At 50.3% G+C, this 115,343-nt stretch carries 100 protein-coding genes and 5 tRNA genes (1 of these 105 running past the window's edge); 36 read left to right on the top strand and 69 right to left on the bottom strand.

What is annotated here, in order from left to right:
- The 12 genes from ACIDE9_RS06825 to flhD all read right to left on the bottom strand — a co-directional run.
- Nucleotides 1-2,222: nitrate- and nitrite sensing domain-containing protein (locus tag ACIDE9_RS06825; RefSeq protein ID WP_411993730.1), on the bottom strand; the 2,222-nt coding region annotated here is incomplete at its 3' end.
- Nucleotides 2,223-2,855: 633 nt separating this feature from the next.
- A complete protein-coding gene (locus ACIDE9_RS06830; protein ID WP_411993732.1) occupies nt 2,856-5,468 on the bottom strand; it encodes a methyl-accepting chemotaxis protein in 2,613 nt (870 codons plus the stop codon).
- Nucleotides 5,469-5,554: 86 nt separating this feature from the next.
- On the bottom strand, nt 5,555-6,070 hold the full coding sequence (locus ACIDE9_RS06835) for a chemotaxis protein CheW (protein ID WP_019882302.1): 516 nt from the start codon (nt 6,068-6,070) through the stop codon (nt 5,555-5,557).
- A gap of 12 nt (nt 6,071-6,082) precedes the next feature.
- Nucleotides 6,083-8,470 carry a chemotaxis protein CheW gene (locus ACIDE9_RS06840; protein ID WP_411993734.1) on the bottom strand — a complete coding sequence of 796 codons (2,388 nt, stop codon included), beginning with the start codon at nt 8,468-8,470 and terminating at the stop codon, nt 6,083-6,085.
- 30 nt (nt 8,471-8,500) lie between these two features.
- Nucleotides 8,501-8,869: a response regulator gene (locus ACIDE9_RS06845; RefSeq protein ID WP_018985223.1), complete on the bottom strand. Its 369-nt coding sequence runs from the start codon at nt 8,867-8,869 to the stop codon at nt 8,501-8,503.
- A 43-nt stretch (nt 8,870-8,912) separates the two neighbouring features.
- Nucleotides 8,913-9,455, bottom strand: coding sequence for a chemotaxis protein (locus tag ACIDE9_RS06850; protein WP_194753773.1), 543 nt, complete (start codon nt 9,453-9,455; stop codon nt 8,913-8,915).
- Between the two features lie 108 nt (nt 9,456-9,563).
- Nucleotides 9,564-10,508, bottom strand: a complete 945-nt coding sequence (gene motB / locus ACIDE9_RS06855; RefSeq protein ID WP_194753772.1) for a flagellar motor protein MotB — start codon at nt 10,506-10,508, stop codon at nt 9,564-9,566.
- A gap of 25 nt (nt 10,509-10,533) precedes the next feature.
- Nucleotides 10,534-11,394 carry a flagellar motor stator protein MotA gene (gene motA, locus ACIDE9_RS06860; protein WP_194753771.1) on the bottom strand — a complete coding sequence of 287 codons (861 nt, stop codon included), beginning with the start codon at nt 11,392-11,394 and terminating at the stop codon, nt 10,534-10,536.
- Between the two features lie 158 nt (nt 11,395-11,552).
- A complete protein-coding gene (locus ACIDE9_RS06865; RefSeq protein ID WP_411993738.1) occupies nt 11,553-13,652 on the bottom strand; it encodes a putative bifunctional diguanylate cyclase/phosphodiesterase in 2,100 nt (699 codons plus the stop codon).
- 131 nt (nt 13,653-13,783) lie between these two features.
- On the bottom strand, nt 13,784-14,659 hold the full coding sequence (locus ACIDE9_RS06870; protein WP_411993740.1) for a class I SAM-dependent methyltransferase: 876 nt from the start codon (nt 14,657-14,659) through the stop codon (nt 13,784-13,786).
- A 48-nt stretch (nt 14,660-14,707) separates the two neighbouring features.
- Nucleotides 14,708-15,274: a flagellar transcriptional regulator FlhC gene (gene flhC, locus ACIDE9_RS06875; RefSeq protein ID WP_194741946.1), complete on the bottom strand. Its 567-nt coding sequence runs from the start codon at nt 15,272-15,274 to the stop codon at nt 14,708-14,710.
- Between the two features lie 49 nt (nt 15,275-15,323).
- Nucleotides 15,324-15,644: a flagellar transcriptional regulator FlhD gene (flhD, locus tag ACIDE9_RS06880; RefSeq protein WP_019882294.1), complete on the bottom strand. Its 321-nt coding sequence runs from the start codon at nt 15,642-15,644 to the stop codon at nt 15,324-15,326.
- Between the two features lie 612 nt (nt 15,645-16,256).
- Here flhD and flhB point away from each other — a divergent pair.
- The 7 genes from flhB to ACIDE9_RS06915 are packed head-to-tail and all read left to right on the top strand — an operon-like array spanning nt 16,257 to nt 24,077.
- Complete coding sequence (gene flhB, locus ACIDE9_RS06885; RefSeq protein WP_411993742.1) at nt 16,257-17,429, top strand: flagellar biosynthesis protein FlhB; 1,173 nt, start codon at nt 16,257-16,259, stop codon at nt 17,427-17,429.
- 21 nt (nt 17,430-17,450) lie between these two features.
- The gene (flhA, locus tag ACIDE9_RS06890; RefSeq protein ID WP_194753767.1) at nt 17,451-19,538 is read left to right on the top strand and encodes a flagellar biosynthesis protein FlhA; all 2,088 of its coding nucleotides are present in this window, start codon (nt 17,451-17,453) and stop codon (nt 19,536-19,538) included.
- Nucleotide 19,539: 1 nt separating this feature from the next.
- Nucleotides 19,540-20,895, top strand: a complete 1,356-nt coding sequence (gene flhF / locus ACIDE9_RS06895; protein ID WP_411993743.1) for a flagellar biosynthesis protein FlhF — start codon at nt 19,540-19,542, stop codon at nt 20,893-20,895.
- Nucleotides 20,888-21,676, top strand: a complete 789-nt coding sequence (locus ACIDE9_RS06900; RefSeq protein WP_411993745.1) for a MinD/ParA family protein — start codon at nt 20,888-20,890, stop codon at nt 21,674-21,676. Before flhF ends, ACIDE9_RS06900 begins: the two co-directional genes overlap by 8 nt.
- 18 nt (nt 21,677-21,694) lie before the next feature.
- The gene (locus ACIDE9_RS06905; RefSeq protein WP_194741940.1) at nt 21,695-22,429 is read left to right on the top strand and encodes an RNA polymerase sigma factor FliA; all 735 of its coding nucleotides are present in this window, start codon (nt 21,695-21,697) and stop codon (nt 22,427-22,429) included.
- Entirely contained in the window at nt 22,429-23,181 is a 753-nt protein-coding gene (locus ACIDE9_RS06910) for a flagellar motor protein (protein WP_194753764.1), read from the top strand. Before ACIDE9_RS06905 ends, ACIDE9_RS06910 begins: the two co-directional genes overlap by 1 nt.
- On the top strand, nt 23,181-24,077 hold the full coding sequence (locus ACIDE9_RS06915; RefSeq protein WP_411993747.1) for a flagellar motor protein MotB: 897 nt from the start codon (nt 23,181-23,183) through the stop codon (nt 24,075-24,077). The genes ACIDE9_RS06910 and ACIDE9_RS06915 overlap by 1 nt, the downstream gene beginning before the upstream one ends.
- A gap of 4 nt (nt 24,078-24,081) precedes the next feature.
- Here the strand turns inward: ACIDE9_RS06915 and ACIDE9_RS06920 are convergent, their stop codons facing one another.
- The 9 genes from ACIDE9_RS06920 to smc all read right to left on the bottom strand — a co-directional run bounded on the left by ACIDE9_RS06920 (nt 24,082) and on the right by smc (nt 37,687).
- Entirely contained in the window at nt 24,082-26,391 is a 2,310-nt protein-coding gene (locus ACIDE9_RS06920; protein WP_411993748.1) for a putative bifunctional diguanylate cyclase/phosphodiesterase, read from the bottom strand.
- A gap of 207 nt (nt 26,392-26,598) precedes the next feature.
- Nucleotides 26,599-27,126 carry a DoxX family protein gene (locus ACIDE9_RS06925; RefSeq protein ID WP_194753762.1) on the bottom strand — a complete coding sequence of 176 codons (528 nt, stop codon included), beginning with the start codon at nt 27,124-27,126 and terminating at the stop codon, nt 26,599-26,601.
- 72 nt (nt 27,127-27,198) lie between these two features.
- On the bottom strand, nt 27,199-27,825 hold the full coding sequence (locus tag ACIDE9_RS06930) for a sulfite oxidase heme-binding subunit YedZ (RefSeq protein WP_411994044.1): 627 nt from the start codon (nt 27,823-27,825) through the stop codon (nt 27,199-27,201).
- A 10-nt stretch (nt 27,826-27,835) separates the two neighbouring features.
- A complete protein-coding gene (msrP, locus tag ACIDE9_RS06935) occupies nt 27,836-28,783 on the bottom strand; it encodes a protein-methionine-sulfoxide reductase catalytic subunit MsrP (RefSeq protein ID WP_411993750.1) in 948 nt (315 codons plus the stop codon).
- 178 nt (nt 28,784-28,961) lie between these two features.
- On the bottom strand, nt 28,962-29,540 hold the full coding sequence (locus ACIDE9_RS06940) for a PEP-CTERM sorting domain-containing protein (protein WP_411993752.1): 579 nt from the start codon (nt 29,538-29,540) through the stop codon (nt 28,962-28,964).
- A gap of 158 nt (nt 29,541-29,698) precedes the next feature.
- Nucleotides 29,699-30,502, bottom strand: a complete 804-nt coding sequence (locus ACIDE9_RS06945) for a hypothetical protein (protein ID WP_411993754.1) — start codon at nt 30,500-30,502, stop codon at nt 29,699-29,701.
- Nucleotides 30,503-30,578: 76 nt separating this feature from the next.
- Nucleotides 30,579-32,657: an NAD-dependent DNA ligase LigA gene (gene ligA, locus ACIDE9_RS06950; protein WP_411993755.1), complete on the bottom strand. Its 2,079-nt coding sequence runs from the start codon at nt 32,655-32,657 to the stop codon at nt 30,579-30,581.
- 1 nt (nt 32,658) lies between these two features.
- Nucleotides 32,659-34,125: a cell division protein ZipA C-terminal FtsZ-binding domain-containing protein gene (locus ACIDE9_RS06955; protein WP_411993757.1), complete on the bottom strand. Its 1,467-nt coding sequence runs from the start codon at nt 34,123-34,125 to the stop codon at nt 32,659-32,661.
- Nucleotides 34,126-34,177: 52 nt separating this feature from the next.
- Complete coding sequence (smc, locus tag ACIDE9_RS06960) at nt 34,178-37,687, bottom strand: chromosome segregation protein SMC (protein WP_411993759.1); 3,510 nt, start codon at nt 37,685-37,687, stop codon at nt 34,178-34,180.
- Nucleotides 37,688-37,777: 90 nt separating this feature from the next.
- Between smc and queF the strand changes: the two genes are divergently transcribed.
- A complete protein-coding gene (queF, locus tag ACIDE9_RS06965; RefSeq protein WP_019882272.1) occupies nt 37,778-38,224 on the top strand; it encodes a preQ(1) synthase in 447 nt (148 codons plus the stop codon).
- A gap of 172 nt (nt 38,225-38,396) precedes the next feature.
- Here the strand turns inward: queF and ACIDE9_RS06970 are convergent.
- The 3 genes from ACIDE9_RS06970 to ACIDE9_RS06980 form a co-directional block, all read right to left on the bottom strand.
- Nucleotides 38,397-38,472: transfer RNA gene (locus tag ACIDE9_RS06970), tRNA-Glu, on the bottom strand.
- Between the two features lie 88 nt (nt 38,473-38,560).
- Nucleotides 38,561-38,636: transfer RNA gene (locus ACIDE9_RS06975), tRNA-Ala, on the bottom strand.
- A 179-nt stretch (nt 38,637-38,815) separates the two neighbouring features.
- Nucleotides 38,816-39,346 carry a glutathione peroxidase gene (locus ACIDE9_RS06980; RefSeq protein ID WP_370583236.1) on the bottom strand — a complete coding sequence of 177 codons (531 nt, stop codon included), beginning with the start codon at nt 39,344-39,346 and terminating at the stop codon, nt 38,816-38,818.
- A 221-nt stretch (nt 39,347-39,567) separates the two neighbouring features.
- Between ACIDE9_RS06980 and ACIDE9_RS06985 the strand changes: the two genes are divergently transcribed.
- Both ACIDE9_RS06985 and queD read left to right on the top strand, forming a co-directional pair.
- On the top strand, nt 39,568-39,741 hold the full coding sequence (locus tag ACIDE9_RS06985) for a hypothetical protein (RefSeq protein WP_228519760.1): 174 nt from the start codon (nt 39,568-39,570) through the stop codon (nt 39,739-39,741).
- A gap of 116 nt (nt 39,742-39,857) precedes the next feature.
- Nucleotides 39,858-40,304, top strand: coding sequence for a 6-carboxytetrahydropterin synthase QueD (gene queD, locus ACIDE9_RS06990; protein WP_411993763.1), 447 nt, complete (start codon nt 39,858-39,860; stop codon nt 40,302-40,304).
- A gap of 36 nt (nt 40,305-40,340) precedes the next feature.
- On the opposite strand, the gene rfbD is transcribed toward queD, so the two are convergent.
- From rfbD to ACIDE9_RS07025, 7 genes are all read right to left on the bottom strand, one after another.
- Complete coding sequence (gene rfbD / locus ACIDE9_RS06995) at nt 40,341-41,249, bottom strand: dTDP-4-dehydrorhamnose reductase (RefSeq protein WP_411993765.1); 909 nt, start codon at nt 41,247-41,249, stop codon at nt 40,341-40,343.
- A gap of 17 nt (nt 41,250-41,266) precedes the next feature.
- Complete coding sequence (gene rfbC / locus ACIDE9_RS07000) at nt 41,267-41,818, bottom strand: dTDP-4-dehydrorhamnose 3,5-epimerase (protein WP_411993767.1); 552 nt, start codon at nt 41,816-41,818, stop codon at nt 41,267-41,269.
- Nucleotides 41,818-42,699 carry a glucose-1-phosphate thymidylyltransferase RfbA gene (rfbA, locus tag ACIDE9_RS07005; RefSeq protein ID WP_411993769.1) on the bottom strand — a complete coding sequence of 294 codons (882 nt, stop codon included), beginning with the start codon at nt 42,697-42,699 and terminating at the stop codon, nt 41,818-41,820. Before rfbA ends, rfbC begins: the two co-directional genes overlap by 1 nt.
- Nucleotides 42,699-43,784, bottom strand: a complete 1,086-nt coding sequence (rfbB, locus tag ACIDE9_RS07010; protein ID WP_411993771.1) for a dTDP-glucose 4,6-dehydratase — start codon at nt 43,782-43,784, stop codon at nt 42,699-42,701. The genes rfbA and rfbB overlap by 1 nt, the downstream gene beginning before the upstream one ends.
- A 99-nt stretch (nt 43,785-43,883) precedes the next feature.
- Nucleotides 43,884-44,564, bottom strand: coding sequence for a DNA polymerase III subunit epsilon (gene dnaQ, locus ACIDE9_RS07015; RefSeq protein WP_411993773.1), 681 nt, complete (start codon nt 44,562-44,564; stop codon nt 43,884-43,886).
- Between the two features lie 12 nt (nt 44,565-44,576).
- Complete coding sequence (gene rnhA / locus ACIDE9_RS07020) at nt 44,577-45,002, bottom strand: ribonuclease HI (RefSeq protein WP_411994045.1); 426 nt, start codon at nt 45,000-45,002, stop codon at nt 44,577-44,579.
- A complete protein-coding gene (locus ACIDE9_RS07025; RefSeq protein ID WP_411993775.1) occupies nt 44,992-45,786 on the bottom strand; it encodes a class I SAM-dependent methyltransferase in 795 nt (264 codons plus the stop codon). Before ACIDE9_RS07025 ends, rnhA begins: the two co-directional genes overlap by 11 nt.
- A gap of 101 nt (nt 45,787-45,887) precedes the next feature.
- On the opposite strand from ACIDE9_RS07025, the gene gloB reads away from it, so the two are divergent.
- From gloB to ACIDE9_RS07075, 10 genes are all read left to right on the top strand, one after another.
- Nucleotides 45,888-46,667 carry a hydroxyacylglutathione hydrolase gene (gene gloB, locus ACIDE9_RS07030; protein WP_411993777.1) on the top strand — a complete coding sequence of 260 codons (780 nt, stop codon included), beginning with the start codon at nt 45,888-45,890 and terminating at the stop codon, nt 46,665-46,667.
- Nucleotides 46,668-46,758: 91 nt separating this feature from the next.
- Nucleotides 46,759-48,426 carry a transglycosylase SLT domain-containing protein gene (locus ACIDE9_RS07035; RefSeq protein ID WP_411993778.1) on the top strand — a complete coding sequence of 556 codons (1,668 nt, stop codon included), beginning with the start codon at nt 46,759-46,761 and terminating at the stop codon, nt 48,424-48,426.
- Nucleotides 48,427-48,536: 110 nt separating this feature from the next.
- Nucleotides 48,537-50,156 carry a peptide-binding protein gene (locus ACIDE9_RS07040; RefSeq protein ID WP_411994046.1) on the top strand — a complete coding sequence of 540 codons (1,620 nt, stop codon included), beginning with the start codon at nt 48,537-48,539 and terminating at the stop codon, nt 50,154-50,156.
- Between the two features lie 2 nt (nt 50,157-50,158).
- A complete protein-coding gene (locus tag ACIDE9_RS07045; RefSeq protein WP_411993780.1) occupies nt 50,159-51,184 on the top strand; it encodes an ABC transporter permease in 1,026 nt (341 codons plus the stop codon).
- Nucleotides 51,185-51,213: 29 nt separating this feature from the next.
- Entirely contained in the window at nt 51,214-52,035 is an 822-nt protein-coding gene (locus ACIDE9_RS07050) for an ABC transporter permease (protein ID WP_411993782.1), read from the top strand.
- 38 nt (nt 52,036-52,073) lie between these two features.
- The gene (locus tag ACIDE9_RS07055; RefSeq protein ID WP_194753547.1) at nt 52,074-52,859 is read left to right on the top strand and encodes an enoyl-ACP reductase; all 786 of its coding nucleotides are present in this window, start codon (nt 52,074-52,076) and stop codon (nt 52,857-52,859) included.
- A gap of 287 nt (nt 52,860-53,146) precedes the next feature.
- Nucleotides 53,147-53,710, top strand: a complete 564-nt coding sequence (locus tag ACIDE9_RS07060; RefSeq protein ID WP_411993784.1) for a hypothetical protein — start codon at nt 53,147-53,149, stop codon at nt 53,708-53,710.
- Between the two features lie 15 nt (nt 53,711-53,725).
- Nucleotides 53,726-54,547 carry a hypothetical protein gene (locus tag ACIDE9_RS07065; RefSeq protein WP_411993786.1) on the top strand — a complete coding sequence of 274 codons (822 nt, stop codon included), beginning with the start codon at nt 53,726-53,728 and terminating at the stop codon, nt 54,545-54,547.
- A 66-nt stretch (nt 54,548-54,613) separates the two neighbouring features.
- Nucleotides 54,614-55,078: a hypothetical protein gene (locus ACIDE9_RS07070; protein WP_411993788.1), complete on the top strand. Its 465-nt coding sequence runs from the start codon at nt 54,614-54,616 to the stop codon at nt 55,076-55,078.
- Nucleotides 55,079-55,156: 78 nt separating this feature from the next.
- The gene (locus tag ACIDE9_RS07075; protein ID WP_411993789.1) at nt 55,157-55,768 is read left to right on the top strand and encodes a DUF1294 domain-containing protein; all 612 of its coding nucleotides are present in this window, start codon (nt 55,157-55,159) and stop codon (nt 55,766-55,768) included.
- A 63-nt stretch (nt 55,769-55,831) separates the two neighbouring features.
- Here ACIDE9_RS07075 and ACIDE9_RS07080 read toward each other — a convergent pair whose 3' ends face one another.
- The 8 genes from ACIDE9_RS07080 to tig all read right to left on the bottom strand — a co-directional run bounded on the left by ACIDE9_RS07080 (nt 55,832) and on the right by tig (nt 64,667).
- The gene (locus ACIDE9_RS07080) at nt 55,832-57,730 is read right to left on the bottom strand and encodes a SurA N-terminal domain-containing protein (protein WP_411993791.1); all 1,899 of its coding nucleotides are present in this window, start codon (nt 57,728-57,730) and stop codon (nt 55,832-55,834) included.
- A gap of 316 nt (nt 57,731-58,046) precedes the next feature.
- A tRNA-Asp gene (locus tag ACIDE9_RS07085) sits at nt 58,047-58,123 on the bottom strand.
- A gap of 163 nt (nt 58,124-58,286) precedes the next feature.
- Nucleotides 58,287-58,362 (bottom strand) — tRNA-Val (locus ACIDE9_RS07090).
- A gap of 62 nt (nt 58,363-58,424) precedes the next feature.
- Nucleotides 58,425-58,697, bottom strand: coding sequence for an HU family DNA-binding protein (locus ACIDE9_RS07095; RefSeq protein WP_019882242.1), 273 nt, complete (start codon nt 58,695-58,697; stop codon nt 58,425-58,427).
- A gap of 120 nt (nt 58,698-58,817) precedes the next feature.
- A complete protein-coding gene (lon, locus tag ACIDE9_RS07100) occupies nt 58,818-61,253 on the bottom strand; it encodes an endopeptidase La (protein ID WP_194753542.1) in 2,436 nt (811 codons plus the stop codon).
- A gap of 135 nt (nt 61,254-61,388) precedes the next feature.
- On the bottom strand, nt 61,389-62,678 hold the full coding sequence (clpX, locus tag ACIDE9_RS07105) for an ATP-dependent Clp protease ATP-binding subunit ClpX (RefSeq protein WP_194753541.1): 1,290 nt from the start codon (nt 62,676-62,678) through the stop codon (nt 61,389-61,391).
- A gap of 27 nt (nt 62,679-62,705) precedes the next feature.
- Nucleotides 62,706-63,353: an ATP-dependent Clp endopeptidase proteolytic subunit ClpP gene (gene clpP, locus ACIDE9_RS07110; protein WP_305076196.1), complete on the bottom strand. Its 648-nt coding sequence runs from the start codon at nt 63,351-63,353 to the stop codon at nt 62,706-62,708.
- Nucleotides 63,354-63,356: 3 nt separating this feature from the next.
- Nucleotides 63,357-64,667 carry a trigger factor gene (gene tig / locus ACIDE9_RS07115; RefSeq protein WP_411993794.1) on the bottom strand — a complete coding sequence of 437 codons (1,311 nt, stop codon included), beginning with the start codon at nt 64,665-64,667 and terminating at the stop codon, nt 63,357-63,359.
- 127 nt (nt 64,668-64,794) lie between these two features.
- Here tig and ACIDE9_RS07120 point away from each other — a divergent pair, with 127 nt between their 5' ends.
- Entirely contained in the window at nt 64,795-64,965 is a 171-nt protein-coding gene (locus ACIDE9_RS07120) for a hypothetical protein (RefSeq protein WP_411993796.1), read from the top strand.
- Between the two features lie 6 nt (nt 64,966-64,971).
- On the opposite strand, the gene ACIDE9_RS07125 is transcribed toward ACIDE9_RS07120, so the two are convergent.
- Both ACIDE9_RS07125 and ACIDE9_RS07130 read right to left on the bottom strand, forming a co-directional pair.
- Nucleotides 64,972-65,346 carry a RidA family protein gene (locus ACIDE9_RS07125; protein ID WP_194753538.1) on the bottom strand — a complete coding sequence of 125 codons (375 nt, stop codon included), beginning with the start codon at nt 65,344-65,346 and terminating at the stop codon, nt 64,972-64,974.
- Nucleotides 65,347-65,446: 100 nt separating this feature from the next.
- Nucleotides 65,447-65,531 (bottom strand) — tRNA-Leu (locus tag ACIDE9_RS07130).
- A 147-nt stretch (nt 65,532-65,678) separates the two neighbouring features.
- Between ACIDE9_RS07130 and ACIDE9_RS07135 the strand changes: the two genes are divergently transcribed.
- The 4 genes from ACIDE9_RS07135 to ACIDE9_RS07150 all read left to right on the top strand — a co-directional run bounded on the left by ACIDE9_RS07135 (nt 65,679) and on the right by ACIDE9_RS07150 (nt 71,631).
- On the top strand, nt 65,679-65,915 hold the full coding sequence (locus tag ACIDE9_RS07135) for a hypothetical protein (protein WP_194741911.1): 237 nt from the start codon (nt 65,679-65,681) through the stop codon (nt 65,913-65,915).
- A 62-nt stretch (nt 65,916-65,977) separates the two neighbouring features.
- On the top strand, nt 65,978-67,396 hold the full coding sequence (locus ACIDE9_RS07140; RefSeq protein ID WP_411993798.1) for a TolC family protein: 1,419 nt from the start codon (nt 65,978-65,980) through the stop codon (nt 67,394-67,396).
- On the top strand, nt 67,393-68,457 hold the full coding sequence (locus ACIDE9_RS07145) for a hypothetical protein (RefSeq protein WP_411993800.1): 1,065 nt from the start codon (nt 67,393-67,395) through the stop codon (nt 68,455-68,457). Before ACIDE9_RS07140 ends, ACIDE9_RS07145 begins: the two co-directional genes overlap by 4 nt.
- A gap of 36 nt (nt 68,458-68,493) precedes the next feature.
- Complete coding sequence (locus ACIDE9_RS07150; protein WP_411993802.1) at nt 68,494-71,631, top strand: efflux RND transporter permease subunit; 3,138 nt, start codon at nt 68,494-68,496, stop codon at nt 71,629-71,631.
- A gap of 31 nt (nt 71,632-71,662) precedes the next feature.
- Here ACIDE9_RS07150 and ACIDE9_RS07155 read toward each other — a convergent pair whose 3' ends face one another.
- From ACIDE9_RS07155 to ACIDE9_RS07170, 4 genes are read right to left on the bottom strand one after another with little or no spacing between them, the layout of a single operon-like run.
- The gene (locus ACIDE9_RS07155) at nt 71,663-72,337 is read right to left on the bottom strand and encodes a hypothetical protein (RefSeq protein WP_194753534.1); all 675 of its coding nucleotides are present in this window, start codon (nt 72,335-72,337) and stop codon (nt 71,663-71,665) included.
- Between the two features lie 17 nt (nt 72,338-72,354).
- Nucleotides 72,355-73,806, bottom strand: a complete 1,452-nt coding sequence (pabB, locus tag ACIDE9_RS07160; RefSeq protein WP_411993804.1) for an aminodeoxychorismate synthase component I — start codon at nt 73,804-73,806, stop codon at nt 72,355-72,357.
- Nucleotides 73,797-74,867, bottom strand: a complete 1,071-nt coding sequence (locus ACIDE9_RS07165) for a hydantoinase/oxoprolinase family protein (protein WP_411993806.1) — start codon at nt 74,865-74,867, stop codon at nt 73,797-73,799. The genes pabB and ACIDE9_RS07165 overlap by 10 nt, the downstream gene beginning before the upstream one ends.
- The gene (locus tag ACIDE9_RS07170; protein ID WP_411993808.1) at nt 74,864-75,940 is read right to left on the bottom strand and encodes an ATP-grasp domain-containing protein; all 1,077 of its coding nucleotides are present in this window, start codon (nt 75,938-75,940) and stop codon (nt 74,864-74,866) included. Before ACIDE9_RS07170 ends, ACIDE9_RS07165 begins: the two co-directional genes overlap by 4 nt.
- Here ACIDE9_RS07170 and ACIDE9_RS07175 point away from each other — a divergent pair.
- Entirely contained in the window at nt 75,935-76,642 is a 708-nt protein-coding gene (locus ACIDE9_RS07175; protein WP_411993810.1) for a HisA/HisF-related TIM barrel protein, read from the top strand. The two genes, ACIDE9_RS07170 and ACIDE9_RS07175, sit on opposite strands and share 6 nt — an antisense overlap.
- Nucleotides 76,643-76,706: 64 nt before the next feature.
- On the opposite strand, the gene hxlB is transcribed toward ACIDE9_RS07175, so the two are convergent.
- From hxlB to tal, 3 genes are all read right to left on the bottom strand, one after another.
- Entirely contained in the window at nt 76,707-77,243 is a 537-nt protein-coding gene (gene hxlB, locus ACIDE9_RS07180) for a 6-phospho-3-hexuloisomerase (RefSeq protein WP_019882223.1), read from the bottom strand.
- 102 nt (nt 77,244-77,345) lie between these two features.
- Nucleotides 77,346-77,978 (bottom strand): 3-hexulose-6-phosphate synthase, encoded by a 633-nt coding sequence (gene hxlA / locus ACIDE9_RS07185; RefSeq protein ID WP_019882222.1) that lies wholly within the window; start codon nt 77,976-77,978, stop codon nt 77,346-77,348.
- Between the two features lie 175 nt (nt 77,979-78,153).
- On the bottom strand, nt 78,154-79,107 hold the full coding sequence (gene tal / locus ACIDE9_RS07190; protein ID WP_194753529.1) for a transaldolase: 954 nt from the start codon (nt 79,105-79,107) through the stop codon (nt 78,154-78,156).
- 274 nt (nt 79,108-79,381) lie between these two features.
- Between tal and ACIDE9_RS07195 the strand changes: the two genes are divergently transcribed.
- On the top strand, nt 79,382-80,533 hold the full coding sequence (locus ACIDE9_RS07195) for an aromatic ring-hydroxylating oxygenase subunit alpha (protein WP_411993814.1): 1,152 nt from the start codon (nt 79,382-79,384) through the stop codon (nt 80,531-80,533).
- 11 nt (nt 80,534-80,544) lie between these two features.
- Nucleotides 80,545-81,444, top strand: coding sequence for a DMT family transporter (locus ACIDE9_RS07200; protein WP_411993816.1), 900 nt, complete (start codon nt 80,545-80,547; stop codon nt 81,442-81,444).
- A 64-nt stretch (nt 81,445-81,508) separates the two neighbouring features.
- Here ACIDE9_RS07200 and ACIDE9_RS07205 read toward each other — a convergent pair whose 3' ends face one another.
- From ACIDE9_RS07205 to typA, 5 genes are all read right to left on the bottom strand, one after another.
- Nucleotides 81,509-82,129, bottom strand: a complete 621-nt coding sequence (locus tag ACIDE9_RS07205; RefSeq protein WP_024930047.1) for a response regulator transcription factor — start codon at nt 82,127-82,129, stop codon at nt 81,509-81,511.
- Between the two features lie 30 nt (nt 82,130-82,159).
- Entirely contained in the window at nt 82,160-83,461 is a 1,302-nt protein-coding gene (locus ACIDE9_RS07210) for an ATP-binding protein (RefSeq protein WP_411994047.1), read from the bottom strand.
- Nucleotides 83,462-83,578: 117 nt separating this feature from the next.
- The gene (locus tag ACIDE9_RS07215) at nt 83,579-84,394 is read right to left on the bottom strand and encodes a polyphosphate kinase 2 family protein (protein WP_411993818.1); all 816 of its coding nucleotides are present in this window, start codon (nt 84,392-84,394) and stop codon (nt 83,579-83,581) included.
- A 153-nt stretch (nt 84,395-84,547) separates the two neighbouring features.
- On the bottom strand, nt 84,548-84,805 hold the full coding sequence (locus ACIDE9_RS07220; protein WP_194753526.1) for a hypothetical protein: 258 nt from the start codon (nt 84,803-84,805) through the stop codon (nt 84,548-84,550).
- Between the two features lie 236 nt (nt 84,806-85,041).
- A complete protein-coding gene (gene typA / locus ACIDE9_RS07225; protein WP_411993820.1) occupies nt 85,042-86,847 on the bottom strand; it encodes a translational GTPase TypA in 1,806 nt (601 codons plus the stop codon).
- A gap of 388 nt (nt 86,848-87,235) precedes the next feature.
- Here typA and ACIDE9_RS07230 point away from each other — a divergent pair, with 388 nt between their 5' ends.
- On the top strand, nt 87,236-88,804 hold the full coding sequence (locus ACIDE9_RS07230) for a DEAD/DEAH box helicase (protein ID WP_411993822.1): 1,569 nt from the start codon (nt 87,236-87,238) through the stop codon (nt 88,802-88,804).
- A gap of 9 nt (nt 88,805-88,813) precedes the next feature.
- Nucleotides 88,814-90,250, top strand: coding sequence for a DEAD/DEAH box helicase (locus ACIDE9_RS07235; protein WP_411993823.1), 1,437 nt, complete (start codon nt 88,814-88,816; stop codon nt 90,248-90,250).
- Nucleotides 90,251-90,312: 62 nt separating this feature from the next.
- Here ACIDE9_RS07235 and ACIDE9_RS07240 read toward each other — a convergent pair whose 3' ends face one another.
- The 8 genes from ACIDE9_RS07240 to dnaE all read right to left on the bottom strand — a co-directional run bounded on the left by ACIDE9_RS07240 (nt 90,313) and on the right by dnaE (nt 102,887).
- On the bottom strand, nt 90,313-90,738 hold the full coding sequence (locus tag ACIDE9_RS07240) for a group II truncated hemoglobin (protein ID WP_194753522.1): 426 nt from the start codon (nt 90,736-90,738) through the stop codon (nt 90,313-90,315).
- Between the two features lie 5 nt (nt 90,739-90,743).
- On the bottom strand, nt 90,744-91,940 hold the full coding sequence (gene purT, locus ACIDE9_RS07245; protein ID WP_411993826.1) for a formate-dependent phosphoribosylglycinamide formyltransferase: 1,197 nt from the start codon (nt 91,938-91,940) through the stop codon (nt 90,744-90,746).
- 152 nt (nt 91,941-92,092) lie between these two features.
- Complete coding sequence (locus tag ACIDE9_RS07250; RefSeq protein WP_411993827.1) at nt 92,093-92,524, bottom strand: PEP-CTERM sorting domain-containing protein; 432 nt, start codon at nt 92,522-92,524, stop codon at nt 92,093-92,095.
- A gap of 282 nt (nt 92,525-92,806) precedes the next feature.
- Nucleotides 92,807-94,225 carry a sigma-54-dependent transcriptional regulator gene (locus tag ACIDE9_RS07255; protein ID WP_411993829.1) on the bottom strand — a complete coding sequence of 473 codons (1,419 nt, stop codon included), beginning with the start codon at nt 94,223-94,225 and terminating at the stop codon, nt 92,807-92,809.
- Between the two features lie 23 nt (nt 94,226-94,248).
- A complete protein-coding gene (locus tag ACIDE9_RS07260) occupies nt 94,249-96,717 on the bottom strand; it encodes a TonB-dependent receptor (protein ID WP_411993831.1) in 2,469 nt (822 codons plus the stop codon).
- Nucleotides 96,718-96,927: 210 nt separating this feature from the next.
- On the bottom strand, nt 96,928-98,376 hold the full coding sequence (gene tilS, locus ACIDE9_RS07265) for a tRNA lysidine(34) synthetase TilS (protein WP_411993833.1): 1,449 nt from the start codon (nt 98,374-98,376) through the stop codon (nt 96,928-96,930).
- A 1-nt stretch (nt 98,377) separates the two neighbouring features.
- Nucleotides 98,378-99,373 carry an acetyl-CoA carboxylase carboxyltransferase subunit alpha gene (locus ACIDE9_RS07270; RefSeq protein WP_411993835.1) on the bottom strand — a complete coding sequence of 332 codons (996 nt, stop codon included), beginning with the start codon at nt 99,371-99,373 and terminating at the stop codon, nt 98,378-98,380.
- A 34-nt stretch (nt 99,374-99,407) separates the two neighbouring features.
- The gene (gene dnaE, locus ACIDE9_RS07275; protein ID WP_411993837.1) at nt 99,408-102,887 is read right to left on the bottom strand and encodes a DNA polymerase III subunit alpha; all 3,480 of its coding nucleotides are present in this window, start codon (nt 102,885-102,887) and stop codon (nt 99,408-99,410) included.
- A 181-nt stretch (nt 102,888-103,068) separates the two neighbouring features.
- Here dnaE and tpx (ACIDE9_RS07280) point away from each other — a divergent pair, with 181 nt between their 5' ends.
- Both tpx (ACIDE9_RS07280) and tpx (ACIDE9_RS07285) read left to right on the top strand, forming a co-directional pair.
- A complete protein-coding gene (gene tpx / locus ACIDE9_RS07280; protein ID WP_411993839.1) occupies nt 103,069-103,575 on the top strand; it encodes a thiol peroxidase in 507 nt (168 codons plus the stop codon).
- 89 nt (nt 103,576-103,664) lie between these two features.
- Nucleotides 103,665-104,168, top strand: coding sequence for a thiol peroxidase (tpx, locus tag ACIDE9_RS07285; protein ID WP_411993841.1), 504 nt, complete (start codon nt 103,665-103,667; stop codon nt 104,166-104,168).
- A 62-nt stretch (nt 104,169-104,230) separates the two neighbouring features.
- Here tpx (ACIDE9_RS07285) and fabF read toward each other — a convergent pair whose 3' ends face one another.
- The 8 genes from fabF to ACIDE9_RS07325 all read right to left on the bottom strand — a co-directional run bounded on the left by fabF (nt 104,231) and on the right by ACIDE9_RS07325 (nt 110,650).
- A complete protein-coding gene (gene fabF, locus ACIDE9_RS07290) occupies nt 104,231-105,463 on the bottom strand; it encodes a beta-ketoacyl-ACP synthase II (protein ID WP_194741886.1) in 1,233 nt (410 codons plus the stop codon).
- A 52-nt stretch (nt 105,464-105,515) separates the two neighbouring features.
- On the bottom strand, nt 105,516-105,752 hold the full coding sequence (gene acpP / locus ACIDE9_RS07295; protein WP_019882196.1) for an acyl carrier protein: 237 nt from the start codon (nt 105,750-105,752) through the stop codon (nt 105,516-105,518).
- Nucleotides 105,753-105,838: 86 nt separating this feature from the next.
- Nucleotides 105,839-106,579, bottom strand: a complete 741-nt coding sequence (gene fabG, locus ACIDE9_RS07300) for a 3-oxoacyl-ACP reductase FabG (RefSeq protein ID WP_194753513.1) — start codon at nt 106,577-106,579, stop codon at nt 105,839-105,841.
- Nucleotides 106,580-106,588: 9 nt separating this feature from the next.
- Nucleotides 106,589-107,512 (bottom strand): ACP S-malonyltransferase, encoded by a 924-nt coding sequence (gene fabD, locus ACIDE9_RS07305; RefSeq protein ID WP_411993844.1) that lies wholly within the window; start codon nt 107,510-107,512, stop codon nt 106,589-106,591.
- A gap of 73 nt (nt 107,513-107,585) precedes the next feature.
- Entirely contained in the window at nt 107,586-108,527 is a 942-nt protein-coding gene (locus ACIDE9_RS07310) for a beta-ketoacyl-ACP synthase III (protein ID WP_411993846.1), read from the bottom strand.
- A 48-nt stretch (nt 108,528-108,575) separates the two neighbouring features.
- Nucleotides 108,576-109,628, bottom strand: a complete 1,053-nt coding sequence (gene plsX / locus ACIDE9_RS07315) for a phosphate acyltransferase PlsX (protein ID WP_194741883.1) — start codon at nt 109,626-109,628, stop codon at nt 108,576-108,578.
- 146 nt (nt 109,629-109,774) lie between these two features.
- Nucleotides 109,775-109,954 (bottom strand): 50S ribosomal protein L32, encoded by a 180-nt coding sequence (gene rpmF / locus ACIDE9_RS07320; protein WP_018985326.1) that lies wholly within the window; start codon nt 109,952-109,954, stop codon nt 109,775-109,777.
- Between the two features lie 189 nt (nt 109,955-110,143).
- Nucleotides 110,144-110,650: a YceD family protein gene (locus ACIDE9_RS07325; RefSeq protein ID WP_194753511.1), complete on the bottom strand. Its 507-nt coding sequence runs from the start codon at nt 110,648-110,650 to the stop codon at nt 110,144-110,146.
- A 334-nt stretch (nt 110,651-110,984) separates the two neighbouring features.
- Here ACIDE9_RS07325 and ACIDE9_RS07330 point away from each other — a divergent pair, with 334 nt between their 5' ends.
- The 4 genes from ACIDE9_RS07330 to ACIDE9_RS07345 all read left to right on the top strand — a co-directional run.
- The gene (locus ACIDE9_RS07330; protein ID WP_194753510.1) at nt 110,985-112,403 is read left to right on the top strand and encodes an acetyl-CoA carboxylase biotin carboxylase subunit; all 1,419 of its coding nucleotides are present in this window, start codon (nt 110,985-110,987) and stop codon (nt 112,401-112,403) included.
- A 43-nt stretch (nt 112,404-112,446) separates the two neighbouring features.
- The gene (gene oadA / locus ACIDE9_RS07335; RefSeq protein WP_411993849.1) at nt 112,447-114,294 is read left to right on the top strand and encodes a sodium-extruding oxaloacetate decarboxylase subunit alpha; all 1,848 of its coding nucleotides are present in this window, start codon (nt 112,447-112,449) and stop codon (nt 114,292-114,294) included.
- Nucleotides 114,295-114,355: 61 nt separating this feature from the next.
- Nucleotides 114,356-114,952, top strand: coding sequence for a Maf family nucleotide pyrophosphatase (locus ACIDE9_RS07340; RefSeq protein ID WP_411993850.1), 597 nt, complete (start codon nt 114,356-114,358; stop codon nt 114,950-114,952).
- A 91-nt stretch (nt 114,953-115,043) separates the two neighbouring features.
- Nucleotides 115,044-115,343: the start of a DUF4139 domain-containing protein gene (locus tag ACIDE9_RS07345; protein WP_411993852.1), read on the top strand. Its footprint extends 1,140 nt past the window's final position; 300 of the gene's 1,440 nt are visible here — the first part of the coding sequence; it begins with the start codon at nt 115,044-115,046; its stop codon lies off the right edge, out of view.

A 115,343-nucleotide genomic window follows, 5' to 3' on the forward strand; every position in this document is an offset into this window, starting at 1 on the left:
GCCTGTTGCTCAGTACGCGCTGACAAGTCGGAGTTACCGCTGGAGATCTCGTTCGCCGCCGTCGTGATCGTTTCTACAGCTTCGGTGACAGCAATAATCGGCTCTACAATCAAATCCAGCGTGTTGTTCACACCTTCGATAATCTTGCGGAAGTCACCGTTGTGTTTATCCACATCAGCTCGCACGGTGATGCGGCCTTCTTTGGCCGCATTTGCCAGCAGGTCAGCATCAGCCACCAGCTGATTCACGGCATCCACGCAAGTATTGAGGTTATTCTTGAGCGCATTGAAGTCACCATGGTAATGCTCATTGATACGCGCGGGGATATCGCCTTTAGAGATACGGTCCACGTAGTTTGCGGCGACATTCAGCGGGCTAATCACGGAGTCCAGGGTGTTATTTACGCCTTCAACAATCTTGCGGAAATCCCCATGATGCTTGGCGGCATCGGCACGTGTAGAGAGCTGACCATCCACGGCTGCTTTTGACAGCATGTTGGCATCGCTCACCAGTGCGTTGACGGCATCGATACACTGGTTGAGATTGTTTTTAATGGTATTGAAGTCGCCATTGTAATGATCACTGATTTTGGCCGGAATATGACCATGTGAAATATCTTCCACATATTTGGCAGCCACATTCAACGGGCCAATCACGGCATCCAGTGTCTCATTGACCCCTTGCACGATCTTGCGGAAGTCGCCCTGATGCCTGCTGGCATCGGCTCGCGTCGACAAACGGCCTGCCACAGCAGCCTGCGACAGCATATTGGCGTCGGCAACCAGGGCCTGCACCGCATCAATACACTGGTTCAGGTTATTTTTAATGGTATTGAAATCCCCTTTGTAGGCATCGGTAATCTTGGCCGGAATCCTGCCTTTGGAAATATCATCCACATACTGCGCCGCCACATTCAACGGCAGAATCACGCCATCCAGTGTCTGGTTAATACTATCCACCAGCACCCGGTATTCGCCATCAAACTTGTGGCTATCACCACGCGCACTCAAATTGCCAGCACTGGCAAAAGTGGCCAGTTGTTTGGACTCGTTGACCAGGGTATGTATCGTATGATTCAGCTTGCCTGCTGAAATGATGACCTCGTCCAGCTCATCATGTGGCACAATTTCCAGCTGCTGCGCCTGGATATGCCCTTGCACCAGGTCTTCCATCATTTGTTTGGCCAGTCTGGACTTGGCAATAATATCCCGTGACACTACATACACAATCCAAAGCACCAGGCACAGCCCCAATGCGGTCATCGCCAGTGTGGTATAGAGTTGGTATTCTTGCTGTGTGACTCTTTTTTGCAGGGTGTGCTGCAGTTGATTCATCAGGGCATAATAGCTTTTATAAGCGGTATCAATGTGCGCACTCGCCTGATTGAAATATTGCTGTGAATCATAAGATAGTGATTCATTCTTTAAAATCGCGGTCATCAACAACTGTTTGATATGCTGCGTAGCGTCAATCAAGGGTTGTATTTCTTGTGTGTTTTTCTGGTCGTAACGTGCGAGTACATGCATATTGTGCATAAAACGGCCATCGGTCTGCTCAATCGCATTCACCAGCCCTTCCAGTTTCAAACGCTCATTTTCCGACATCGTTTGCTTGGCCAGCACCCCGGCCCCCAAGCCACGCACTTGCGCCATGACTTCAATCAACGGCGGGACTTTCAGCACCGCAGTGTCCATCATGTAATAGGACTCCTCCAGCGGATCCAGCGTCAAGCCACTGATATCTGCCTTGATCACGGTCGCTTCAATCAGGAAATTAATAATCGCGGTGTGTTTGACAAAGCTTTCCTCGCGGCTGGCTGCCAGGCTGGATAATGTCAGGGTTTTATAGTTGGTAATGGCGGTTTGCCATTTCTCTGAAAACTCAATCCAGTAAGGATCGTCGTGGCTCACGACCTGGGAAGTCTCGTGCATGAGGCGTATCGCTTCAATGTCTTTGTCCAGCTTGGACTCCAACTCGGCAATTTTCGGTTGCAGCTCGCGCTTGCCACCAAGGTAGTTGGCCATCAAGCCGCGATGTTTCTGCACATCCTCAATCATGACCATGAGCGGACTGATTAAAGCGATGCCCTGGACTTCAGCATCGGTTGTCCGGATATCGGCCTTGTTTTTAAGGATATTGACTGAAGCCAGGTAAGTTAACGGCAGCAAGATAATGCATGCCATCAAAGTCAGTTTTTTGGTAATTGAGAGTCGGTTAAGCATGACGCATCCTCTGTGTGAAAAATTTAATCGAATAGCCATCAATCGATTAAACATCGAGAAAACGTAAAATATAAGCGCTCAAGCGTGAGGGGATGATGGCCGTGTGGCACGGGCGTCATGCATACGTCGTTGTATACATCTCAATCATGAAACGTCTGCATATTGTTCTCGCCGTTTTGCGCCATGTAGTCACAGGTCAGCCTAGACTGCTGCCTACACATTGCTTATCAATGGAGACTGCCTCGTTGCAATCAACCACATGAGATAGATGGTTTTATCATGATAAAAGCACAGGGGTATTTTCAATTGCAGAAAAAAGCGGCCGTTTGTATTTCAATCTATGAACTACTACTTTATGGCCTATAAGCACCCGTTTAACTACCCGTATCGCCACATGCAACAGGCATAAAAAAACCGACTTTCGTCGGTTTGTAAAAGGGACTGCATGGGCATCATGATTTATCGTGAAACATGCCCTTTTATTAAGACACGCCCTTTATAAGGGATAACCAATTACTGCAGATGCCCACAACAAAAAACCTTCAACCAGGGCACTCACCACTTTCAGAAAGACATTTGTCATGGGCTTTTCCTCTCACAGAAACAAGCAATCACATGGGTTAAATCACTCCATTAAAACTCTTCCCACTCTGTATCATCCGTGCCGGTTTTTGCGGCTTTGGTTGGCTGATAACTAGGCGTGTGCGCTGCCGGTTTAGGCTTGCTGACGGGTGCAGCCGGACGGCTGGCGGCCACAGCCCGTGGTGTAGAAGCGTGTGTGGCTTGTGTGGTACCACCGCGCACCTTGAATCTGTTCACCGTATCCATCAGGTTAGACGCTTGCTCAACCAGTGACTCAGCTGCAGCTGCAGCTTCTTCGACCAGGGCAGCGTTTTGCTGGGTGACTTCATCCATATGGTTCACTGCATCGTTAACCTGGTTAATGCCTGAGCTTTGTTCAGCAGAAGCCGCTGTAATTTCACTCATGATATCGGTCACACGTTGTACAGAAGTCACCACTTCGTGCATGGTCTCACCGGCCGTTTCCACCAGTTTGGTGCCGTCAGCGGTTTTATTCACTGAGTCAGTAATCAACTCTTTAATTTCTTTTGCAGCACTGGCTGAACGTTGTGCCAAATTGCGCACTTCACCTGCCACCACCGCAAAACCTCTACCCTGCTCACCTGCACGCGCCGCTTCTACCGCCGCGTTCAGTGCCAGGATATTGGTTTGGAAAGCAATGCCGTCAATCACAGAAATAATATCTTCGATTTTGCGGGCGCTCTCGTTAATTGCACTCATGGTCGTGACGACGTTACCCACCACGTCACCGCCACGAATCGCCACTTGTGACGCGGCTTCGGCCATTTGGTTGGCCTGACGTGCGTTTTCAGCGTTCTGTTTCACGGTAGAAGCCAGTTGCTCCATGCTGGACGCTGTTTCTTCCAGGTTAGAAGCCTGCTGCTCGGTACGGCTGGACAAATCATTGTTACCGCTAGAGATTTCATGCGCGGCTGTATTAATGGTTTCACCGGCATCACGCACGTTGATCAGGATATCGTTCATGATATCCAGCAACTGGTTGATGGAGTTCATGGTTTCAACTGCAGCCCCTTTGGCAATCGAGCTGTCCAGTCTATAGGTCACATCACCGTCAACGGCTAATTTCAGCGCTTCCTTGATCTGGTTCTCCACACGCTTGTCTTGCGTTTGGTCTACCCATTCAATCACAGTGCCCAGACGTTCGCCATCATTGTCAAAAATCGGGTTTGCCGTCAGGCGGAAGAACATATCGCCCACACCAATTTCGGTTTGATGCTTGCCAGTCAGGCCACCCAGCAAATTACGTTGATGTGACGGATTTTTATGAAATACATCATAGCTTTGACCAATCAGCTTCTCTGCATCGAAGTGCGGAAATAACTGTTTGAATGTTTTGCTGGATTCGCGCATGAGCTCCAGCGCAGCCGGGTTCATATAGGTAATAACGCCGTCTTTGTCAGCCATCATCAAACTATTCGATGAAGCCTCCAAAGCATTTTTAATCATGGTCGCTTCGCGGGCTTTCACCTTCTGCGCCTGATCCGCCAATACCGCCTTGGTGATATCAGTGGCGAATTTAACCACTTTCACCGGTTTGCCATCCAGCCCGATAATCGGGTTGTAAGACGCCTGCATGTAAATGTCCTGGCCTTGTTTGCCATAGCGGTGATAAACACCAACATCGGCCTCGCCACGGTTCAGTTTCGCCCAGAAGTCTTTGTATTCTTGGCTGTTTTTAAAACGCTCACTGACAAACATGCTGTGATGTTTGCCGATAATCTCATCCAGTTTGTAGCCGGTCAGATTCAACACATTATCATTGGCGGTCAGAATATTGCCCGCCATGTCAAACTGAATCACCCCTTGTGAGTGATTCACAGCAAAAATCTGGCCTTCAAAGTCCAGCTGGCGCTGTTTTTCCTGGGTGATGCAATAGGAATAGACTTTGACTTTAAGCACCTTGCCTGCGGCATCAACGATAGGCACATAGCTGGTACTAAACCAGTACTCGCTACCGTTCTTAGCAACGCGGCAGATTTCCAGCTTGGCGTTTTCGCCTTTATTCAACTTCTCCCAAAGTTGCTTATATTCAGCACTTTGGGCCGTATTTGCTTTTAAAAGGATAGAAATATGCTTACCAACCACCTCATCATGTTGGTAGCCTAAAGGCTTCAGGAACACCTCGTTACAGTCCAGGATATGTCCTTGCAGGTCACATTCCATCACGCCGAAGGATTGATTCAAGGCCTTTTCTTCTTCTTGTAAAGCCAGGTTGCGTTTTTTATCCGCGGTCACATCTGTCAGGTAGGCCACCACTTTACGTAGCTGCGACCCCTGCATGACAGGCGCATAATACCCCTGGAACCAGACGTCCTGGCCTGCCTTGTTCGTCAGCTTAAATGCCCCGCCCTGGGACTTGCCAGACTGTAATGCCTGCCAGAACTGATCATAGTCCGGCTTGCCTGAGTCTTCACGATTCAGTAGCACACGGTGGTGCTGGCCAACCAGCTCTTTTGCGCTGTAACCCAGCGACTGACACAGATTGTCGTTAACATGGCTAATATCTCCCTTGCCATTCAACTCCACAATCGCTCTTGCTTTATTGATCTCAGTTTTAAGGGCGCTAAATTCTGCGACCTCATCTAAAACCCCTTGATAATCCCGAGTGCCTGCTGCCAACTTGTTAACGATGGTAGAAAACATAATTTTTATCCTTAAAAAAGATCTCCGTTAAGAGTAGTCGCGCTTATGTTTTTGCTGTTGTGCACGTTTTTATAGTTTTCTGTTAATTAATGTACTGCGGCTTCCATCAGTTGCATCTCATCGCTGGTCATCAGCTTATCGATGTCCACCAGGATCAGCATTTCCTGCTCGATGGTCGCCAGGCCGACGATGTACTTGGTGTCAATACGGGTCACCAGTGATGGCACTTCACGCAGATGCTCTTCACGCAACTCACGCACATCCGACACGCCATCGACGACGATGCCGACAATACGCCCGTTGAGGTTGAGAATAATCACCACGGTGAATTCGTTATACTCGACCTTGCCCAGGTTGAATTTAATACGCAAATCGACAATCGGCACGATCTTGCCGCGCAGGTTAATCACGCCTTTAATGAAAGACGGCATGTTGGCGATTTGGGTCACCGCGTCGTAGCCGCGAATCTCTTGCACTTTGAGAATCTCGATGCCGTATTGCTCGCTGCCCAGGACAAAGGTCAGGTATTCACCCGCTGCGGTTTTCAAGCCATTACCTGCGTTGCCGCTCAAGGAATTGCTCATTTCTGTGCTTGTACTCATTGCATATGCTCCTTATGCATTGATGGTATTTTGTGAAGTTAAATAGTTCTGGTTGGAAAATGCCATGCCACCCGTCACATAGTTTGTGGTTTGCCCCATCTGGATAATGGCTGGCACATCCAGAATCAGTGCCACTGAGCCATCGCCCATGATGGTGGCGCCCGAGACGCCCGGAATACGCTTGAAGTTGGTTTCCAGACTCTTGATCACCACTTGCTGCTGGCCAACCAAACGGTCGACAAACAAGGCGGATTTCTTACCGTCGGCCTCCAGGATCAATAACACACCGTCAGTCGGGGTCGTGATCTCGGTTGGATGATTAAACAAGGCATGCAAGGCGATAATCGGTAAATATTCGCCACGCACATGCACCATCAAACCTTCGCCAGTCACTGTTTTCAAGTCCTCGGCACGTGGTTGCAGTGTTTCTACAATCAGGTTCAGAGGCACCACATAGATGCTCTTGCCCAGCGACACAGACATACCGTCCAGAATCGCCAGTGTGAGTGGCAATGAAATCGAAATGGTTGTGCCATAGCCAAGCGCCGAGCGAATCTCAATATGACCGCCCATGGAGGTAATATTCCGTTTCACCACGTCCATGCCTACACCACGGCCAGACACGTCGGTGACCACCTCAGCCGTGGAGAAACCTGGTGCAAAAATCAGGCTGAACACTTCGTTGTCAGTCATGCTTTCATTGACAGGCAAACCATTGGAGGCTGCTTTGGCCAGAATCTTGTCGCGGTTCAAACCACCGCCATCATCGGTCACTTCAATCACGATGCTGCCGCCTTTATGCGCTGCAGACAGGGTTAACGTACCGCTTTCCGGCTTGCCCATTTCACGGCGCACTTCCGGTTTTTCAATACCGTGGTCAACGCTGTTACGTACCAGGTGGGTCAATGGATCCACAATACGCTCAATCAAACTCTTATCCAGCTCAGTAGTTGCACCGCTGGTAACAAATTCAACCTTTTTGCCCAATTTACCCGCCAGGTCACGCACCATACGTGGGAAGCGTGAGAACACAAAGTCCATCGGCATCATGCGGATAGACATCACAGACTCTTGCAAGTCACGGGTGTTACGGGTCAACTGGCCAACACTATTAATCAATGCTTCGTTATCGACCGGGTCGAGGGCATTCACACGTTGCTCAATCATCGCTTGTGTAATCACCAGTTCGCCGACCAGGTTAATCAACTGGTCCACTTTCTCGATGCCCACACGAATCGAAGTGCTTTCTGCACTCTGTGCGGCTGCAGCAGGCTTGTCAGTTTCACGACGGCCTTGTTGCTGACGGCGTTCTTCTTGCGGTGCTGCGGCCACCGGTGTTGCGGCTGCTTCTGCCTTGGCTTTTGCCATCGCAGCGGCTGCATTATCATCACCAATCATTTGTGCCTTAGGCGCATCAGGATGTGGTTTGAACGGTGCAAAGAAACCGTAGCCCTCTTCCTGCTGGTCCTGGCCATTGCTGGCAAACAGACCGTAGCCCATTTCTTCAGCCACTTGTACTTTGCCATCATCCGCTTTGGCGTCGGTTTTGATAATCGGGTCATTATCAAAGAAACCATAACCGGCATCCGCTTCTGCAGCAGCTGGCGCAGCTTCCACCGGTGCGGCAACTGGTGCCGTTTCCACGGCGGCTGGTGCAGGCGCACTGGCTGTATCGCCCGCAACCTGGATCACCAAGGCATCGGCGTCAACAATAAAGGAACAGATAGAGACAATGTCGTCAGCACTGGAATCAGTTTTCACCAGCACGGCATGTACATTCTCGCTGCGTTGATACACGGCGACTTCACCTAACAAGGCCAACTCGTCTTTGAGGTTAGCCAGGTCTTTTTCAGTCACGGTAGGCAAACCAACGTCGTACAAGGTCATGCCTTTGGCTTTTTCCTCGTCCGTAATCGTCAATGCAGGTTTTGCCACTTCAGCGGCTGGCGCTGCAGCAGGCGCAGCTTCAACACTGGCAGCAGCCTCAACCGGTGCAGCTGCCACCGCGGCCTTGCCTTCAGAAAGTGACTTCAGCATCATCGCGACATCGCTCACTTGCTCAGCATTCACGTCTGAGCCATGACGATGACCATCGACTTGCATCTTGATCACATCTTTGGCAGCCAAAAACGCATCCACGTGTTCGGTGGTCAACGCCATCTCGTTTTTACGGATTTTGTCGAGCAGGTTTTCCAGCACATGCGTAATTTCTGTCATGTCCATAAAACCAAACGTAGCGGCGCCCCCTTTAATAGAGTGTGCCGCTCTGAAAATAGCGTTTAATTGCTCGACATCTGGCGATTCCACATCGATACCAAGCAACAGGTGCTCTGCTTCAGCCAACAACTCCTCGGCTTCGTCAAAGAACACCTCATAAAACTGGCTCATATCCACTGTCATTGTTTACTCCAGTTCCTTTACCAGCGGCGCTTAGGCACCGATTACTTTTTGAACAACTTCAATCAGGCGTTTAGGATCAAAAGGCTTCACCAACCAGCCATTGGCACCTGCCGCTTTCCCTTTTGCCTTCATCTCGTCAGAAGACTCTGTGGTCAACATCAGGATAGGCACTTTCTGGTAGGAAGCGAGTGTGCGCAAATTGGTAATCAGGGTCAGGCCATCCATCACCGGCATGTTTTGATCTGTCAGTACCAGATCCACAGTTTTTTCCTTGGCTTTATTGAGGCCATCCTGACCATCGACGGCCTGCACGACATCATAGCCAGCAGCTTTCAGACTAAAAGCCACCATCTGACGCAGGGATCCGGAGTCGTCTACTGTTAAAATTGTTTTCGCCATGTTTGATTCGCCTTTTTCACTAATTTCGTTAAACGCTGCTGTATTAAAATAAGTCTATGTCACCGGTAGCCAAGTCTTGCTGATTGACCGACTTGCGTAAATTGCCGGTCAGGTGCTGGCTACCCTGATCAAAATTCTGGTTAAGCTGCATGATGAAGCGCCTGATTTCTTCATGCTCGTCATCCGCAGCCATCGGGAACTGATGACTGGACAGCTCATGTAACAAATCTTTTAAGCCATGCACACGGTTGATGGTGCGCTGCAACAACTGGTTGGTCATGTCCTGGAACTGCATGCCGGTCACCACTTTATTCACTTCCAGACCGATGCTGTCCTGAAACACCTGCAGTTGCTGCATTTCTTCCGGTTGCAATTTGCCAGCGTCTGCCAACAACTGCAGTGCAGCCTGTTGGTCTGTGAGCTGGGCATACACCGTCATAAAACTGGCGCTCAGCTTTTCAATCGCTTCATTCAGTAAAAAGGCAGTTTGCTGCAAATCAGTTTCGATTTCGAGCAGGTGCCAGTCACCGTGACGCGAGACTGCGGCCAGTAATTCTCTTAACTCTTCTATGGGCAATGTTTTCATAGTGGTCCTATTTTGCCTGATTCCCCGGTTTTTCAATCAAGAAATAAACAATGTAAAAATGACTTATTTCTTGTACGCTTTAACGGCCAGCCTTTTCTCTATTCCTTGCTATGGTGAAGGCTTTTCCGTTTTATTCTGCAATGCCTCTACTTGCGTTTTGTCATGCTCACTGACAGAAATCTGTTCGTTATCCTTGAGTAACTCCTCTTCCGTTTCCTTGTTCATGACAATTAAACTGATGCGGCGGTTAATCGGATTAAACGGATTTTCCTTATCCATCATGATGGCCGAGCCCAGGCCAACCACCCGCATGAGCTTGGTTTCATCCATGCCGCCCGCAATCAACTCACGCCGTGAAGCGTTGGCGCGGTCAGCAGACAACTCCCAGTTACTGTAGCCATGGTCGCCATTGGCATAACCCGCCGCATCGGTATGGCCGGACAAACTGATTTTGTTATCTACCCCATTCAGCGTTTTGCCGATTTCACGCAAAATCGTCTTGGCATACGGTTGCAACTCGGCTTTGGCGTTCTCAAACATGGGCCGGTTTTGCTCGTCAATAATCTGCACGCGCAAGCCTTCACTGGTGATATCCAGCTTGAGCTGTGACTTAAACTGCTGCAAGGTCGGGTTGTCTTCGATGGCTTGCTCAATCTTGGCTTTCAAGGCTTCCAGTTTGACTTTTTCGGCCTGTTTCAAGACTTCTTTAACGTCTTCCAGTTTGACGGTTTTGAGCTTGCCCGGATCGCCTTCTACCGGCTTGACCTGCCCCTGCTTTTTGGTGACATCTTTACCACCGGTATTCTTCAGGGCTGAGTCACTCTGGCCGAGTGAAGGACCCATCAACACCATATGCAAAGGCGTCTGGAAATATTCGGCAATGCCCTCTTTTTGCGCCTTGGAGGTAGACCCCAGCAACCACATCAACAGGAAAAACGCCATCATCGCTGTCACAAAGTCAGCATAGGCAATCTTCCAGGCACCACCGTGATGGCCACCGCCACCCTTTTTGATCTTTTTGACAATAATCGGGGCAATATGCTCTTCTGCCATGACGCTCTCCCGGCGGCCTTAATAGTTACTTGGATTTTGCCTGTTTAACGTGCTCTTCGAGCTCGGTAAAGCCAGGACGCTCAGTGGAGTACAGGACTTTGCGGCCAAACTCGACGGCAATCGGTGGTGCATAACCATTCAGGCTGGCCAGCAACACGACTTTAACGGTCTGGAAGCTCTTGCTGGACTCTTCCAGCTTTTGCTCCAGCAGGCCTGACAACGGGCCAATAAAACCATAGGCCAGCAAAATACCGAGGAAAGTACCCACCAGCGCGTGGGCAATCAGGATACCCAGCTCAGCCGGTGGCAATGCCACGTTTTCCATGGTGTGCACCACGCCCATCACCGCCGCCACAATACCAAACGCCGGTAAGCCGTCGCCCAGTTTGGCAATACAATGGGCAGGCACATGGCCTTCCATATGGTGGGTTTCCAGTTCGTTATCCATCAGGTTTTCTACCTGAAATGCATCCATATTGCCGGAGACCATGAGGCGCAGGTAATCGCAGATAAACTCGACCAGATGATGGTCGTGCACAATGGAAGGATATTTAGTAAACAAGGCACTGGATTCAGGGTCTTCGATGTCTTTCTCAATCGACATCAGGCCATCCTTGCGGATTTTGGTCAGGATTTCGAACAACAAGGCCAGCAAATCCATATACAACTGCTTGTTATATTTAGAGCCTTTAAACAAGGTGGGAATGGCTTTCAAGGTGGCTTTAATGGCCTTGGTGTCGTTACCGACAATAAAAGCCCCAAACGCACCACCGAAAATCATCATGACCTCCAGCGGCTGCCATAGCGCACCTAAATGGCCGCCAGCCAGCGCGTACCCCCCAAACACCATGCCACAAACTACGACATACCCAATGATGACAAACATGCTTTTGCTCCACTTTTAGCAGTTAACTACACGTAGCATAGCAACCAGGAGCCATATTCATTTTTTCAAATAAAAGGGATTTAGCCAGCCAAATTCGCTGGCTTGAGTCAATTTAGCGGGAGAACAGCTAGCTTCACATAGCTAACTGCATGAGGATGTTAGACCGTAACCAGCGCGCTGTTTGCCAGCAAAGCTTCCAGTGCTTCATGGGTGAGCGGCCTCGAGTAGTAAAAGCCCTGGCCGTAATCACAGTGTATAGATTGCAGCAAACGGTGCTGCTCTTCTGTTTCTACGCCCTCCGCCACCACTTTCAGGCCCAGCTTATGCGCCATGACAATAATCGCCTCACACAGGTGCAAGTCGTTGCAATCATGTTTGATGTCTTGCACAAAGGCTTTGTCAATCTTGATGTAGTCAATATGAAACTTGTTCAGGTAAGCCAGTGACGAGTAGCCGGTGCCAAAATCATCAATGGCCACCTGTATCCCAGCATCTGCAAAGCCCAGCAGTTTCTTTTGAGTGACTTCGGATTGCGCCATCATGGTTGACTCGGTGATTTCGACAATGAGGTGCTCGCCGGACAGGCCGATTTCCTGCAAAAAAGCTTGCCAGGCAGGCACATCGTTGCCCATGTTAAATTGCACGGGAGACTTGTTGATACTGAGCTGCAATGGCAGTTGATAGCGATCTATCCACTGCTTGAGCTGACGGCTGGCAGTCTTGAATACCCAGTCGCCCAGTGGATGGATAATGTCTGTTTCCTCGGCAATCGGGATAAACTCCATCGGTGCCAGTTGCCCCAGCAGCGGATGATTCCAGCGGATCAACGCCTCAGCCTTCTCAATCCGGTTGGTTGTCAGATTGAAAATCGGCTGATAGTGCAGCACAAACTCATTGTTTTGAATGGCAAAGCGTAAATCCACCCCTAGCTGATGATGCTTGTCCAGCGAGGTTTGCATGGCCGGAATAAAGTACCTGGCCTGGTTGCGGCCTTTGCGCTTGGCTTCATACATGGCCTGGTCTGCGTGCTTGATGAGCTCCTGATCGGTATGCCCATCCATGGGATACACCGTAATGCCGATACTGGCCGCCACATACACCATATTGCCATCTTCAAGGGTAAAAGGCGCGTTGAGTTTTTTGAGTAGTTTGGCACTGACGTGATCGATGTCGGCACGCTGATTCAACGACGGCATCAGTGCCACAAACTCGTCGCCGCCAAAACGCGAAACCATATCCGACTGGCGGAAACAATCGCGTATTCTGGTGCTGACTTTAAGCAGCAATTCGTCGCCAATATCGTGGCCCAGAGAATCATTGACCTCCTTGAAATGATCGAGGTCGATGAACATGACGGTTAAACCATGCATCTCCCGTTTCGCCTTGTTCATTTCCAGGTTCAGCCTATCCATGAATAATCTGCGATTTGGCAAATTGGTCAGCGTATCGTAATTGGCCTGCCGCCAGATCAGTTTTTCCACATACAGCTTTTCCGTGATGTCGCGCGCAATTTTGGAAGCACCGACAATATTGCCTTCAGAGTCGTAAATTGGCGATACCGTGACCGAGAGATGCACCTGTTTGCCAGACTTGTGCAAACGTATGGTCTGGAAATGATCGACCTTCTCACCGGCTTTGAGCTTGTTCAGTATCTGGGTTTCTTCGTCAATGCGGTCTGGCGGAAAGATCGTCAGCATGGGCTTGCCTATCATTTCTTCTGCCGTATAGCCAAAAATATGCTCTGCCGCCCTGTTCCAGCTGGTGACCACCCCTTCCAGCGTTTTACTGATAATGGCATCATCAGAAGACTCAACGATAGAGGCCAAGTTGTTTTTATACTTGGTCAGTTCATTGAGGGCTTTTTCTTTAAAGATCAGGTCAGTCAGGCTCTCAACAATGCTGGCAATGCCTTCAATCCCGCCCTGCACATCCAGAATGGGCGAAATAGTTACCATCACATGCAACGGCCGCTGGTCCTTGTCCAGGCGCACCGTGCGCAGTTGCAACAAGCGCTCGCCGCTGCTGATCTTCTCAATAATGCTTTTTTGCTCGTTTAATTTGTCGTCTGGAAAAATACGCGTGATATGACGCCCGAGCATTTGCTCTGCCGAATACCCAAACATGCGCTCAGCGGCTGCATTCCAGCTACTCACCAGCCCATCCAGCGTTTCACTGATAATGACCTGGTTGAGTGAGGCCAGCAAAGACTGGTAATGACGGCTAGATAGCGCTTCGCGCAGGTGGGGCTCAGACTGCATCACACTGACTCCTGATTGGTTAAGCTGCATCAGTCATATCGACAGGATTGACTGAAAATTAACCGGCAGGCACACAGGATGGTTAAAATACTTTGCCTACCTTTAGACCCGCGAAAGCGCGTTATCAAGGCTTAAGGGTGTGATGGGGATGGTGTTGCGTCGATGCGGTACACATACAAGGCTGGCGCATTGACTGCAGGATAGATAATGCGGCTGGCATCGACCGCCGTGACTGGAAACTCCGAACTCACAAACAAGCTGCCTGGACGCATTTCCTGTTGCACCTTTTGCCAGACATCACTCATCACGGCTGGCGATAGATAGGCAAAAACCACATCCAGCGTTGCAAAATCGAGGTCGCGGTAATCGCCTAGGGTAAATTTAACGCTGGTGCCGGAAAAGATGGCACGCACAGCACTGATAGCCCAGGGCAACGGGGCAATTTCGATGCCTGAAACTTCATCGTGTATGCGTTGTTTGGCCAAAAACATGGCGATGTCACCAATGCCGCTGCCAATGTCGAGTACTTTCAGGGAGTGGTCGTCTGCATGCTGTTCCAGAATATGGTGCATGGCACGCCAGGTAGACGGAAAAGACGGGTAAAACGGGACGCGTGTGTTATGCACAGACCAGTATAAAGCCAGGGTGATGACAAAACCGGCAAAATACACCGTGGCAGGCAACGCCACCTGCTGCATAAAAATCACAGCCACCGGAAAAATCACATGGATCCAGCGCCACCAGACCGGCATACGCGCAGCTTTCGCGAGCACACTGACAACGCAGATATGAGGTAATAACCAGAACCAGATCGAATCCAGCCGGATGCCCAAACTACGTAGTTCAAACGCAAATACGCTGTTGATCACGCCAGGCGCCAGGCCCGTCATCAACAGCATACTCACACATTGGATCAGCAAGGCCTGGGACCATAATCTTTTTGGCAAGAGACGCTGCGCCCATGGCTGGGATGGCAACGCCTCTACCGGAAGTTCTACCGAGTGCATGCTGTATCCTTCATTTCGCAGGATGTATCATCGCCTGCGCATCACCTGTTAAGCAGTCATTGAAACCAGTTTGTAGCTGAGTTCTTTGGCTTTTTTGGTTTTACCGGCACGTGAAGGCACGTGGCACAGGTTGCATACATAGTTCTGGTTCAGGTCGTAGCTGTTGACGATGTAGTTACCGCCGCAGCAATGACAGACTTTGGTTGTCAGCATTTTGCTTTCGATAAAGCGCACAAGGGTCCAGGCACGGGTCAGTGACAGCACAGGCTCTTCTTGTTGCGCTGCATCAGGATTTTGTACTTGCTGCATATACAGGGTGTAGGCTTTGATAATGGCCTGGATACCGTCTACGCCAGCGTAATCCACCATAAAGCGATAGATATTGTAGAAAATGGAAGAATGGATGTTTGGCTGCCAGGTCAAGAACCAGTCGGTTGAGAATGGCAACATGCCTTTTGGAGGAGAAACGCCTTTCATCTCTTTGTACAGCTTGATCAAACGCTCACGGGACAATGTCGTTTGAGATTCCAGCAATTGCAGGCGTGCGCCCAGCGAGATCATTTGCATTGCCAGTTGAATTTGTTCTGCTTCGTTTACTACACTCTTCTTTTGCATGATAACCCTCTTTTCTATTTCTTATCGACAGATGGAAACGTCTACACTGTTATACAGTGGAGTCGGCAGCCTGGGCAGACATCAGTACTGCAGTATGCAGATGTGCTTGCGCTGGGTCTTTGGAGTAGCTGGTCAACATGCCCAGGATTTCGCTGTCATCAAAACGGAAGCGAGTCAGCAACATATTGGTGTTACAGAGTTTGAGTAATTGCAGGTTAGTCAGGTTTTCCAGCAGGTCTGCAATTTCCTTATTAATACCGAGGCGGAAAATCGCAGTGGCTTTGTCAGCGCGGATCAGTTGTTGGGCCAACATCAGATAGTTCAGGTTGGCATCTTTGATTTCAGCGAGTAAATCGTTTTGCATGTTCATGATCTTGTCTCCGTTTTTTTAGCGTTAATTTAAGTCCGCCTGAGCGTTAGGCGTACTTTGCGCGCAATCATGAAGAGCAACAATCAGGGTTTGTCGGTTTCTTTTGTAAGACAGACGAAAACAGCCATGTAGGTGTTTGTCTGACAAACCCCTACATGGCAATCACCACAACTATAAATATCAATAAGTTATGGCGTAATTTTAATGTTACACCGCAACAACTTTACGTCTATGTTCGCAGCATTGTGATCAATCCAATTCAAAAAATAATTAAAGTTTTCCTGTTGTATTCCGTAAACAACTGTTTTTTGTCTGTTTCGTCTGGGTTTAAGGCTTTCATAAAAACTATTTGTGCTATCCCGGTTAACGACAGCACAAACTAAAACTTTAGGGCTGCGGCTCAAAAAAAATCAACAAAACACATAACACATTGTTTTAAAAAGAATAATAACTTTATTATTTGCACTTATTAACATCCAGCAAGCCGTAACTGATAGAAAGCGGCCAATAAGCCCTTTTATTCCAGACATAAAAAAGCGTTTTTCTAGCCAATAATCACTCATAAGAAATACAACTTGTGCGTTGTATCCGTGAAACGAAAGAGTTTAGGACATGGCAGCTGAAGACAGCGATATGGAAAAAACCGAAGACGCGTCCCCCAAGCGATTGGAGAAGGCACGCGAAGACGGCGACGTTCCCCGCTCTCGCGAACTGGCTGCATGTGCGGTGCTGTTCACCAGCGGCATGGCGATCATGATGCTGAGCCGCCCGATGGGTGACGCATTGAAAAACGTGTTGAGACAAGGCCTGAGCATTGACCATGCCATGGCCTTTGAGCCACAACTGCTGATCGTGCACATGATGAAAGTGCTTGAACAGGCGCTGTGGGCATTTCTGCCACTGGCCGTGATTATTGTCTCGGTCGCTGTCGCAGCGCCGATTCTGGTGGGCGGCTGGGTGATGTCACAAAAATCCCTGGTGCCTAACTTCGGCAAGCTCAACCCGATCAAAGGCCTGGCTAATCTGTTTTCCAAAAACTCGCTGGTGGAGTTACTGAAATCGATTGCCAAAACAATTCTGGTGGCGTCTGTGGGCTACACCATCGTTAAAAAAGATTTGCAGCCTATGCTGAGCTTGTCCCAAATGCCACTGGCAACCGGGATCAGCACAGTCAGTGATTATATGGTGACCGGCTTCCTGACCATTGCTTCTGCGCTGGTGTTGATTGCGGTGATTGATGTGCCCTACCAGCTCTATCAATATGCGCAGAAACACAAAATGACCAAGCAAGAGCTGAAGGATGAATCCAAAGAGTCAGAAGGCAGCCCTGAGATTAAAGGCCGTATCCGCCAGCAACAACGCGAGATGGCCCGCAGAAGAATGATGAGCAATGTGCCGCAGGCAGATGTGGTGATTACCAACCCAACCCACTATGCGGTGGCGATTCGCTATAAAGAAGGTGAAAACGGCGCACCGATTGTGGTCGCTAAAGGTGCAGATGTGATTGCACAGAAGATCAAGGAAATTGCCGCTGAACATGAAGTCATGACGCTGGAATCGCCAAAACTGGCACGTGCCTTATATGCACATGCCGAACTGGAGCGCGAGATTCCACAAACGCTTTATGCCGCAGTGGCCGAGATTCTGGCTTACGTGTTCCAACTGCGTGTGTTTAAACAGCATGGTGGCGTGCGTCCTGCGATGCCAGCCAACGTGCCAGTACCAGATGCGCTGGATCCACATGCGCTGAATGCCGCGCCAGCAAGTGCGGCAGTGATTGAATAATTGCAGGCTTAGGAGTTTACGATGAACAATTGGCAACAATGGATGGGAAAAATGGACGGACGAGCAATCGCCGCGCCACTCATTATTGTATTGCTGCTGGCCATGATGATCCTGCCGTTACCGGCCATCATGCTCGATGTGTTCTTCACCTTTAATATTGCACTGTCTATCCTGGTCTTGATGATAGGCCTGCAAACCACCAAACCGCTGGACTTTATCGCCTTCCCTACCGTGCTGTTGATGACCACCATGTTACGCCTGGCGCTCAACGTGGCGTCTACCCGCGTCGTGCTGACAGAAGGCCATGCTGGCCCGGATGCGGCAGGTAAAGTGATTGAAGCCTTTGGCCACTTTTTGATTGGTGGTAACTACGCCGTCGGTATTGTGGTGTTTGTGATCCTGACCATTATTAACTTTACCGTGATCACCAAAGGTGCTGGCCGTATTGCTGAAGTCGGCGCCCGTTTCACCTTGGATGCGATGCCAGGTAAACAAATGGCGATTGATGCCGACTTGAACGCCGGCCTGATTGGCGAAGACGAAGCCCGTCGCCGCCGTAAAGAAGTTGGCCAGGAATCCGAATTCTACGGCGCGATGGACGGTGCCAGTAAATATGTACGTGGTGATGCCATTGCCGGTATTTTGATCATCATTATCAACATTGTTGGCGGCCTGATTGTCGGCATGGTGCAACATGACCTCGCCTTTGATGAAGCGGTTAAAAACTACACCATGCTGGCGATTGGTGATGGCCTGGTGGCACAGATTCCTTCACTGGTGATTTCAATTGCTGCCGGTGTGGTGGTTTCCCGCGTGGCTAACAATGAAGACATTGGCGGCCAGCTGATTAGCCAACTGTTTGAAAACCCACGCGTGCTGACGGTGACTGCCGGTATTATCGGTGGTATCGGCCTGATTCCAGGCATGCCTCACCTGGCCTTCCTCGGCCTGGGCGGCTTGCTGGGCGGCATGGCTTACAGCGTGAAACAAAAGCAGGAAAAAGCCAAACAACAAGCCGTGCTGGAACCACAACCAGAAGATAAACTGGCGCCTGCCAGCGAAGCTGAAGAAGCCACCTGGAATGATGTGTTGCCAGTCGATACCATTGGCCTGGAAGTCGGTTACAGACTGATTCCTCTGGTGGATAAAGGCCAGGGTGGCGAGCTGCTCAAACGTATCAAAGGCATCCGCAAGAAGTTTGCCCAGGAAATCGGCTTCTTGGCGCCTACCGTGCATATCCGCGACAACCTGACCCTGAAACCAAACGCTTATCGCATCACCATGAAAGGTGTTGAAATGGCCAGTGGTGAATCCAACTACCACCAGATGCTGGCGATTGACCCAGGCGCAGTGACCGGCGAGCTGGATGGTGCCAGAACCACTGACCCGGCCTTTGGCCTGCCAGCGGTATGGATAGAGCCAGACCGTAAAGAATATGCCCAAAGCCTGGGCTATACCGTGGTGGATGCGGGCACCGTGATTGCCACCCACCTCAATCATATTATTTCGCTGAATGCTGGCGAATTGCTGGGCCGTCAAGAAGTACAGCAATTACTGGACCATCTGGGCAAAGAGTCCAGCAAGCTGATTGAAGAAATCGTGCCAAAAATGATTACGCTGTCCAGCCTGCAAAAAGTATTGCAAAACCTGCTCAACGAAGGCGTACATATCCGTGATATGCGCTCCATCCTCGAAACGCTGGCTGATCATGCGCAATATACCCAGGACACCAATGACCTGACCTCTATGGTGCGCATCAAGCTTGGCCGCGCCATCGTGCAGGACCTGTTCCCATACAGCAATGAAATTACCGCCATGACGCTGGATGGTCAACTGGAAAGACTGCTGCTGCAGGCTTTGCAAAACAACCAATCCAACCAGAGCGTGATTGAGCCTGGCATTGCCGAAAGACTGTCTCAACAGACTGAAGTCGCTGCCAGACAACAAGAGCAAATGGGCCTGACCCCGGTATTATTGGTGGCTGCCCCGCTACGCCAGGCTTTATCCAGATTCTTAAGAAGAACCGTCCCGCATCTCAGAGTGCTGTCGCATGACGAGCTGCCAGATAACAAATCCATTCGTGTCACCAGTTTAATCGGAGCGCAATAATATGAATATCAGAAGATTCTTTGGCAAAAATGCACGTGAAGCATTGGCGCAAGTCAAACAGGCATTAGGCGACGATGCCATTATTGTTGCGAACCGCAGTGTCAATGGTGGCACCGAAATCATGGCCATGCTGGAAACGGATATTGCATCCAACGCCAGTTCAGCGCCGACCGAGACAGGTATGGAGCAATCGCGCAGCTTGCTGGACTTTGTCAATGCACAAGGCCAGCCAACGCGCCAGGCAGCACCACAAGCGGTGATGCCTGCCCCTAGCGTACAACACAACGCGCCTGTGGCTGAAGAAGCTGCCGCCAACGAAGGCGCGATCATGGATATGCTGAAACAGCATAGCGAACAACAGGAACAGGCTTACCAGGTAGCGACGCAAACACTGGAAGACAAAATGATGGGCATGATGCAGGAAATGCGTCAGATGCGCAGCCATTTTGAAACCCAGATGAGTGCAATGACCTGGCAGCATCATTTGCAACACAGCCCGGCTAAATCCAAAGTGCTGAGCACCCTGCTCTCAGCCAACTTCAGCGCCTCACTGTCACGCCAGATTGCTGAAAAAATGCCAAACCAAATTGATGTCAACAAAGCGCCGATGTGGGCCAAAGAAGTCATCAGCCGCAACCTGCATACGCTGGATGACGAAGATGCATTGCTGGATCGTGGCGGTATCTACGCCCTGGTTGGCCCGACAGGGGTGGGTAAAACCACCACCACAGCCAAACTGGCGGCACGTTATGTGATGAAACATGGTACACAGAACCTGGGCCTGATCACCACAGACAGCTACCGTATCGGCGGTTACGAACAACTGCGTATCTACGGCAAGATCCTGGGCGTGATGGTGCATGCCGTCAAAGATGAAGAAGACCTGAAAATTGCACTGAATGAGCTAAAAAACAAACACATGATCCTGGTGGATACCGTTGGCGTCAGCCAGCGCGACCAGGCGGTCACTGAGCAGCTTTCCATGCTAAGCCGTGCAGATAGCCCGATTCAGAAGTTGCTGTGCCTGAATGCCACCTCTACCGGTGACACGCTGACCGATGTGATGCGCAGCTACAAAAAACATGATATCGCCGGTTGTATCGTCACCAAGCTGGACGAAGCCGCCGCGATTGGCAACGTGCTGGATGTATTGATCCGCGAACGTATGCGCCTGTTCTACACCACCAGTGGCCAACGCGTGCCTGAAGATATTGAAGTGGCCGACAAGCCAGCCCTGATCGAACGCGTGTTGACACCGCATCAGGCCAGCTTGCCTTACCAATATCTGGATGAAGAGTTACCGCTGGTAATTTCCAGCATGATGCAAACCGCTGGCCAGGAGCAGCAACATGTTTAATTACCGCGACCAGGCAGATGGTTTACGCCGTATCATGGCCAAAACCTCGGCACGGATTATCAGCGTGATTGGCGCCAATGGCCAGCCGGCCACTCCCTGGATGCGCAATCTGGCACTGGGCATGCTTGCCCCTGAACAACGCTTGCTGTTGATACACGCCAACCGTCAGCCAGGGCTAGCGCATTCATTACAGTCCATCGTGACCAACAACAGTGCACTCAAGCGCGCCATCCTCAAACATCCGCAAGGCTATGACCTGACCTGTTTGGCCGAAAATGACCTGTTAACCTCGCCTTTATCTCAGGATTTAAAACTGCAGCTGGACGGTATAGTGAAACAACTTTCGTACGATTACGATACCGTCATGATTGAAGCACAGCTGGATACGCAAGACCACAGCCTGATGATGCCACTCATTGCAGAGCATGAACTGGTGATTCAAATGGACAGATCTGATACCGCCATTAAAGCTGCCTATGTGACGATCAAGCACATCAGCCAGCAGCATGGACAGATCCCGTTGGGCGTGGTGGTGACAGGGGCCAATCATGATCAGGGTCAACAATACTTTATGCGCTTGAACCAGGTATGCAAGCAGTTTCTGGGCGTCACGCTGGACTTTATCGGCGCCATGCCGGCAGAAGTCACGGCCGAACAGAAGAAAGCGGGCAATGCCAAGGCTGCGGTTGCCGAAGCTGGCCAGACCGCATTGGCTTTTAAATCAGTGGCACATCGTCTCGAAAAGCAACGGATCACCACGCCATCACTGGCTGTTGCCTAAAGTAAAAAGAGGAAAAACATGTATACCGCTAAAGGCACGACTAACAATACCGACCAGATGCTGAAACAGCATAGCGGTCTGGTTAAAAAAATGGCTTATCAATTAAAAGCCAAGCTGCCCTCCTGCGTCGAGCTCGATGACCTGGTGCAAGCAGGCATGATAGGCCTGATGGATGCGATTCAGCGTTATGAAGATAATCACGGCGCACAATTTGAAACCTACGCCTCCCAGCGGGTGCGTGGTGCCATGCTGGATGAATTGCGCGGTGCCGACTGGTTGCCACGCGGTATCCGCAAAAACATGCGCGATATCGAGGTCGCCGTACAGCAACTGGAACAAAAGTTTGGCCGTCCACCTACCGAGTCAGAGATTGCCAAGCACATGAACTTCACGCTGGATGATTACTATGATGTCTTGAGCGACTGCCAGGGTCACCAGCTGATTTACTACGAAGATTTTCAGGACGACGATGGCGGCGAACACTTTCTGGACCGTTATGTGGATGACGACACCAGTGATCCGGTCAAATCCTTGCTGGAAAGTGATTTCCGCGAAGCATTGATTGACTCTATCGACCATTTGCCCGAGCGTGAAAAATTGCTCATGGGCTTGTATTACGAGCAAGAGCTCAATTTAAAAGAAATCGGCGCCATCATGAGCGTGTCCGAATCACGCGTCTGTCAGTTGCATAGCCAGGCCGTGGCCCGTTTACGTGCCTCCATGCGCGATAAGTCCTGGACCGGAGTGGCCTGATGGATTGGGGCAGTATTGCCGGGCTGGTCATTGCCCTTGCCGGACTGGTGTTTGGCCAGGTCATCGATGGCGGCCACCTCAACTCATTAATGCAGCCAGCGGCCTTTGCGGTCGTCATTCTCGGCACCACCGGGGCGGTGTTGCTGCAAACCGAGTTCAAGCTGTTTATCAAAGGCATACGCATGCTACGCCTGGTGTTTGTACACCCACAGGACGACAGAAAAAAGCTCGCCATTAAAATCAACCAGTGGAGCCTGCAGGCGCGCAAGGAAAGCGTGTTGTCACTGGAAAGCTATATCAAGCGCGAACAGGATCCTTTTGTACGCAAAGGCTTGCAGCTGCTGGTTGACGGCACGCCCGCCGACCGCATTCGCGAAGTCTGCGCGATTGATATGTATTACTATGAATTACAGGAACGCGAAGCCACCAAAATCTGGTCAGCTGCGGGCGGTTATGCGCCCACCGTGGGTATTCTGGGTGCCGTACTGGGCCTGATTCACGTCATGGAAAACCTGTCTGACCCGGCCAAAATTGGTAGCGGCATTGCCGTTGCTTTTGTCGCCACCATTTATGGCGTCGCCCTGGCCAACCTGGTCTTCCTGCCGATTTCAAACAAATTAAAAGGCCATGTTCAGCACGAAATGTCCAGGCGCGAAATGCTGCTCAATGCCTGGGTGTCGATTGCGCGTGGTGACAATCCGAAACTGGTCACCGAGCGCCTGGAATCCTATCTACACTTGCGGGAGTCCTGATGTACAGGCGCCAAAAACTGGACGACGATGATGAGAGCCATGACCGTTGGCTGATTTCTTACGCCGACTTTATCACCCTGTTGTTTGCCTTTTTTGTGGTGATGTATGCCACCTCGACCATCAACCTGAACAAGTACCGTGCACTCTCCAGTGCCGTGGTCACGGCCTTTCAAGGTAAACCCGGCCAAATGGATGCGCCTGAGGCTCAAACACAAGCCACGTTGCAAAACCAGAGCTCAGTGCTCAAACCCCTGCCCTTGAGCTATTTGTATCAAGAGAAAAAGCAGCGCGACCAGGAAAAGGTACGCGCCATTGGTCAACAGCTAGCCCATGCACTTACGCCCTGGATAGACGAGAAACTGGTCACCGTGTACCAGTCCGAACTCGGCATTGAGGTCGATATTCAAAGCAGCCTACTGTTTAACAACAACCAGACAAGCTATACCGCGCAAGCCCCTGCTGTCTTGAACGCGCTGGGCGCGCAGCTGAAAAACGAATACCGCACCATACAGATTGAAGGCCATAGCGATAAACAGCTGTTTAGTGGCCAGCCAGAGGCGGAAACCAAACGCTGGGAGCTGACGGCGGCACAAGCCGCCCATATGGCTGCCAGCCTGGTTGCACAAGGCATTGCCAGCAAACAACTGACGGCTATCGGCATGGCAGAAACCAAACCAGTTTCCAGCAGCGATAATGCCTTGGCACAAGCCATGAATACGCGCATGACCATACGCATCTTAACGGCCGAAAGCAGCGCCCAACAAACCAGCAATGTGGCTAACAGGCACGAGATACAGGCGGGATCTGTAGATGCGGCACCAACGCCTGAAACTTCGGACGTCCCCGCGCCCGCCTCACAACAAGTGCCAGGGGCATCTGGCGCAACAAACCCATAAGCGCTTAAACCAGCGCGCCCTGCAACCAGTCGTTAAACTGTTCAATCGGCATCGGCTGACCAAACAAAAAGCCCTGGTAGCGGCGACAACCGTTATTTAACAGCAACTCCATCTGCTCTTGTGTTTCCACGCCTTCGGCAATTACACTCAGGTACATGCTTTGCGCCATGGCAATAATCGTCCTGACAATGGTGCGATCATGGCTATCGGTGACAATATCATTCACAAACGAGCGGTCAATTTTCAGTTGATACAATGGCAGCTTTTTCAAATACTGCAGTGAGGAGTAGCCTGTGCCAAAATCATCCAGTGAGAACTGGATGCCCAACTGGCTCAGTTCGGCCATGATACGCACGGCATCATCCACGTTCTCAAGTAAGACGCTTTCTGTCAGCTCTAGGCGCAATGCATTAGGATTAATCTGGTGGCGTTGAATACATGCTTTGACCATGGCCACAAAATTGGCCTGGCAAAATTGGCGCGCGCTAATATTGACCGACAAACTGAGTTCGCGCGTGTTTAATGAACGTTGCCACAGTGCAATTTGTGCGCAAGCCTGGTCTAGCACCCACATGCCGATTTCGATAATCAAGCCACTGGTTTCTGCCACAGCGATAAATTGCAGCGGTGAAATCAAGCCGCGCTGTGGATGCAGCCATCTTAACAAAACCTCTGCACCAAATGGGCGGCCGGTGTGGTCAACCTGTACCTGGTAATGCAAGCGCAGCTGTTGCTGCACGATGGCTTCACGCAACTCCGTTTCAAGCATCACTTGCGTCGCAATTTCGGTTTGCATGCCAGGCTGATAGACGCAGGCATGATTACGCCCACCCTGCTTGGCTTTGTGCATGGCAATATCAGCCGCTTTTACATAGTCAGTGTCGCTGGCGCTGATATCGTTAAAGTTGCATAAACCCATGCTGGCTGTAATCGGCAACTTTTGGCTACCGATTTTAAACGGGCGTTCAAAGACCTTTTGCAGTTTACGCTGCGCAGACAATAGCTGCTGCAAGGCTTTATCCTCGGATGCCGCGAGGCCCGATAACAAGACCAGGAACTCATCGCCGCCCATACAGGCAATAAAGTGCTGCTCGGCCACTTTTTGCAAGCGTTCTGCGACTTGCTGCAACAAGCTATTACCTGCTGCATGGCCATGCGCTTCATTAATCCATTTAAAGTGATCGAGGTCGATATATACCACGCCCCAATGTTCACCCGTTGCAGGCTGCATGCGTATTTGCTGCAACACCTCATAAGCTCTTTTGCGGTTGGGCAAGCCGGTCACAGGCTCCAGGTAAGCCAGGCTTTGAATCGACTCTTGTGACAAATGCCTATCAATTACCAGGCTCATTAATTTGGTCGCTTGCTCAATCATGGATTGTTCAAGCGCGCTTGGGGTTTGTGGCTGGCGATAATAGATAGCGAACGCACCCAGCACGTCCCCATCCGCAGTTAAGATCGGCTCAGACCAGCCTGCTTGCACGCCAGAGGCCAATGCAGCCTCACGGTGATTCACCCAATAGGGATGCGTCATCACATTCTCGACCATCACCCGTTGCTTGATGGCGATAGACGTGGCCAAGGAACCATTACCCGCCTCCAGCTGCAACTGGCGCAATGTTTGTAGCAATGCTTGTGGTAACGACGGGGCAATCACTGTTTGTACCAACTTGCCCAGATTTTTGGTCAGCACCAGCGCGCAATACACATCCCTGTGCATAGCCTCAATATCGCGCACCATTTTTTCTAAAATCCTGAACGCATCCTGTTCTTTTAAGATCAGTTCCAGGATAGAAAACTGGAAGCGTTCATAGGCAATCGCACGTAGCTTCTCTTGTTGAAACGCCAGCGCGGCCTGTTGTTCATTAGTCGTTTCGCGTACCAGCAGCAGTCTACGCGGCTCACCTGTCGGCAAGCTAAAGTAATAGACATTGCATTCCAGCCAGCGGTTGTGGCTATCATGGCAGGCAATTTGTATGGTGCGCTGGGTGATTTCAGGCGTAGGCTGGGCTAGAATGGCTTTAATTGGATCATGTGTGATCAATGGCAGGCAAGCCCACAAATCACAGCCTGACTCAAGTGTATGACAGACCAGCACAGAACCGCCATTGCCGAGCTGATCGGTTTCTGCGGCAATGTAAAAACCGGAGTAATCGACCAGAGAACGCCATTGGTCAAAGGCGTGAGTTAAGTCAAAAGAAGCACCCAGGCCAATCGAAGTGCTCAAACTCGCCGAAGCCTCAGCACTGCACGCAGCGTTCAAGGCCTGACCTGCCAATGCAATTGCATTGGGCTCGAGATTTACTATAGACATCGCATACTTTCACAACCGCAGTGCAAAATCTAACTGCCGACAACTGGGCACCCTCTGCCCGTCGGTTGTTAAGATGACACACCCCCGAAGAATTTTAGTTGGGAGTCAATCCAGCATTGGCTGCTCCCTTTTGTATTTACGATGATGTGACAAAAAGCAAATCAGTGTCAAGACAATTTCACGCCTATACAACGACATTAACAACTGTCATCGGCGACCGTCACATAGATGTGACAACAGGCGGTCAAAACTCCATTTTCCGGCCCCCTGCGTGACTAGGGGCAGCAGCATCAGCAGGTAAATCAGTGGCAGTTTATAGTTACCAAAACCATCGCCTTCCACATCCTCAAAACGATACCCCATAAACAAATCAGCCATACTGCGCCAATGCTCTGGCCAATGCACACTGGCAATCGCTACCACGGTCACCACCATCAGGCTGAGACTGAAAAAACGCGTAAACAGCCCTAGCAGCAAAGCCACTGCACCAACCAGCTCAAAGGTCATGGCCATGTTCCAGTTCACTTCTGCTGGCAATAAACTAAACGGGAAAGGGAATTGCAAATCTGCAAACCAGTTTTGGCCATGCAGTTTGGCCCAACCAGCCTCACCAAACTCCCAGGCCAGGATCAGGCGCAAGAGCAAACCGGGTAGCCAGTCATTGACGGTGTGGAGCGTTAAAATCAGCGCTTGATATTTGCGTACTAAAAAAGGGGGGGTGAAGCGTTGAAACATGATTAGCTGCCTTTCTAAAATTGAAGTTGTATCACTTAGTCTTCAATCTAGAAAATACCTTACATATCAGCGCTAACTTTTTCTATTTTTTATAAAAACAGGTAAGCGAAGTGCAATCAATAGCGCAAATACCAGGCTATAAATCACTGGCTCAGTCACATCTTTTTTCACCAGCCACCAGAAATGCAGCAACGCCAGCACGCCAATCACGTACACCAGTTTATGCAGGCTTTTCCAGCGTTGCCTGAGTGCTTTGATCGCGCGCTGGTTAGACGTGGCGGCCAGCGGCAAGGTCAGTAGCAAAGCAGCCGCTCCCACTAAGACATATGGATGCTTGACGATATCCTTGGCAATATCCGCCCAGTCAAACTGGTAATCGAGCCAGAGATAAGTCGTCACATGCAGGCAGGCATAAGCAAACATCCATAACCCCAGCAAACGACGCACGGCAATCAGCCAGGCCTGCTGCGTCAGATAGCGCAGTGGCGTGATGCCAAGTGAGAGTAATAAAAAGACCAGCGCCCAGGTGCCGGTAGAACGTTCAATAAACTCAACCGGGTTTGCGCCAAGCCCATCGGTGAACCCCAGGTAAATCAAACGTAAGACAGGGATAAACGCCCCCAACCAGATCAAGGTTTTTAGCCATAAAATCCGGTTTTTTGCAGATAGCTCAGCTAACCATTGCACCAGATATTGCATCATTGGCATGTTAGAAGTTTTTCTGTAAATCCATGCCTGCATATAACTGCCCTACTTCGTCATAACCATTAAACAGCCTGGTTTTAATGCGCCCGGCAAATAAACCAGCCCCGATACGTTTTTCTGAGGATTGTGTCCAGCGCGGATGATCTACCCCCGGATTCACATTGGCATAAAAGCCATATTCACGCGCGCTGGCTTTCATCCAGCTGGTATGCGGCATTTGTTCTACAAAACGAATCGTACTAATCGCCTTAGCGCCTTTAAAACCATACTTCCATGGCACCACCAGCCGCACAGGCGCGCCGTTCTGGTTAGGCAACACCTTGCCATACAAGCCCACGGCCAGAATGGTTAGTGGCTGCATGGCTTCGTCCATACGCAGGCCTTCAATATAAGGCCAATCCAAAACAGGAATGCGCGCGCCAGGCATATGACGTGGGTCGTTATAAGAAATAAATTCAATATACTTGGCATTACCCGTAGGCTGCGCCCAATCAATCAGCGCCTTCAATGGCAGCCCCACCCACGGAATCACCATAGACCAGCCTTCCACACAGCGCATGCGGTAAATACGCTCCTCCAGCGGAGCCAGCTTCATCAGTTGCTCAATACCAATGGTTTTGCTTTGCTTCACAGCGCCTTCAATCTTGATCGTCCACGGCGTCGGTTTAAACAACACAGCCTCACGCGCGGGGTCTTCCTTGCCGGTGCCAAACTCGTAATAATTGTTATAGCTGGTCACATCCTCAAAACTAGTCAGTTTTTCTTCTTTGCCAAAAGCTGTTTTCTGAAAGTCTAGCGTTTGTGCCGCTTGCAACTGCGTCGGCAACAAAAAACCCGCTGCCGTCACACCCGCGACCTTCAATACCGTGCGGCGTTGCTCAAACAAGGCTTGTGGTGTGATCTCAGATGGCAAAATACCGCTAGGATTGCGGCGATTGTTATCGAGTAGCATAGCGTTTCCAGTCTTAAATGATTACTGATGCGTATTTGTCGCATATGACAGGAAAACCTTACAGGGGATTCCGGAGAAAAGGTAAATCTTTTGAAAGTGAGGCGCTAGGACGATAGAACGGGCTTTCAAAAACAAAAAAGGCGCCTAAAGCGCCTTTTTCACTGCGTTGCTAAGCGAATTAAGCGCGCTTGCGTTGCACTAAAGAAACAACTGCCAGGCCTGCCAGCAAAAAGCCTAAAGTATCTGGTTCAGGCACGACACTGTTGCTCACACTCGCCTCTGTATTCACACCTAATGCAATAGAACCCAGACCGCCCGGCACTTCATTTTTCACAACCAGTGCCAGCGAATTGAATTCGCCAGAGATCGCAGCAAAGGTATAGCTCAAATATGTCAGGCCGGTACCACTGGTGCTCGTCCAGGTCCAATCGCCTACATCCACACCATTGACCAGTACATCCCAATCTACTGACGCGCCTTGTGACAGCACATTCTGAGTGACATTCAACTCCAGTTCCAGGCTAGTGGCGCCAAACAGGCCTGACCCGCTAAACGTTTCACTCACTTGATCACCACGTGAAACAGACCAGAAATAGCCGATATCTGTTGCAGAAAGTGAACCGACAGAACTCACCACATTGGAAGTGTAGCTTGGAAAATTAAAGTTGTATGTGGCGGCATGTACCATGCTTGTGCCTGCCAGCATAAATGCAGACAATGCTGCACCTACGATGCTTTTTATAGCGATCGTTTTCATTGAAAATCTCCCCTATATATATACATTAATTAAATTGATGCCGGCGCAATGCTAGTGCATTTTAATGGCAATGTCGAGTGACACTCAGACTAGGTCATCTTTAGTCATTATTCATGCATCAAGATGGAGACATCACGGCGTTCATTGTTGCGCGTGACCTATTTGGTTTTCGCCAGCAATTCGTCCAGTTCAGCATCTTTCAACTTGGCCGCAATGGTTTCAGCTTGTTTAACCAATGACGCAGCGCCCGCGGCATCGCCTTGAGCACGTTTGCTTTCTGCCCAGTAAATGGCAGTTTTAGCTTCATAGAACTCACCACCATTCTCATGGGCATACTCCATCAGGCGCTGATAGGTTTTGTCGGCACTAGCATAATCTTTTTTTGCTGAAAACAACTTACCCAACGTCAGGCTCGCTTCTGCATACTGGTCAGGGGTGCCGGACTTGCGCAGCATCATGACGCCTTTGAGTTGATGCTCAATGGCTTTGTCGGCTTGTTGCAACTGCTGGTAGGCCATGGCTTCGTGGATATGGCTATCAGCGCGCTCGTCATCGTTCATGGCCAGTTTTTCGCCGGTTTCAAATGCGTTCAGCGATTCAGCATATTGGCCAATCTCGAAATAAGCCTCGCCGATCAGGTTGTGGGCAATACGGGCGTAACGGCGCATATTTTGCTGCTCGCTGAATTTGAGGGCTTGCTGGTAGCTTTCAATGGCGGCCTCATGCACTTTAGCTTCAAGCTGCGCGTTGCCCAACAACATATGGGCAGAAATCAGGTCCAGGCCTGTCGGTTTCAGGCTGATGGCTTGTTTAAAGCTTTGTTGCGCAGCGGCATTTTGCGCCAGGGCTGACTGCGCACGGCCTTTACACAGCCAGAATTCCGCCTGGCTGGCATGCTGCTCTGCGACTTGTATGGCTTGTGCATACTGCCGGTTTTTAACCGCGCTATCGCATGCTTCCAAGGCAGCATCCTTAGCCACAGACTCATTAATAATCAATAAATTAAGAATTAATATTAAAGTTAATTTTGAATTCATATTAAAACAAGTCCGATTGTGTTGGTAAGGTTTCCGACGTTAACTGGGGCACCACCTCTGGCGCTTCTGCAGATGATTGCAGCATAGCGAGTAAGGCCGATTCATCCAGCACAGGGATATTCAACTGTTGCGCTTTTTCGAGCTTGCTACCAGCCTCTGCCCCGGCGACAACATAGCTGGTTTTGGCCGACACGCTACCGCTGACTTTACCACCCACGGCTTCAATCATGGCTTGCGCCTGGTCGCGTTTGAGCGTCGGCAAGGTGCCGGTGAGCACAAAGGTTTTGCCGGCAAACGTGGCTGATGGGGTGGTTTTGGTGATATCGGCCCAATGCACGCCAAGCGCACGCATCGCAGCAATGACTTCGCGGTTATGAGGCTCCTGGAAAAACTGGTAAGCGGCTTCTGCCACAATCGGGCCAACGTCGTTGACTTGCATCAGTGATTCGACATCGGCAGCCATCAAGGCATCCAGGTTGCCAAAATGCTGCGCCAAATCCTTTGCTGTCGCCTCGCCGACATTGCGTATGCCTAACGCATAAATAAAGCGTGGCAAAGTCGCTTGTTTGCTTTTCTCAATAGCGGCCAGCACATTCTGTGCAGACTTCTCGGCCATGCGCTCCAACTCGCTTAATACGGGCAGGCTCAGGCAGTAAACATCGTCCAGGTGATGCACCAGGTCGCGTTCAACCAGTTGATCTACCAGTTTCTCGCCCAAACCCTCAATATCCATGGCGCGGCGTGAGGCAAAGTGGGTAATGGCTTGTTTACGCTGCGCCGGGCAAATCAGGCCGCCGGTACAACGTGCCACGGCTTCATCTTGTGGCCGGACGACGTGTGAGCCACATTCCGGGCATACAGAGGGCATGACAAACACGCGCGCATCTGCTGGTCGCAATTCAGGCTTGGCGGACACGACTTCAGGAATCACATCCCCTGCCCGCCGTACAATCACGGTGTCGCCGATATGAATATCCTTACGGCGCAACTCGTCTTCATTGTGCAAGGTGGCATTCGTGACGGTGACACCGCCAACAAAGACGGGCTTTAGACGCGCCACAGGGGTAATCGCGCCCGTGCGCCCCACTTGCACGGTAATATCCTCCACCACGGTAATTGCCTCTTCTGCGGGGAACTTATGTGCAATTGCCCAGCGTGGCGCACGCGAGACAAATCCCAGTGCATCTTGCAAGCTAAACGCATTCACCTTGTAGACCACGCCATCAATATCAAATGGCAAGCTGCTACGCTTGGCACCAATCTCGGCATAATAATCACGCAAGCCTTGTGCGCCGGTTTTAACACCACGCAACTCAGAGACAGGAAAACGTAAATCGGCCAGGTACTGCATGGCCTCAGCATGAGAATGCAGTTCAGGTACACCTTCGCTAGCACCAAGGCCATAGGCGAAAAAATGCAGAGGCCGCTTGGCGGTGATATTCGAATCTAGTTGACGCAAGCTGCCTGCCGCGGCATTGCGCGGGTTGGCAAATAGCTTGGCGCCAGCGGCGGCTTGTTGCTGGTTGAGCTTTTCAAAGTCTTTTTTCAGCATCAGCACCTCACCACGGACTTCAAGCAAGGCAGGCGGCTGCGCAATATTCAAGCGACCGGGGATAGCACGTATGGTTTTCAGGTTATGCGTTACATTTTCACCGGTATAGCCATCACCACGTGTTGCGCCTTGCACAAACACACCGTGTTCATATGTCAGTGTGATCGCCAGGCCATCAAACTTCGGCTCTACCGCGTAGTCCACTTGCGACTGGTCTGTGCCTTCTCGCACACGACGGTCAAACGCCTCGAGCTCGTCATCACTAAAGGCATTATTGAGCGACAGCATGGCCTGCCGGTGCTGTACGCTGTCAAAAGCAGCCAGCGCCAGGCCGCCTACACGCTGGCTGGGTGAGTCTGCTGTAATCAGTTCGGGATATTGCTGCTCGATAGCCAGCAATTGTCGGTAAATGCCATCGTATTCATTATCACTGACCAGCGGCGCATCCAGCACATAGTAGTGATAATCGTATTCGGCAATGCGCTGCTTAAGCTGTTGTAAAAGCAGCGCAGCTTCTTGAGCTGGCATATTAAGAGAACAGGCGTTTGGCGTGGCTGCTGCCAGGAGTGATTCCTTGTGCAGCCATGGCATTGGAGATATTTTTCAGTTGCTGGCGAATTTTATCCAGTTGCGCATCACCAATGGCCTTGCGGTTCACATCAATCATGCTGGCACTTAAACTGCTCGCCATGCTGGCAGCAATCTCCACCATATGGTCAAACACATGCAAGCTATTAGGTGTGGTAGGAATATCCAGCTGGAAGGTAACGCCCGTCATCACAGCCGATTTCAGCATGTCAGCCGAGAACGGTTTACCTTCGTAGTTACGCACAGAAAACTCAAGCTGGCCCTCAGTGTTGAAGAGCTCAAAGCGACCATCTACGCTGAGTTGCATGCCACATGCCTCGGCCAGGCCACGTAACTTGGTCGCATGAAACATGCCTTGATTAGCCAGCACATGAAATTCGACGGCTTTATCGACCTCAATACAAAACGCATCAATCGACTGCGATTGCACTGATGGCTCGTAACCGCCCTGCCAGTGCACGGTCAACCCCAGCGCACGCGCCAGGGTTTCCATCGACTTCTGGAAACGTTTAAGGGTTTCTTCATCTACGGGGCCACCACGGTCGGCCAGTTGTAAACTACAGGCAACCTGGCTAGCCGGGGTATGGTCTTGCAGTGCTTTGGCATCTAACGCCAAGACATCTTGCCAATCACCACTGATGGAGTTTTGTGCCCACAAGGTGGCATGCTGCGGAAAGGTTCTGACCTCAGCTTGCATATCCTCCAGCTCGACCAGCATCACGCCCAGCGGTGCATCAATCAGCCCTACCCAATCCATCGCCGTATGCACGGCGTCTGGCAGCACAGAATCGTCTATGTGCGCAGGCATGGCGGACTCACCTTCTGCTGCATCGTCAGGAAAATCTAACACAGGTTGTTCAAAGGCTGGTGCCGAAATGTCATCGAAAGATTGCGCGACCGGTGCACTTGCCTCAGGCTTGGCTGAAATCACAGGCTCAACTTTAGCTGCCTGAAAATTGGCAGGCTCAGCCTTGGCGGAAGACGTTTTTGCAGAGACAGGGACTGCCGGTTCAGCAGGCTGCTTGTTTAAATTCAAACCGTTTTTATCGAACTTAGCGGTAGTCGCCGCATTGATTTTTGCTTTGGCAGACTCACCTACCGTGAAGTCTGGCTCGACCTTGGCAGACTGGCGCACGCGTGGCTCAGACATCCAGCCTTCGACGTCCTCTGAAACGACATGTTTATCGGTATTGGCTTTTTTAAGCGGCTCTTTTTTCAGGCTATCCGCTTTAGCAGCATCACTGGTTTTCGCAGCAGCAGCGTCGCTATCCAGCACATCACCACGGGTATGGCTAAAACGATATTCAACGTCTCTGCGATATTTTTTTTCCTGCCACCAGTTAAAAACTACCACTGCCAGAACGATGCTGACCCCAAGCAACACCAATATCATCCACAAATCAGACATGTGACCTTACAATCCTTAATAACGCTTGCATAATAATACAACAAAACTGGCATTAAGCCGCATGCATGCGTATCGCCTCGTCGATATCCACATCGACAATCCGCGATACGCCAGACTCCTGCATGGTGACCCCTATTAACTGTTGTGACATCTCCATCGTGATTTTGTTGTGTGACACAAACAGGAATTGGGTTTTTTCCGACATCACGCGTACCAACTGGCAGAAACGCTCAGTGTTACTGTCATCCAAAGGCGCATCCACTTCATCCATGAGGCAGAATGGTGCCGGATTTAATCTAAACAAGGCAAACACCAGCGCCATAGCCGTCAGTGCCTTTTCACCGCCAGATAACAATTGTATCGTGGTGTTCTTTTTACCTGGCGGCTGCGCAAACACCTGTACGCCGGTATCGAGGATCTCGTCACCAAGTAATTCAAGTTTGGCATTGCCGCCATTGAACAAAGTCTGGAACAATTCGCCAAAATTGCGGTTGGCTTCATCATAGGTCGCACGCAACTTGCCGCGCGTTTCCCTGTCGATTTTCTGGATCGCCTCTTCCAGCGTTTCACTGGCGGTCAGCAAATCCTTTAACTGGCTATCCAGATAACCCTTGCGCTCTTTTTCAACCGCCAACTCTTCAATGGCGGCCATATTAACCGCCCCCAATTGCTGTATCTGCTGCTGTAGTTTTTGGGTATTTTGCGCCAGTGCCTGTGCCTGGCTATCCAAGTCCAGGCCTTGCTGAATCAGCGTTTCGTCCAGACCAGTTTCAGCCAAAGCAGACTGACATTGCTCCACTTGCAGGCGACACTCCTGCTGTTTAAGGCGGCGTTGCTCTACGGCATCCCGTAGTGGATGCAATTGCTGCTCGATTTGCAAGCGATGCCGCTCTTGTGCCTGCAATGCACTTTCCTGCTCGGCAGACTGGTTTCGCGCTTGCGCAAGTGCCTGTTCACACGCGTGCTGTTGCGTCAACGCGTGTGCAAGATTCGCCTTGAGCGCCTCCATATTGCTAATTGCCAGGGCCTGCTCAGTCTCAACCAGGCGATGCTGCAAGTTGTGGCTTTCCTGTTCATTTTGCGTCAATCGCTGCTGTAAATCAGCCACTGCATTTTTCAGTAAGGTTTGCTCAAACACTTGTGATTGATGCGCTTTTTCGGCCTGTTGCACCGTGTCGCGCAAATTAAAATAACTTTGTTCGGCTTGCTGTTTTTGTGCCTGAGTTTTACGCGCACTTTGTTCCAGGTCAGCGATTTGCGATTGATGCTGGGTAATATTGGCTTGCGCCTGCGCGACCTCCTGACTGAGATCAAGCTGGCGCTCCTCGGCCTGCGTCATGTCTTGCTGCAAGGCAGTCTGCCGACGCAAGGCATTATCATGCGCCTGTTGCAGGCGAGAGACTTGCAGTTGCGATTCGTGCATACTGGCCGTGAGTTGTTTAATACGCTGGTGGCTTTGTTGCTGTTGCTGGCGAGTGACCTGCAAACTGGCCTCCAGCGATTGCACTTGCTGCTGCGCAGCTGTGACATCCCTTTGCGACTGGCTCAAACCTGCTTGCAGCGTATCCAGCTGCTGCTGGCGCTCCAGCACACCTTGCATTTGATTTTGGCGGCCATAAAAAACAGCACTATATCGCTGGTAAACATCGCCATTTTTGGTCAGCAAGCTGATGCCTGCTGGCAGTTTTGATTGATATTCCGCCAGCTGTTGCACGTTATCCAGTATATAAACCCCTGCCAGCCAGTGCTGCAAGGCTGCAGAGACTTCAGCCTGCTTAATCGTCAACAAGCTATACAAACTGGGCAAGCCCTGCCATTGCGCTGGCAAGGCCTCAGTCGCTACCGCTGCCTGCGCAACCGCCAACGCCGCTTGTGGATGCGGCAATTGCGACCAATCTGCGTGGGTTTCTGGCAATAGCGCATTTAATTTATGGCCAAGAAACACTTCCAGGGCAGGCTGCCACTGGCTATCGACCTGTATCGCCTGCCACAGGCGTGGCGCTGATTGCATGCCTGTTTTCTGCAGCCACGGGCCCAATTGCTGATCCTGCTTGATACTTTGCTGTAATTTTTGCAGCGACTGTATCTCAGCATCCAACTGATGCAGCGCGCGTTGTGCCTGTTGCCAGTGGCTGCGCGCCTGCTGCAATGCTTGTTGCTGTATATTTTCTTCTGTGCGCCATTGGGTCAATTGCTGCTCTTCGTGTTGCAAGGCAGCTTGCTGTTCCGCCAGCTGTTGCTGATGCGCGCCCAACGCCTGCATGTCTGGCAACGCCCACTGCCCCAGCTCATTCTGTAGTTGCTGTAAACGTTGTGCGACCTCAGCCAGGTTACGCTGGATGAAATTCACATTATTTTGTTCCAGTTGCATATGCTGGCGGCTTTGCTGTACCGCTTGCTGTGCCTGGTTCGCCGCCTGCTGCACCGCCTGCAACTGACTAGCCTGCTCAGGCAAGCCTTGCTGCATGGCCTGCAAATCCAACGCATGCTGCTCTACAGCACCTTGCGTCGTGATCAATGCCGTATTTTTTTCTGCCAACTGCAATTGCAGCTGCTTCTGTTGCTGCGCCCTATGCTCCATCTGCCGCAATAATTGCAGCTGCTCTTGTAACAAGCGATCCCGTGCCTCTTCAGATTGCTTCACCTGCAACCCAAGATTGGACACCTGCGAATTCGCCTCGTAGAAGGCTGCCTGCGCCGCGTGTAACTGGTTAGCCGTTTCCTGATGCTGCTGGCGCAACTGCTCAAGTTGCAGTTCGTGGTTGCGCAAGCTGGCCATTTGCGCCTCCAGCGCATTCACGGCCTGCTCAACCGCCTGTGAAGCGGTTTCATGTGCCAGCACGGCATCGCGTTTGCGCAACCACCACCATTGCGCTTCGGCCAATTGGTGTGCCTGCTGCAAGGCCTGAAACTTTTGCGTCACCAGCGCCTGTGCTTCCAGCTTGATAATTTGCTTATTCATTTCACGCGAAATATCTTCTACGCGTTCAAGATTTTCACGCGTATCCCGCAAGCGCAGCTCGGTTTCACGCCGACGCTCTTTATATTTGCTGATGCCGGCGGCCTCTTCCAGAAACACGCGCAACTCTTCCGGCCTAGCTTCAACGATCCGTGAAATCGTATTCTGGCCAATGATGGCATAGGCACGGCCACCCAGGCCGGTACCTAAAAACAAATCGGCAACATCGCGTCGCCGCACGGCGATATTATTGATGTAATAGGTAGAGCCCTTGTCGCGCTCAATCACCCGCTTGACGGAGATTTCGGCGTATTGGCTCCACTCACCATTGGCACCGCCCAGGCTGTTATCAAAAATCAGCTCGACACTGGCGCGGGAGATCAGTTTACGGTTAGCGGATCCGTTAAAAATAACCGCATCCATGGCGTCGGCACGCATTTCTTTGGCCGAAGACTCCCCTAGCACCCAGCGTACAGACTCCATGACATTTGATTTGCCACAGCCGTTCGGCCCCACCACGCCCACACGTTGCCCATGCAAATGTATGGTGGTCGGATCGACAAAAGACTTGAACCCCGCCAGTTTTAAATGAGTCAGACGCAAAGTAAGAAAACCGCTTATAAGAATTTGAATGGTTGCTTAAGCGGTATAATACCCATTTTTATCAAGAAACAACCAACAAACATGAGTGCAATGAACGAACATTTACTCGGTGGCAAGCCAACGGCCCAAGCAGCAAAGACGCTGGAGACTTTTGACAACCCAAATCCTAACCGCGATTTTCATATTCACATGGAAGTACCGGAATTCACCTGCCTGTGCCCGAAAACTGGCCAACCTGACTTCGCGGTGATTTACCTGGACTACATTCCTAACAAATTGTGCGTGGAATTAAAAAGCCTGAAGCTCTATATGTGGTCGTTCCGTGACGAAGGCTGCTTTCACGAAGCCGTGACCAACCAGATCCTGGATGACCTGGTCAGCGCCATTGATCCGAAGTTTATGCGTGTCACCGCCAAGTTTTATGTGCGGGGCGGCATCTTTACCAATGTCGTGGCAGAACATCGCGCCGCTGGTTGGCAGCCACAGCCCTATGTAGAGTTATCGCAATTTTCCGCACAAAGTAATATTCGCGGATAAGCAAACACAGAAAAAGAAATGACTAGCCCGGCCATGCCGGGTTTTTTATTGCAATGACAAACAGCAACGGTCATTGCATCTTGTAGATGATGGTCGACCTGAATGGTCTTTGATTTTCGTAAACAGAGTGATGTAAACGTGAATTTAATGCTAGAAATCACTGAGTGATTTTTGGCGTCCCCACGGGGATTCGAACCCCGGTCGCCTCCGTGAAAGGGAGGTGTCCTAGGCCTCTAGACGATGGGGACCTAAGAAATTTAACAACCCGTGCATTATACCAGTTTTTCAAATAATTGAAATATTTATTTTTAAAAAAATTCAATATTTTCAATCACTTGGTGGAGATAAGCGGGATCGAACCGCTGACCTCTTGCATGCCATGCAAGCGCTCTCCCAGCTGAGCTATACCCCCGAATCCCTGGTAATGCAGCTCTTTGTTTTGCAGTGCAATTCAAAGAAGGCGCCATATTAATGATGGCTAGAAGTCTTGTCAACGGCTTTCAACATAAATCTTTAAAAAAACTGTATATCGCTTTGTTTGGCGCGCTGATCTGCTGAAAAAATCAGCAAATCAGCCGGTGGTGACGAGCATTATTTAAGATAGGGCTTGATCTTGCTCATGATGTCTTCGCTCTCTGGCCGCGTCATGCTATTAAACGAATACACTTTTTGCCCGCCAGGCAGAATGACATATTTATAGAAATTCCATTGCGGTGCCTGCCCTGTTTGTTTGATTAACTGTTGATACAAAGAGTTTGCGCTACTGCCGGTGACGCTGGACTTTTCCACCATGGGGAATTTGACGGAATATGTCAACTTGCAAAAATCACCAATTTGCTTGTTATTGCCTGGCTCTTGCCTGAAGTCATTAGACGGGAAACCAATCACCACCAGGCCCTTGTCCTTGTATTGGTCATATAAAGACTCCAGCGCTTCAAACTGTGGCGTGAAGCCACACTTGCTGGCGGTATTCACAATCAGGATGGGCTTGTCCTGAAATTGACAAAAATCGACAGTTTGCCCCTGCAGGGTTTTAAATTGGTGTTGATATATTGGCAGGCATTCAGCCTGCGCCAATGAATAGCCTCCCAAGCCCAACAACATGAATATCACACCTCGCATTGCATCTCTCCTGTCATTTTTGTGTATGTTATGCCTTTACAGACAGCCAGTTAGCTTGATTGTTCTGTATGAATGGCGCATATTTTACTTTTTTTAATAGTTGCCGTTAATAAAATTGTAAGGAACAAAACTGATGATTGGCATAGTCTATGCTAATGCATTATTAAGAACAGTAAGGACTGACATGTTTGAGTAAATTAACGATGTACTGGGAGATCACCATGTTACAAAAAGCAACGCCTACCGACAAATTTAAAAAAATTGATCAAATGCTGGAAGATTTTGCCGGCGATGAAGTCGATGATTTCGAATCTAGCTACGGCAGCTATGAGAAGAGCCACAAGCACTACTCTGCTGACGAAGATGCTTTAATGAATATTGACGACCTGTATTAATCTGCCCGACAGTATGCATGCAGGCCATAGCGCCTGACAACGTCATCACGCACAGCATACATCAATTGGCTGCGCTGCAAGGTTACTGATATATCGTTGCCTGATATAATGCCGGGATGGAAATTACTACACGCTTGGAATTTGATGCCGGACATCGTATTCCTGATCATAAAAGTCAATGCCGCAATCTGCACGGCCACCGTTACGCCATAGAGATTACGCTCTCGGGTGACATCATTCACGCTGAGCATGCTTCAGAAAACGGGATGGTGATGGATTTTGCCGACGTGAAGCGCATTGCCCGCGAAACGATTGTTGACCGCTGGGACCATGCTTTCCTGGTCTTTCAGGGAGATGTCGCTGTGCTGGACTTCCTCAACAGCCTGCCCAATCATAAAACCATTATCTTCCCGACCATTCCAACGGCCGAAAACATGGCTGCAGAAGCCTTCAGGTTACTCAAAGCGCAATACAGGGACACTTTTGGCAACCATCTCAAGCTGGTGAAAGTCAGGCTCTACGAAACGCCCAATAGCTGGACGGATGCGTTTGACCAAGTTTAAGTAGGTTCAAACGAATTAATCATTAAAACAGGTTAATCAGACGGCTAACTCAGCCATCACCTGATTTAAGGCGACTGACCACTCAGGCAGAGTCACGCCAAACGTTTGCTCAAGTTTGGCTGTACAAAGCCTTGAGTTTTGCGGACGCTTGGCTGGCGTGGGATATTCAGCTGCCGCAATAGGCTGTACCTCGTTCACCACCAATGGTGGCCAACCACGTACACTTTCTAACGCGCGATACTGCGCCACGATTTCACTGGCAAAACCGAACCATGAGGTTTCACCACTATTCACCAGATGATACACACCACTTTGTGTCACATCTTCCTGATGCCAGCGCGTGACTAGTTCTGTCACAGCTTTGGCGATCGCCGTATCCGCAGTCGGTGCGCCGTACTGATCTGCCACAATACGCAAGTGTTCGCGCTCCTGAGCCAGGCGGATAATCGTTTTGAGGAAGTTTTTACCATAGCTGCCATACACCCAGCTAGTGCGTAGAATCAGGTGCGGCAACCCAACACGCCGAATCGCCTCTTCCCCAGCCAGCTTGCTGGCGCCATAGACGCTGAGCGGATTCACGGCATCGGTTTCGGTATAAAGGGCATCCTTTGCACCGTCATAAACATAATCAGTAGAAAAATGAATCAAGCCGGCATTGAGTGTTGCGGCTTCCTCAGCCAATACGCCAGGCGCTGTCGCATTAATGGCATAAGCCAGTTCACGCTCAGACTCCGCTTTATCTACCGCCGTGTAGGCCGCCGGGTGAATGATTAAATCTGGGGCGATTTCACGCACTGTTCGTCTGATATGCTCAGGCTGCGTTAAATCCAGTTGCTGGCGGTCACAGGCTACTATTTGCCACTCACTGGCTAGTTCTAAAGCCAATTGCTGCTGCAACGCGTGACCCACTTGACCGCTGACGCCGGTTAACAGAATTCTTTTCATGGCTGCATCAATGTTGGTCAAATAGCATCAAATTTAGGTGCATCTGCCCAGGATAAGCCTTGCTGATCCTTGGCTGACAGGCTAGGCGCCTGCGTCAATGGCCAGTCCACGCCGACCGTGGCATCATCCCATTTCAGGCAAGCCTCATGCTGCGGTGCATAATAGTCGGTGGTTTTATACAAAAAATCTGCCGTCTCAGACAACACGACAAAGCCATGCGCAAACCCGGCAGGCACCCAAAATTGACGGTGATTTTCTGCACTCAAATGAACACCTGCCCATTGGCCAAAGGTAGGTGAGTTGCTACGCATATCTACCGCCACGTCAAACACCTCCCCTTGCACCACACGTACCAGCTTACCTTGCGGTTGCTGAAGCTGGTAATGCAGACCGCGCAACACGCCTTTGCCAGAGCGTGAGTGGTTATCTTGCACAAACTGTACATCCATCCCGGTGCGGTCTTTAAAGGTGTTGGCGTTAAAGCTTTCGAGGAAAAAACCACGCGCATCGCCAAAGACTTTAGGCTCCAGAATCAACACCTCTGGAATCTTTGTTGCAATCACTTGCATTAAAACACCTGCTCTTTGAGAATTTGTTTCAGATATTGCCCATAGCCGTTTTTGGCGTATTTATCGGCCAATTTGTCCAGTTGCTCAGCCGTGATAAATCCCTGGCGGTAAGCAATCTCTTCCAGACAGGAGATTTTCAAACCCTGGCGTTTTTCTATGGTCTGGATAAAACCACTGGCTTCCAGCAAAGACTCATGCGTGCCAGTATCCAGCCAGGCCATACCACGCCCCATGACCTCCACATTGAGGTCACCCCAAGCCAGGTACTGTTTATTCACATCGGTAATTTCCAGTTCGCCACGCGGTGAAGGCTTGAGGTTTTTGGCAATATCGACCACACGCTGGTCGTAAAAATAGAGGCCGGTGACGGCATAACGCGATTTAGGCTGTGTCGGTTTTTCTTCCAGGCTAATCGCCGTTCCTTGTGCATCAAACTCCACTACGCCGTAACGCTCGGGATCATTCACCGGGTAAGCAAACACAGTGGCGCCCTGCTCACGCTGACCGGCGGCCATGGCCATTTCACCTAGTTCGTGGCCATAAAAAATGTTATCGCCCAGTACCAGTGCGCTGGTATCGCTGCCAATAAAAGACTCACCGAGGATAAACGCCTGCGCCAGCCCATCTGGCGACGGTTGCACTTGGTATTCAATACGCATGCCCCACTGGCTGCCATCCCCCAATAACTCTTTAAAACGCGGTGTATCCATGGGCGTGGAAATAATCAGCACTTCGCGTATCCCTGCCAGCATTAATGCTGACAAGGGATAGTAAATCATGGGTTTGTCGTAGACCGGCAACAATTGCTTGGAAACCACTTGGGTTACCGGATACAAGCGTGTGCCAGAGCCACCTGCCAATACAATGCCTTTTCTTGCCATTATGCGAGCTCCTCTCCACGTTCGTGGTAATTCTTGTTGAGCCAATGCTGATATTCCCCGCTGGTGACACGTGCCACCCACTCATGATGCTCCAGATACCAGCGCACGGTTTTACGGATGCCGGTTTCAAAGGTTTCTTGCGGCTTCCAGCCAAGTTCCTGCTCAATTTTGCTGGCATCAATCGCGTAGCGCGCATCATGGCCTGGGCGGTCTTTGACAAACGTCATCTGGTCACGGTAACTGCCTTGCGCTTTAGGCCGTTCCTGGTCGAGGATGTCACACAAAGTATGCACCACGTCCAGGTTGGTTTTTTCATTCCAGCCGCCGATATTGTAAGTTTCGCCTGGCGTGCCTTTGGCCAGCACTTCGCGAATGGCACTGCAATGGTCCTCTACATACAGCCAGTCGCGGATATTGCTGCCGTTACCATAAATAGGTAATGGTTTGCCAGACAAGGCATTATGTATCACCAGCGGAATCAGTTTTTCCGGAAAATGATATGGACCGTAATTGTTGGAACAGTTGGTGGTCAATGTTGGCAAGCCATAGGTATGGTGATAGGCGCGGACCAGATGGTCAGACGCTGCCTTGGAGGCCGAATACGGACTATTTGGCTGATAAGTATTGGTCTCTTTAAACGCCGGGTCATTCGGCCCCAGTGAACCGTATACTTCGTCGGTAGAAACATGCAGAAAGCGGAACTGCGCTTGCTCGTCTACCGGTAAGGCTTGCCAATATGCGCGTACTTCTTCCAGCAAATTAAAAGTACCCACGACATTGGTTTGAATAAAGGCATCAGGCCCATGGATAGAACGGTCGACGTGACTCTCAGCCGCGAAATTGAGTACCGCACGCGGCCGATGCGTTTCCAGCAATGCTTTAACCGCCACACGATCACCAATATCCGCATGCACAAAAATATGGTGCGGATTTTGGCTGATGCCGGCCAGGTTTTCCATGTTGCCGGCATAGGTCAACTTATCCAGATTGATCACTGTCCCCAACTTGTGTCTGACCCAAGCATTGACAAAGTTGCTGCCAATAAAACCGGCGCCGCCGGTAACTACGATTGTTTCTGTAAGCATAAAAGACCTAAATCCAGAATAGTTTTACTAATTGATACATGCCTCATACTAGCGCACAGCCTGTGATCTCAAATGCCCGATAAGCACCTTAATCATGCACTACCAGGCAGTCGCACCTGCCTTGGCAAGGCCAGTGATGTATTGTTGATGTGCGTCCAATTCTTCTTCATCTGCAGTGACCAGCTTTAATGCAGAAAAGTCTACGGCCAGATTCGCATGTGTCGCTTGCTCTACCGGGCTCGATAACTCCATCAGCAGGCTCTCTTGGCCGCGCGTCATGGCGATATACACTTCAGCCAGCAACTCCGCATCCAGCAAGGCGCCGTGCAAGGTACGCTGCGAGTTATCAATGCCAAAGTGTCGGCACAAGGCATCCAGGTTGTTACGTTGACCAGGCCGCATTTCCTTGGCCATTTTCAAGGTATCGATAATGCCGCTGACATAGGTTTCCAGCTTGTCCTGGCCCAGCTTGGCGAGTTCCATATTCAAAAAGCCGATATCAAACGGCGCATTATGGATAATTAACTCGGCACCACGGATAAACGCGACAAACTCTTCGGCAATGCTGGCAAACAAAGGTTTATCTTGCAAAAACTCCAGCGAAATACCATGCACCTCTTGCGCGCCAGGGTCGATCTCGCGCTCGGGGTTAATGTAAATGTGGAAATGGCGCTGGGTGGGCCGGCGGTTAAATATTTCTACTGCGGCAATTTCAATAATACGATGCCCTTGGTCCGGGTATAAACCGGTGGTTTCCGTATCGAGAAAAATCTGTCTCATGCAATCCCCCTGTTAACCCGCTGCAACCGTCAGCACGCCCTGATTAGCCAGTGCATCCGCGCGCTCATTGCCTTCATTACCGGCATGGCCTTTTACCCAGATCCATTCGATCTGGTGCGTGACCGCCAGTGCATCCAGTATTTGCCATAAGTCGGCATTTTTAACTGGTTTTTTATCCGCCGTACGCCACTGTTTCTTTTTCCAGCCTGCCAGCCACTCTGTCATGCCTTTTTGCACATAACTGGAGTCGGTATACACCTTCACCTGTGAAGGCTTTTTCAATGCTTGCAGCCCTTGAATCACCGCCGTCATCTCCATGCGGTTATTGGTGGTCAGTGCTTCACCGCCAAACAGTGATTTTTCGTGTTCACCCGCTTTGAGCCAAACGCCCCAGCCCCCGACGCCAGGGTTGCCTTTGCAGGCACCATCAGCGTACATTTCTATCCATTGTTGTGTCGACATCCGCGCATTCTAACTGTTTTTGCACTTGTTTTTGTATGCTGGACTGGCCTTTTCGCACCTGCAAAGCATGGTTGAGCGGTGATTTCTTCCAGTCAGGTTTGAGCAAACGCACATTCAACACCCGTTTTTTGGCAATTAGAAAATACACGCCACCAGTCATGCCACAGGTGTGCCGCCCCCAACGCTCAAGGCAAGATTGCCGCGCCAGCCACAATGGGTCATTCACTGGTAAGGCATGCACCAAGCTACCGCTATGCACCACTTCAAAGCCAAGCACACTTAGCCAATCACGTATACGCCAGGCGGTAAACAGGCGCTCAAAGTGCCCGGCTTGCTTAAATTGGCCCACGCGGGCGCGCAACCCCAGGCAACTGACTGGCGTGATGCCTGTAAGCACCACCGTGCCCTCAGGCACCAACACGCGAAATACCTCGCGCAGCGTTTGCTGCGGGTCAGCACACTGCTCAAGCACATGCGGCATGCATACCAAGTCAACCGACTGTTCGGCAAACGGCAAAAACTCGCTTTCACACAATAGCGCAGCCTTTGGTGTCGCCGAGAGCTGTAAGGAGTGTTTATAAGGGATGCGGCAATGCTCAAGTAAATCGTGCGTCGGCCAGCCTATCTGCAAGGCATGGAAACCAAACACATCTGCCACCGTTTGTGCATACAACGGGATCTCGCGCTGGGCGATATAGCGGCCCAACGCCATGGCATCAAAAGCAGTTTCATTTAAGCTGGCTGGCTGGCTGGATTGCAAGATGAAGCTCCCAAAAATGCCAGAAATAACACAAAGTGTAAAACAGGCGGCTAAACACGATTGTGCCTTGACAATCATGACCATTTTTTCAATGATGCGGGATGCACGACACTTCTGCAAGCATAGAGATCACCGCACTGCCCGCTTTTAGCGATAATTATTTATGGCTGATTCACCGCGGCCAATATGCACTGGTGGTTGACCCTGGTGATGCCGAGGTCGTTGAGCAGGCGTTGCAGGCGCGCCAGTTACAGTTGGATGGCATCCTGCTCACCCATCACCATGCTGACCATGTCGGCGGAGCCGCAGCGCTACAGCAGCACTGGCGATGTACCGTCTACGCCCCCGAGAGTGACCACCCAGCTTATCAGGCTTTACAGGCCACACGTGTCAAACAAGGGGATCGCCTGACATTTAAACACTTTGGTGCACTCAGTTGCGACGTACTGGCCCTGCCCGGACACACACTGGACCATATTGCCTATTACCTCAATCATCAGCACCTGTTTAGCGGCGATGTATTGTTTGGCGCAGGCTGTGGCCGCTTGTTTGAAGGCAAGCCATCGCAAATGTATGCTTCATTGCAACGGATCGCAGCGCTGCCTGCAAACACGCTGATCTACCCTGCACATGAATACACCGCGCACAATATTGCTTTTGCGCAAACAGTAGACGCCGACAATGCAGACTTGCAGCAACGCGCACGCAATACCGCACACTTGCGCGCGCAGAATCTGCCTACCTTGCCCACAACACTGGCGCTAGAGTTAGCCACCAACCCGTTTTTGCGCTGCGAGGCCTTGTCACAACAAGACGCCTTTCAGCACTGGTCAGCGATTGATGTGTTTACCGAGCTGCGCGCACGGCGCAACCACTTCTAATGCCAACGCTGATAGCAATCGCCTGTGTAGACATAAAAACTTGTCTCACTGAAAAATTAACGTAGAATGATGTCCTCCTTAAAGCGCTTGTATGCGTTACGCCAATCACGTGCTGGTTGGCATGGCCCTAACGGCCACCCGGGTTTATCAATGCATGTGCAAGTTTTTCTCAGGATTACCTTGTGCAACAGTCTCAGGATTAAGTATTACCGTCATGCGTTTTAAAAAATTACTGCTATGTGCCGCCCTTTCAGCTTTTCCATTACTGGTATCGGCTGAATATGTAGAGCCAGCCAGCATGTCGGACGACAACGGCAGTTATGATGAAAGTTATGGCGGCCCGGAATCAGAAAATTACAACTCCAGTTACCAGTTTGAAGACTCGTTAACGCTGCAAGACAGCCTGTGGGATCGCGTCCGTGACGGCTTTAACATGCCGGACATTGACTCTACCTACACCAACAAGCACGAACAATGGTACGCCTCACGCCCTGACTACGTGTCACGCATGCTGGAGCGCAGCAAAAAGTACCTTTACCACATTGTGGTTGAAGTTGAAAAAAGAGGCATGCCGACCGAAATTGCGCTGTTGCCCATGATTGAAAGTGGCTTTAACCCGAAGGCGCTTTCAACCAGCAAAGCCTCTGGCATCTGGCAATTTATCCCCTCTACCGGCAAAGACTTTGGCCTCAAACAAAACTACTGGAAAGACTCGCGTAAAGATGTCACCGCGGCGACGCAGGCTGCGCTTAACTACCTGCAAAAACTCTACACCATGTTTGGCGCCTGGGACCTGGCGCTGGCTGCTTACAATGCTGGCGAAGGCACCGTGGCACGTGCGATTGAACGTAACCTCCAGTTAGGCTTGCCAACCGACTACCAGCATTTGTCTTTGCCTGACGAAACACGTAATTACGTACCAAAATTGCAGGCGATTAAAAATATTATTTTCCGCCCGGAAAACTATGGGTTAACGCTCAACGAGATTCCTAACAAACCCTATTTCACCACGGTACAAGCGCCCAACAAAATTGACGCCAAGCTAGCGGCTGAGCTGGCAGGGATTTCCCTGGAAGAGTTTAACGCGCTGAACCCCAGCTTTACGCGCCCGGTGCTGATTACTGAAAATAGCTATCAAAAACTGTTGCTGCCTACCTGGGCCGCCAGTAACTTCACCAATAACCTCAGTGCTTATAACCGCCCATTATCTAACTGGCATAGCTACCAACCCAAACGTGGCGAGCGCCTGGGCGCCATTGCCAGCCAGTTTGGTATCAGCATTTATGAGCTGAGCGCCACCAACAACCTCAAGCCTAACCGCAACCTGATTGTGCGCAGGCCTCTATTAGTGCCTGCCAGTGTGCAATCTGGCCTGACGCGCCCCATTGATGTCGCCGCCATGGCGCAACTGCCGATTGAAATGCCGGTCGAAAAAGAATCCTCCGCCAAATCAGTCTCTATCTCGCATAAGGTGAAACAAGGTGATACATTGGCAAAACTGGCTAAGCGTTATGGCGTTAGCAGCAAACAAATCATGCAGCAAAACCACCTGAAGTCCAAAAACCTGGCCGTTGGCCAGGTATTGCAGTTGGAAAAACAGGAAAGCAGCACAAGCAGTGCCAGCCAGTCACATGGCTCAAAAACCAGCGCGAGAGTGAGCCATAAGAAAACAACGACTACCAGCAAAACGCGTAGTAGCGGGCAATCCCCTACGCACAAAAAAACCACGACAACACATAGTAAAAAAACCAAACACTGACACGGCGAGCCACCATGATGAAACGACGCATGACGAATCGACGATTGACCGGGATGCACCACACTTGCACCAAGCAATATGCGTCCATTGGTCAACAACTCGTTATCGGCATGCTATGCAGCACGTTACTGGCTTGCAGTGTAGATAGCCCAGACCAGAATACGGCAGCGTTAAACCAGCCATATCCCGCACAAACGGGCGGCACGCTGATCAGTGCCATGCTCTCAGACCCCAGCAGTATGATAGGCATGGTGGCGGGTGAGTCGGTCTCATTGGCCATCGGTGCTTATCTGTTTAACTCGTTGCTGACATTCAATCAGGACCTTGATCTTGCTGGTGAACTGGCGGAATCATGGCAGGTTGCAGATGATAAAAAAACCATTACGTTTAAACTCAAGCCAGGCTTGCAATGGGCAGACGGCAAGCCACTCACCAGCGCCGATGTGTTATTTACCTGGCAACTGATCATTGACGAAAAAACGCATAGCCCGTATGCATCAGACTATCAACTGGTGACCAAGGCAGAAGCGCCTGATGCCCGGACATTTATCGTGCACTATGCCCAACCCTTTGCGCCTGCGCTCGAAAGCTGGGCACACTTGCAAGTGCTGCCAAAACACAAGCTGGCCGGGCAAGATATTCATACCACCAGTTTTGCGCAAAAACCGCTAGGCAGCCACTACTACCAGTTAAAAGAATGGCGGCATGGTGAATATTTAAAATTGGAAAGAAATCCAAAATCAGTCTTGGGCCCAGCCAATATCGATAACGTGGTTGAGCGGATTATCCCAGACCCGGCCGCGCAGTTTCTGGAGCTGATGGCCGACAACATTGACAGCATGACGCTGGACCCGATTACCTATGCACGCATTATCCCGTCGCGCCCGGCGCTACAAGCCAAGCTTAACCAGTACAAAGAGCTCGGTAATAGTTACACCTACCTTGGCTTTAACCTCAAGCGCAAACCGTTTGACGATGTGCGTGTACGTAAAGCAATTAATTACGCCATAGACAAACAAGAGATTATCGACGGCGTATACCTCGGCTTGGGCATTGCCATTGCCTCGCCCTACAAACCAGGGACGCGCTGGAGCAATCCCAACTTGACGCCATACCCGTTTGACCCGACCAAAGCCAAACAATTGCTGGCTGAGGCAGGCTATGTGGACAGCAATGGCGATGGCATTGTGGAGCGCGACGGCAAAAAACTATCGTTTGAAGTACTGACTAACCTGGGTAATAAACAACGTGAAAAAACGGCGGTGATTATTCAGCGCCGATTGAAAGAAGTGGGCATTGAAACGCGTATCCGTACCCTGGAATGGGCCAGCCTGCTCACCAATTTTATTAAACCAGGCGACTTTGATGCCGTCGTCATGGGCTGGGGCTTGAGCCTGGACCCTGACCAATACTCCATCTGGCACTCCAGCCAGCAAGGCCCGGGCCAGTTTAACTTTATTGGCTACAATAATCCGGCCGTCGATAAATTGCTGGAACAAGGCCGCATGGAGTTTGACCCGGAAAAGCGCATGCAGATCTACCACGGCTTTGCCAAGGTGTTATATGAGGATAGTCCGCTGGTGTATCTGTCTGCCGGCTACGGCCTGACGGCGATTCATAAGCGTGTTCAAGGCATTATGAACCCGGTGCCTCCTGCCGGTGTGGGGTATGATTCACATAAATGGTATCTTCCTGAGCCCCTCAGACGCACGCAAATACAGGCAGAATAAGCATGCTCAATTACCTGATCAGACGCATAGTGTGGATGATTCCGATGTTGATCGGCATCAGTCTGATTTCTTTCTTCATCATGCACCTGGCGCCGGGGGATATCACCAGCACCGAGGCCGCATTTGACCCCAAGTCATCTGAAGAATCTCGTCAAAAGCTGCGCGAGCTCTATCATTTAGACAAACCCGTGATTGTGCAATATGGCCTCTGGCTGGAGCGCATGGTGCATCTGGACTTTGGCCACTCATTTGCCAGCCACCAAAAACCGGTGTTTTGGGCAGAAACCGATAAAGACGGCAACACCACCCCTGGCATGATCCAGGAGGCGCTACCGATTACGCTGCTGATGAATTTGGTCGGCTTGTTTCTGACCCTGACGCTGGCTGTGCCCTTAGGCGTCATCGCGGCCAAAAAATATGGCCGCTGGCCAGACCGCAGCATTACCCTGTTTAACTTTATCGGCTTTTCTATCCCGGGTTTCTGGCTATCGTTATTGCTGATGTACTGGCTGGGCGTCATTCACCCCTGGTTCCCGATTTCTGGCCTGCATAGCCTTAATTATGCGCAACTGGATGCTTGGCAAAAATGCCAGGATCTCTTCATGCATTTGTTCCTGCCAGTGGTGATTCCAGCAATCACAGGCCTGGCCGGAATCACCATGTTTGTCAAAAATGGCATGCTGGATGTCCTCAGCCAGGACTTTGTGACCACAGCACGTGCCAAAGGCCTCAGTGACCGCACCGTCACTTATCGCCATGCCTTGCGCAACGCCCTACTGCCACTCATTACGCTAGTCGGCTTATCTCTCCCCGGCCTGATTGGCGGTTCAGTGATCGCCGAAACCATTTTTGCCATCCCCGGCATGGGCAAACTGTTTTACGACGCCGTCATGATGCGCGATTTTCCGGTGATCATGGGCATACTCACCATCGGCTCAGCACTCACACTCATGGGCAACCTGCTGGCAGACTTAGCCTACGCCTGGGCAGACCCGCGCCTGCGCAGAGGCGTGATGCCACAACGCTAGGCAAACAATACGCGAGGGCAAAAAAGACTATGCAAAGAATCCTGCAAAATCCTATGGCCATCACCGGGCTCTGCTTCATTGGCATCATTTTACTGCTGGCGCTGCTCGCACCGTGGATTGCACCCTATGACCCAGATGCCGTGCAAGTCAAACAAATCCTGATTGGCCCTTCTGCAGAGCACTGGATGGGCACCGATGGCCTGGGCCGGGATGTCTGGAGCCGCATGCTGTTTGGCGGCCGCGTATCCTTGCTGGTCGGCTTAGTTGCCGTGGGTATTTCAACCGTGATTGGCGTCATTCTCGGCGCCCTGGCTGGCTACTACCGCGGCTGGGTAGATACCGTCATCATGCGTCTGGTCGACATCATGCTGTCTATCCCCAGCTTTTTCCTGATTCTGGCCGTGATTGCCTTTTTAAGCCCATCTATCACCAATGTCATGATCGTCATTGGCCTCACCTCATGGATGAGCGTCACACGCCTGGTCAGAGCCGAATTCTTAAGCCTGACCCAACGTGAGTTTGTCGCAGCCTCTACCGCACTGGGCGCACAAGACTGGCGCGTGATTTTTAAACACTGCCTGCCTAATAGCCTCACCCCCGTATTAGTCAGCGTCGTGCTGGGTATCGCCAGTGCCGTGCTGCTCGAATCCGGCCTGAGCTTTCTGGGTCTCGGTGTGCAACCGCCACAAGCCTCCTGGGGCAACATTCTCACCGACGGCAAAGAGTATATCCAGTTTGCCTGGTGGCTCTCGCTCTACCCCGGACTTGCCATATTAATTACCGTGTTAGGGTATAATCTGCTCGGCGAAGGTTTGCGTGATGTGTTTGACCCGCGTTCTCACACCCGCTAACCCAATTAACTGAACCAAATTACCAAACAGGAACAAGCATGGCATTTCTTGCTGGAAAAAAAATTCTGATTGCCGGTTTGCTGAGCAACCGTTCAATCGCTTATGGCATTGCAGCTGCAATGAAGCGTGAAGGCGCTGAGCTGGCCTTTACCTATCAGGTCGACAAACACGAAAAGCGTGTGCGCGACCTGGCTGCTGACTTCGACTCTAACATCGTCTTACCCTGTGACGTGGCTGAAGATGCGCAAATCGACAACCTATTCGTAGAGCTGGCCAAAGTCTGGGATGGCCTCGATGGCTTGATACACTCTATCGCGTTCGTGCCTAAAGTCGCCCTGGATGGTGACTATCTGGACAATATCAGCCGCGAATACTTTCATATAGCGCACGATATCAGCTCCTACAGCTTCTCTGCCATGGCTAAAGCAGCCTACCCAATGATGCAAGGCCGCAACGGCAGCCTGCTCACACTGAGCTACCTGGGCGCAGAGCGCACCATGCCTAACTACAACGTCATGGGCGTAGCCAAAGCCAGCCTGGAGGCCAACGTGCGCTACCTGGCCCAAAGCCTGGGCCCACGTGGCATCCGCGTCAATGCAGTGTCTGCTGGCCCGATCAAAACGCTGGCCGCCTCAGGCATTGCCGACTTCGATAAAATGATCGGCTTTAACGAGAAACACGCCGCGCTGCGCCGCAACGTCACCATTGAAGAGGTGGGTAACGTTGCCGCTTTCTTGTCTAGTGACCTGGCTTCTGGCGTGACTGGTGAAATCACCTACGTGGATGGTGGTATGAATATCACTGCCGCAGGTCAAATCGATTAAAGCTGGCCATTCCTAAAACAAAACGCCTGCGCTGTGAAAAGCCAGGCGTTTTTTATAGCCTATCTAACAACAATACGATAAATTAAATGGAGATTACTCATAGCAATAAAAAATATATGCAAAATATAGGTGTACTAATTTTTAAAATCCATTTAATAATGGTGCACGAAATATAATTAACACCTTGAATTTAAATATATAGTTAATTTTCAAATAACTATACACACCGAATTGACTAAACTATAAAGTCAATTTTAGAAGTCTCATTTACGTTGGGCAATCATACCATGCATACCATTAAGGCAATTGAAACTCGTTATAACGGTTATCGCTTTAGGTCTCGTCTTGAGGCACGCTGGGCTGTCTTTTTTGGGCATGCTCAAATAAAATATGAATATGAACTGGAGGGGTTTGCCTTACCTTCTGGAGCCGCATACTTACCTGACTTTTACCTACCAGACTTTAATCTATATGTTGAAATCAAGCCGAGCGAGCGAATAAAACTACAAGAATTGAGAAAAATATTTGAATTCTCATTAGTCGGGGATAACCATCTGCTACTAATTGTTGGCACACCCACCCAAGAAAATATGTTTCTGATTAACAGAAGACATACGATAATCTTGGAAGAGTTTGAAGGTGAAGTGGGTGATTCGGGGGCAGAAGAAGATGTGGTTGCACTTGTTTTCAATCAATTGCGCAAAGCAGCCTTGGTAGTTTTTGGCAACACCCCATTAAATAAGAATGATGAATGGGTGCTGATTTACCGCGAAGCGCCAGGGTATCCTTTAATAAATAGTGCGTTAGCGAGCGCAAAAGAAGCGCAGTTTGAGCATGGGGAATCTGCTTAATAATGGTGGTAATGCATGACACAGCAAATGATTAGCTTCGTTCTCGGTCTGGAATGGAAAGACTGGCTTACGATTGGCGGCTTTATCTTCGGGATTGTCACTTTGATTGCTTATATCGAGCAGCGACGATCAGCCAAAGGAACAGCAGCACTGACAAAATGGGCAGAGCTAAATCTCGATAAAACAATTTCTGAACAAGAAATCAAGAGGTTGCTAGCTCAGAAATCGGAGATGGAAGAGCAAATTACGAAGAACATCCCATCGCTAGCGCGTGTAGCGGTAATAAAAGAGCAAGCTGAACTTCATCGTCAAGCTCTTGCTCAGCACTTTTCTACATGGCAGAAACTAACTGCTGAGTTGGAGTCTTCTGTGCCAGTTCCAGGATTAGATCCTAAAATTCAAAATGTGATCCTTGACCAAATTATCCCCCGCTTCCAACAAGAGCAGGAAATAAACAAGTTGCGTTCGCGCATTACAGTTCTCAGCGTGAGTATCGCTGCTGCATCTGCTGTACTCCCATTTGGCCTTGGAAGCATGTTAGCTATAATGTTTGCTCCAGCATTGATTTCCGCAGCTATCCGCCTGCATGCACTAACCGAAGATTCAGCAAATTCATTTAAGTCTCTGCGCCCGTTCGTTCATCTAGCTTACGTGGTCGCTACCCTTGTTATGGGAGGATTTGGAGTGGTACTCCTTAACGTAGATAATCTGACGATGGTTGGAATCTACATAGCATGGGCGCTTTGTGGGCTCGCTATACTACTTGCCATGTCATATCCATTGATTCGAAAGAAACTTGACCGCTGGTTAGCACTACTTGTCGATGCAACTACATAATCCTGTCAGAGCCTAGCGCTGCACACCAAAGCGGCCCCTTACCTCCAACGTTAAGCATTCAAAATCATGAGCAACCCGAGCGAAGCGGATATCCATAGCGCCCTCAACGTGGCATTGGACTCTCTATTCACTCATGACAAGCATCTCCTATCCGCCGATACAAATGAACGTAGCCTAAGTCATATGTTAGCGGTTCACCTTTTATCTCAATTTCCAAACTATCAAGTTGACTGCGAGTACAACCGAGACGGTTTCGATGTAAAGAAACTGATGCTAGCTGAACGACCAGCAAAATATGATGAGGTCGAGGCCGTGACTATTTTTCCAGACATCATCGTTCACAAGCGCGGCGAAAACACCCAGAACATTCTAGTTATTGAAATGAAGAAGGCGTCTTCAATAATCAATCACCACTACAACATTCAGAAGCTGAAGGCATTTAAGAGCGAGTTGAAGTACTTATTTGCAGCGCATGTAGTTATTGGGTACACGAGAACTGGTATTTTAATCCGAGACGTCAAATGGCAATAATGGCTAATCCATCAGTCAAGTGCGACTGTGACAAAGCGCACACTTCCTTACTTTAAGTGTGGCCAACAAGATTGAAATATGAAACGCACTCGTTATCAAGGCAAAATCACCTCCTGGAAAGACGAACAAGGCTTTGGCTTTATCATGCCTAATAGCGGCAGCAACCAGGTGTTTGTTCATATAACGGCTTTTACGAACCGTGATCGCCGACCGATGAATAATGACATTGTGACTTACACAGTCAAAAAGGCTGCAAATGGAAAACTGCAGGCTGAACACGTTAAATACATTGATGATGCAGTACCATCCAAAGATGGTACCTTTCTGTTACTTTTTGCCATTGTTTTTCTTGCCTGCATGGCTACCGCGGTCTTTTTGAGCAAACTACAGCCACTTATCTTTTACCTTTATATCGCAGCAAGCATTTTGTCGCTGATCGTCTATCAGCGAGATAAATCAGCAGCCAAGCGAAATCTGAGACGCACACCAGAAATTACATTACATATACTGGCATTGATTGGTGGCTGGCCGGGCGCAATTCTGGCACAAAGGTGGTTTCGCCACAAATCGAAAAAGCTTTCTTTCCAACTCTTATTCTGGATGACGATTACTCTTAACTGTGCCGCGCTTGCCTGGTTGCTTTCATCTGGTAGTACAACCGCTTTGAGTTTTCTTGCCAGTTCGCAATAAAAACCTCTATACAAAATAAAAAAGGAGGGCAATGCCCTCCTTTCTTTACTTCAGCCAGCTAAATTATTCGTTACCTTTTGATAACAATACCTTTGCGTTGAACTGAATATCCTTTTTCGCTTTGAGTGAGCCGACATAAGCATGTGACATCTCATCGCCCAATGCCGCCTGATAGGCTTTAAACGCTCTATCAGCGACGTCTGGCTGGTCTTTGAGCTTCTGGTTAACCGCAATCACTTTAATCACGGTGTAGCCTTTATTCGCTTCATTAAAGCCATAATAGGCTGGCAAGGTATGCGTATTCACCTTGAATACGTTCCGCATGACGCCATCGCTCAACCCTTGTGCGTTTCTGCGATCGATAGTCACCGGCGTGATCCAGTCCGTATCCGTCGCTTTACCTGCTTTAAGGTCTGCCAGCAGAGCCTCACCTTTTTGTTGTGCCAGTTTGCCTGCGGCTTCGGCTTTCAACAGTGCTTCAATACCGCCTTTGACTTCGTCGAAACTACGTGGCGCCTCTGGCGTGTACTCAACCACACGTCCAGCCACCAGGTTGTTTGGTGAGACTTCAACGGCTTCAGTATTACGCTTTTCTTTTACGACTTCGTCAGAAAATACCAAGGTGGCGAAACGATCACTCTTAAAGAACTTGGACACTTCTTCCTTGCTCATGGCTGGAGACGTTTGTACTTGTACATTGAACTTCTTGGCCACTGGATCCAGGCTACCAGACTGTTCGTACACGGTGTTACCAAAGTCGTCTGCCAGTTCAGCATATTTGGCTTGCGCCTTCTGGAACAGCAACTCTGCTTTCAATTTGAGTTTCACAGAATCAAAATCTGAAGACTCACCGGTAACGCCAGTCAGCTTGATGATGTGGTAACCAAACTCGGATTCAACCAGATCACTGATGTCACCCACCTTCATTGAGAACGAGGCATCTTCAAATGGCTTCACCATCGCGCCACGGCCAAAGCTGCCCAAATCGCCGCCTTTACCAGCAGAGCCCGTGTCCTGTGAGTTTTCAATCGCCAGTTTTTCAAAGCTCTTAGGGTTGGCTTTAACTTGCTTGAGAATCGTCTCTGCCTTTTCTTTCGCGGCTGCTTTCTCAGCAGGCGTTGCCGTGCTGCTGAAACCAATCAGGATATGACTGGCCTGGCGCTGCTCATCGCCTTGCAATTTAGCTGCGTTTTCGTCATAGAACTGCTTCACTTCTTCATCTGACGCACTCACCTGCCCCATCAAACCAGCGGCAGTCAGCAAAGCAAACTGCAACTTCACTTTAGCTGGTGCAATGAACTTGGTTTTATGCTGGTTGTAATAAGCCTGCACCTGTTCCGGTGTCACGTTCACCTGACTCATGAAGTCAGACACTTTCACGTCTGCCACGGTCACTTCACGTTGCTCAAACTCTGACATCAGTGACTGCTCAGCCACTTTTTTTGGCATAAACACCAGGTTAGTCAAGCCATCACGCACCTGCTGTACAGCCAGGTCCTTACGCACGCTTTGTTCAAACTTGGCTGGCGTCAGCTTGTTCTGGGTCAGCAACTGGTTATAAGTCTCTTCAGAAAACTTACCATTGCTTTGAAACTCTGGCATGCCCAGAATGTGCTGGCTCAATTGCTCATCACTGATTCTAAAGCGGTAATCCTGCACCGCGCTGTCTACCAAACGGCGGGTAATAATGCCCTCCAGTACTGACTGCTTGAATGCCGGGCTTTCCAGCATGGCTGGATCGACTTTTTGCCCTTGTGACTGCATGTAATTGCGGGCATTTTCGACTGCGTTGGAAAACTCCTGCAGTGAAATTTTTTGACCATCGACTTTAGCCACTGCAACTTGGCCGCCAGCCTGATTTAAATAGGAGTCGATACCAAACAACGCAAACGGCACCACAATCAGCGCCAGAATGATTTTTGCCATCCATCCTTGTGTGTGTTTTCTTAATGCTTCCAACATTTTATAGTTTCCATTACCTGATTTTTTGCAACAGCAAACTATACCATAAACCCGCCAATATCGCCGGATTCAGGCCCGGCGTTCGCACTTTACCAGTGGCGTTCTAACGGCTCAGAAATGACAGAGCGCCAATCAAGCATCCTTGTACATTTAAACGCAGCATTTAAGACGCAGATGCTCATCTCGCAAGAGCATGCTGCCACTCAAAAAGAATTCATTTAAATCAGGTTTAAACCTGCAAGATGTTATTGGAATCAAAAGACAGGTAAGGAATGCAGAAAAGAAAAAAGCCCTGAATAAATCAGGGCTTTTTATTTGGCGGAGCGGACGGGACTCGAACCCGCGACCCCCGGCGTGACAGGCCGGTATTCTAACCAACTGAACTACCGCTCCCGGTAATCGTTAAGCTGAAATTATAACACTGTTTCTTATAAAATCAACAACTATTTTTTAATTATTTGCTTGTACTTAGCTTCACTTATTAAAGTAACTTCTTAAGTACAGCGTCACTCAAAAAATTAAGAGCGCAGACCTCGCACTCTTAATTTTAATTGTTTGGTGGGTGCTAACGGGGTCGAACCGCTGACATTCGCCTTGTAAGGGCGACGCTCTACCAACTGAGCTAAGCACCCGTAACAACCACTTGTGTTGCTACTGCTGGCAGAGCAACTAAACGCTGCTCAACCAAAGAATGCTAGTTTACAGCATCTTTAAGACCTTTACCAGCCCTAAATTTAGGAGATTTAGCAGCTTTGATATTAATTGTTGCGCCGGTACGAGGATTACGGCCAGAACGGGCAGAACGCTCACCTACATAGAATGTACCAAAACCAATCAAGGTTACCAGATCACCTTTTTTCAATGCGCCGGAAATAGCCTCAGTTGTTGCATCCAGAGCACGAGCCGCAGCGGCTTTAGAAATACCAGCAGCACTTGCAATATGATCTATCAATTCTGATTTATTCACGTGTTTCCCCTAATAACTAGTTAAAAAGACAGGTACATCCTGTACCGTCTTTATATCAAGCCGCAAAACGAGCTGTCAAGCGCTAATCCGGCCTTTTGACAATAATTCGCATCAATTTTACTAATGCGTGACAGCTTGCTCCGGATTCGCGTCGCCAGAAGCCACAATCTCAACCGCTGGCGCATTGACGGCCAACGGTTGCGGTGCGCTTTCAAGCGCCAAATCCAGCACCTGGTCTATCCATTTTACGCAATGAATGTCCAGGTCCTTTTTGATATTGGCCGGAATTTCGACCAAATCTTTTTCATTGGCAGAAGGAATGAGCACTGTTTTAATGCCACCTCTATGCGCTGCCAACAGTTTTTCTTTCAAACCACCAATCGGCAGGACCTCACCACGCAGGGTAATTTCACCCGTCATAGCCACATCTGCACGGGCTGGGATGCCAGTCAGTACAGAAACAATTGCTGTCGTCAGACCGATACCCGCACTTGGACCATCTTTAGGCGTCGCCCCTTCTGGTAAGTGAATATGAATGTCTTTCTTCTCATAGAAATCAGTCGGGATGCCCAAGCCTTCGGAACGGCTACGTACGACGCTCATCGCGGCTGTGACAGACTCTTGCATCACATCACCCAACTTACCAGTGGTAATGGTTTTACCCTTGCCTGGCAACGTCACCGCTTCAATCGTCAATAGCTCACCACCCACAGAGGTCCAAGCCAGGCCAGTCACCTGCCCTACCTGGTTTTCTTTGGCTGCAACACCAAAGTCGTAACGCTTCACGCCCAGATATTGCTCAATGTTCTTGCTGGTGATATTGATCTTTTTAACCGTTTTGCTTTTGCCTTTGGCCAGCAATTGCTCTTTAACTGCTTTACGGCAAATCTTGGCAACTTCTTGCTCCAGGCGACGCACACCCGCTTCACGCGTGTAATAACGCACGATATCGCGTAACACGCTTTCAGCCACGGCAATGTCTGTCGACTTCAACGCATGGGCTTTCAGTTGCTTAGGCAACAGATAGCGCTGAGCGATGTTGATCTTTTCATCTTCGGTATAACCAGACAAGCGAATAATTTCCATACGATCCAGCAATGGCTCAGGAATATTCATGCTGTTGGCCGTGGCCACAAACATCACGTCACTCAAGTCATAGTCCACTTCAACATAGTGGTCGGCAAAAGTATGGTTCTGCTCAGGATCTAACACTTCCAGCAAGGCCGAAGATGGATCTCCACGCATGTCTTGCCCCATCTTGTCGACTTCATCGAGCAGGAATAAAGGGTTTTTCACGCCGACTTTGGTCATGCTTTGCAGCACTTTACCCGGCATAGAGCCAATATAGGTACGGCGATGACCGCGAATTTCGGCTTCATCACGTACACCACCCAAAGCCATACGCACAAACTTGCGGTTCACAGCTTTAGCAATACTTTGACCCAGCGAGGTTTTACCAACCCCTGGCGGGCCTACCAGGCACAAGATTGGCGCCTTGAGTTTACCCACGCGTTGCTGTACAGCCAGATATTCGACAATACGCTCTTTGACTTTATCCAGGCCGTAATGATCTGCATCCAGAATCGCTTCTGCGGCTTGCAGGTCTTTGCTGATTTTGGTTTTCTTTTTCCAAGGCAGATTGAGCAAAGTATCAATGTAATTACGCACCACTGAAGCTTCGGCAGACATTGGCGACATCAATTTGAGTTTTTTGAACTCGGCAGTGACTTTGGCCAGTGCTTCTTTAGGCATTGCCGCATTTTTGATGCGCTGCTCCAGCTCTTCCATCTCGGCGTTTTCATCCTGCTCGCCCAGTTCTTTCTGAATGGCTTTTACTTGCTCGTTCAGGTAGTACTCGCGCTGGCTTTTCTCCATTTGGCGTTTCACGCGGCCACGGATGCGCTTTTCTACCTGCAAGATGTCGATTTCAGACTCCATCAGGAACAGAAGATGCTCCAAACGCTCAATCACACTGAGCATTTCCAACACTTTTTGTTTTTCTTCCAGCTTGAGCGTCAGATGTGCAGAAATCGTGTCCGCTAGGCGGCCTGGCTCGTTAATCGTTGCCAGTGAGGTCAGGATTTCTGGAGGAATTTTCTTGTTCAGTTTGACGTACTGGTCAAACTGGGTCATGACGGTACGCATCAAGGCCTCTGCCTCTTTGTCGTCCTGATCGGTTTGCTCTACTTCTACACCCAGTGCCATGAAGCAATCGTCTGTTTCCACAAAATCGGAAACACGCACACGATGCAGGCCTTCAACCAGCACCTTGACGGTGCCGTCAGGCAACTTGAGCATTTGCAGCACAGTCGCCAGTGTACCGATCTCGTATAGGTCTTCTGCCGCAGGATCGTCTTTATTGGCAGACTTTTGGGCGACCAGCAAAATCTTTTTATCGCCTTCTGAGGCGCGCTCCAGTGCTTTGACCGACTTGGTACGGCCAACAAACAGCGGGATCACTAAATGCGGGTAGACAACGACATCGCGCAATGGCAATAACGGGATCAAGGCGTTTTCTTCGGGTATCTCGGAGTCAAGCAAAGTGTGTTCTGTCATAGCGTCTTTCAAAAAGTGTCAAAGGAGCCAGTCCTTTGCATTTAGATGGGAACATTCTTTGAGAATTCAAGAGAGCAGGCATCTAATGTTGTAGATGCTATCTTGCAATAGCCGGACGGCTATTGCAAGGGGGATTTAGCTTGCGTTTTCAACGCGTTTTTGCGCATCCTGATAAATCAGAATTGGTTCGGAAGTGTGTTCAATCACGCCAGCATCTACAATCACCTTAGCCAGGCCCTTGAGGGATGGCAATTCATACATGAGATCAAGCAATGAATGTTCCATGATAGAACGCAAACCACGTGCACCGGTTTTACGCTCAAGCGCTTTTTTAGCGATCAAAAGCAGTGCGGAATCTTCAAACTCCAGCTCCACGCCTTCCATCTTGAACAGCTTCATATACTGCTTGGTCAATGCGTTTTTCGGCTCAACCAAAATCGTCATCAAGGCAGCTTCATCCAGAGACTCCAGCGTTGCCACCACTGGCAAACGACCAATAAACTCAGGAATCAGGCCAAACTTGATCAGATCTTCCGGCTCAACTTCGCGCAGGACTTCGCCAACCGCACGTACATCTTCCTTACTCTTCACCTCAGCGCCAAAACCAATGCCGCCTTTTTCCGAGCGATGACGAATGACTTTTTCCAGGCCATCAAATGCGCCGCCGCAAATGAAGAGGATGTTAGTCGTGTCCAATTGCACAAATTCCTGATTAGGATGTTTGCGCCCACCTTGTGGTGGTACAGAGGCAATCGTGCCTTCGATCAGTTTCAGCAAGGCTTGCTGCACGCCTTCACCTGAAACATCACGGGTGATAGACGGATTGTCAGATTTACGGGAAATCTTGTCCACTTCATCAATGTAGACAATACCGCGCTGTGCTTTTTCAACGTCGTAGTCACACTTCTGCAGCAATTTCTGCATGATGTTCTCAACGTCTTCACCCACATAACCAGCTTCAGTCAACGTGGTGGCATCAGCCATCACGAATGGCACATCCAGCAACCGTGCCAGTGTTTGTGCCAGCAATGTTTTACCTGAACCGGTTGGCCCAATCAGCAAAATATTGCTTTTTTGCACTTCGATGTCATCTTTACCGGTCTGATTGCTATCAGACAGCGGATTATAACCAAGGCGTTTGTAGTGGTTGTAAACTGCCACAGCCAGGTTCTTTTTCGCCTGTACCTGGCCAATGACGTATTGATCAAGAATCTGGCAGATTTCTTGCGGTGTCGGCAGTTTTTTATCTGCAGACTTGATTTCGTTAAGGCTCTGGATCTCTTCGCGAATAATGTCGTTGCATAAGTCAACACACTCATCGCAAATGAACACAGAAGGACCAGCAATCAGTTTTTTGACTTCGTGCTGGCTTTTGCCACAAAACGAGCAATATAAAAGCTTTTCGCTATCAGATTTGTTTGCCATGCTATTCCCCTGCTGGTTGCTCGCTGATTAAACAGCGCTACGTGCGGCAATCACCTGGTCTACCAGGCCATAAGCCTTGGCAGCGTCAGCGCTCATAAAATTGTCACGATCGGTATCGTTGGCAATGGTGTCAATATTCTGGCCAGTATGATGCGCCATAATGCCATTCAACTTGTCTTTCAAATACAGGATTTCCTTGGCATGAATCTCGATGTCTGAAGCCTGGCCCTGGAAACCGCCCAGTGGCTGGTGAATCATGACACGGGAGTTAGGCAGGCAGAAACGCTTGCCCTTGGCGCCTGCAGTCAGCAGAAATGCGCCCATGCTGGCGGCCTGGCCAATACACAATGTGCTCACGTCCGGCTTGATAAACTGCATAGTGTCGTAAATCGACATCCCGGCAGTCACAGAACCACCTGGAGAGTTGATGTACAAGGAAATATCCTTGTCCGGATTTTCTGCTTCAAGGAACAACAGCTGCGCCACCACCAGGTTGGCTGTCATGTCATTGACAGGGCCGACCAGGAAAATGACACGCTCTTTGAGTAATCGTGAATAGATGTCATACGAACGCTCACCGCGGCCACTTTGCTCGATGACCATTGGGATATAGCCAAGCCCTTGCGGCTCCATTCTTTGTTGCATCATGCCCTCGTTCGCGTTCATATAATTCATGGTTTAAGCACCTGCCATCATCAATTCATCAAATTTAATTTTCTTGTTAGTGACTTTGGCTTTATCCAGCACCCAAGCCACTACGTTTTCTTCCGTTGCCAATGCTGCTGGCTCATCCAGACGTTTTACATCTGCATAATACCAGCTGACCAGCTCGTCAGGTTTCTCAAAGCTTTGCGCAAAACTGTCTACCATGGCACGCACTTGATCAGCCGTTGCTTGCAAGTTATTGCTATTCACCAACTCAGTCAATACCAAACGCAACTTGGCGTTACGTTGTGCCTGTGTCTCAAACACTGAAGGCTCCATTGGTACTTGCGTTGGATCCACACCGCGTTGACGCAGATTTTGTGCAGCTACTTGCATCAGACGATTAGTTTCAGCAGACACAATTGCTTTTGGCAATTCGAAGCTGGTTTCATCCACCAGGGCCTGGAATACAGACTCTTTCACACGCGCTTTGATACGCTTGTCGACTTCTTGTTCCAGGCTTTGTTTAATTTCAGACTTCATGGTGTCGAGGTTACCATCTTCCACGCCCAGGTTTTTAGCAAACTCGGCATCAATTTCAGGGTAAACCGGTTGTGACACAGACACGAACTTCACATCGTAAGTCACTGTTTTACCAGCTAATTGGGCTGGATTGTGATCTGCTGGATAAGTAATGTCGAATGATTTCTCAGTACCGGCTTTACCACCGATCAAGGCATCATCAAATTCTTTTACACGGCCTGGCTCACCAATCACCAAGTCAATACCACGGTCGCCCGTGCTTTCAACCTGTTGACCATCGATAGAAGCCGTCAATGTGATGTTAATACGATCCGCTTTTTTAGAGGCACGCTTCACAGGCTCGTAACTTACGCGCTGCTTCACCAACACATCCAGTGTTTTTTCCACGTCAGCATCGGACAATTCCAGCGCTGGACGTTCGATCTTCACTTTGCTCAGATCACCCACGGCCACTTCCGGGAAAATCTCGAAAGTCGCGATGTATTCAAACTCTTCTGCAGCATCTTTAAATGGCAGGTGTTCAATATTCGGGAAGCCAGCCACGCGCAGCTTGTTTTGCTCAACAGCATCACCGAAGCTGGTCTCAACCGCTTTGGAGTACACCTCGTCACGCACCTGATCACCATAGTGCTGATTCACCAGGCCAATAGGCGCTTTGCCCGGACGGAAACCAGAAAATTTGGCTGTACGAGAAATTTGCTGTAAACGTTGTCTGATTTGCCCTTCCAGCGGAGCCAAAGGGACTTTGATAGTCATGCGACGTTCCAAGTTGCTGACTGTTTCAACAGATACTGCTGCCATGCTGAACTTCCTGTAAAAATCGTTTTAATAACGATGGGTTATGTAAGTAGACGCATGCTTGTGCGCCTTAATAAATGTTTAAACACAACCTGACCACACTCTAAAGGGTTTAAATAGTGATCAAATCATGAAAAAAGAGCCTAAAAATATAACACAACTCTCAATTGAAATAAACTTCAAGCCCATGCCTACGCCACGAGCACATCACTTCGCTGATGCAAATAGCGCCAAGCCTTTTAAAAAGCCTGTGTTTAACCCTAATATGGCGCCAGAAGCACAGACTTCAAGCACCACCTGATGCGCATTAGTTTAAAGCAACAATGGCTTCAATTTCCACTAATACATCACGCGGCAACTTAGCCACTTGTACGGTGGAGCGCGCAGGCGTGTGGGTTGCAAATGCTTCCGCGTAAATCTGGTTCATCGCCGCAAAGTCATCCAGGTTTTTAAGAAACACGGTGGTTTTGACCACTTGCTGCAAATTGCCCCCAGCGGCTTCAATAATTGCCTGCAGATTGGCCAAGACCTGACGGGTTTGCACCACGATGTCGCCATCATTCAAACTGCCGTCCGGGCGCAATGCAATCTGTCCAGAGGTATAAAGGATATTACCGACGACAACCCCTTGTGCATAAGGGCCAATCGCAGCGGGTGCATTTGGTGTTTGTACGATATTCATATGCCATCTCTTTCGCTAATCATCTAACGCTAAAAACAATAAAGGCCTCCTGCAACGGAAGCCTGTTATTTCGTTCATGCACCACCCGATTATAATAAGGTGGTGCGAAAGGAGAGACTCGAACTCTCACGCCTCGCGGCGCTGGAACCTAAATCCAGTGCGTCTACCAATTCCGCCACTTTCGCATCTTGCCAGCCAACACCGACAATTTGCTATTATAGCCCATTTTTAAGCGATTCCACAAACTTGAGGCGTTCACATTGACAAGCCTGACGTTCAACTGCAAGATGCTGGATTAAAGATCATAAAAGAAGTTGTTGATGGGACAGGATATGCATTCAGCCGAAGAAAATATGCTTAGAGCGGAACTTGAGCTTTTAATGCGAGAGCGTGAGATTTTGCTCAAAATTACTGGTGTGGCTGCCGGTTTAATCGCAGAGCTCAATACTGCGGATTTACCAATCCGCACCGTCGAAGCAGCCGACTTGCTGGCAACGACCATCAATCAGTTGCCAGAAGAGTTATTGCAAGACGCGCTGGATGCCGCTCACGCGACCATCGTAGAATAAATGCAGGCGTCGAATAAACTCTCGCCAGGCGCTGGTGTATAGACGCCAGCCCTACAAGCGCCATGCGTCTGCTCGCTTACCTTTCCCCGCTGTTATTAACGGCATGCGGCATCGCCTTTCAGGCCAAGCCTATTCCACAACAACAGAATATCGACGCCATTCAACAGGCAACACCAGCCACCGATGGCTTTAAATCTTTTGTCACCACACAATCGCCGCAAACAGCCTGGCCCATTGAAGCCTGGGACCTGGATAGCCTGACACTATCAGCGCTCTACTTCCACCCTGCCCTTAAGGTCGCTAAATCTGACTATGCGGTAGCCCTGGCGGGCATCACCAGCGCTGGCTTGCGCCCGCAAGTCGGCCTGAATGGCCAGCTATCACACAGCAACCGCGCTAATGGCGATATTAATCCCTGGTCTTACGGTTTGCAGGTCGATATTCCGGTGATTACCGCCAACAAGCGGCAGATCAATATCGACATTGCGCAATACCAGGCCGACATTGCCAAAATAATGATTTCGGAAACTGCCTGGACTTTGCGGCAGCAACTGAGCCTTGACTTGATCCTGCTGGCTGAGCAACAAGCCATGCAAGGCAACCTAAGCAGATTGCAGAAAGCCCAGCAGACGCTGCTTGCTGCCTACCAGAAGCGGCTGGATTATGGTGTAGCGGGTAAATCAGATGTACTGCCCATCCGCCTGCAACATGACCAATCCGCCTGGCAATTACAGCAATTGACCTTGCAAATCAGGCAGACCGAACAAAAGATCCTGCATGATGCAGGCCTGACCGAGCAGCAAAACCTGCCACTGAATATTGCGCCGATTCAGTTATCACAGATATTAAAGGCAAGATTTGCACAATCGCAGGCGTATGCGGACGCATCCACTATCCAGAACACGGCTTTGACCAACCGCATGGATATCCAGCGCGGGCTGGCACAATATGCAAAAGCAGAATCACAACTCCGATTGGAAATGGCCAAGCGTTACCCAGACCTGTCACTCAACCCAGGGATGATTTATGAGTATGGCGACAAAATCTGGTCTTTGGGCATAGGCACCATGCTCAACCTGCTCAACAAGTCTTCTGATCTGTGGGCGCATGCCGAGCAAGTACGGCAAAATGAAGCAGTGCGTTTTTACGCCCTGCAACATCAGGTCATCCAGCTTTCAGAGCAGTCTTTTATCAAGTACCGCGACTCAGCCAACCTACTGGTGACATTGACGCGCGAATATGAACAACAATCGCGCCGCAAAGCACAACTTGAGAACCAGTGGCATCAAGGCCTGATCGACAAAACCGAATACCTGCAGACAGAAATCCAGTTTTATAGCGCACAACAGCGCCTGATTACACAACAGGCGAATGTCATGCGAGCATTGCAGGAGATTGAAAATGTGATGCAAAAACCGATTGCACTATCACAACGTGCAACGACCTTTGCCAACCAGCAGCAAGAGGCGCCAGCAAAATGAATAAAAAAGCACTCTGGATTATCGGGGCCCAGATTATTTTAATTGTGATTCTGATTTGGACTATCGTATTTGTTGGCCGCGATGAATACGAATCGATTCAGGATGACAGCGAGGAAGAAATTGAAGGGCCGGTGCGTGTTACTGAGCAAAATGGCCTGCAAGTGGTGCAACTCAACCTGGCCACCCAACAAAACAGCGGCATCAGCGTGCAACCGTTACAGCCATACGATTACCACGGCAATATCAAGGTACTGGGCTCGGTCATTTCAATTCAAACCCTGGTCGACTATAACAGCCAATATCAATTGCTCAAATCACAACTGGCACTGGCTGAAAGTGTGCTGCCTAATCACCAGTTACAATACCAGCGCTACAAACACCTGAATGAAGACGATAAGAACGTCTCTGATAAGGCTGTGCAGGAAGCACAGGCATTGGTCATTAACGACCAGACCCAGATCAAAACCACACAATCACAACTCAAAGCACTCACGGATACCATTGTTGCGCAATGGGGACAGCCGCTGGCTACCTTGATCACCCAGCACCCCTCCCCTGGCCCATTGCATGACCTGCTCATGCAGAAAAAAGTGCTGGTGCAAGTAAGCTTTCCACTTAACTACAAAGCCCCTGAAGGCAATTCCAGCCTGTATATTTCACCAATTCAGGATGAAATTTCGCCAATCAAGGCCGATTATGTGTCGCAATCCATCCAGACCGATATCAGCAATATCGGCAAAACCTATTTTTATAGTGCGCCAGCAGACTATTTACGCGTCGGTATGCGTGTGAATGTGGTACCGGCACAATCTTCTTCTGCCACCATGAAAGGTGTCATTGTGCCTAACCAGGCGATTGCCTGGCATGGCGGCATGGCCTGGATTTACGTCAAAACCAAGCCGGATACCTTTTTGCGAAAACCGGTTGCCTCTGACATTGAACTGGATAATGGCTGGTTTGATAACAGCATCGCATCAGGCACCGAAGTGGTGACCCGTGGTGCGCAACTATTGCTGTCAGAAGAATTCAAGTTTCAGATTAAGAATGAAAATGAAGATTAATCTGCAAATGCTGAATCATCACAGAGGACTGCCAGCATGATGTCGGCACTGGTCAGGTTTGCCATCCGCTTTTACGGCGTGATGATAGGGCTCGCCCTGCTGGTCATAGTCTATGGTGCTTACAGCCTGACCCAGAGCGACCTCAACGTCTTCCCGGAATTCGCCCCGACCCAGGTAGTGATTCAAACCGAGTCGCCAGGCCTCTCGGCCAGCTTGGTCGAGAAACTGGTCACACAGCCGATTGAGAATGTCATTTCGGGGGCGATCGGCATTAAAAGCCTGCGCTCGCAGTCGATTCCCGGCTTGTCCATTATTACGGTGATTTTCCAGGATAAATCAGACATTTACCGTAACCGGCAAATCGTTGCCGAACATTTGAACATGCTTGGCAGCCAGTTGCCGCCAGGCATTGTGCCCAACATCACCCCGCTCACCTCCTCGGCCAGCACGGTCATGGGGATAGGTGTGACCTCGGACAAACTGTCGCTGATGCAATTACGGACATTGGTCGACTGGCACCTCACGCCGCACCTGATGGCCATCCCTGGCGTCGCTGATATCAACGTCTACGGCGGCGAAGTGCGCCAGTTCCAGATCAAAATTGATCCGCGCAAACTGATGCTGTACCAATTGAATGTGCAAGATGTGGTCAATGCGGCTAGCCGTGCCACCGGCGTACGTGGCGCAGGCTATATTCAAAACGACAACCAGCGCATTATCCTCAATAGCCAGGGCCAGACCACTACGCCGCAACAATTAGCCAATATCACCCTATTGCGCAAACTGGGCCGCACTATCCGCATCAGCGATGTGGCAGAAGTCGCCGAAGGGGCAGCACCTTCTATCAGCGCCGCGGCCATCAATGGCCATCCTGCGGTCTATTTATCAGTACAAGGCCAGCTGGGTGCCAATGTGTATGCGCTGACCCAATTGCTGGAGCGCAAACTGGCGGACATCAAACCCAGCCTGACCGCGCAAAAAGTGACGCTACATGAAGGCTTGTTCCGTCCGGCCAACTTTATTGAAACCGCCATACACAGCTTGCGCACGGATATTTTAATCGGCTCGTTCCTGGTGGTGGTGGTGCTGTTTGCATTCCTGTTTAACGTGCGTACTGCCGTCATTTCAGCCACAGCGATTCCATTGTCGTTACTGACCGCGATTGTGGTGCTCTACCAATATGGCGTCGGGCTGAACATCATGGTGCTGGGTGGCCTGGCCATTGCCCTGGGTGAAGTGGTCGACGATGCCATTATTGATACGGAAAACATTTTCCGCCGCCTGCGCGAAAACCGTTTACTGGCGCAACCGCTGCCTGCGGCGCAAGTGGTGTTCCGCGCCTCGATGGAAGTGCGTAGCTCGGTGGTCTATGCCACCATTATTGTAGCCCTGGTATTCTTGCCGCTTCTGACCCTGTCGGGCGTGGCCGGTAAACTATTTGCCCCCTTGGGATACGCGTATATTTCCGCCATCCTGGCCTCGCTAGTGGTTGCCCTTACCCTGACACCCGCACTTTGCTACGCCCTGCTGGCAAACGCACCGCTGCAAAATGAAGACTCTCCTGTCTTGCGCTGGCTGAAACAGCGTTACGTCAAACTGTTATATCAAATTGAGCATCGTTACCAGATGATTCTCATGACCAGCTTTGTCTGTATTGCGCTGGGCCTGGCGATTCTGCCGCTCTTCAGAAGCCAGTTTATCCCTGCCCTGCGCGAAGGCCATTACATCCTGCATATGACCACGGTGCCTGGCACCTCAGAAATACAATCACTCAAGCTGGGCAACCAGGTCACCAAAGTGCTGCTGGAGATTCCTGGCGTGAAGAGCGTGGCGCAATGGGTAGGCCGCGCGCCCAATGCAGCAGACACCTTTGGCACGCATTACAGTGAATTCGAAGTCGAAATCGGCACCGTGTCCGGTAAAGAACAGGAACGTATTTTCCATGACATTCGCGAAGAGCTTGCCGGTGAAACAGAAGACGACGATGGCGATGGCAAAGTCGAACTGGGCTTTGTCGGCGCCAACTTTGCTATCAACACCTTCTTAACCGAGCGCATTGAAGAGACCATTTCCGGCTACGCCGCCGGATTGGTGATTAATATTTTTGGCCAGGATCTGGATGCGCTGGACCGCGATGCGCAAAAGGTCGCCAACCTGCTGGGTAGCATACGCGGCGTCCGTGATGTCATGGTGCAATCTCCACCAGAAACGCCAGAAATTGTGATCCGCCTCAAGCAGGAAAAACTGGCACTATGGGGCCTGCAACCCCTGGACGTGCTGGATACGGTCAAGGCCTGTTATGAAGGCGTGCCAGTTAACCACGTGTTTATGGGCAACCGCTCCATCGGCGTCAGCGTACTGCTCAATGATGCCTCGCGCGATGATATCGCAGACATGCGCAATATCCCGATCTTCAACCCGGAAGGCCAAATGCTCAAATTGTCCGATGTCGCCTATGTGGCGCAAGAAGGCGGCCGCTCCAAAATTCTGCACTCGGGTGCCAAGCGCATTCAAACCATTACCGCCAATATTGTCGGCCGCGACCAGGCCTTATTGCTCGAAGACATACGCAACACTTTGCATAAAAAACTGCAATTAAACAGCGGTAACTACCTGGAATTTTCTGGCGAAGCAGAGGCCAATGCGCAATCTCGGCAAGACCTGATTATTCACTCGCTGGTGGCTGGCGTGGCAATTTTCCTCATGCTGTATATCGCTTTTGGTCGCCTGCGTAACCTGATGCTCACCTTCGCCAACCTGCCTTTTGCGCTGATTGGCGGCGTTGTCGCGACCTTCTTTACCGGCGGCTGGATTTCGGTCGGCACCCTGGTGGGCTTTGTCACCCTGTTCGGCATCACGCTGCGCAACTCCATCATGATGGTGTCGCATTTCCAGCATCTGGTAGACGTAGAAGGCTATGAATGGAATTTGGACACCTGCATCCGCGGCGCCTCTGAACGCTTGCCGTCCGTGCTAATGACGGCACTGGTGACCGCGCTGGGACTGTTGCCGCTAGCGATTGGCAGCGGTGAACCGGGACGGGAAATTGAAGGGCCAATGGCGACGATTATTGTCGGCGGTCTGATCTCTTCTACCATCCTTAACCTGCTGATCTTGCCGACCATCATGCTGCACTTTGGCCGTTTTGAGAAAAGCGATGCACCTGTGTCCTGAGCGGCTGAATCAATAGCCAGTCAAACCAAGTTTATGGCTGATGTTGCAACAAATAGTCAGCTAACAGGTTCATCGTTAATGCATTGCCCGCAAAGCCCTGCTCAAACAGCGCATATTCGCTTTGGTGCACCACATACGTCTGGAATTTAGCCCCGGCAAGCAAGCCTGATAATCCCTGGTCCACAATATCCATCGCCTGCAACGCTGGCAAACCAAGACTGCCCTGCGTCTCTAACAATCTGTCGTCTGATTTGACCAGTAATAAATGTTGCGCTTCTAGCTGCCAGGCAAGCCAGGCGGACAGGCTATCTGAGGTCACATCCCAACTTTCGGCTAAAACATGTTCATTGGCAAACGTGGTGTTTAAGGCCATTTCGCTGGGCAACCATACCAGGCCTCGATGCTGCCAGCCGCTTTCTGCAATTTCGAGTGGATTTCGCACCAGTGCAAGTTCAGGCACCATGGCCACCAGGCTGCGCGCCATTTGATCCATGGCGTAGATGGCCAGTGCATGGGCCTGCGAGTCATCAATATGGCCGTCTGGGTGTGCTGCCCGCATCTGCTGAAAATCGCGAACGGCATCGGCATACAAACCGCCGCCAGGCACAATAATCACCTTACCATCGCCCCAACGGACAACCAGGCGCAACCATTGCACCAGGCTGTCGTAGTGTGTCACGCTACCCCCTAGCTTGATCACCCACATATGCATGTTCCCGAGTATTATTTTGTCATTTTAAAATGTGCTGCCAACTTGAAAAACTGCGAGGCTTTATCAAATGTTTCCTGATATTCCCTGGCACAATCCGAGTCAGCTACCACGCCGCCGCCGGCAAAAAAAGTCATTTTTTCATTGCATATCACAGCGGTTCTTATCGCGATATTGGTATCCATACTACCATCAAAACCGATGTAGCCAATACTACCGCAGTAAATGCCACGCCGGTGCGGCTCTAGCTCTTCGATAATCTCCATGGCGCGCAACTTAGGTGCGCCGGTGATAGAGCCACCAGGGAAACAACCGCGCAATAGATCCAGCGCATGATACTTTGGTGCTAGTAAACCACGCACGATACTCACCAGATGATGCACATTGGTAAAGCGCTGCAATTTAAACAAGGCATCGACTTTGACTGAACCGACTTCGCAAACCTTGCCAATATCATTGCGCAATAAATCCACAATCATCAGGTTCTCGGCGCGGTCTTTGATGCTATGCGCTAACTCCTCGGCGGCTTTCGCATCTGCAGTAGCGTCCTGGTGCCGTGGACGCGTGCCTTTAATCGGCCGCGTTTCAACTTTGCGATCTATTACCTGCAAGAACCGCTCCGGCGACATCGACAACACTGCCAGCTGCGCCCCTGCACCATCCTCAAGTTGTAGGTAAGCCATAAATGGCGCGCGGCTCAATTGCCGGAAATGGTCATAAGCCTCGCAAGCATCGCCTGCCACATCCACTGCAAAGCGTTGTGCGAGATTGATCTGGTAGCAATCGCCCGCGCGGATATAGTCCTTCACTTGTTGGAAAGCACGGGCATAGGCTGTTTGATCCATATTCGGCTGAATCTCGCCAGTGACCTTAAACGCCGCTTCGTGCTGCCCCGTAGATGGTTCTAACAATTGCTGGTGGAGCGTCTGTAGCGCCTGGTGATCGCTAAAGCGAGCATGTGATACCAGCTTGCTGATGCCCAAATGATGATCGACGATAATCGCCCAATCATAAATGCCAACAAGTAACTCAGGCAGCGGCATATCCTCAGCAGCCAATGTGGGCATGGTTTCGATACTGCGCCCCAGATCATAGGCAAAATAACCCAGCGCCCCTCCTGCAAACGGAATATCGGCCATGCGCTCAACAGTATGGGGTGCCAACCACTGCTGGATGACCTGGAAAGGATCTTGCTGCGACCTCTCTATGAGGGTCTGGTTCGTTTGGGCCTGCTGCGTATGCACTTCAGTATCGGGTTGTCGATGTATGATTTTGGCCACTGGCGCAGCCACCACAATATCAAAACGGGCACCCAGGCTGATTTCTTCATCCACACCCGCTTGCAATTGAGACTGGCTGGCCTCCACCCGACCACTTTCCAGCAGCATCGGCCATGGCAGATGCCTGACTTGCCTCAACCAATGCATGCCTTCTGCATAAGGTAAATCCAATTGAATTAATGCCATGCTTGCCATAACCTCGCCACCGCATAGGCTGGAAAACAGACCTCTGCATCTTGTTTTAATTGTAAATTACCTGCGGACATCCATGCTGTGGCCGGCTGATAAGCCAGGCCCAGACGCTGCGCCAGCGCTGCCACCAGAAAACTGCCCGCCCCCAGCCCCACCATGATCTGCGGTGGCCTTGGCGCCCGTGCCATGATTGATTGTATGGCCTGTTGCAGTTGATTCAGTTGCGCGGCTTTAAACGCAAGGGCCAGCGACTGCCAGGCATCGTCCGTTTTATCTTCAACATCATGCCCCACCATCCGTGCCAGGCGACGCATACTGTCGACCATGGAACGCCCTTGACCGTCCGCAGTCTCGGCCAGGTCATAATCAGGAGATAACTCACCCAGCACACGATAGACATCCGCAGTCGTGGCAAAATATTCTGCTGCAATATGGCGCGGCTCAGGCTGGGCCTGCCCAGGCGCTAACCAAGTGATTAATGGTCCCAGTGCCATCAGGGGCGTGCGCACGACGCCGGTATAAAATAAACCCAGCTTAGCCATACGCTCCGCGTCAGACCAGCCCACAGGCACTACCTGGTGCTGATCACACAGCGTGATATCACAAGTCGTGCTACCAATATCCACCACCAACATAGCGCTATCTGTCATGTTGGTCGCCAGGCATTGGGCCGAGGCATGCCAGTTCATGGAGGCAATGTGCGCCTCCTGTCCTGCTACGCTGGCCGTAAAGCCTGCGCCTTGCGCCGCTGAAGCCAGGTAGAACTCGGCGTGTGGCAAATAGTCCTGCACCGTCTCGGCAATCGCTCGTACGCCCTGCAACCGGTTATCAAACAAATCAACCAGCTCTCCGGTCATGGTCACCGCATGATCACAAGCCCATGCCTCCATTTGCCAGTGATGCAACACATATTTGATGGCATCTTCCAGTAACGGCAGACCTTTCCATAAAGCACAGGCTTGCTGTAATACACGCACGATCTCACCTTGCCCACCCAGCATCACCGCTTTCACATGCGCACCACCAATATCCCAACCGATGACAGCGCGTTTCATGCGGGCGATACCTCGGTACGGCTGTTTATGGGCAAAGACAAAGTACACGATGCCTGCGCTTGAGCAGCACTCAATTTATTTTCTAAAATCGCATCCAGAATCATGGCAGCAGGATTTTCTGTGAGTAATGGCGATAAGGCGATATAAGGCGTGGTGAGGCGCGGATTCACTTCAACCAGTATCAATTGATCGTCTGGGCTCAAAATCATGTCTGCCCCCCAGTAGCCTACCAGGCCGGGGATCGCACGGTGAACCTGCTCGGCTAACGTTTGCATCGCGGGCAGATAGGCGACAGCTTCGTTCACGCCAGCGCCATCAAAATGGAAACATCCCTGCTGGATATCTATTCTTTGCCGATGCCCGGCAATCACCTGTACACACTCTTGCGTCGATAACACCGACATGCTCAGCGCTAAGCCTGGCACATAAGGCTGCAGTAAAGTCTTAGCGAACAACAAAGGATTTTCAATTGATCTTTTCAATTTAAAATCAATAAGTTCATTGATATTTTTAAAGTAATAAGTGAATTCACAACCTGCGCCATCATCGGGCTTTACCACCCAACCAGACGTAGCAGCCGCATGGTACCAGTTCAGGCTTTCCAAGGCGTCTGCCTGCGCTAAAAACACATGCGGCAATACAGCAATCCCAGCCTGCTGGCAAATCTCAGCCATGATCGATTTGGCACTGGTCTGCGCGATCGCGTCAGCACGACAGCCTATCCAGACTTTGCCAGCGGTTTGCACCAATTGCTGCATCTGCTGCAAAATGCCTTCTGTTTCAGGTGCAATCACCCAGCAAGCATCTATGTCATCAGATGCTAATTGCTGGCGCCAAAGCGCATCAGCATCCTCACCAGGATGTAATGGCAGGCTACGGGCATGAATGGGAGCTGCAACGCGGCTATCGTGGCTAGTGATACAATCAACGCCCAGCGCTGACAAGTCTGCCAGCAAGGCATCGCGCATCAACAGGCCTTCTTGCAACAAGCTGGCCGGCAATGCCTCAGAGACCAGGCCACCAGCACTGACATATTCACAGACCCAGATTTTCAAGCGAGATTTATTGTGCATATTATTCCCGTCATCGATTTGATGCATGGCCAGGTAGTACAAGCCATACAAGGGCAACGCCAGCACTACCGTGCGATCCAATCGCAGTTAACCGATAGCCATGCCCTGCTCGATGTCATCACTGCTATTTTACAAGTTTATGCCTTCGACTGCGTGTATATTGCCGATTTAAATGCAATCACGGGCCATCGTGACATGCCCAATCACCTACCGCTGATTAAACAGGTCATGACTGCCTTCCCGAACCTGCAATGGTGGGTGGATGCCGGACTCAATAGCACCGAAGCACTCAAGCCCTGGCTGGACGCTGATATCCGCCCGATCATTGCCAGTGAAACCTTAACGGATATCCGAACCTATCAAGCCATGCGTGAAATAACGGCGCACAGTATTTTATCGCTGGATTTCTTTCAGGATGGCTTTCATGGCCCTGCTGACCTGCTGGCTGAAACAGGTCTCTGGAGCCAGCCAACCATTCTCATGAGCTTACCCAAGGTAGGCGCCAATCAAGGCCCAGAGGTCGAGAAAATCAGCTCCTTGAAGCAACAGCATCCACAGCAGGCGATCTACGCCGCTGGCGGTGTCAGACACATCGCAGATATACAGGCTTTGGCACACGCAGGGGCTGATGGCGTATTGGTTGCCAGCGCACTGCACCAGAAACAGCTCACCGCCAGCGACCTCGCAATATTCGCGCAATAAAAAACCGGCCTGATGGCCGGTTTTTTGACAGCAAAGCTTCGTGAGAAACTTATGCCGCTGACACTTACTCCAGGTTTGCGTGCAATGCGCGCATGCCTTCTTCTGTCAGGCCTTTAGCGTGGATCAATTCAGAAATGGCGCCTTCCAGGAATACCAGGGTAGACAATTCAAATTGACCGCCCATAGGCATGCCCTTAACCAATGGGAAGCTGTCATCTTGACCGACTTGAACAACCAGGTCAGCCACATCAGCCATGGCTGAAGTTTTCTTCATAGAAATAACCACCAGTTTGGCGCCCACTTCTTTGGCTTTCTTCACGAATGGCAACAAGGTTGCTGTACCGCCAGAACCTGAAACCAGGATCAGCAGATCACCTTTTTTGATCGCTGGTGTCACCACTTCGCCGATCATATAAACGCTGTAGCCAGAGTGTACCAAACGCATAGCAAAGAAGCGTGATACCAACAGTGAGCGACCTGCGCCACCGATAAATGTTGAACCAGCCTCTTCAACCAGTTTCAGCAATTCAGCCGCTTTTGACTTGTCAGTCACGTCCAGAATACGCTTTAAGTTGTCCAGAATAAATTGTTGATGATCCATGTTTTGTCCTGTATTCAAAAAGTTTAATAAAAAACCCGACTCATTGCTGGGTCGGGTTTTTTGTCTCGCTGATCAATAATTACTTATTGATACTTAACTGAATTAAGCGTGAGCGATAGCAGTGATTTCTGCAGCAGCAGCAGCTGGGTCAGCAGCGCCGTAGATAGCAGCACCAGCAACGATGATAGTCGCGCCAGCGTCACGTACTTGACCTGCAGTAGCGGCTTTAACACCACCAGCAACAGAGATCTCAACGCCCAGGTTCAAACCAGCAACAGCAGCCAGGTCAGCAAAAGGAGTTTGACCAGCAGCTTGTTGGTCCAAACCAGTGTGGATACCGATGATGTGAGCACCAGCAGCAGCAACTTCTTTAGTTTTAGCAACTTTGTCTTCAACGCTGATCAGGTCAACTTGAGCTTTTTTGCCGTATTTGTTAGCAGCTTTGATTACGCCTTTGATTGTACCGATGTCGGATACGCCCAAAACTACGCAGATGTCAGCACCGGCTTTGTAGAATGGCTCAGACTCGTACTCGCCTGCATCCATAGTTTTCAGGTCAACCAGGATCTTGTTGTTTGGGAACTTAGCGCGCAAAGTTTCCAGCAATTTGATACCGTTGTGCTTGATGCATGGTGTACCGATTTCCAGAATGTCAACGTGTGGAGCAACTTTTTCTGCCAAAGCGATAGTTGCGTCGAAATCCAATGAGTCTAATGCCATTTGAGTTAATGCCATGTTTTTCTCCAAAAATTAAAATTTAAATGCTATTGCTAGCGTACTACCAATTCAAGCTGGTCGCTCATAGTAAGCTGGCAGCCAAAATAAGTCAATGTTGCAGGCCAATTTGTGCCTGACTAAAAGTGAAGAACTGGCAGGTCCTGCCAGTTCTTTCTATCATCTCACAGAGATATTACAGTTTTGCGGCTAAAGCAGCTTCCAGTTTGTTCTGGTCAGCCACGAACCCACGGATACCTTCAGCCAATTTCTCAGTCGCCATTGGATCCTGGTTCAGTTCAAAACGGAACTCTTCTTCTGTCAATTTAGCTGGCACTTCTTTAGTTTTGCCGCCATCTTTCAACACTTGCACCAAAGTACCTTCAGTCGCAGCCAGGTCTTGCAGCAAGTTTGGTGAAACGGTCAAACGGTCGCAACCAGCCAGGGCGATCAGCTCGCCAGTGTTACGGAAAGAAGCACCCATCACAACAGTTTTGTAACCGTGCTCTTTGTAATATTGGTAGATCGCGCGTACGGAAACCACACCTGGGTCTGTTTCTTGTGTGTACTCAGTACCCGGGTTTTTCGCTTTGTACCAATCCAGGATACGGCCAACGAATGGAGAAATCAGGAATACGCCAGCTTCAGCACAAGCACGTGCCTGACCGAAACCGAATAAAAGCGTCAAGTTACACTGGATGCCTTCTTTTTCCAGAATCTCACCGGCTTTAATACCTTCCCAGGTAGAAGCCAGTTTGATCAGAACGCGGTCTTTGCTGATGCCAGACTCTTGGTACAGGCTGATCAGTTTACGGCCTTTAGCGACCATCGCGTCGATATTGAAAGACAGACGTGCATCCACTTCTGTAGAAATACGGCCTGGAACCACTTTAGTGATTTCAGCGCCAATCAACACAGCCAGCTTGTCAGCTGCGTTTTCAATTTGTTGCTCTTTAGAACCGCCCTGTGTTTTTGCGTAAGCAATGGCAGTGTCAATCAATGGTGCGTATTCTGGGATTTGGCTAGCCTTCAATACCAGAGATGGGTTTGTGGTTGCGTCCACAGGTTTAACACTTTTGATTGCTTCAACGTCACCAGTGTCAGCCACGATGGTTGTGATTGCTTTCAACTGATCTAATAAATTTGCCATGCGATTGCTCCTATAAATTGCAATAATCGTTTACGTATAGTTATACATAGAAACCTTCAACATTATAACTGAATTTATTCGAGTTAGTTAAGCGTCCTTTGCACATTGCCGCGTGCCCACTGCGGGCATCCAGCCGTCAGCGGGTGCGGTTTTATTGATTAAAATCAAACAATTGCTGCCAACCAACCAGCTACTTTTGCCTGTTTTGACTTTTCAATACCCCCCTTTTCGGGCACAATTCACCTTTTTTGCAAGTGATTAATCAGTTAGGCATATGGGTTCTGTCACCTCTTTAAATAAAGAACAAAACCAGACTCGCTTCGCACAACTCCCTGTTGACTGGTATCTGCATCCGGATGTGTATGCGCTGGAGCAAACACATTTGTTCTCCCTGCTGCCGCAATATCTTGGGCATGAGCGCATGGTCCCCAACCCGGGCGACTATCGCGCCCTGGACTGGATGCACAATGCCACCGCATTGGTAAACCAACATGGCCAGCCACAACTGATCAGCAACATTTGCCGCCACCGCCAAGCGGTGATGCTCAATGGCCAAGGCAACACGCAACACATCGTCTGCCCGTTGCACCGCTGGACCTATGATTTAAACGGCCAGTTGCTGGGCGCCCCGCATTTTGAACAAAACCCTTGCCTGCACTTGGAGAGACAATCCCTGACTGCATGGCAAGGCCTGCTGTTTAAAGGCAGTGACACGGCATCCAAACAAAAAGGCCTGGATATCGCCCAACTGCTCAAGCAACTGGGCTGCAAGCAGGATTTTGACTTTACCGGCTATCACTTTGAGTCAGCGATTGTTGACCACTACGATTTCAACTGGAAGACCTTTATCGAAGTCTATCTGGAAGACTACCATGTCGGCCCGTTCCATCCCGGCCTCAACCAGTTTGTTGACTGCGGCGAATTGAATTGGGAGTTTGGTGAGCATTACAGCGTGCAAACGGTTGGTTACAAACCGCTGCCGGATTACAGCCTGTCACCCATCTATAAGCAATGGCAGCAGGCCGTCACCGATTACCAGCAAGGCACACCACCCAAGTATGGCGCCATCTGGTTCGTGCTTTACCCGTTCCTCATGATTGAGTGGTATCCCAACGTGTTGGTGGTTTCACACATTATCCCAACCGGTATTGAGTCTTGCCAGAATGTGGTCGAGTTTTACTACCCGGAGGATATCGCCTTGTTTGAGCAGGCATACATTCAAGCGCAACAGGCGGCCTACTTTGAAACTGCCGTTGAAGACAAAGAGATTTGCCAGCGCATGCATGATGGCCGTAAAGGCTTGTTTATGCTGGGTAAAGATGAACGCGGCCCTTACCAGCACCCGATGGAAACCGGCCTCGAGCATTTTCATCGCTGGTATCGCCAACAGATGGAGCCACATCTGCCTGACCATCTGCAGCGCTAGGCCAGCTCCTTTTGCGTAAATACCGCAACGCCGTTTTACGACATCCCAAACACTGGCAGCTGGGTAGCTACTGGATGCTGCTGGCCGGCCTGGGATTTGCCATCATGGGCGCGTTTGTGAAGGCAGGTGCAGCGCGTTTCACGACCAGCGAGCTGGTATTTTACCGCTCAGCCTTTGGCTTCCTGATGATTGCCGCCCTGGTCTGCTGGCAAGGCAAACCGCTAAAAACCCCATTATTGGCCATGCAAATGCGCCGCGCTGGCGTAGGCTTCACCGCCCTGCTGCTATTTTTCTACGCCATTGCCCATTTGCCTTTAGCCACCGCCATTACCCTCAATTACACCTCCCCCATGTTTTTAGCCCTGCTTTCGCCCTGGCTATTACGCGGAGAACATCCGCTTGGCCGCCAGCAACGGCAAACACTCAATCTATGTGTGGTTGGCGGCTTTGTCGGCGTCTGCCTGCTATTGCAACCAGCCTTTCATAGTAACCAGCTGCTGGCTGGCGGCATTGGCTTGTTATCGGGTATAGGCGCGGCCTTTGCCTATGTACACGTCAAACAGCTAGGCATCGCAGGCGAGCCAGACTGGCGCACCGTCTTCTATTTCACCCTGGTATGTACCATCGCCAGTGGTGGCTGGATGTTGATAGACCATGTGACAACATTGCAATGGCAAGACCTACCACTGCTATGCGGACTAGGCGTATCAGCCACCTTAAGCCAACTGGCGTTAACGCGTGCCTACCGCACTGGCAACACCCTGACAGTCGCCAGCCTGGCTTACAGCACTGTCGTCTTTGCCACGCTAATAGGCGTACTTGTGTGGGACGAAACCTTAAGTGCGCATGAAATCATTGGCATGCTACTCATCGTGGCCTTTGGTATCCTCAGCTCCAGAAGTTCAAGATAATTGCCTGATTGCAATAAAAAAGCCATTCCTTGCAAGAATGGCTTTTTTACTTGATCTTGGCAGCTTAAGGTTCAAGCAAACCACAGCGCATGGCAATCAGCGCAATCTCTGCCGAGTTTTGCGCATTGAGCTTTTGCTTGATATTGTACAAATGCGTGCCTACCGTGCGTGGGCTCAGGAACAAGGTTTCAGCAATCTCGTTGGTAGATTTGCCGCGTGCCAATGACATAAACACCTCAAACTCACGCTCACTGAGCACATCCACCGGATTTTGCTCACCGGACAATTGCTGAATCGCCATTTGCTGGGCCACGCTGGCTTCGATGTATTTTTTGCCTTGCGCCACGCTGCGGATGGCTTTAATCAGCTCCTCAGCCGCGCTACGCTTGGTGACATAGCCCATGGCACCCGCGTTGAGCACGCGTTTGGGATGCACGGAATCCTCATGGGCAGACAACACCAGGATACGCGCATGATTGTCTTTGGCCAGAATGCGCTCTATCGCCTCCATGCCACCAATCCCCGGCATGGTAATGTCCATCACCACCACTTGCGGGTGATGCTCAACATAGGCCTTGATGGCCGCCTCACCACTCTCTGCTTCAGCAATCACCTTGATTTCCTGGTCTGACTCGAGCAGCATTTTAAAGCCCATCCTGACCACTGCATGGTCATCTACCAGCATCACACTTATCACGCTTGTTTCTCCCTCTTTTTAAGCTGCCTGTATAGGCAACCGAATATCCAAGGTGGTTCCACGGCCTGCTTCAGGCTGCGACACCACTTTAAATTGTCCATGCAAGGCCTGCACACGCTCGCGCATGCCCAGCAGGCCAAAATGACGGCTCTGGTCTACGGTATCCAGCCGCATGCCGACGCCATCATCACAAATCATCAGGCGCAAACCGTCGGCATCTGTGAGCAGATGGACATTGATGCATTGCGCATGCGCGTGTTTAATTGCGTTATTCACCGCTTCCTGCACAATACGGTAAATATTGATGTTCACATTTTCACCCATCGGCTGGAACTGCCCCGCCAAATGCAGCTGGATTTGTAGTTCAGGATGCTGCGCTTGGTAGCCAGACACCATGTCACGCAGCGTTTCCACCAGGCCCATATTATCCATGGCGGCCGGACGCAACTGGCGAATGATGTTATGCATGCCGTCGTAAATATGATTGGCGGCAGCGACAATGGTTTGTGCATTGGCCGCAATATCCGGCGTACTTTCTTTGGTTTTATTCACAATTGCCACGGCAAAGGTTTTGATCGCTGTCACGTATTGCCCTAGCTCATCATGCAGCTCGCGCGCCAGGCTGCGCCGTTCATCTTCGATATGCTGCTGGATCAATTGTGTCAGCTGGCGATTTTGCTCCAGTTGCCGTTCGGCATCCAGCGACAGGGCCATCTGGTTCAAGCTCTTGCCGATCTTATCAAACTCAGGCAGCGAAAAGCGTTCCAGGCGCGTGGTTAAGTCACCTTGTTCAATGCGGTTGATCGCATGCAAGATATGCCTGACCGGGCGCAAAGCGTGGCTCAGCAAGCCATAGACCAGCAAATTAAGCAGCACAAAAAAGCCGATGCCCATGGTCATTAATTGCAGAAACCCTGACCACGCCTCGCGGATAGAACCTTCTGCGCTGGAGCTGATAATCAGCGTGCCATAACGCACCCGTCGCGTCACTGTTTCCACTTGTGGTGCCACCAGTTTGACAAACCATTGCGGCGGATTGATCTCGGACTTGAAGGTGGAGGTCGGTGACAGGTACAAGGGGTTATTGGAGTAATCGTACAACTCGATGCGGCTACTGCGCACATAGCCCAGCGAGCGCAAAAAATCTTGCAGCACATAATGCGTTGGACCCAGACTGGGGTTCATGGCCGAGCTGACAATCACTGTATCCAGCAATTGCACCGTGACGCGTGTCGCCGCCTCCACGCGTTCACGGATACTGTCTTTGGTATCTCTCACCAGGACAATACCAGCAGCGATCAAAAAGACCAGCGACAGCATGGTGACCAACAAGTTGAGTCGAAAGCGTAAGCTCATTTTTTAACCATGATTGAATTCAGCGTTATTAAACTGTAATCAGTCCGTATTTACACAGCGTAAAATCATTAAATTACAACTTTAATCCTGAATAGTGAGCTTATCCCATTCTTTGGGCTTGGCGGGATACGCTAACGGCAACTGGTTCAATGCCTCCAGCAAAATCTGGGAAACCAATAAATTACGGTTGGTTTTAGAATCAGCCGGAATCACATACCAAGGTGCGTATTTGGTGGACGTCTCTTTCAGCGACAGTTCATAAGCGTCCATATAGCGATCCCATAAGGCGCGCTCATCCAGATCATTGGGATTAAATTTCCAATGCTTGGTGGGATCATCCAGACGCTCTTGCAAACGCTCCTTTTGCTCATCTTTGGAGATATGCAGAAAGCATTTAATAATGGTGGTGCCAGTCTCGCTGAGCATGCGCTCGAAGTCATTGATTTGCTGGTAACGGCGCGTGCACTCTGCATCATCTATCCAGTCATGCACTTTCACAATCAACACATCTTCATAATGGCTGCGGTTAAAAATAACCAATTCGCCTTTAGTCGGCACCTGGTGATGCACGCGCCATAAATAGTCATGCGCCAACTCATCGGCACTGGGGGCCTTAAAACTGGCCAGACGAATACCTAAAGGATCGCAGGCACTAAACACATGCTTGACCGTGCCATCTTTACCGCTGGTATCCATGCCCTGCAAAATCAGCAACACCTTATGCTTGCCTTCGGCATGCAAAATATCCTGCCTGAGATTAATTTGGTGGGTTAACTCAGCCAGCAAACTAGCATCTTTTTCTTTATCGCCAGTGCGGGCGGACTTATCGTCTGCTTTGAATTGCTTTAAGGAAAACTTTTTCGGGTTAACGCGATATTGCTCGATGAAAGCGCTCATAAGTAAGGTCTGCTGGTTGCTTGCTGCAAGTGTATCGCAGTTAATTTGCAAATACCAAGATGCATCACCTACGCGAATAATAACCACCAAGGGCGCGGGCGTAAAAAAACAGCCCCTGACGAGGCTGTTATTAGGGGAGATTTTCGTGGTTAATTATTGATTACGGCCAAACAGCAATCCAAACACGCCACCGGACAATACGCCAGAAAGCGCAGAAACCACTGCTGGGCCTGATGGACCATTTAACACTTGCCCCAGGGTTGTTGCGACACCACCGATGCCACCCACCGCTGCGATCAGCACATTGCCAGCAGCCACGGTTTCTTCAGGCATGCCAAAAAAACCAATGCCCGCACCAAAACCACCAGATACAACATCGACTTCGACGACGTTTAACTCATGCATTGCCATTTCATTTCTCCTTCATTGATATTAAAAATGATTTTTTCACGGCGTTAACTGACACAGGCCAATGGACTATTTAAATGGACCATCAAAAAGTTAACTTTAGTTATTTTATATGTTAATTATATCAATTATTAACATATGTGAGAATAAAATAACAACAAAAATTAACAAATTATTGAAGGATGTTTCAGGCAATAAAAAAGCCAGCAGAAGCTGGCTTTTTTACTTATCAACAAAGACTATTTACCCGCACGTTTACGCTCGTGCTCCAACAGGAAGCGCTTACGCAGGCGAATTGTCTTCGGCGTGATTTCAACCAACTCGTCGTCATCAATAAACTCAACAGCAGATTCCAGGCTTAAGGACACAGGTGGAATCAAACGCACCGCTTCGTCTGTACCGGAAGCGCGCACGTTGGTCAGCTGCTTACCCTTAATCGGGTTAACCACCAGGTCATTGTCACGGCTATGGATACCGATAATCATGCCTTCGTATAAACGGTCACCCGGGCTGGAGAACATCTTGCCACGGTCTTGCAGTTTCCATAAGGCATAAGCCACCGCCTCGCCTTGCTCAGCGGAGATCAGCACACCGTTACGACGGCCAGGCATATCGGCTTTCACAGGCGCATATTCATCAAAAATATGTGCCATCAGGCCTGTACCACGGGTCAACGTCAAGAACTCACCCTGGAAACCAATCAGGCCACGGGCTGGAATACGATATTCCAAGCGAGTACGGCCATTACCGTCAGACTCCATATTACTCATTTCACCACGGCGGCGACCCAGCTCCTCCATCACCGCACCCTGGTTTTCGTCTTCCAGGTCCACAGTCAGGATTTCATATGGCTCACATTTTTCGCCATTGATTTCTCTGAATACTACGCGTGGTTTACCTACGGCAATTTCAAAACCTTCGCGGCGCATGTTTTCCAGTAAGATCGTCAGGTGCAATTCACCACGACCTGAAACGCGGAATACGTCAGTGTCTTCAGTATCTTCAACACGCAACGCCACGTTGACCAATAATTCTTTCGTTAAACGGTCACGGATCTGACGTGAAGTAATGAATTTACCTTCAGTACCCGCCAATGGTGAAGTGTTGACCATAAAGTCCATGGTCAGCGTTGGCTCATCCACGCCCAGATGCGGCAGACCCACTGGTTTGTCACGATCACAGATCGTAAAACCGATACCGATTTCTTCGATACCGGAAATAATCACAATGTCACCTGCTTCAGCTTCTTCTACCGGCACGCGCTCCAGGCCTTTAAAACCCAGTACCTGGTTAATACGGCCTTGTGCTACTTGTTCATCCTCGCGCATCACGGCGACGACCTGGCCAGGTTTGATACGGCCATTGGTCACACGGCCAACGCCCAGGCGACCAGTATATGTAGAATAATCCAGGGCAGAAATTTGTAGTTGCAATGGCGCTTCGCTATCGCCTTTCGGTGGCTCAACATGGCTTAAGATCGTGTCAAACAAGGCACGCATGTTGTCTGAAGGTTTGCTCATGTCCAAGGTGGCAAAGCCATTTAAGGCTGAGGCATACACCACCGGAAAATCCAGTTGCTCATCGGTAGCACCCAGGTTGGCGAACAAATCAAACGTATGGTTAATCACCCAATCAGGACGTGCACTTGGACGGTCCACCTTGTTAATCACCACAATTGGCTTCAAGCCCAGGGCCAGTGCTTTTTTGGTCACAAAACGCGTTTGTGGCATCGGGCCATCCACGGCATCAACCAACAACAACACACCATCCACCATACCTAATACGCGCTCTACCTCGCCACCGAAGTCGGCGTGGCCCGGTGTGTCGACGATATTGATATGCGTGCCTTCATAGGTTAAGGCCGTGTTTTTAGCCAGAATCGTAATGCCGCGTTCTTTTTCCAGATCGTTGCTATCCATCACACGCTCAGTCACCGCTTGGTGTGAGGCAAAAGTACCTGACTGTTGAAGTAGCTTGTCAACCATGGTTGTTTTACCGTGGTCAACGTGGGCGATAATTGCGATATTTCTAAGGTTGCGTGCCATGTGAACTGCCATCTGTTTGGAAAGGGCGCGATTTTATCACAAATCAACTTAAATATTTGACTTTTAAAATAAAGTTGCTATACTGCGAGCAACTTTAAAACACGGCTGGTACTAGACCCGCCACATTTGTTTTAAATTCATTGCCCTGACCTGTCGATAACTCGCGAAATTTTGAGGTTATCATCTTTAGATGAAGTCTTGATGACACCATCTTCTTTTATCGGTTAGTGGCCATGCCCAAGCGCCGGTAAAAGCATCCAATCTTACAATGTTGCTTTGGCTTAGTTGATATTGCACCACTCGCATTCTTGAGTGTCACGCTGCTTCATTAGCTTTGCTTTATTGCTTTACTTGCGCCCTTTTTAATTGTTGATGAAAGGGACATTCCTTGTCTTTTGCAGATTTAAATCTCGACCCCTCCATTTTGCGCGCATTGACCGACGCAGGCTATGAAAACCCAACACCTATTCAGGCGCAATCCATTCCTGAAGCTTTGCAAGGCCGTGACATCATGGCCTCTGCCCAAACCGGCACTGGTAAAACCGCTGCCTTTACCCTACCAGCATTAAACCTGCTGGCAACACAACACCCTGTTCGCAGCCGCGGCCCACGTATCCTGGTGCTGACACCGACACGCGAACTGGCAGCTCAGGTAAATGATGCTGCACGTAAATACGGTAAATTCTTGCGCGCACGTTGCATCAGCATCGTCGGTGGCATGCCTTACCCATTGCAAAACAAACTGCTGTCACAACCACTGGACATCCTGGTGGCAACCCCAGGCCGTTTTATTGACCACCTGGAACGCGGCCGTATTGATTTGAGCCGTTTGCAAATGCTGGTACTGGACGAAGCTGACCGCATGCTGGACATGGGCTTTATGCCAGATGTTGAGCGTATTTGTGAAGCATTGCCTGCCGAGCGCCAAACCTTGCTGTTCTCAGCAACACTGGATGGCATTATGGATATCGGCAAACGTTTCTTGCGCGACCCACTGACAATTCAGGTGGCTGGCCAGAAAGAAAGACACGCCAACATCGAGCAACGCTTGCACTTTGTGGATGACATGAACCACAAAAACAAACTGCTGGAACATTTGCTGATTGCACCAGATGTCAACCAAACCATTATTTTCACCAGCACCAAGCGTCACGCTGACCTGCTGGCTGAAGACTTGTATGCCGCGGGTCACAGCACAGCAGCCCTGCATGGTGACATGACGCAAGGTGCACGTAACCGCACTTTAACCAAACTGCGTCATGGCGACGTGAAAGTATTGGTGGCAACCGATGTTGCCGCACGTGGTATAGACGTACAAGGCATTTCACACGTGATTAACTACGACCTCCCAAAATTTGCAGAAGACTATGTACACCGTATTGGCCGTACCGGCCGTGCCAACAACACTGGCGTAGCGATTTCATTTGCCTCTAACGCTGATCGTCACCTGTTGCGCAAAATTGAGCAATACACCGGCCAAAAGCTGCAAGCTGAAGTGATTGCAGGCTTTGAGCCAAAACGTGCTGCACGCATGGATGATGGCGCTGATGGCAAACGTGGTGGCCGACGCAATGGCAAGCCACAAGGCAAAGGCGGTTTCCGCCGTGACGACAGACCAGGCCAGAACAAATCATTTGGCGAGCGCGCTGCCCGTGAAGGAAGCCGTGATGCCGGTCAACGTGAAGCGTTTGGTAACAAACCACGTGCGCCACGCCAGACTGAGCAAAAACAGGACAAAGAAGTTAACGGTAACAGCAAGCATTACAACAAAGATACCGACTTCCAGTTTGCACGCGCATTGGCTGACGAGTTCGGTCAACGCCGCCCACGTCCGGCAGGCAACAACCAGGAGCGTTTTGGCAATCCTAACGGCAACCGTGGCAACAACAAACCACGTCCGGCAGGCAAGTCATTTGGCGACAACGGTGGTGCCAAACGCCCACGTTCATTTGCCTAAGACTCGCCTATGTCTGAGCAAACCACAGTAGATTTTCGTGCGCTCGGCCTGGCCGAGCCGCTGTTAAAAGCGATTGATGAGTCTGGTTACACGACACCTACCCCGATTCAGGCGCAGGCCATCCCTTTGGCCTTGCAGCGCATGGACCTGATGGCGGGTGCGCAAACCGGGACAGGTAAAACAGCAGCGTTTTCCTTGCCTATTTTGCACACCTTGTTGCCACTCTCAAGCACCAGCACCTCACCAGCCAAGCACCCTATCCGGGCCTTGGTATTGGCGCCTACGCGTGAACTGGCGATACAGGTCTATGACAACATCAAAACCTACGCCAAGCACACCGCGTTGCGTAGCCTGGTGGTGTATGGTGGCGTGGATATCAAAACCCAAACGCCGCACCTGAAAGCGGGTGTAGAAATTTTGGTCGCTACGCCCGGCCGTTTACTGGATCATGTCGAGCAAAAAACCCTGTCTCTGAGCCAGGTGCAGTTTCTGGTGCTGGACGAGGCCGATCGTATGCTGGACATGGGCTTTATGCCAGACCTGAAACGCATTCTGGCACTGTTGCCTAAACAGCGTCAGAACCTGATGTTTTCAGCGACTTTTTCTGATGAAATCAAAAAACTGGCCGATGCCTTTTTGAACAACCCGACCTTGATCGAAGTGGCGCGCAGCAATGCCACCAATGATAATGTCGAGCAAAAAGCCTATCTGGTGAATAGCGACCAGAAGCAGCGCTTTCTGGTGCAGCTACTCAAGCAATACGCTAACCAGCAAGTAATTGTGTTCACCAAAACCAAGCTCTCTGCCAGCAAGCTGGCGCGTGCGCTGGAACGTGACCAGATTCCATGTAGCGCCATTCACGGTGACAAATCACAGAAGGAACGTATTGAAGCACTCGATGCGTTTAAAGCAGGCACCATTCACGCCCTGGTTGCCACAGATGTAGCGGCACGTGGGCTGGATATCAGTGACTTGCCACTGGTGATTAACTATGAAATCTCGACTGCACCGGAAGACTATGTGCACCGGATTGGCCGTACCGGCCGCGCAGGTGCTAAAGGCATTGCGATCTCACTCATCGACGAAGATGAAACCAAATACTTCGACGACATCGAGAAGTTGATTAAAAAGCAGATTCCAAAAGAAAAAGCTGCGATCAACACGAGTAGTAGCAGACCTCGCCCGTCAAAAGCCACAAGCGCAGAAGATGGCTGGTTCCAGCAACCTTACCAGCCTTCGACAGCCGCAGCAGCACCCAAACAAGTGCCAGCCAAGCCATCTAGCGCCAAGCGCAAAGTGGTTGCAGCCTTGTTAGGTGGTTTTGGTTTTAAAGCCACGCCGCAAACGCGCAACCAGGCCAAGCGCAGTGCAGGTAAGCCACGCCAGAAAGCCCAGGGCAATGAACTTGTCCAAGCTGAGGTCGTAGAAACCATCAACACGCTTTAAGACAGGCAACAGCCATAAAAAAGCCCCGTTTGCACGGGGCTTTTTCTTTATTGCATCCAGGGCTAACCTTCACGATTTCGCATAAAATCTGCTACGCCGTAAAGCTGATTGGCAATATGCTTCATCAGCGACTCTTCAAACTGCAAGGTATGCATGGCTTTAATCATGCAATACATCCATTGGTCACGCGCCGACTCGTCAATCGGGAATGGCATATGACGTGCCCGCAAACGCGGATGGCCGTAGCGCTCAATATATAACTGCGGCCCGCCAGTCCAGCCCATTAAAAACATAAACAGTTTTTCCCGGGCTTCAGTTAAATCCGGCTGATGAATAGCACGTAAAGCCGCCGCTTTCGGATCGGTATCCATGGTGTCGTAAAAGGTTTCGACCAGATTGCGTATGGTCTCTGCGCCCTTTTCTGCTCCGCCCAGCCATTCAAATAGCGATTGCTTGGCCGCGTTAGGCTCTTGAATCTCCACTGCCATGCTGCTTAACCCGCCGCTTTTGGCGTCACCAGCGCTGCCGCCTGCTTGGCAAATTCGCGTGCAGTTTCGGTATTCTCTGCCGTCGCCAATGCAACGCCCATGCGACGACGCACAAACGACTCTGGCTTGCCAAACAAGCGGATCTCGCTATTAGGCACAGACATGGCGGCTTCCAGGCCATGATACTCGAGTGCCTGCGCATCTGCACCACCATAAATCACGGCACTGGCGCCTGCTTCACGTTGCGCCACATCCACCGGCAAACCAAGAATGGCACGTGCATGCAATTCAAACTCGTTCAGGCGCTGTGTACACATGGTGACCATGCCGGTGTCGTGTGGACGCGGACTCACTTCGGAGAACCAGACTTGCTCGCCTTTCACAAACAACTCAACTCCAAACAGGCCCTGGCCGCCCAAAGCATCTGTCACCTTTTTGGCAATGTCTTGTGCGTTTTTTAATGCCTGCGGAAGCATGGCCTGTGGTTGCCAACTTTCTACATAGTCACCCTGCTTCTGCACATGGCCAATCGGCGCACAGAAGTGTGTTTCAATCTGGCCGGATGCATTCTTGGCACGCACCGTTAGCAGGGTAATTTCATAATCAAAATCAATCTGGCCTTCGACAATCACCACACCCTGATTAACGCGGCCGCCGCTGGCAGCATATTCCCAGGCCGTTTTGACTTCAGATGCTTGCGTAATACGTGACTGGCCTTTGCCTGACGAAGACATGGTAGGTTTGATAAAGCAAGGATAGCCAATGCCACCATCAATCGCTACTTGCAATTCAGCCTCAGAGCGGGCAAACGCATAAGGGGATGTTGGCAAACTTAATTCTTCGGCCGCCAGTCGACGGATACCTTCACGGTTCATCGTCAGCTGCACTGCACGCACGGTAGGCACGACTGTCACACCAGTGGCTTCAATCTCAGCCAGTGCCTCGGTATTCAAGGCCTCGATTTCCGGCACGATGTAATGTGGCTTGACCTGATTGACCAAGGCTTTCAACGCCGTGGCATCTGTCATATCAATCGCGTAAGCATGATGCGCCACCTGGTGGCCAGGCGCATGTTCGTAGCGATCCACCGCAATGACTTCCACCCCCAAACGCTGCAAGGCAATAATCACCTCTTTACCAAGCTCACCACTGCCTAACAACATGACTTTGGTCGCATTTGCGCTCAACGGGGTACCAATCATTTTCAGCTCCACTGTAAAAGTGCAATGATACCATGCGCCCTTTCGCTGGCGCCTGATTGCGGTTGATTTATGTCAGCAAACACCTCGCTGGCAAAAGCCCGGCCAATAACAAAAAACCTCGCCAGAGCGAGGTTTTAAATGGTCAAGCGCTGTTAACGTGACTTGCGTCTTGCTAACAGGCCGATGGCTGCCAAACCGGCAAACATCATGGCGGCATTTTCAGGCTCGGGTACAGTCGTCACATTGACTGCAATCTGGCCAGCGTTATCGCCAAAATTTGAATCCCAGTAATACAGCTTCAACACGCCACTTTCGGCCGCAACACCACTATAACTGGTGCCTAATGCGATATACGTATTACCGATGCGACCTACCAACTGGCCGAAGTTGGCTGTAAAACCATCCATGGTCACCGGTCCGTAGTTAATCCCGATCAAAGTACCTACCGATTGACCAGAGTCATCCGTCGCCGTGGCATACAAATCGCCATTCAAGCCATCTGCCGTGGAAAATCTGGGTAATGCGCCAGCACTCCACAAATCATCGACACTCACGGAAATATTGAACGCATCCCCTGCATTCAAGGTAATCGTATCCAGGCCATTGCCAACGCCCTGGGCAATGCTGTTATTCTAAGCGTCCACATTGTAGGTCGCCGCAAATGCCTGATGACTTACTGTTAATGCGAGTAACATTGCACTACACAATCGACTGACTGACATACCCCGCTCCTCATCAAAATATTATAGAAATGTCTGATGACGTTATGCTCAATCCTGAGCGTTGTCAATAGCCCATCAAAACCGGGATATGACAACTAAGTCTTTGAGACAAATAGGGATTCTATGATGAAGGTTAATGCACGCTTATACCGAGATACCATGCTTGTCCATGCGGTAGCGCATGGTCATGCGGGTAATCCCCAGCAGACGTGCCGCTTTGGAAACGTTATTGCGGGACTGCTCCAGCGCGTTCAGCAGCATGGCTTTTTCAGCACCATCTAATGTAACCTGCGCTTCACCTTGCATAGAAGATGTATTGGCGTTGACTGCAGCCAGTTGCGGCAAGCCCAGGTCGTGTTCTGAAATCATGGCCTGCGTGCACATCAACACTGCCCGGCTAATTTGGTGACGCATTTCACGTACATTACCAGGCCAGTGGTAGCCTTGTATGGCCATCAGTGCCGCCACGCTAAACTCATGGTGTGGCAACGCATAACGCTTTTCCGTCATCTGCCTGAAGTAATTGGCCAATAACAGCACATCTTGGCCACGGTCACGCAGCGGTGGCATCTGCATGGTGATGACATTTAAACGGTAATACAGGTCCGAGCGGAAGCGCCCTTCGCTGGACATTTGGTATAAGTCACGATTAGTCGCCGCAATAATACGGGCCTGCACCGGGCGCTCTTTGGTCGAGCCTAGGCGCCGTACCATTCTGCGCTCCAGCACATTCAGCAACTTGGCTTGCAATCCTAGTGGCAGTTCTCCAATCTCATCCAGAAACAAAGTGCCATCTTCGGCAGACTCAATCAAGCCCGGACGAGAAGCCACGGCATTGGTAAACGCGCCCTTCTCATGGCCAAACAACTCGCTTTCAATCAGCTCGGCAGGCAATGAAGCACAATCGACATGCACAAACGGTTTGTCATGATTGGCACAACTGGCGTGCAAATAGCGCGCGACTACATCTTTCCCGGTACCTGTTTCACCGGTGATCAGCACCGTAGGTTGCACAGCATCGCTGAGCGAGCTCAACTGAGCGATACGGGTAATTTGCTGCCGCACGCTTTGCATGGCGGCACTTTCACCGATCAACTGCACAGATTCATTGACAATAGTATCTCGCTGCCTGGAGTAGTCGAGGCTGGTTTGCAAATCGGTGGTTTTCTCATTTTTTTGGATAATGAGCAGTAATTCTTCAAGGTCGATAGGCTTTTTCAAGTAGTCTATCGCACCCATTTTGATCGCATTGACCGCATCAGTCACATCGCCAAAAGCGGTCATGACGATGGTATTGATATTCTTGGCGACAAAGTCGGATAACAAATCCAGACCATTGCCATCGGGCAGGCGCATATCCAGTAGCGCCATATCCGGTTCAAATTGTTTCACCAGTAACCTGGCGTCATGCAAAGACTCTGCGTGCTCACACTCAAACCCGGCTTTTTGCAGGCGTTTAACCACCGCCTTGGCAAACAGCACCTCGTCTTCTACCAACAAGATTTTTTTCTTGAAGGGTAAAAAAACCGATTTATCCGTGGATGATGAAATTTGTGAAAGCACGCGTCGTCCTTAATGATTGTTATTTAGTCACGGTCGTAACTGGCTAATGATGGCTTGGCACCGAACTCGTAACGGAAGCCCAACCATGCAGCTCGTGGCGCTCCAGGCAATAAGCTCAGCACTTTACTTTCACTGCCAAATGTACCGGATGCATCAAACAGAGATTCAGCCAAACGGCCAGCAATATAGTAGTCCTTGTCAAAAATATTGGTTGCTTTAGCAAACAATTTCCAGCCATTGCCGAAATTATATTGCGTGTCCAAATTAACAATGAAATAGCCACTCAACTTGCCGCGACCAGTTGCACAATCATCTCCGCCATTACAGTCCGCAGAATTACTCTGATGCCCATTATTCTCATTACCATACACAAACTGATTAGAATAGCCGACAACGTTTGCACCAACATTCCAACTTGGTGTCATCGCATATTGACCACGCAACTTTAATTGATGTTGTGGGATGGCAGGAATACGATCTCCAGAACGGGCTGTATATACCCCGTCTGAATTAACGCCTGTAGCGTTTGAGCCATTCACAAACTCCACGTCGTTGTCATAAGTCGCATGCACAAAGCTGTAAGACGCACTCCACTTGAAGCTTTCAATCACGCCATTTAAACCAAGATCAAGCCCTTGCCGTTTAGTTCTGCCAACGTTTTTAAAGTATCCAGCGCCGGTTTGAGTATTCGCTGCGGTGAACTGAATATCATCATGGTTCATGGCATGATAAACGCCAGCGTTCCAGAATACGTTGTCTGTCAATTGGCCACGACCACCGAACTCATAAGTTTTCGCAACAACCTGATTCAATGGTGGATCATCTGCCAGCGCAGCTGGCAACAAGCATGGAGAAGCTGGGTTGGAACAACCCAGTTCAATTGCTGTTGGAGCGCGGCTCGACTCACTGTATGACGCGTACATAGTGAGTTGTTTAATCGGTGTATAGGTCATACCAATAGTCGGATTTAAACGGGTATAACTATCGCGCGCAGTCAAACTATTGAAACCGTTAGCGGCAGATGGGCTGCCACGCAATGTATCGACGTTATCCACGCGAGTGAAGTTCCAGCTAGCACCTGCGTTCAAATGCCAAAACTCATTTAATGACAAAGTATCGTTAGCAAACAAACGCGCGGTATATTGCTTGCCGGTTAAACCAACTGTCTGGCGTTTACCTAATGCGCCATCCCCTTCCAATACAGGTGCTCTAGTTGGGTCAAAAACCGTATCGCTGCCAGTAGTGCCGTTAATATCACCATCGTCAATCGATTCGCTATCAGAAGATAGATTAATTTGCTCGCTTTGTTTAAAGCGAATCAAGCTGTAATCATAGCCTGCACCAATCACAAACTGATTTTCTTTACCAAGAAAGTCTTGGTTAAAGGTTGCTTGGCCTGTAGCGCCATAGGTATTTTGACTCGTATGAGTTCTGTTAGAAACAGATCCAATCACCTCGCAATCATCTGCTGCTTGCGTACAGGTAATGCCTGGATACCCATCCAAGGTACTCACACCACCGACATCCTCAAAACTACCCTCATAGCCATCGCCATTGACTGTTCTACGATTGGATTTCTTGTAATAAACATTACCTGACAACATGGTGTCGTTACTAAGCCAATGACTACCGTTCAAAGCCAAAAAGTGTGAGTAATTATTGGTTGCATCAGGTCTTGTATGAATCTGATCATTATCACCACTGAGCAAAAACTGCGGAGTTAAGCCATTACCTATTAGTCGGTTATCAGCTCCAATATAAGTCAGCTCCAGCTTGGATGTTTCACTTTGCCAGCCAGTCTTGGCAAATAACTGATTCACATGTGACGGCGAGTATTTTCGCCACCCATCCTCAGAGATATGCTGGTAACCGATCATGTAGTCAACAGAGCCATCCTTTGAAACGCCGCCGAATTCAACCAAGCCACGCTTACGCCCCCAAGAACCCATTTCAGCCTCTACCGCCAAACCTTGGTGATCACGGCCATTTTTGGTTTGAATTGCAATAGCGCCGCCAAGTGTGTTCAAACCATACAGAGGATTTGAACCTGGCACCAACTGCATGTCACCAATAGCGAAATTGGGAATCTTGTCCCAAGAGGTCACATCCCCAAAAGGCTCATTTACACGCACCCCATCTATGTAAGTAGAAAGGCCTTGTGGATTACCTAGCAAGGAAGACGCAGAATACCCTCTGAAATTAATTTCAGGCTGCCAAGGATTGCCACCCAACTCAGTTACCGTTACCCCCTGCATGTTGTTATTCATGTAGTCAGCAATTGATACACCAGTTTGGTTATTAATAGCAGCCGGATTAGCCATCTGAATGTTGGCAGGCACTTTATGCAGTGGTACACCAATCCCTTTTAAAGGCGTTGTACTATAAACCTCTACTTTATCTAGGTTCAATGAGTCAGCCTTGGCAATCATCGCCTGTGCTGCATAGGCAGACACAATCGCTAGTAGCAATGGCTTGATAGTATTTTTATTCATAACGAATGATCCTTTTTCCCGAGAATACTTTTATTGAATCACTTTTAATTAAAAGTACTTCTTAAGAGCAATAACTGTTCCGGTTATGCCATGCAAAAAAAGATCATTGTAATCAATAGAGTACAAACTTAATGGTGGATATAAACCATAAATATGGTTTATTACAGCCAATTTTATGGTTTATATTGGTTTATTACAACCAAATTTAAATTAGAGGGGATGCAGGAAGACTTCAAGACCGTAAGCATTGCGGCCAGGGCGCCAGGCTTCATCGACTGCGAGCGCAGCTAAAGCCACCAGCGTTTGTGAGGCGGTAGGTTGAGTCGTGGCGACTTGAACCACAGGATAAAAAGCACGCTGCCAGGGTGGAATCCCCAGCATTTGAAAAATCACTTTTAATTCACGTCTGGGACGTTTGGCATCGGGCTGCAATACCTCACCGCCCATCCTGGGCGTAATCAACAATGACAAGCCATCAGGCAACGGAATCGGTTGACCATAACGTTTGTTCAGGGTAATGGCCGCAGGCGAAATGCCTAGCCTGGCCAGGGCGATACCACGCCCCTTACTGACTTTGAACTGCACTTGCCAGTCACCCCAGGTCTGCATTTGATGACCTTGCCAGACTAATGGCGTTTGCGGCAATGCGGCTGGTTTGGCAACGCAGTAAAGGCGCTGCTGATAATGATGCAGATAAGCGCGGTGGTCTGCCGCCTGCCCTTGCAATGGCAAATGCAGATAGCGGTGCGGCTTCACCGAGGAGAGCTGTTTCCAGTAATCCTGTAATTGTTCGGTATTTGGCATGCGCAATTGACGCTGCTGGAACCAGAAGCGCAACAGGTTTTTTGCGCGCACGTCGCCCAGCGAGTGCAGGTGCGGGATAGCAATTGACTGCCCTAACCACTCCTCCCGCACATCGCATTGAATCAAGTCCTGCTGCGCTAGTGTGTCCAGTAAAAGCTGGGCATCAGCAAGATGGCTGGCACTACGTAGCAAAGCACTATCCAGTTGCGGATAACGCTCGCGCAACACCGGCATGGCCTTCTGGCGCATGAAGTTGCGGTCATAACTGATGTCAGTATTGCTCTCGTCCTCTACCCACTTTAATTGCTGGGTAGTGGCATATTGCAGCAACTCAGCCTTAGGCACCGCCAATAATGGCCTGAGCAGGTAACGCTCCGCATCCCAATGACCCATGGCACTCAGGCCTTTTACCCCTGCACCACGCACTAGCTGCAGCAATAATGTTTCGGCCTGATCCTGCATGTGATGTGCCGTGACGATGGCATCCGCGACCAATTGCTGGCGCACTCGTTCTAATGCCTGGTAACGCGCATCGCGTGCGGCGGCTTCAACGCCCAGGCCGCTTTGCAAATCAACATGCACTTTTTCACTATAAAAAGGGATGTTGTGCTCACCGCAAAGCTGTTCACACATTTGCAACCAGGCGTCAGCATGCGGGCTGAGGCCATGGTGCACGTGCATGGCAGACAAGGTAAATGAGTGCGAGGAGGACAGCTGAGACAAGGTGTGCAACAGCACAATAGAATCCACGCCACCGCTGAGTGCGACCAGCAGATGTGGTGGCTGAGCATGCGGCACGCCCTCTCCAGCCAGAAAGGTCTTGATGACGTTTTCTAACTGGGAGAGAAAAGACATACTATTTTTCACTGCCAGCTTTGAACTTACCGTAGCTCATCAGGCGCTGATAGCGTGATTCTAATAATTGCGGCACTTTTTTGGCTTGCAAGGTTTTAAGTTGCTGGGCGATGGCCTGGCCAATACGCTCCATCACCTCTTCGTAGTTACGGTGTGCGCCACCCAATGGCTCGCTGATAATGTTATCCACCAGCCCCAGTGACTTGAGGCGGTCTGCCGTAATACCCAAGGTTTCTGCTGCATCAGGCGCCCTGCTCGCACTCTTCCACAAAATAGAAGCACAACCTTCAGGCGAAATAACAGAGTAAGTCGAATATTGCAGCATGTTCAAATGATCCACCACGCCCAATGCCAGCGCGCCGCCTGAACCACCCTCGCCGATCACTACACCGATAATCGGGGTTTTCAGCTCGGCCATCACATACAGGTTACGCGCAATCGCTTCCGATTGGCCACGCTCTTCTGCACCAATCCCAGGATAAGCCCCTGGCGTATCGATAAAGGTAATAATTGGCAGATGGAATTTTTCAGCCAGACGGAATAAGCGCAAGGCTTTACGGTAACCTTCAGGGCGCGGCATGCCAAAGTTGCGGTATTGACGCTCTTTGATATCGCGGCCTTTTTGATGGCCCATGACCATCACTGGGATGCCTTTGAAACGCGCGATACCGCCGACAATTGCCGGGTCATCCGCAAATGCACGGTCACCGTGCAACTCTTGGAAGTCGGTAAACAAGGCATTGATGTAATCAATGGTGTAAGGGCGTTGCGGATGACGCGCCACCTGGGAAATTTGCCAGGCACTCAGGTTTTGATAAGTATCTTGCAGCAGCTTAGTATTTTTCTTTTGCAGCAAGTCCAGCTCTTTGGAAATATCCAGCGAGTCATGTTCATCGTGTGAAACTTGCAAAGCTTCAATACGCTTTTCGAGAGCCGCAATCGGCTGCTCGAAATCGAGATAAGTCAGTTTACTAGGCGTGAGACGTTTTGCACTCATAATGAATTCCAGTGTGAATTCTTAGAAAAAAAGTTCAGGCATTATAAAGGATTTTGACGTTTTCTTTTGACAACCAGCCCTGCAAATTCTGCAACAGGTCGTCATGCAGGACGACTTGCCAGTCATCGCCCAACATCAGGCTCACTTGAGCCGATTGATTATGATAGTCCACCTTGATCGGGCAACGCTTTTGCTCCTCGCCCGCATAACGGTAAGGCGTCAGCACATTCATCAACCGTTGCACATCAGAACTGCCATTGCAACTCAGCGTGAGCATTTGCGCAAAGCGGTTGCGCACCGCCGCCAGGTCATAGAGCTTTCTGGCACTGACACGAATGCCACCTGAGAACTCGTCATTACTGATACGGCCTTCCACGACCAGCAATTGGTCGTCTTTAATCCACTGCGCATGCTGTGTCAGCAATTCAGCGCCGACCACAACATCCACGCGCCCGACGGCGTCATCCAGTGTCACAATCGCCATCTTGCCACGCTGGGTCATGCGCACACGTACGCCCATCACCACACCCGCCAGCAATTTAGGCTGCTCTTGTGGCGCCAGTTCGCTGAGATTACCTTTAATAAACGGTCCCAACTGCGGCTTATAGCTCAAATACGGGTGGCCACTCAGGTAAAAACCAAGTGCCACTTTCTCCTCGACCAATGCTTGTTCCGGGCTCCACGGCGCAATACCAGGCAAGGCATGGGTGGTTTCAACCACGCCGCCAAACAGGCAGTCCTGCCCGGCGTGCGCGGCACTCTGCTCGGCGACACTAATCGCCATATCCAGCCCGGCCAGCAAGGCCGCGCGGTTTTGCTCGAGCTTATCAAACGCCCCGGCACGGATCAGTGATTCAATCACGCGGCGGTTCACCTTGCGCAAGTCCAGACGCTGGCAAAAATCAAAGATATCCTTAAACGGCCCTTGCGCCTGGCGCGACGCCATGATCAGCTCAATCGCGGCCAGCCCCGTGCCTTTAATCGCCCCCAGCCCATATAGCACCTGCTGCGCACTTAGCGGCTTAAACTGGTAGATACTGGCATTCACATCCGGCGGCAATACCTCGACATGATTGGCGCCGCAATCATCGAAAAACGTATGCACGTTATCGGTGTTGTTCATGTCGGCGGACATGGTTGCCGCCAGGAACGCCGCTGGATAATGCGCCTTCAGGTAAGCCGTGTGATAGGCCACTAGGGCATACGCTGCCGCGTGTGACTTGTTAAAGCCATAACCCGCAAACTTCTCCAGCAAGTCAAACAAATCGTTAGACTGCTGCAACGTTAAGCCATTTTTCTGCGCGCCTTCGTTGAAAATTTCGCGCTGCTGCACCATTTCCTCAGGCTTCTTCTTACCCATCGCACGCCGCAACAAGTCAGCGCCGCCCAGGCTATATCCGGCTACCACCTGCGCGATCTGCATCACCTGCTCCTGATACACAGCAATCCCGTAGGTTTCTTTCAGGATAGACTCGGTGGAGGCATGCGGATATTCCACGCGCTGCGTACCGTGTTTACGACGGCAGAAGTCAGGAATCAGGTCCATCGGGCCCGGGCGATACAAAGCCACCAGGGCAATAATATCTTCAAACAAGTCCGGCTTGGCCTGCTTGAGCATGTCCTTCATGCCGCGCGATTCCAGCTGGAACACTGCCGTGGTATTAGCTGTTTTCAGCAGGTGGTAACTACGTTTATCATCCAGCGGAATGGTTTCAAAACTCAGCGGCGGCAATTCTTCCTGCGCGCGCTGGGCATTGGCATTTTCCAGCGCCATATTGAGGATGGTCAGTGTACGTAGGCCCAAGAAGTCGAACTTGACCAAGCCCACGGCTTCCACGTCGTCTTTATCGTACTGGCTGACCAGGCTTTCACCATTAGGCTGGCAATACACTGGCGAAAAGTCAGAAATCTTGCCTGGGGCAATCAATACACCACCAGCGTGCATACCAATGTTACGTACCAAGCCTTCCAGACGTAGCGCTAAAGAAAGTAATTCTGCGACCTCTTCTTCTTTTTCACGGCGCTCCTGGAGTTGCGGCTCTTTTTCCAGCGCGCCTTCCAAGGTGATGCCTAACTCCATGGGGATGAGCTTGGCAATGCCATCCACGAAGTTAAACGGTAAATCCAGCACACGGCCGACGTCACGGATCACCGCCTTCGCGGCCATGGTACCGAAGGTGGCGATCTGTGACACCGATGCCAAGCCATATTTATGCTTGACGTAATCGATGACGCGATCTCGCCCATCCATACAGAAGTCAATATCGAAGTCGGGCATGGAAACCCGCTCAGGGTTGAGGAACCGCTCAAACAGCAAGTTATATTTGAGCGGATCCAGGTCGGTAATCCCAAGGCTGTAAGCCACCAACGAGCCCGCACCAGACCCCCGGCCCGGGCCGACCGGCACGCCGTTATTTTTGGCCCAGTTAATAAAGTCCGCCACGATCAGGAAGTAGCCCGGGAACCCCATTTGCACAATGATGTTGCACTCGAACTGCAAACGATCTTCATATTCCTGACGTTTGGCTTCGCGCTGTTGCTCGTCTGGATATAAATAGGCCAGGCGATGTTCCAAGCCAAGTTTCGACTGGTCAACAAGGTATTGGTCCAGGCTTTCACCGTTTGGCGTTGGGAAGTCGGGCAGGTAGTTTTTGCCTAAGGTCAGCGTCAGGTTGCAGCGTTTAGCGATCTCTACCGAGTTCTGTAAGGCCAGCGGCATATCGGCAAACAGGGCCTGCATCTCCGCCTGCGTTTTCACATATTGTGTGGCGACAAACTTGCGGGGACGGCGGTTATCCGCCAGCACGTAGCCTTCTGCAATGCAGGTGCGGGCCTCATGCGCCATAAAATCGTCTGGCGTCTGGAACTGCACCGGATGCGTAGCGACCACGGGTAAATCAAGCTGCTGCGCGACTAATACGGTTTGCTGTATCAGCTGTTCCTGCGCATAAGCTTCAGGCGTGCCAGCTTCATGCACACGTTGCACTTCGAGATAATAGCGGCCAGCAAATACCTGCGCCCATTGCTGCGCATATTGCAAGGCGAGCGCCTGATTGCCAGCCTGCAAAGCCTGGCCAACATCACCTGCTGCGAAACCTGAAAGCACTAACAATCCGGCATTCTTTTCCAGCAGCCACTCGGCTTTTATCTCTGCCCGTTCACGGTACTGGTTTTCGAGATAAGCACTGGATAACAACTCACACAGATGCCGATAGCCTTGCTGGTTCTGCACCAGTAACAGCAAGCGATGCGGTTGATCACGCTGTACCGTATTTTCGATCCAGACATCGCAACCCAGCAGCGGTTTCAGGCCCTTACCACGGGCAGCCTTATAGAATTTGACCGCCCCAAACAGATTGGCAAGGTCGGTGAGCGCGATGGCAGGCATTGCATCGTTTTTGGCGGCTTTGACATAGTCGTCAATACGCACTGTGCCGTCCACAATGGAATACTCACTGTGACAGCGCAGATGAATAAATGCTGGTTGAATGGTGGGAATTTCAGACGCTTCCATGGCTTTATTTTAACCGCCAACCTGCTTTTTTGTACCTATAACGCGTGCAAATAATCTGGTTGACAGCGTTAAAAACCCGGATCCATCCACGCCAGCCATACTGGTTAACATATGATAAAAAACTTAACCTATCGGCGTTATGCTCTATGATGTCTGACGTTTTAGTGAATAGATAACAGATATGCCGAATGCCACTGCTTTAATGGACGACCCGATACTGGTTGAAGACGATTTACCGAGTCTGGGGCAAACACTCCCCTTCTTTCAACTGGTTAACCATGCCCTGGAAGACGTGTCATTGGAGGCGTTTAGCGGTCAGCGTAAAATCCTGCATTTTTTTCCTGGCATAGACACATCGACCAGCGCCAACAGCGTCCGTAAGCTGGACAGCCTGGCGGCAAACTTACCCAACACGGTCATGCTGCATATCTCCCCTGATCTGCCTTTCACCATGACGCGTTTCTGCGCCGCAGAAAACCTGTCTACCGCCATTCACCTCTCAACCATGCGTGGCCGCGACATGCTTAAAAACTATGGCGTACTGATGATGACCAGCAAACTGGCAGGATTGCCAGCGCGCGCACTCATTGTTGCTGATGAACAAGACCGCGTGCTACATGTGGAACTGGTCAAAGAGTTAACCAGCGAACCTGACTACGCTGCCGCCCTGGCTGTCCTGCAAAAGTGATTCCCTTACTTTTTATGTGGTTGATTGACATCGGCTGACAAGTTAAAGTGCTCGTTTAACACTCATTCATCAATGTTTTGGAGACAATTATGGCAAGCGTAACGCTTAAAGGTAACCCGGTCGCCGTTGGCGGTAAATTTTTGGCTGCAGGCGATGCTGCCCCGGCTTTTCAACTGGCAGATGCCAAGCGCAACCTGGTTGGTCTGGATGCTTATGCTGGCAAGCGTAAAGTCCTCAACATTTTCCCTAGCATTGACACACCGACTTGCGCGACTTCTGTACGCACATTCAACAAAGAAGCCAGCAGCGTAAACAACACTGTTGTATTGTGTGTGTCTGCGGACCTGCCGTTTGCACAAAGCCGTTTCTGCGGCGCAGAAGGCCTGGAAAACGTCGTCACCCTATCTACTTTCCGTGATACTGCCAAGTTTGCTACTGACTACGGTGTATTCATCACTGACAGCAGCCTGGCTGGCTTAACAGCACGTGCAGTGGTTGTACTGGATGAAAACAACAAAGTATTGTATAGCGAACTGGTAGGCGAAATTGCTGATGAGCCGAACTACGCTGCTGCGCTGGCCGTATTGAAATAAGCCATTAGTACACAATAAAAAAGCCAGCAAATGCTGGCTTTTTTATTTGGCATCATTGAGACTTAAACGCGCTTGAACAACAGGCTGCCGTTAGTACCACCAAAGCCGAAGTTGTTTTTCAGGGCATATTCAATCTGCAAATCACGTGCGGTATTGGCACAATAATCCAGATCGCATTCAGGATCCTGATTAAACAAGTTAATCGTCGGCGGTGAAATCTGGTTGTAGATAGATAACACCGTAAATACAGACTCCAAACCACCGGCGCCGCCCAATAAGTGACCCGTCATAGACTTGGTGGAGTTCACCACCAGTTTATAAGCATGATCACCAAACGTCGCTTTAATCGCGTTGGTTTCGTTGGTGTCACCCAACGGTGTTGACGTGCCGTGCGCGTTCATAAACTGCACCTGGTCAGGATTAACGCCTGCATTTTTCAAAGCGTTTACCATCGAGCGACGTGGACCATCCATATTTGGCGCGGTCATGTGATAGGCATCGGCGCTTAAACCGTAGCCAGCCACTTCAGCGTAGATTTTCGCACCACGTGCTTTGGCGTGCTCATATTCTTCGAGCACCATCACGCCTGCACCTTCGCCGATGACAAAGCCATCACGGTCTTTATCCCAGGGACGGCTGGCCGTTGCCGGATCGTCATTGCGGTTAGACAAGGCTCTCGCAGAGGCAAAGCCACCCACACTGAGCTCGGTGATTGCTGCTTCAGCACCACCAGCCACCATGACATCAGCATCGCCGTATTCAATCATACGTGCCGCTTCGCCAATGCTGTGTGTGCCTGTGGTACAGGCCGTGACCACGGCGATATTCGGGCCTTTTAAGCCCAGCATGATCGACAGGTTGCCTGAAATCATATTGATAATGGTGCCAGGAATAAAGAATGGCGAGATCTTGCGCGGGCCACCTTCATCATAACTGTCGTTTGTGGACTCGATCAGGCCCAAACCACCAATGCCGGAACCGATGGTCACGCCGATGCGCTCAGCATTAGCATCAGTCACTTCCAGGCCGGAGTCTCGGAAAGCTTCCAGACCAGCTGCGAGGCCATACTGGATAAACGTATCCATACGGCGGGCATCTTTGGCTGGAATAAAATCTTCAGCGTTAAAGCCTTTGACCTCGCCCGCAATTTGCGAAGCGAATGGTGTGGGATCAAATTTGGTGATGCGGGTAATGCCTGATTGACCAGCAACCAGATTGTCCCAAGCGGTTTGGGTACCAATCCCTACTGGAGACACCACGCCCAAGCCAGTTACTACTACTCTGCGTTTCGTCATAATAGAAAATCAGCCCTCTTGCGAGGGCTGATTGAAGAATGAAGTCAATGAATTACTTGAGGTTTGCGTTGACGTAGTCAATCGCTTGCTGCACGGTTGTGATTTTTTCTGCTTCGTCGTCAGGAATTTCGCAATCGAATTCTTCTTCCAAAGCCATCACCAATTCTACGGTGTCCAGAGAATCTGCACCCAGATCATCTACGAAAGATGATGTGTTTTTAACGTCAGCTTCGTTTGCACCTAATTGTTCACAAACGATTTTCTTTACGCGTTGTTCGATGTCGGACATCTAAAATACCCCTTTGTTGATAAGTGTCGTGTTCAGTAAACCGGTATTCTAGCAAAACTTGCCCAGAATACCAAAGAAACTATGTATTAAGCGCAGTACATGCCGCCATTGACATGAATGGTTTCGCCAGTAATGTAAGCCGCTGCTGGCGATGCCAGGAAAGCCACCGTGGCCGCAATTTCATCCACTTGGCCCAAACGCCCTACCGCAATGCGCTCCAGCATTTTGGCTTTGATTTCTTCTGGCAGTTCGGCAGTCATGTCTGTTTCGATAAAGCCAGGCGCCACACAGTTCACCGTAATGCCCCGGCTACCAACCTCTTGCGCCATGGACTTGGTAAAACCGGTCATGCCCGCTTTAGCCGCCGCATAATTGGTCTGGCCTGCGTTGCCCATATGGCCAACCACGCTGGAAATATTGATAATGCGGCCTTGACGCGCCTTCATCATTGGGCGCAGCACAGCCTGGCTCATGCGGAAAACCGACTTGAGATTGGTGTTCAACACCGCATCCCAATCTTCATCCTTCATGCGCATTAACAAGGTATCTTTAGTAATGCCTGCATTGTTCACCAGAATGGAAACTTCACCGTACTGTTCAGAAATCTGCTTTAAAACCGCTTCGATTTGCTCTGGTTGGGTCACATCCAGCGCCAGGCCCACGCCATTCACACCAGCAGCTTTCAGGTGCGCGGTAATCGCCTCCGCACCACTGGCCGAGGTCGCCGTACCAATGACTGTTGCGCCCTGCTTACCCAAGGTCTGCGCAATCGCTGCGCCAATGCCACGGCTTGCGCCAGTCACCAATGCTACTTGTTGATTCAACATATCCACTCCTTATTGCGCAACAAATGCTTGCACAGATTCATCATTGACCAGCGCGACACACGTCATGTCAGCCACAATACGCTTGGCCAAGCCAGCCAGCACTTTGCCCGGGCCGCATTCAGCAGCACTCAACACCTCTTGCGAGGCCAATTGTTGCACGGTCTCTACCCAGCGGACCGGACTATGTAATTGGCGCACCAGCGCGTCTTTGATTTGGGCAGCATCGCTATACGCAGCCACGTCGGCATTGTGCAGTACCGGCACCACCGGCGCTTGCACAGCCACGTTTTGCAGATACTCACGCAGCTTGTCCGCTGCAGGCTTCATCAAGTCGCAGTGCGACGGCACGCTCACAGACAACGGCAAGGCACGTTTGGCACCTTTCGCTTTGGCCAACTCCATGCCACGCTCTACGGCAGCCTTGTCACCGGCAATCACCACCTGGCCTGGCGAGTTAAAGTTCACTGCCTGCACCACCTGACCTTGCGAGGCTTCGGTACACACAGCACGCACCGTGTCATCATCCAGCCCCAAAATAGCCGCCATGGCGCCCTGACCTTCTGGCACGGCTTGCTGCATGACCTGCGCACGAAACTTGACCAGTGGCAACGCATCCGCGAATGAAATAGCACCAGCCGCGACCAGCGCGGTATATTCGCCCAGGCTGTGGCCCGCCATGGCGGTTGGCAACTTGCCGCCCAACGCCTGGTAGACGCGCCAAGTGGCGACACCAGCTGTCAACATGATAGGCTGTGTATTTTCGGTCAGATTAATTTCGTCATTGGCTTCTGTCGCCATTTTCCAGAAATCGACGCCCAATACGGTAGAAGCCTCATCAAAAGTTTGTTTAACGATGGCATGGGCTTCTAAGCCTTGCATCATGCCAACAGACTGAGAGCCCTGGCCTGGAAAGAAGAAAGCAAATTTAGACATAATTTTTTCGCGTAAAGACTAAAACAAAATACAGGCCATGATATGCATGGCCTGCAGGTAATCAATAAGCTGATTAATATTTAACCAGCGCTGAACCCCAGGTAAACCCGCCACCAAAGGCTTCCATCAGCAAAATCTGCCCGCGCTGGATACGGCCATCGCGCACCGCAGTGTCTAGCGCTAACGGGATGGATGCTGCAGAAGTATTACCGTGTCTATCCACCGTAATCACCACTTTTTCCATCGGCAGATCCAGTTTTTTGGCGGTGGCTTGCAGAATGCGGATATTGGCCTGATGCGGCACCAGCCAGTCAATATCAGACTTCTGCATATGATTCGCTTCCAGCGTCTCATCCACAATCTGGTCCAACGTATTCACCGCCATTTTAAACACGGCATTACCCTCCATCACCACGGTGTCAGGGCCTTCCTCATTGCGAGGCACATGCAGATAGGTTTCGTAATTGCCATCGGCATGAATATGGGTGGAAAGTACGCCAGGCTGCTCGCTGGCTTGCAAGATCACCGCCCCGGCGCCATCTCCCCACAAAATACAGTTGCTGCGGTCTGTGTAGTCGGTGATACGGGTAAAGGTATCTGCGCCAATGACCAGCACGTTGCCATATTGACCAGATTTGATAAATTGATGGGCAGTGGTCAGTGCATAGACAAAACCGCTACAAACCGCTTGCACATCAAAGGCAGGACAGCCGCTGATGCCTAGCTTGCGCTGCACCATGGTAGCAACACTGGGGAAAATCTTGTCCGGCGTGGTGGTTGCCACAATGATCAGGTCAATGTCCTGCGCCTGAATGCCTGCGGCTTCAATGGCATTACGTGCGGCATGCGTGGCCAGGTCACTGGTGCGCTCATCGGTGACCCGGTGACGCTGCTTGATACCCGTTCTGGCAAAGATCCACTCATCAGTGGTATCAACCATCTTTTCCAGGTCGGCGTTGGTTAAAATATTGGCTGGCAGATAGCTGCCAGTGCCTGCGATGCGTGCGTTAATCATCCGTACGATTATGCCTTAATTGGGTCAAATTACCTAGCTGAATGCAGTTCAAGACTGCTCGGAAGTCGTCAGGTGTTCGATTTCAAGCTGCGCCTGAATACGCTTTAAAATACCGCTCTGCGCTTCTTCCATCGCCACGTGAATCGCATGGTAAAAGCCGACACTGTCCGCCCCGCCATGACTTTTTACGACAATACCGCGCAAGCCCAAAAAGCTGGCACCATTGTACCGACGCGGATCCAACCGTCTTTTAAATGCCTTCAATACCGGGAAAGCCCCCAGTGCCATCAACTTGGTCAACCAGTTACGCTTGAATTCCTGCGTCAGGAACTTGCCCATCATGTGCGCCAGGCCCTCAGTGGTTTTTAATGCCACATTACCGACGAAACCATCACAGACCACCACATCCGTCGTGCCTTTGAAAATGTCATCGCCTTCCACGTTGCCGTAAAAATTCAAATGACTGCCACGCAGCAATTCGGCCGCCTGCTTGGCCACTTCATTTCCCTTGATATCTTCGGAACCAATATTGAGCAAGCCAACGGTAGGATTAGGCTTATTGCTGATACAACTCACCACCATCGCCCCCATAATCGCAAACTGGTAGAGATGCTCGGGAGTACAGTCAGCATTGGCACCGAGGTCGAGCATAAACGTGCTGCCCTTCTCAGAAGGCAAGGTAGACGCAATGGCCGGCCTGTCGATGCCAGGTAAGGTTTTGAGCACAAAACGTGCAGTCGCCATCAAGGCACCCGTGTTACCAGCGCTCACGCAAGCTTGCGCCTCGCCGGTTTTCACCATATTGATTGCCACGCGCATGGAAGAATCTTTTTTATTCTTCATCGCGCTTTGCGGTGATTCATCCATGAGCACCACTTCACTGGCGTGATGCACGCGCAAACGCGGGCCAGGTGACACATGCAAAGCTTTTAATTCAGCTTCTACAGCATCTTGCAGGCCCACCAGAATGATATTGAGATTAGGATTTTCGTTCAAAATACGCACTGCCGCAGGCACAGTCACATGTGGACCGTGATCTCCTCCCATGGCATCAATGGCAATCACTACTTCCTGTGAATGCGCGTGTTGACCAGTTGTCATGTTATTTCCCAAATTTACTTTTTGACACCGCATTACTATCAAATAGCTCAGCTTGCACCAGAAAAGTAGAGGCTTACGCCAGATACACAAACGCCGCGCATTTTACTGCGCGGCGTGTTTTAAAGCTTGACGCTTTAATGCAGCGATTATTCGCCTTTAGCTGGCATCACTTTACGGCCACGGTAGAAACCGTTTGGGCTTACGTGATGACGCAAATGTACTTCACCAGTCGTTGGCTCAATCGCCAAAGGTGGGTTTGTCAAAAAGTCGTGGGAACGGTGCATGCCACGCTTGGACGGTGTCTTTTTGTTTTGCTGAACTGCCATTTATATACTCCAAAATCAAACCGCCACACCTCAGAGATTGAAGTTAAAGGGCAGTTATAAATAAACTTAAAATGCTACCTAATCCGCAATTATAAAATATTCCAGAGACAACTGCAAATAAATCCTGCAAATATCGCTTTTCATTTGCTTTTTTACACTTTTAGGCGCGGTCGATAGAACTATCAACAATCATTTATCCAGCTTCAACTGCTTGAGCGCCGCAAACGGATTAGGTTTTTCACCGGCAGATTGCTGCAAACTGACGCACGCTTCTTCATGCATCACCGCAATTGGCAAGGCCATCAACAACTCATCCTCAACCAATGACTCAACAGTCGTTTCGTCACCCTCTTCCAACCAATCCACCTGCTCATCTTCAAGCAGCGCCTCAGGCGGCTCATCACACAACGCAAACTCAAATTGCAAATCCAGCACTTGCGGCAACGGCGCAAAACAACGCTGACACACTAACGGCAACTCGGCTTGCACCTCCAAAAACAACATAGGCAAAGCAGTCTCACCAAAAAAACGTGGCGGTAAACCTTGCAATTGATAACGCACCCGCAACGCACTCAATGCAGCCGCATCATTCACACCCAATGCCTGCAAAGCTTCTTGCAAGCGCGGCAAGGCTGACAACACCAGCTCACCTTCACTGCTTTTTTGCTGCCGGGCCAGCTCCTGAAATCGCGTCATAACCGAACAAAACTCTCAATATCAATAAGCATGACACTATAGCAAACTCGGCTAATTTTGACGACCAGACACATGCCAGACAGCCACCAAAATGACGTTCCACTTTTTAAGACCTCGGTTTGTTGTTATAATGACGTCGCATCACGCGGCGCTCTTTTCATGGGCGCGCTCATGGTGCCGGTTTGCATAATCGGCCATCCGCTCAGGCGGCCTCGTTCATGCAAAACCACAACCAAACCAACTCAAAGCGCTTTAAATACAAGCAGTTGCTAACTAAATAAACGATTGAGTTACTAAAAGACTCTGTCCTTTTTTCTTGCTTTAAGGGTAATGTGTGTTTAAGAAAATTTTAGTCGCGAATCGCGGTGAAATTGCGGTACGTATTGTGCGCGCCTGTTCAGAAATGGGCATTAAATCGGTTGCGATTTACGCGGACGCCGATCGTCATGCCTTGCACGTCAAAAAAGCGGACGAGGCCTATAACATTGGTTCCGATCCAGTGGCAGGCTACTTGAACGCACACAACATCGTCAATATTGCCGTGGCTGCGGGCTGTGATGCCTTGCACCCTGGCTATGGCTTCCTGTCTGAAAATCCAGAGTTGGCTGAAGTCTGCGCACGCCGCGGCATCAAGTTTATCGGCCCAGAAGCCGACGTGATTCGCCAGATGGGTGACAAGATTCAGGCACGTAACGCCATGATCAATGCCGGCATTCCTTGCGTGCCGGGTAGCGATGGCAACCTGGAATCTCTAGATGCCGCTGTGCAACTGGCTAATAAAATTGGCTATCCGGTGATGTTAAAAGCCACCAATGGCGGTGGTGGCCGTGGCATTCGTCGTTGCGACAGCGAAAAAGAATTATTAAGTAACTATGACCGCGTCATTTCAGAGGCCAGCAAAGCCTTTGGTAAACCTGAAGTCTTCCTGGAAAAATGCGTTGTCCATCCCCGCCATATTGAAGTACAGATTTTGGCCGATGCACATGGCAATGTCATCCACTTGTTTGAGCGTGACTGTTCTATCCAGCGCCGTAACCAGAAGCTGATCGAGATTGCACCATCGCCGCAACTGTCACAAGCACAACGTGACTATATTGGTGGCCTGGGTGTGAAAGCAGCCAAAGCAGTCGGTTATGAAAATGCTGGTACGGTCGAGTTCCTGCTCGACTCTGACAATAATTTTTATTTCATGGAAATGAACACCCGCTTGCAGGTGGAACATACCGTGACCGAAACCATTACCGGCGTGGATATCGTACAACAACAGATTCGTGTCGCTGCCGGATTGCCGCTGCAATACAAACAAAGCGAAATCGCCTTCCGTGGTTTTGCCATGGAATACCGTATCAACGCTGAAGACCCGCAAAAAGATTTTCTGCCCAGCTTTGGTAAAATTACGCGCTACTACGCCCCAGGCGGTCCTGGCGTGCGTATGGATGCAGCTATTTACAGCGGCTATGTGATTCCGCCCTACTACGACTCCATGTGTGCCAAGCTGACCGTTTGGGCATTGGACTGGGAAGGTGTGATTGAGCGTGGTCGCCGCGCACTGAATGACATGGTCGTTTATGGTGTCAAAACAACGATTCCTTACTACCAGCAAATCATGCTGCACCCGGATTTCCGGGCTGCCGATTTCAACACCAGTTTTGTGGAGCAACATCCGGAGCTGACAGAATATGATGTTGGATTACCAAAAGAGTTGATGGCCGCAGCGATCGCTGCCGCGATTGCTGCCCACGAAGGCATTTGATTAACCGTATCGCAGATATTAAATTAATTAGATCGACAAGATTATGAGCAAAATACATGTCACCGAACTCGTTTTAAGAGATGGACACCAATCCCTGATCGCAACGCGCATGCGTACCGAAGATATGCTGCCGATTGCCAGCAAACTGGATGAGATTGGTTTCTGGTCCCTCGAAGCCTGGGGCGGTGCCACCTTTGACGCCTGCGTGCGCTTTTTGAAAGAAGACCCATGGGAGCGCCTGCGCAGCCTGCGTAAGGCATTGCCAAACACGCCGATCAACATGCTGTTGCGTGGCCAGAACTTGCTAGGCTATCGTCATTACTCTGACGATGTCGTGCATGCTTTCGTCAAACAGGCTGCTGACACCGGTGTCGATGTATTCCGTATTTTTGATGCGATGAATGACATCCGCAACCTGAAAACAGCGATCGAAGCCGTTAAGAACGTTAAAAAACATGCGATTGGCACCCTGTCCTTCACCACCAGCCCGGTGCATGACATCAATTACTTCGTCAACATGGCTAAAGAGCTCGAAGGCTTGGGTTGCGACAGTATTGGCGTCAAGGACATGGCAGGTTTGCTGACGCCAACCCTGGCGGGCGACTTGGTCAAGGCACTGAAAGCCGCCGTCAGCGTACCAGTTCATATGCATAGCCACGCCACCTCTGGTTTAGCCAGCATGGTGATGCTGAAGAGCGTTGAAAACGGCGTGGATATTATTGATACCTGTAACTCATCCTTCTCTGAAGGTGCAAGCCACCCGACCACTGAGAGCCTGGTGGCTGCTCTGAAAGGCACGGAGTACGACACCGGCCTCGATTTGGGCAAACTGCAGGAAATCACCGCTTACTTTAAAGAAGTACGCAAGAAATACTGGCAGTTCGAAAGCGAATTCACTGGCGTAGATACCCGCGTCCTGGTTAACCAGGTGCCGGGCGGCATGATTTCCAATCTGTCTAACCAGTTAAAAGAACAAGGTGCACTCAACCGTATGGATGAAGTGCTGGCTGAAATTCCTCGTGTACGCCAGGATCTGGGCTACCCTCCATTGGTCACACCGACCTCACAAATCGTCGGTACTCAAGCTGTATTGAACGTATTGACTGGCGGCCGCTATAAGTCCATCACTAACGAAGTGAAAAACTACCTGTTGGGCCAATATGGTAAGGCACCTGCTGCTGTGAATGCTGACGTGCGCAAACAGGCTGTAGGTGATGCAGAAGTTATCACCTGCCGTCCGGCAGACTTATTGCAGCCAGAAATGGTCAGACTGCAATCTGAAGCCGAGCGTTTTGCCAATAACGAACAAGACGTACTGACTTACGCCATGTTCCCGGATATTGGCCAGACCTTCTTGCAGGAACGCAATGCGGGCTCACTGCAACCAGAACCATTGTTAAGTAAAGAAGCCGTGACCCAGCAAACGGCGGCGGCACGCTACGCGCCTAACGAATTTAACATCACGCTGCACGGTGAAACCTACCATATCAAATTGACAGGTAGTGGCCACGCCGGTGAAGAGCGCAAGCCTTACTACGTCAAGGTTGATGGCATCTCCGAAGAAGTGTTTGTAGAAACGCTGAGCGAGATGGAAGTCAGCGGCGGTGGTTCTAACGGCGGCAAGAAAAAAGCCGTATCCGTGGCTGCCAGTGGCCGTCCACGCCCCAGCCACCCAGGCTGCGTCACTACCGCCATGCCAGGCACTATTGTCACAGTGAAAGTCAACGTTGGTGACAAAGTCAATGCTGGTGATGGCGTATTGGTGATCGAAGCCATGAAAATGGAAAATGAAATCCAGGCCAGCAAAACCGGCACGGTGGTAGCGATTCACGTTGCCAAAGGTGACAGCGTCACCCCGGACGAAACACTGATTGAAATTCAACCTGAATAATCCGGACAGACAGAAATCCCTGAAGCAATTCAGGGATTTTTGCTTTTAGCCCAGTGTGATCATGACCAAACCGCTCATTCTTGCCTCTTCCTCTCGTTATCGCCGCGAAGTACTGCAAAAGCTACATTTGCCATTTTCGTGTATTTCACCCGAGATAGATGAAACCCCACTCGATAGCGAGAGCCCTGAGCACACCTCGTTGCGCCTGGCCGAGGGCAAGGCACGTAAAGTGGCCGAGAGCCAGCCTGGTGCGTTGATTATCGGCTGCGACCAAGTGGCCACTGTCGATGGTTTGCAAATAGGCAAACCTGGCAACCACGAAAATGCGGTCAAACAGCTCACCATGCTCAGCGGCAAAGAAGTCATTTTTCATAGCGCCCTGTGCTTGTACGATAGTCACAGCCAGCACATGCAAGCGACTATCGTGCCCTACTTTGTGAAATTCAAAGCATTAACGCCCCTGCAAATTGAAACCTACTTACGCCTGGAGCAACCCTACGATTGCGCAGGCAGCGCCAAATCTGAGGGCATGGGCATCGCGCTGCTAGACTATATGCGCGGCGACGACCCCAATGCCCTGATTGGCCTGCCAGTCATTGCACTGGTCAATATGCTGCAACAAGCCGGAGTAGATGTATTATCTGCATCACGTACTTAACGCAAAATAAAGCCGTGTGTTAACTTTTTGAACGGCTGTTGCGTTATGTGAGTCTCAAGCGTACGCGCTTAATAACAACGAGAGGATCACCATGCGACTCAGCTCCTTACTGCTGTTTTCTTTAGGCAGTGTTTCCCTGTGCAGTACAACTATCGCTCAAGCAGAATCTAACACCGTCAGCCCGCAATCCGACCAGACCAGTGTCGCAGTCACCATCTACAATGAAGACCTGGCTCTTGTCAAAGACAGCCGCAAACTTAACCTAAGCAATGGTTTGTCTGCACTGTCATTCCGCGACGTGAGTGCACAGATCAAACCCGAAACCGCTTTGCTACGTAGCTTGCAACCAAACGCCAGCCTGCAAGTGCTGGAGCAGAACTTCGACTTCGAT

This window comes from Methylophilus sp. 'Pure River' (assembly GCF_046765995.1).
Classification (GTDB): Bacteria; Pseudomonadota; Gammaproteobacteria; order Burkholderiales; family Methylophilaceae; genus Methylophilus.

Excerpts from the sequence above, each read along its gene's own strand:
- ACIDE9_RS07045 (WP_411993780.1), top strand. The coding sequence starts at position 50,159 with ATGCTCAATTACCTGATCAGACGCATAGTGTGGATGATTCCGATGTTG.
- rfbB (WP_411993771.1), bottom strand. The coding sequence starts at position 43,784 with ATGCTTACAGAAACAATCGTAGTTACCGGCGGCGCCGGTTTTATTGGC.
- ACIDE9_RS06940 (WP_411993752.1), bottom strand. The coding sequence starts at position 29,540 with ATGAAAACGATCGCTATAAAAAGCATCGTAGGTGCAGCATTGTCTGCA.
- fabG (WP_194753513.1), bottom strand. The coding sequence starts at position 106,579 with ATGTTGAATCAACAAGTAGCATTGGTGACTGGCGCAAGCCGTGGCATT.
- ACIDE9_RS07140 (WP_411993798.1), top strand. The coding sequence starts at position 65,978 with ATGCGTCTGCTCGCTTACCTTTCCCCGCTGTTATTAACGGCATGCGGC.
- clpX (WP_194753541.1), bottom strand. The coding sequence starts at position 62,678 with ATGGCAAACAAATCTGATAGCGAAAAGCTTTTATATTGCTCGTTTTGT.
- ACIDE9_RS06905 (WP_194741940.1), top strand. The coding sequence starts at position 21,695 with ATGTATACCGCTAAAGGCACGACTAACAATACCGACCAGATGCTGAAA.
- ACIDE9_RS07080 (WP_411993791.1), bottom strand. The coding sequence starts at position 57,730 with ATGTTGGAAGCATTAAGAAAACACACACAAGGATGGATGGCAAAAATC.
- ACIDE9_RS06925 (WP_194753762.1), bottom strand. The coding sequence starts at position 27,126 with ATGTTTCAACGCTTCACCCCCCCTTTTTTAGTACGCAAATATCAAGCG.
- ACIDE9_RS06915 (WP_411993747.1), top strand. The coding sequence starts at position 23,181 with ATGTACAGGCGCCAAAAACTGGACGACGATGATGAGAGCCATGACCGT.
- flhB (WP_411993742.1), top strand. The coding sequence starts at position 16,257 with ATGGCAGCTGAAGACAGCGATATGGAAAAAACCGAAGACGCGTCCCCC.
- ACIDE9_RS07125 (WP_194753538.1), bottom strand. The coding sequence starts at position 65,346 with ATGAATATCGTACAAACACCAAATGCACCCGCTGCGATTGGCCCTTAT.
- ACIDE9_RS07155 (WP_194753534.1), bottom strand. The coding sequence starts at position 72,337 with ATGTGGGTGATCAAGCTAGGGGGTAGCGTGACACACTACGACAGCCTG.
- ACIDE9_RS07060 (WP_411993784.1), top strand. The coding sequence starts at position 53,147 with ATGCATACCATTAAGGCAATTGAAACTCGTTATAACGGTTATCGCTTT.
- dnaQ (WP_411993773.1), bottom strand. The coding sequence starts at position 44,564 with ATGAGACAGATTTTTCTCGATACGGAAACCACCGGTTTATACCCGGAC.
- plsX (WP_194741883.1), bottom strand. The coding sequence starts at position 109,628 with ATGACAACTGGTCAACACGCGCATTCACAGGAAGTAGTGATTGCCATT.
- motB (WP_194753772.1), bottom strand. The coding sequence starts at position 10,508 with ATGGCAGAAGAGCATATTGCCCCGATTATTGTCAAAAAGATCAAAAAG.
- ligA (WP_411993755.1), bottom strand. The coding sequence starts at position 32,657 with ATGCCAGCTCAAGAAGCTGCGCTGCTTTTACAACAGCTTAAGCAGCGC.
- rpmF (WP_018985326.1), bottom strand. The coding sequence starts at position 109,954 with ATGGCAGTTCAGCAAAACAAAAAGACACCGTCCAAGCGTGGCATGCAC.
- ACIDE9_RS06870 (WP_411993740.1), bottom strand. The coding sequence starts at position 14,659 with ATGCACTCGGTAGAACTTCCGGTAGAGGCGTTGCCATCCCAGCCATGG.
- ACIDE9_RS07195 (WP_411993814.1), top strand. The coding sequence starts at position 79,382 with ATGGGTTCTGTCACCTCTTTAAATAAAGAACAAAACCAGACTCGCTTC.
- queD (WP_411993763.1), top strand. The coding sequence starts at position 39,858 with ATGGAAATTACTACACGCTTGGAATTTGATGCCGGACATCGTATTCCT.
- ACIDE9_RS07165 (WP_411993806.1), bottom strand. The coding sequence starts at position 74,867 with ATGAAACGCGCTGTCATCGGTTGGGATATTGGTGGTGCGCATGTGAAA.
- ACIDE9_RS07210 (WP_411994047.1), bottom strand. The coding sequence starts at position 83,461 with ATGCTGTCGCTGGTCTTTTTGATCGCTGCTGGTATTGTCCTGGTGAGA.
- ACIDE9_RS06900 (WP_411993745.1), top strand. The coding sequence starts at position 20,888 with ATGTTTAATTACCGCGACCAGGCAGATGGTTTACGCCGTATCATGGCC.
- ACIDE9_RS07055 (WP_194753547.1), top strand. The coding sequence starts at position 52,074 with ATGGCATTTCTTGCTGGAAAAAAAATTCTGATTGCCGGTTTGCTGAGC.
- ACIDE9_RS07050 (WP_411993782.1), top strand. The coding sequence starts at position 51,214 with ATGCAAAGAATCCTGCAAAATCCTATGGCCATCACCGGGCTCTGCTTC.
- tal (WP_194753529.1), bottom strand. The coding sequence starts at position 79,107 with ATGGCAAATTTATTAGATCAGTTGAAAGCAATCACAACCATCGTGGCT.
- ACIDE9_RS07270 (WP_411993835.1), bottom strand. The coding sequence starts at position 99,373 with ATGAGTGCAAAACGTCTCACGCCTAGTAAACTGACTTATCTCGATTTC.
- tilS (WP_411993833.1), bottom strand. The coding sequence starts at position 98,376 with ATGTCTTTTCTCTCCCAGTTAGAAAACGTCATCAAGACCTTTCTGGCT.
- ACIDE9_RS07120 (WP_411993796.1), top strand. The coding sequence starts at position 64,795 with ATGAAAAAAGAGCCTAAAAATATAACACAACTCTCAATTGAAATAAAC.
- ACIDE9_RS07135 (WP_194741911.1), top strand. The coding sequence starts at position 65,679 with ATGCATTCAGCCGAAGAAAATATGCTTAGAGCGGAACTTGAGCTTTTA.
- queF (WP_019882272.1), top strand. The coding sequence starts at position 37,778 with ATGAACGAACATTTACTCGGTGGCAAGCCAACGGCCCAAGCAGCAAAG.
- pabB (WP_411993804.1), bottom strand. The coding sequence starts at position 73,806 with ATGGCATTAATTCAATTGGATTTACCTTATGCAGAAGGCATGCATTGG.
- ACIDE9_RS06840 (WP_411993734.1), bottom strand. The coding sequence starts at position 8,470 with ATGACAGTGGATATGAGCCAGTTTTATGAGGTGTTCTTTGACGAAGCC.
- ACIDE9_RS07340 (WP_411993850.1), top strand. The coding sequence starts at position 114,356 with ATGACCAAACCGCTCATTCTTGCCTCTTCCTCTCGTTATCGCCGCGAA.
- ACIDE9_RS07065 (WP_411993786.1), top strand. The coding sequence starts at position 53,726 with ATGACACAGCAAATGATTAGCTTCGTTCTCGGTCTGGAATGGAAAGAC.
- ACIDE9_RS06850 (WP_194753773.1), bottom strand. The coding sequence starts at position 9,455 with ATGAAAACATTGCCCATAGAAGAGTTAAGAGAATTACTGGCCGCAGTC.
- ACIDE9_RS06920 (WP_411993748.1), bottom strand. The coding sequence starts at position 26,391 with ATGTCTATAGTAAATCTCGAGCCCAATGCAATTGCATTGGCAGGTCAG.
- ACIDE9_RS07310 (WP_411993846.1), bottom strand. The coding sequence starts at position 108,527 with ATGATTAACGCACGCATCGCAGGCACTGGCAGCTATCTGCCAGCCAAT.
- ACIDE9_RS07075 (WP_411993789.1), top strand. The coding sequence starts at position 55,157 with ATGAAACGCACTCGTTATCAAGGCAAAATCACCTCCTGGAAAGACGAA.
- dnaE (WP_411993837.1), bottom strand. The coding sequence starts at position 102,887 with ATGGAAGCGTCTGAAATTCCCACCATTCAACCAGCATTTATTCATCTG.
- flhF (WP_411993743.1), top strand. The coding sequence starts at position 19,540 with ATGAATATCAGAAGATTCTTTGGCAAAAATGCACGTGAAGCATTGGCG.
- oadA (WP_411993849.1), top strand. The coding sequence starts at position 112,447 with ATGAGCAAAATACATGTCACCGAACTCGTTTTAAGAGATGGACACCAA.
- ACIDE9_RS06930 (WP_411994044.1), bottom strand. The coding sequence starts at position 27,825 with ATGCAATATCTGGTGCAATGGTTAGCTGAGCTATCTGCAAAAAACCGG.
- ACIDE9_RS06955 (WP_411993757.1), bottom strand. The coding sequence starts at position 34,125 with ATGTCTGATTTGTGGATGATATTGGTGTTGCTTGGGGTCAGCATCGTT.
- ACIDE9_RS07240 (WP_194753522.1), bottom strand. The coding sequence starts at position 90,738 with ATGGCAGTGGAGATTCAAGAGCCTAACGCGGCCAAGCAATCGCTATTT.
- ACIDE9_RS06845 (WP_018985223.1), bottom strand. The coding sequence starts at position 8,869 with ATGGCGAAAACAATTTTAACAGTAGACGACTCCGGATCCCTGCGTCAG.
- ACIDE9_RS07170 (WP_411993808.1), bottom strand. The coding sequence starts at position 75,940 with ATGCACAATAAATCTCGCTTGAAAATCTGGGTCTGTGAATATGTCAGT.
- ACIDE9_RS07035 (WP_411993778.1), top strand. The coding sequence starts at position 46,759 with ATGCGTTACGCCAATCACGTGCTGGTTGGCATGGCCCTAACGGCCACC.
- typA (WP_411993820.1), bottom strand. The coding sequence starts at position 86,847 with ATGGCACGCAACCTTAGAAATATCGCAATTATCGCCCACGTTGACCAC.
- ACIDE9_RS06980 (WP_370583236.1), bottom strand. The coding sequence starts at position 39,346 with ATGCGAGGTGTGATATTCATGTTGTTGGGCTTGGGAGGCTATTCATTG.
- clpP (WP_305076196.1), bottom strand. The coding sequence starts at position 63,353 with ATGAATTATATGAACGCGAACGAGGGCATGATGCAACAAAGAATGGAG.
- ACIDE9_RS07040 (WP_411994046.1), top strand. The coding sequence starts at position 48,537 with ATGCTATGCAGCACGTTACTGGCTTGCAGTGTAGATAGCCCAGACCAG.
- ACIDE9_RS06830 (WP_411993732.1), bottom strand. The coding sequence starts at position 5,468 with ATGTTTTCTACCATCGTTAACAAGTTGGCAGCAGGCACTCGGGATTAT.
- ACIDE9_RS07235 (WP_411993823.1), top strand. The coding sequence starts at position 88,814 with ATGTCTGAGCAAACCACAGTAGATTTTCGTGCGCTCGGCCTGGCCGAG.
- ACIDE9_RS07220 (WP_194753526.1), bottom strand. The coding sequence starts at position 84,805 with ATGGCAATGCATGAGTTAAACGTCGTCGAAGTCGATGTTGTATCTGGT.
- ACIDE9_RS06910 (WP_194753764.1), top strand. The coding sequence starts at position 22,429 with ATGGATTGGGGCAGTATTGCCGGGCTGGTCATTGCCCTTGCCGGACTG.
- rfbC (WP_411993767.1), bottom strand. The coding sequence starts at position 41,818 with ATGCAAGTGATTGCAACAAAGATTCCAGAGGTGTTGATTCTGGAGCCT.
- tpx (WP_411993841.1), top strand. The coding sequence starts at position 103,665 with ATGGCAAGCGTAACGCTTAAAGGTAACCCGGTCGCCGTTGGCGGTAAA.
- ACIDE9_RS07150 (WP_411993802.1), top strand. The coding sequence starts at position 68,494 with ATGATGTCGGCACTGGTCAGGTTTGCCATCCGCTTTTACGGCGTGATG.
- flhA (WP_194753767.1), top strand. The coding sequence starts at position 17,451 with ATGAACAATTGGCAACAATGGATGGGAAAAATGGACGGACGAGCAATC.
- ACIDE9_RS07145 (WP_411993800.1), top strand. The coding sequence starts at position 67,393 with ATGAATAAAAAAGCACTCTGGATTATCGGGGCCCAGATTATTTTAATT.
- rnhA (WP_411994045.1), bottom strand. The coding sequence starts at position 45,002 with ATGTACGCTGATGGTGCCTGCAAAGGCAACCCTGGCGTCGGGGGCTGG.
- ACIDE9_RS06835 (WP_019882302.1), bottom strand. The coding sequence starts at position 6,070 with ATGAGTACAAGCACAGAAATGAGCAATTCCTTGAGCGGCAACGCAGGT.
- purT (WP_411993826.1), bottom strand. The coding sequence starts at position 91,940 with ATGATTGGTACCCCGTTGAGCGCAAATGCGACCAAAGTCATGTTGTTA.
- tig (WP_411993794.1), bottom strand. The coding sequence starts at position 64,667 with ATGGCAGCAGTATCTGTTGAAACAGTCAGCAACTTGGAACGTCGCATG.
- ACIDE9_RS07205 (WP_024930047.1), bottom strand. The coding sequence starts at position 82,129 with ATGCTGGTAGATGACCATGCAGTGGTCAGGATGGGCTTTAAAATGCTG.
- lon (WP_194753542.1), bottom strand. The coding sequence starts at position 61,253 with ATGACAGAACACACTTTGCTTGACTCCGAGATACCCGAAGAAAACGCC.
- hxlB (WP_019882223.1), bottom strand. The coding sequence starts at position 77,243 with ATGGATCATCAACAATTTATTCTGGACAACTTAAAGCGTATTCTGGAC.
- rfbD (WP_411993765.1), bottom strand. The coding sequence starts at position 41,249 with ATGAAAAGAATTCTGTTAACCGGCGTCAGCGGTCAAGTGGGTCACGCG.
- tpx (WP_411993839.1), top strand. The coding sequence starts at position 103,069 with ATGCCGAATGCCACTGCTTTAATGGACGACCCGATACTGGTTGAAGAC.
- ACIDE9_RS07070 (WP_411993788.1), top strand. The coding sequence starts at position 54,614 with ATGAGCAACCCGAGCGAAGCGGATATCCATAGCGCCCTCAACGTGGCA.
- ACIDE9_RS06865 (WP_411993738.1), bottom strand. The coding sequence starts at position 13,652 with ATGCAGTCTGAGCCCCACCTGCGCGAAGCGCTATCTAGCCGTCATTAC.
- ACIDE9_RS07215 (WP_411993818.1), bottom strand. The coding sequence starts at position 84,394 with ATGAGCGCTTTCATCGAGCAATATCGCGTTAACCCGAAAAAGTTTTCC.
- fabF (WP_194741886.1), bottom strand. The coding sequence starts at position 105,463 with ATGACGAAACGCAGAGTAGTAGTAACTGGCTTGGGCGTGGTGTCTCCA.
- msrP (WP_411993750.1), bottom strand. The coding sequence starts at position 28,783 with ATGCTACTCGATAACAATCGCCGCAATCCTAGCGGTATTTTGCCATCT.
- ACIDE9_RS07325 (WP_194753511.1), bottom strand. The coding sequence starts at position 110,650 with ATGACGCGATTTCAGGAGCTGGCCCGGCAGCAAAAAAGCAGTGAAGGT.
- fabD (WP_411993844.1), bottom strand. The coding sequence starts at position 107,512 with ATGTCTAAATTTGCTTTCTTCTTTCCAGGCCAGGGCTCTCAGTCTGTT.
- flhD (WP_019882294.1), bottom strand. The coding sequence starts at position 15,644 with ATGAACATGCAAAACGATTTACTCGCTGAAATCAAAGATGCCAACCTG.
- hxlA (WP_019882222.1), bottom strand. The coding sequence starts at position 77,978 with ATGGCATTAACTCAAATGGCATTAGACTCATTGGATTTCGACGCAACT.
- gloB (WP_411993777.1), top strand. The coding sequence starts at position 45,888 with ATGCACGACACTTCTGCAAGCATAGAGATCACCGCACTGCCCGCTTTT.
- ACIDE9_RS07260 (WP_411993831.1), bottom strand. The coding sequence starts at position 96,717 with ATGAATAAAAATACTATCAAGCCATTGCTACTAGCGATTGTGTCTGCC.
- rfbA (WP_411993769.1), bottom strand. The coding sequence starts at position 42,699 with ATGGCAAGAAAAGGCATTGTATTGGCAGGTGGCTCTGGCACACGCTTG.
- flhC (WP_194741946.1), bottom strand. The coding sequence starts at position 15,274 with ATGCAAAAGAAGAGTGTAGTAAACGAAGCAGAACAAATTCAACTGGCA.
- acpP (WP_019882196.1), bottom strand. The coding sequence starts at position 105,752 with ATGTCCGACATCGAACAACGCGTAAAGAAAATCGTTTGTGAACAATTA.
- motA (WP_194753771.1), bottom strand. The coding sequence starts at position 11,394 with ATGTTTGTCATCATTGGGTATGTCGTAGTTTGTGGCATGGTGTTTGGG.
- ACIDE9_RS06985 (WP_228519760.1), top strand. The coding sequence starts at position 39,568 with ATGTTACAAAAAGCAACGCCTACCGACAAATTTAAAAAAATTGATCAA.